This is a genomic window from Microbacterium sp. EST19A (genome assembly GCF_019969685.1).
Classification (GTDB): Bacteria; Actinomycetota; Actinomycetes; order Actinomycetales; family Microbacteriaceae; genus Microbacterium.
This window is the reverse complement of the sequence record NZ_JAHXYZ010000001.1, coordinates 1,120,272-1,234,745: the sequence shown is the minus strand read 5'-3', so window position 1 is coordinate 1,234,745 and position 114,474 is coordinate 1,120,272. Positions and strand designations below refer to the sequence as shown.

The window sequence follows — 114,474 nt, the reverse complement described above, 5'->3', positions numbered from 1 at the left end:
GGTGGTCCAGGTCACGGCGGCGAGTCCGTACTCGGTGTCGTTGGCCAGCGCGATCGCCTCCTCCTCGGAGTCGAAGGGGATCAGCGCCGCGACGGGGCCGAACACCTCTTCGCGCACGGTGCGGTGCGCGTTGTCGAGGCCGGTCCACAGGGTCGGCTCGATCCAGGAACCGCTGTCGAGGCCGTCGCCGAGGGTGGGGATGCCGCCGCCGGCGAGCACGGTCGCGCCCTCCTCGCGGGCGAGGTCGAAGTACGACAGCACCTTCTCGCGGTGAGCCTGGGAGATGAGCGGGCCCGTCGTGGTGGCCGGATCCTCGGGACGCCCGAGGCGCAGGCGGGCAGCGTGCTCCGCCAGGCCGGCGGCCACGTCGTCGAAGATCGCCCGCTCGACGTAGATGCGCTCGGTGCACAGGCAGACCTGCCCGGTGTTCAGGTAGGTGGAGCGGGCGAGACCGGCGACGGCCGCGTCGAGGTCGGCATCCGCGAAGACGAGGGCGGCGTTCTTCCCGCCGAGTTCGAACGAGACCGGACGCACACGCGGCGCGACCGCGCGCATGATCGCCGATCCCGTGGACGACTCCCCGGTGAACGTCACCCCGTCGATGCCCGGATGCCGGGTGAGCGCCTCACCGGCGGATCCCGCGCCGAAGCCGTGCACGACATTGACGACTCCGGCGGGGATCCCCGCCTCGGCGAGGATCTCGGCGAGGAGAGTGGCCGACGACGGCGTCTCCTCGGACGGCTTGATGACCACGGTGTTACCGGTCGCGAGGGCGGGAGCGAGCTTCCACGTCAGCAGCAGGAGCGGCAGGTTCCACGGCACGATCACTGCGACGACGCCGAGCGGCTTGCGCACGGCGTAGTTCAACGCGCGTCGGCCGTCGGGCAGCTCGGTGAGGTACGAGTCGAGTCCGGCCGACGAGACCGTGTCGGCGAACGAGCGGAAGTTCGCGGCCGCGCGGGCCACGTCGAGATCACGGGCGAGCGCCTCCGGCTTGCCGGTGTCGCCGACCTCCGCCGCCACGAGCTCCTCCGAGCGGCGGTCGATCGCGTCGGCGACCCCACGCAGGAGCCGGGCGCGCTCGGCGACGGTCATCCGCCCCCACGGTCCGTCGAACGCGGCGCGCGCAGCGGCGACGGCACGGTCGACCTGCTCGCTGCCGGCCTCGTGCACCCGGGCGATCAGGGACCCGTCGATCGGGCTGAGCTTCTCGAAGGTGCTGATCCCCTCGACGCTCTCGCCGGCGATCACGTTGTGGATCGCGCGGGGCGCCCGGGCAGGCCCGGAGGCACTTCGCTGGGGCGTCATCGTCTCGGAAGGCATGGGCTCAGGCTAGGAACCATCGAGGGATGCCGACAAATACTCTCTTGATGCATTGCCATGCCCGTACGGCTATAGTCCGGATCATGGCCACTGATCGACTGCTCGACGGCCGGGTGAAGATCCGGCATCTCGTCCTCGTCACCGCGATCGCCGACGAGGGCACCCTGGTGCGCGCCGCCGCATCGCTGCACATCACCCAGCCCGTCGTCACGCGCGGCCTCCGCGAGGTCGAGGAGGTGCTGGGCGTCCCGTTGTTCGAGCGGATGCCGCGGGGCGTCAAGCCGACCCCGTACGGTCACGTGTTCATCGAACGCGCCCGATCGGTGCTCGCCGAGCTGCGCGCGGCAGGGGAGGAGGTGCGGCTGCTGCAGTCCGGGCAGATGGGCACCGTCACGGTCGGCACGCACCTCGCCGGCTCGAATCTGCTGCTGCCGCGGGCGATCGCCGGGCTCAAGGCCGAGCACCCGCGTCTCACGGTCGTCGTGCGCGAGGGCACCCCTGACACGCTGCAGCAGCTGCTGCTCGCCGGCGACCTCGATCTGACCGTGGGCCGTCTGTCGCCGACGGTGCCCGTGCGTCTCGAACAGGAGCGGCTGCATCAGGAGCCCATCCGCCTCGTGGCTCGTGCCGGCCATCCCGTGCTGGGCGGAGCCAAGGCGAACTCGCTCGCCGAGCTGATCGCGTACCCCTGGATCTTCCCTGTGGCGCAGACGGCGCTGCGGGCCGAGCTCGAGGCGGTGTTCTTCCACGAGGGGCTCCCGCTGCCCCCGGACCGCGTGGAGTGCACGTCGATGCTGACGCTGCGGACGCTCCTCATCTCGACCGACGTCATCGCGGCTTTGCCGATGTTCATCGCGGTCGACGATCGGGAGCTCCGTCTGCTGCCGACACCGCTCAGCTCCGTCCGCCGGTCGGTCGGGGTCACGCTCCCGAAGGACCGGGCGCCGTCGCCCGCGGCATCCGCCCTGCTCGTCCACCTCCGTGAGGAGGGAGCGCGATTGGCCGAGCTCGAGCGCGAGTATTCGCACGCCGCGCTGCAGGCCGGTGTCCGGTATGCCTGAGAGGCTATAGCTCCGACCCGTATGGATATTGGACAGCATCGCTCCCACCGGGTGAGTCTGATGAGAACGACACCACGTCGTGACGATCTCATCCGATTCAGCCAATGGAGGCGACATGGCCGGCTCTCCCTACGTGCCCGACGCGAAGAAATACCGCCCCGAGGACTTCGAGCGCGTCGCCGGAGAACCGGCCGACCCGGATCCGTCGACGTGGGGCATGCAGCCCGACGGCACGTTCCTCCCTCCGGCGCACACCCCGTCGGTTCCGCGTGACGTCTTCATCGACTGGCCCGGCCAGCTCGACTACCGCGACCCGGAGACCTATGCGCTGAACGCCACCGCCGAGGCCTTCTATCCGATCGTCGTCAACACCAGCCACTCCTGGCAGTCGATCTACGACTGGGACGGCCGCCGCTACATGCTGCACTACGGCGGCGGCAACCGGTGGAACGTCTACGACATCACCGATCCCCGCGCGCTCACGATCGTCGACGAGGAGACCCTGCCCTGGAGCGGACCGCTCTTCGGCGCCGTCACGATCCAGTGGAACGAGCAGCTCGGCAAGCACATCGCGATCCAGGCCAGCGAGACCCCGCGGTACTTCCTCAACGGACGCGTGGCCAACAAGTGGACCGACGACACGGTCGAGGGCCAGCTCCTCGAGTGGGAGGGCCTCCGCGGCTTCCGCGTCTTCGAGGTGAACGGGCCCACGCCGCGCGACTGGACCCTGCTGACGACGGTCTCGACCGACCCGAACCACACTCCGGACGAGATCCAGGAGGGCAACGGCGTCCTCGACCTGCCGGTCTACTACGGCGACAAGTACCTCTTCGTGGCGACCGCGCCCGACAACAGCTTCACCAACCAGCCCTACAAGACCACGCTCTGGACCGCGGGCCACGCCGCCTACGACGTGTCCGACCCGGCGAAGCCCGAGCTGCTCTCGACCTGGTGGGTGCCCGGCTCTCGTGCCGGGGAGGAGACGGACTCCCCGTACCTCGCCGCGAACGACCGCTGGAACAACAAGACCTCCTGGTTCGGCTCACGGATGGGCATCTTCCTGCCCCGGTCCGTCGAGTCCGGCTGGAAGTACGGCTACGCCGCCCAGGGCGGTCAGGGCTTCTTCGTGCTCGACGTGTCCGACCCGACCGACATCCACCACGTCGGATGGTGCGACCTGCCCGTGAGCGTCGCCGGCACCGAGGGTGACAACGTCGACACCACCCAGGTCGAGGAGACCGGGTACGTCTACGTCTCCGGCTATCCGATGAACACCGACTGCTACGAGCCGGCCAAGGAGATCTACCAGGTCGACGTGAGCGACCCCGCGAACCCCCGGGTCGTCCGCACACTGCCCCGCCCGGTGCCGCCGGCCGAAGCCGCGTTCACCGACTGGGCGCAGCGCCGCGGATCGTTCGGCCCCAAGCGCTCGGGCTACTTCACCAACACCGGAACCCCGCACGGCGGAGTCATCCCCTACGCGTTCTATGCCGCGGGGCTGCAGATCTTCGACGTGCGCGATCCGGAGGACCCGAAGGTCGGCGCGTACTTCGTGCCCCCGATGGGCCTCAAGGACGACGACGACCTCGCCGCACCTGTGCACGGCATCTTCGTCGAGTGGGATCGCAACATCGTCTGGCTCTTCGCGAACCACGGGATCTACGCCGTCTCGACGCCGCTGCTGGGCGAGCCGGTCACCGGCATCCCGGGCTGATGAACCAGACCGTCCGGCCGTGGCCGGCCCTGTGGGCCCTGTGCATCGGGTTCTTCATGATCCTCGTCGACACGACGATCGTCGCGATCGCCAACCCGGTGATCCTGGCGGCCTTCGATGCCGATCTCACGACGGTCATCTGGGTCACCAGCGCCTACCTGCTCGCCTACGCCGTCCCGCTGCTGATCACCGGGCGGCTGGGCGACCGGTTCGGCCCGAAGCGCGTGTATCTCGTCGGCCTCGTGGTGTTCACGCTCGCCTCGCTCGCGTGCGGTCTCGCCGGGAGCATCGGGATGCTGATCGCAGCACGCGCCGTGCAGGGATTCGGCGCCGCCCTGATGACGCCGCAGACCATGGCGATCATCGCCCGTGTCTTCCCGCCCCGCGGCCGGGGCCAGGCGATGGGCGCGTGGGGTGCAGTGGGAGGGCTCGCGACGCTCGTCGGACCGATCCTCGGCGGGGTGCTCACCGACACGGTGGGCTGGGAGTGGATCTTCTTCGTGAACGTGCCGGTCGGGATCATCGCCTTCGTCGTCGCCTGGCGGCTGGTGCCGAACCTCGACGGGCACCCGCACCGGTTCGACTGGCTCGGTGTCGCCCTGTCCGGAATCGGTCTGTTCCTGCTCGTCTTCGGCATCCAGGAGGGCGAGGTCTACGACTGGGGAGTGATCCTGGGGCCGATCACGGTGTGGGGTCTGATCGTCGCGGGAGTGGCCCTGCTGGTGCTCTTCGTCGTCTGGCAGCGGCTCAATCGCGCCGAGCCGCTCATGCCGCTCAGCCTGTTCCGCGACCGGAACTTCTCCGTCGCGAACGCGACGATCTTCCTGGTCGGCGTCGGCATCACCGCGATGCCCGTGCCGCTCGCCTTCTACTTCCAGGTCGCCCGCGGGCTCGACCCGACGCTCGCCGCGCTCATGCTCGCGCCGATGGCGGTCGTATCGGGTGTGCTCGGCCCGTTCGTCGGACGACTGAGCGATCGGATCGGTCCGCGGTGGGTGACGTTCGGGGCCTTCGTCGTCTCCGCCGTCGCGATGCTCTGGTACTCGGCGTCGATGACGCTCGACGCGCCGTTCTGGCTCCTGCTGCTTCCCTCCGCGCTGCTGGGCGTCGGGGTGTCGGGGATGTTCGGTCCGCTCGCCTCGACCGCCACGCGCAACCTGGCGCACACCCAGGCGGGCGCGGGATCCGGGGTCTATTCCACGACCCGGCAGATGGGGTCTGTGATCGGATCGGCCGTGCTGGCCGTTCTGATGAACCTGACGCTCGCCGCACAGATCCGCGGCTTCGTTCCCGGAACCATCCACCCGGGTGCCGAGTTGTCGGCGGACGACGGGGCGGGGCTCGCGACGGCGATGTCGCAGTCGCTGCTGCTGCCCGCGATCGCCTTCGCGGTGTGCGCGGTCGTGGTCGTGTTCTTCACGAAGCCGCGGCCCTGGGGTGCGCCGGCGGCGCCGACCGTATCCGAGCCGGCGGTCGCCGTCGGGGGAGAGGGACGATGATGGTGTCATCCATAATGGATCCAAAATCCAAAACCGTGAAGGTGGAGAGGACCTCGATGGCCGCGACATCCGGAGGCGGACGACTGGTCGTCGACGCCCTCAAGAAGGACTACGAACTCGACGGCGAGGCGGTCCCGGTCGTCAAGGAGGTCACGTTCACGATCGAGCCGGGAACGTTCTACTCCCTCCTCGGCCCCTCGGGCTGCGGCAAGACCACCACCCTGCGCTGCGTCGCCGGGCTCGAGAAGAGCGACGGCGGGATCATCTCCCTCGACGGGCGGATGCTGTCGACCGGAACCGAGCACGCCTCACCCGACAAGCGCGACATCGGCATGGTGTTCCAGAACTACGCGATCTGGCCGCACATGACCGTCTTCGCCAACGCGGTCTTCCCGCTGCAGGTCGGGCGTGCCCGGCTCTCCAAAGCGGACGCTCGGAAGCGTGCGATGGAGGCGCTCGAGCTCGTGCAGCTCGACCACCTCGCGCAGCGCCCGGCTACCGCGCTCTCCGGCGGACAGCAGCAGCGTCTCGCCCTCGCCCGCGCACTGGCGCACCGCCCTCGACTGCTGCTCCTCGACGAGCCGCTGTCGAACCTCGACGCGAAGCTGCGCGACACGATGCGCAACGAACTGCGCAGTCTGCAGCGGACCCTCGGGATCAGCGCCCTCTACGTCACGCACGACCAGTCCGAGGCGCTGTCGATGTCTGATCGGGTCGCGGTGATGAATCAGGGCCGCATCGTGCAGGAGGCGACGCCCCGCGAGCTCTACGACCAGCCGGCCGACCGCTTCGTCGCCGACTTCGTCGGCCGGGTGAACATGGTGCCCGCGGTCGTCATCGAACGCGACGGCACGGGCGACGCGGTCGTCGAGGCGCTCGGCACCCGGCTCCAGACGCCGGTGCCCGACGGGGTCGCGGCGGGTGACGAGGTCACGATGACCTTCCGGCCCGAGACCGTGCGCTGGCACGAGACCGCGGTCGATCGCCCGAACGTGCTCCCGGTGCGCATCGTGCGCGTCGAGTTCCTCGGCGAGATCGTCGAGTACGAGGCCGAGGTGCTCGCCGCAGGCGAACCCGTCGGCACGATCGTGGGCCGCGGCGCACCGCTGGCCACGCCTCCCGAGGGCGGCAGGGTCTTCCTCGAACTGGCTCCGCGCGCCTGCCGCGTGCTGGCCGCATGACGCACTCCGCACCACCCCCTGCATCACATCCGAGAAGTCACACACCCGAGAATCACACCTGATGTCAGAGAGGACATCCAGATCATGATCAAGAGAAAACTGGGAGCAACCGCCGCCGTCGCGGTCTTCGCACTCGCCCTGAGCGGATGCGGCGCACAGAGCGGGCCCGCGGACAGCGGCGAGACGCTGAAGGGCGACGCCGCCTCGGCCACCTGCGATGCCGTGGACGTCGGCGCGGTCACCCGCTGCGAGAACTTCTACGACGACTACTGGCCCGAGATCGACAAGCAGCTCGACGCCCTCTACGAGGAGGCGAAGAAGGCCGACGGCGGCACGCTGGTCATCTGGGACTGGTACGAGCTGTCGCCCGACGTGATCGCCCAGTTCAATGAGCGGTTCCCCGACATCAAGGTCGAGACGAGGGGCCTGACGTACAACCTGTCCTCGGCGATCATCTCCGCCAAGGCCACCGGATCGCGCAACACCGACGTGGTGTCGGGATCGATCACCTCGATGGCGGCCATGTACGACGAGGGCTTCTGGGAGAAGGTCGACTGGGAGAGCTTCGGCGTTCCGAAGGAGTACCTGACGATCGGCGCTCCCGAGCTGATGCCCGACAGCATCAACGGCACCCTCCTGCAGTACAACAGCGAGAAGGTGCCGTCGGTGCCCGCGTCGCTCGACGGACTGCTCGCCCCCGAGTACAAGGGCAAGGTGTCGGTCGCCGGGTACAACGCGGTCGTGTTCGCGGGGTACGGCATGGCCGAGGGCGAGGACAAGATGCTCGACCTCATCGACGAGCTCACGTCATCGGGCAACCTGAAGCTGCTCGAGGACCAGGGTGCTCCGCTGTCGAGCGGCGACGTGCCGATCGCGCTGAACCAGACGCTGTTCAACCCGAACCCGGCGCTGCAGGTCTCGCCGTTCGAGCACGCCGGGGTCTGGGCGCAGTTCTCGGGCGTGAACTCCGACGCCAAGAACAAGCCCGGCGCCGCGCTGTGGACGCTGTGGAACGCGTTCGACCCGGACTGGATCTCACTGCGCATGACCGATGAGCGGTTCGCCAGCACGCAGGTGCCCTTCGCGGGTCTTCCCGCCGCGACCTTCGCCGAGGCCACCGGCCTGATGAAGACCAACTCCGATGCTCTGCTGCTCGGGCTCGACACGGGTGCCGAGACCGAGACGCAGAAGACCCGTGACGACTGGCAGGCGATGATCAACGCGGCCGACAAGGCGCTGAACGGATAATCATGTTCCAGGCTCGACGGACCGCGGGGCGCACGCGTCCCACCTCGATGACGATCGCGATGATCGTCGCCGGTGCGGTGATCTTCATCCTCCTCGCGGTGCCGCTGATCGTTCAGGTGATCACGGCGTTCCGCGGTCCGTTCCTGCCGTTCGGCGTCTCCTCCGCCCAGTGGGGGGTCGAGAACTTCGTCACCCTCTGGCAGCTGCGCGACGACTTCTGGGGCGTGCTCGGCGCCACCGGGGCGTTCGTCGGCGGCTCCACCGTGCTCAGCCTGCTGATGGCGTTCGGCCTCGCCTGGGTCACGGTGCGCACCGATGCTCCGCTGCGGCGCATCATCTCGGTGCTCGTGATCGTGCCGTACATCATCCCGCCGATCGTCAAGGCGCAGGCCTACCTGCTGATGCTCTCGCCCGAGTCGGGCGTGCTCAACCAGCTGCTGCGCCTGCTGCCGTTCGCATCGGACGTGCCGATCGACCCGTACGCCTTCCCGACGATGATCGCCATCCAGGCGCTGACCAACGTCACGTTCCCGTACCTGATGATCGTCCCGATCCTCACCAACATGGACGGCTCGCTCGAGGAGTCGGCGCGTGTCTCGGGGGCCTCCTGGCCGCAGACCCTGCGGCGGGTCACCCTGCCGATGCTCTGGCCGGGCCTGCTCGGGGTGACCGTGCTGACCTTCATCCTGGGCCTCGGCAGTCTCGAGGTGCCGCTGCTGTTCGGCCAGGAGTCCGGGCGCAGCATCTTCGCCCTCAAGCTCTGGACTCTCATCAGCTCCAATGCGGGCGAGCTGCCGCAGTACGGCCTCGCGGCCGCGTGGGGCCTGGTGTTCCTCGTGATCACGACCATCGCGTTCGCGATCTATCTGCGGGCGACGCGCAACGCCGAACGAAGAGCGTCGGTGTCGGGCAAGGGGTTCCGGCCGTCGACCATGCGGATGGGGCCGTGGAAGATCCCGGTCATGCTGCTCGTCGCCGTGTTCGCCCTGCTCACCGGCATCCTGCCCCTGCTCGCCCTGCTGTGGGCGGCGATCACCCCGTACCCGGTGGCGTTCTCTCTCGAGGCGCTGCTCGGCAGCACCGACTGGGGTGCCTTCGCGATCGTGCTCGCCGACCCGGAGTTCTGGGTCTCGCTCGGACGCACCGTGCTCATCGCGGGCGGCAGCGCCACGATCGCGGTCGTCGTCGCCACGGTGTTCGCCTACGGCATCGCCCGCAGCAGGAAGACCGGCTGGGTGCGCGCCCTCGACCTCTTCGCGTCATCGTCGGTGGCGATCCCCGCGACGATCGCCGGCTTCGCGACCTTCCTCACCTTCATGGTGCTGAACCCCTACATCCCGATCGCCGGCACGCTGCTGGCCCTCGTCATCGCGTACTCGTACCGGGTGTCGATCGCGTACCGCTCCTCGTACAGCGCGACGCTGCAGATCCGGCCCGAGCTCGAGGAGGCGGCGCTGACCAGCGGCGCGAGCCGGTTCGCCGGCTTCCGGCGCATCATCGCCCCGCTGCTGATGCCGACCGTGATGGCCGTGTGGATCCAGATGTTCATCCTCGGCACGAACGAGTTCACGCTCCCGGCGTTCCTCGCGACCCCGTCGTCCCGACCCCTGTCGATGTACATCTACGCCATGATCAACCCGCGGTCGGCGCAGCTCTATGCGCCGGATCAGGGCGCGGCCATGGCCCTGATCTTCACGCTGATGGTGTTCGCGATCGGCTACGGCCTGCAGTGGGCGCTGTCTCGTCGGGCGATCGGGCGGGCGCGCAAGCCCGTCGCGGCGGGGCTTCCGACGCTGGCGTCGACGACGGATGCCGCTGCCGAGGAATCCGCGACGACCACGCTCGCGGTGCAGCGGCGCCGGGCGCGCGCGAAGAACTGAGGCCTGTCGACGAGCTCAGGGACCCGTGACGGGCGGTGTCCCCCTTCGCTCTTGACTTTTGGATCCAGTATCCATTCAATGGAGATAGCAACGCGGTGAGGAGGCCGACATGCACATCGGATACGCTGCGATGCTCGAGCAGATGCAGCCGGCCGACGTCATCGCGAACTGCATCGCAGCCGAGGCGCACGGGTTCCGCGGCATCATGGCCACCGACCACTTCCAGCCCTGGCTGCCCCGCCACCGGGCATCGGCGCACGTCTGGACCATGCTCGGCGCGATCGGCGCCCACACCCGGGGCGACCTCGGCCCGGGTGTGACCACTCCGGGGTTCCGCACCCACCCGGCCGTCGTCGCGCAGGCGGCCGCGACCCTCGCGACGCTCTACCCCGGTCGCGGCTGGCTCGGTGTCGGATCCGGCGACGCTCTCAACGAGCACATCACCGGCGGCTACTGGCCCGAACCCGCCGAGCGCATCGACCGCATGTTCGAGGCGGTCGACATCATCCGCAAGCTCTTCACCGCGTCGCTCGCCGGCCGCGACACCCGCCATCGCGGCGAGCACTACCGCATGGAGTCCACCCGGCTGTGGACGATGCCGGATGCCGCGCCGCCGGTGTACGTCGCGACGGCGGGACCGGTGACAGCTCGGCGCGCAGGTCGTCACGCGGACGGGCTGATCACCGTCGGCGCCGAGGTCGAGCGTCTGGCGCCACTCCTCGCCCGCTTCGCTGACGGAGCGCGCGAGAGCGGTCGCGACGCCGACACCCTGCCCAAGGTCCTGCAGCTGCAACTCTCCTGGGCCGCGACCGAGGAGCAGGCGCTGTCGAACGCGCTCACCGAATGGCCGATCGCCGGGCTCCGGATGCGACGCGGCGATGTGCGCTCGCCCTACGACTTCGAGCAGCTCGTGCGCGGCGTGACCGCCGACGACATGCGCGCCTCGATGCTCATCTCCGCCGACCCCGACGTGCACCGCGCAGCGATCCAGCGCTACGCCGACCTCGGCTTCACGCGCATCTACCTGCACAACGTGGGCCCGAACCAGCAGGAGTGGCTCGAGGTCTTCGGCCGCGACGTGCTGCCGAAGGTGCGCGCATGAACGGCCCGGCGATCAGCGTCTTCGCCCTCACCGGCATCGGCGAGGTGCGACCGGGCGATGACCTCGTGCGGCTGATCCTCGACACCGGTGTCGAGCTCGCGCACGGCGACATCCTCGTCGTCACCTCGAAGATCGTCTCCAAGGCGGAGGGGCGCTACGTGCAGGCCGCCGACCGCGAGGAGGCCATCACCGCCGAGACCGTGCGCCTCGTCGCCTCCCGCACGTTCGACGGCCACACGATGCGCATCGTCGAGAACCGCCTCGGCATGGTCGCCGCGGCCGCCGGGGTCGACGCGAGCAACACCCCCGACGGCTGGGTGCTGCTGCTGCCTGTGGACCCGGATGCCTCGGCCCGTGCGCTCGCCGCGGGACTGCGTGCCGAGACCGGCGCCGAGGTCGGCGTGATCCTCAGCGACACCCTGGGTCGCCCCTGGCGCGAAGGGCAGACCGACGTCGCGATCGGCGGCGGCGGGGTGCACATGATCAGCGACCTGCGCGGCACCACCGACCAGGCGGGGAAGACCCTCAGCGTCACGACCCCCTGCGTCGCCGACGAGCTGGCCGCGGCATCCGACCTCGTCAAGGGCAAGGCGAGCGGCAATCCCGTCGCCGTCGTCCGGGGACGCGGCGACCTCGTCGGCCCGCTCACCCTCCCCGGGGCGTCGAGCATCGTGCGGCCGTCGGAGCGAGATCTCTTCTGGCTCGGCACCGCCGAAGCCCTCGACCAGGGCTACCGCGACGGCTACGCCGCGGCCTCCCGGGAACACGTCTCAGAACACGAAAAGAAGGATGCGACATGACACTGACCCTCGGATATAAGGCCAGCGCGGAGCAGTTCGACCCGCGTGAGCTCGTCGAGATCTCCGTGGCGGCGGAGGCGCACGGCATGCAGTCCGTGTTCGCCAGCGACCACTTCCAGCCGTGGCGGCACACCGGCGGCCACGCGCCGTTCTCACTCACCTGGATGGCGGCGGTCGGCGAGCGCACGACCGACATCCGCATCGGCACCTCGGTGCTCACCCCGACGTTCCGGTACAACCCGGCCGTGCTCGCGCAGGCGTTCGCGAGCCTCGGGTGTCTGTACCAGGACCGGATCATCCTCGGCGTCGGCTCGGGCGAGGCGCTGAACGAGATCGCCACGGGCTTCCGCGGGGCCGGCGACCAGGACTGGCCCGAGTTCAAGGAGCGCTACGCGCGGCTGCGCGAGTCGGTGCGCCTCATGCGGGCGCTGTGGTCGGGCGACCGCGTGAACTTCGAGGGCGAGTACTACTCGACGCACGACGCCTCGATCTACGACCGCCCGGAAGGCGGCATCCCGATCTACATCGCCGCCGGCGGACCCATGGTCGCGCGCTACGCGGGCCGCGCGGGCGACGGCTTCATCTGCACCTCCGGCAAGGGCCAGGAGCTCTACGTCGACCAGCTCCTGCCGGCGGTCAAGGAGGGGCTCGAGCAGTCGGAGCGCTCGTTCGACACGTACGACCGCATGATCGAGATCAAGCTGTCCTATGAGGAGACCCGCGAGGCGGCGCTGGAGAACACCCGGTTCTGGTCTCCGCTGTCGCTCTCCAAGGAGCAGAAGCACGACATCACCGACCCGGTCGAGATGGAGAAGGCCGCCGACGCCCTGCCGCTCGAGACGATCGCGAAGCGCTGGATCGTGGGCAACGATCCGGATGCCGTGGCCGCCGACATCCAGCAGTACATCGACTGGGGCTTCAACCACCTCGTCTTCCACGCGCCCGGTCACGACCAGCGGCGATTCCTGCAGCTGTTCGAGCGCGACATCGCCCCGCGCCTGCGCGGCTGAGGAGTGTCGACATGATCCGCAGCCTCGGTACCGCGCCGCATTCGTCGGGAGCGCCCGTCCGCGACTGGGCGGTCGTGATCCCGGTGAAACGGGCCGAGTTCGGCAAGACGCGGCTGCGGGTCTCCGGCGTCGAGCGTGAGGAGCTGGCGCGCGCGATCGCCCTCGACACGGTCGATGCGGCGGTGTCGTGCCATCGGGTCGGCCAGGTCATCGTCGTGACGAGCGATGAGGTGACCGCGGCGGCGCTCCGCCCGCTCCCGCGTGTGCGCATCGTGCCGGATCGCGGCGACGGACTGAGCGCGGCGATCGAACTCGGGATCGCCTCGGCTCGGGTCGATCGGCCGCGGGCCGTGCTGCTGGGTGACCTGCCGGCGCTCCGACCCGACGAGCTGTCCCGGGCGCTCGCCTTCGCGTCGTCGCATCCGCGGGCGTTCGTGCCGGATGCCGAAGGCACGGGCACCGTGCTGGCGACGGCCCGCGCGGGGGTGGAGCTGCGCACCCGCTTCGGGTCCGACTCTGCTGCGGCGCATCGTGCGGCCGGATTCGTCGAGGTCGGGTTCCCGGTGCTGAGCGGCCTGCGTCGCGACCTCGACGTCGCCGCGCACCTTCCCGTGGCGCGGCGGTCGGGCCTCGGACCCCGCACGGCCGCCCTCGTCGATCGACCGCAGGTGCTGGCCTCATGAACGCGGGCACGCACGCTCCGCGGATCGTCGTGCTCGCGGGCGGTGTCGGGGGCTCGAAGTTCGTCCTCGGCGTGCGCGAGGCCGCGCGGAGACGGTGGCCGGATGCCGACGGCGGCACGCGCGCCGAGATCACGGTGATCGCGAACACCGGGGACGACCTGTGGCTCAGCGGTCTGCGGCTGCAGCCCGACGTCGACTCGATGATCTACGCGCTCGCCGGAGTGAACGATGCCGAGCGGGGCTGGGGCCGGGCCGGGGAGTCGGAGCGCGTGGCCGCCGAGTTGCACGCGTGGGGATCCGGGTGGCCGTGGTTCACCCTGGGCGACCTCGACCTGGGCGCGCACGTCGCCCGGACCGGCTGGCTGCACGACGGTCTCTCCGTAACCCAGGTGGTGGCCCGGCTCGCGTCACGGTGGCCTCTCGGCATCCGACTGCTGCCGATGACGGATGCCGAGGTCGACACGCACGTCGAGACCGAGCAGGGACGCATGCACTTCCAGGAGTGGTGGACCCGGCACCGGGCCTCCCTTCCGGCGCGCGGTTTCGACTCGCCGGGCATCGCACAGGCGGCGCCCGCACCCGGCGTGCTCGAGTCGCTGGCCGCCGCCGACGTCATCATCTTCGCTCCGTCGAACCCCGTCGTGTCGCTCGGTCCGATCCTCGCGGTCCCCGGCATCGACGACGCGGTGCGTGCGGCGGGCGGGGTCGTGGTCGGGGTCTCGCCGATCATCGCGGGTGCACCCGTCCGCGGCATGGCGGATGCCTGCCTCGCAGCGGTGGGCATCGAGGCCACGGCCGCCGCGGTCGGGCGTCACTACGGCGCGCGTGACCACGGCGGTCTGCTCGACGCGTGGTTGATCGCCGAGGAGGATGCCGCGCTCGCGCCGGAGATCGAGGCGGCAGGTGTGCGCGCCGAGGTGCGCCCGCTGTGGATGCGCGACCTCGAGACCTCGGCCGCACTGGCGGATGCTGCGCTCGACGCGGCATCCTGAGCGCGCCTCCGGAGGGGATCACATCGTTCCGGTCGCAGAATCTGCCGCCCGGGATCCGTCGAGGCGGCAGCAACTGCGCCCGGAACCCGGCGCGACGGCAGCAACGGCGACCGGAACAGCCTCAGCGCACGAGCACCGGCGCCGTGTCGAACACGATCAGCGGGCGATCGCTCCCCGGTCGCACCAGCACCTCGGTGTCGACCTGCCACACGCGGAAAATGAGCTCGCGCGTCAGCACCTCGGCCGGTGACCCCGCCGCCTGCACGTGACCGTCGGCCACCACGACGATCCGATCGGCGAAAGCGGCCGCGTGATTGAGGTCGTGCAGCGCGGCGACCACGGTCATCCCGTCGTCGGCCAGAGAGCGCAGCAGCGCCAGCGCGTCGAGCTGCGCCCGGATGTCGAGGTGGTTGGTCGGCTCGTCGCACAGCAGCAACTGCGGCTGTTGGGCGAGGGCTCTCGCCAGATTCAGCCGCTGCCGCTCCCCGCCGGAGAGGGTCGCTCCGTCGCGCTCGGCGAACTCGAAAGCGCCCGCGCGCATCAGGGCCGCATCGGTGATGGCGGCATCCGTCTCCTGATCGTCGAACGACAGCCAGCCCCGATGCGGCAGGCGACCGAGGCCGACGATGTCCCGCCCGGTCATGCCCTCGGCCGGTGCCCACTCCTGCTCGACCAGAGCGACCCGCTGCGCTCGTGCGCGACGCCGCATCTCGGGGAGCGACGAACCGTCGAGCGACAGTGCCTCCAGCTCGCCGCGCAGAGTTCCGGCGATGAGCCGCAGCAGCGTGCTCTTCCCGGACCCGTTCGGCCCCAGCAAAGCTGTGACGGCGCCGTCCGGCGCTGTGATGTCCACCCCGTCGAGGATCATCCGCGCACCGTGGGCGAAGCGGATGCCGCGGGCGTCCAGCCCCGTCATGATCGCGTCTTCTTCCGCAGCAGGAGCAGCGCGAACACCGGTCCGCCGATCAGCGCAGTGACGATCCCGACCGGCAGCTCGCGCGGTTCGAACACCGTGCGGGCGATCGTGTCGGCCCAGATCAGGAAGACCGCCCCCGCGAGCAGAGACACGGGAAGCACGGCGCGATGCCTCGCACCGACGACCGCGCGCACCGCGTGCGGCAGGATCAGGCCCACGAAGCCGATCGATCCGCTCACGGCGACGAGCGCCCCGGTCAGCAGCGCGGTGCACACGAACAGCAGCACGCGCACCCGCACCACCGGGATGCCGAGCGCCTCGGCGGCGGTGTCGCCGAGCGCGAGGCTGTCGAGCGGCCGCGCCGACGCGAGCAGCGGCACCGCGCAGACGACCACCGCGGCGCCGGCCAGCGCAGCATCCGCCCAATCCGCACCGCCGAGCGAGCCGAGCAGCCAGCTGAGGATCTCACGGTAGCTGTCGTTCGTCGCGCTCCAGAAGATCACCAGGCTCGTCAGCGCCGACAGCACGGCCGAGACGGCGAGGCCCGCGAGCACGACCGCGGTCGAGGTCGCCGAACCCGCAGCGCGCGACAGGCCGAGAGTCAAGGCCAGGGCGATCAGCGCCCCGGCGAAGGCCGCGAACGGCAGGGCCACCGCGGCACCCAGCACGATCACGATCACCGCGCCCGTCGAGGCGCCCGACGAGAGCCCGAGCAGGTACGGGTCGGCGAGCGGGTTGTGGGTGAGGGCCTGCATCACGGCGCCGCACAGGGCGAGACCGCCACCCACCGCAGCCGCTGTGAGCACGCGGGGCACGCGTCCCTCCCAGATGATCGCGTCGCGGATCGGGGAGAGACCGCTCGCTGCACCGGTCAGGTGCGACCAGACGCTCGCCGCCAGTTCGGCGGGGGAGACGGCGGCGGGCCCGATCGCGACGGCCGCGACCACCGTGCCCGCGAGGGCGAGCATCAGCACGGTGACGGCGGATGCTGTCCGGCTGCGCTTCCGGGCGGCGCGAGGAGGAGCGGCAGCGGTCGCCATCGGCACGGCGACCGCGACGCTCACAGCTCTCCCAGCTGGGTCACGATCGAGTCCACCGCGTCGACGTTGCGGATGCCGGCCTCGGTCGCCGGGAAGTCGACGATCACGTAGCGCCCGTTCTTCACGGCGTCGAGCTGTGCGGTGATCGGGTTCGCCGTCAGCAGGGCGATCTTCGAGGCGGCGGTGTTCCACGCGGCATCCACCAGCACGATCACGTCGGGATCGGCGTCGGCGATCAGCTCCCAGGAGGTCGACGTCCAGGTGTCGTCGACGTCGGCGAAGACGTTGTCGAGGCCCGCGGCGTCCATGATCATCTGCGGGGCGCCGATGCCCGCACCGACGAACGGCTGGTCGGTGCCGGAGGAGTACCAGACCGCCGAGAGCCCGCGATCGTCGGGGGCGATGGCTTCGAGTTGCGCGCGCTGGTCGGAGATCAGCGTCGCCGCGGCATCCGTCTCTCCGAGGAGCTCGCCGGCTTCGGCGAAACCGTCGAAGACCGTGTCGAAGGTGAGCGGATCCGGCATGTAGCCGGGAGCCTTGCAGGCGGCGGGAGCGACGTAGGTCGTGACGCCGAGCTTCTGCAGCTCGGCGCGCTCGCCGACGCCCTCGATCGAGAAGTTCGACTCCCACCCGGCGAAGACCAGGTCGGGCTCGAGCTCGAGGGTCGCCTCCTGCGACGGCACCTTCTCGGAGACGATCGGGATGCCGTCGGCATCCGCCGCGAGCTCCTCGGGGAGAGGGCCGTCCGAGAAGGCCGAGCCGATGATCCGGTCGCCGGCGCCCAGGGCGAGCGCCAGCTCGAGGGTCGACGACTTGATCGTCAGGATCCGCTGCGGCGGAGCGTCGATCGTCAGCTCGGTGCCGCAGTTGTCGATCGTGAGCGTCTTCTCGTCGGATGCCGCGGCCGAGGTCGTCGGTGTGCCCGCGCAGCCGCTCAGGGCGGCGGCGAGGAGGAGGGCGGCGGCGGGGGCGGCGCAGAGGGCGCGAGTGGTGGCAGACATGGTTCTCCGAACGACGAGGCGGGCGCAGGGCGCAAACGGAAGCGCGTCGCAGTCCAGATCGGGACCACCGTGCGCCGGCCAATCGGGCCGACGGGATGCCGTCATGCTACTCCGGATTCTGGATCCAAATCAATACTGGATTCTGGATCCAAAATGGGTCATGATGAAGCAGGCCACACCGAAGCGGCGCAGATCACCCGATCGCAGAGCCGCGTTCAGCCGAGAGGAACCCATGCAGACCACATCCGTGTCGTACTTCAGCGAGGGTCAGCGCATCTCCGCCGTCTGGCGGACCCCCGATCACGCCGGCCCCCACCGCGCGATCGTGCAGGGACCGGGCTGGCTCGGGCTCAAGGATGCCAAGCTCTACGTCCGCTATCACGAGGCACTGGTCGAGGCCGGCTTCGCCGTGCTCGTCATCGACTACCGCGGCTTCGGCGACTCCGAGGGCGACCGCGGCTACCTGTCGCCGGCCTGGCAGCTGGAGGACCTGGTCAACGCCGTCACCTACCTCACGACGCGCGACGACGTGATCGCCGACGCGATCGGGGTCTTCGGCACCGGGGGCACCGGCGGCGGCAACGCCGTGCTGCTCGCAGACGCCGACCCGCGCATCAAGGCCGCCGTCAGCCAGGTGCCCGTCGCCGACGGTGAGGACTGGCTGCACCGCATGCGCAGCGAGTACGAATGGCTCGACTTCCAGAAGTCGCTCGAGGACGACCGCCGTCAGCGCGTCGCCACGGGGGAGGGCCGCATCGTGCACCCCCGCGAGGAGATCATGATCCCGACGGCCGAGCGCCGCGCGACGAAGATCAAGGCGGATGTCGACGACCGCATCCCGACCGCCGTACCGCTCGCGTGCGCCGAGGGGATCATCGCCTACCGCCCGATCGAGGCCGCCGCGCGGCTCACCACCCCGCTCCTGGTGATCGGGGTGGAGGGCGACGCGACCACGCCCACCCACCACGCCGAGGCGCTGTACGAGGCCGCGCGCGGACCGAAGCAGCTCATCATGCAGCGGCACACGACGCACTATGCGGCGTACGACGCCTACTGGGAGCAGACCACGCCGGTCATCGTCGGCTGGTTCGACCAATACGTGCGCCCGGCGCATCTGGTCCACCGGGTCAACCCGTCGCTCGCGATCGGCGAGTCGATCCATCAAGAGGAGGTCGCGCGATGAGCGTGGAACTGAAGATCACCGGCGGCACCGTCGTCACCCCGGCAGGACCGGTCGTCGCCGACCTGCTCGTCGCCGACGGCAAGATCGCCGGCATCGTGGCGGCAGGCACCGAGATCGCGGCCGAGCGCACGATCGACGCGACGGGCAAGCTCGTGCTCCCCGGCATGGTCGACGTGCACGTGCACACCCGCGAACCCGGCTACGAGCACAAGGACGACATCTACACGACGAGTCTGCAGGCCGCCGCCGGCGGCGTCACCACCATGTTCGGGATGCCGAACCTCAAGCCGCCGACGACGGATGTCGCGACGCTGACCGATGTGTTCAACCGATACGAGGAATCGTCGATCGTCGACTGGAACCACAACCCGGCGCCGACGAAGTTCGACGAGATCGCGGGCATGAGCGAGATGGGTATCCGCGCCTACAAGATCTACATGGTCGTGGACACGGGTCGCGACTACCCCCACCCCGCGGGCACCGGCATCCATGATCACGGACACCTGCTCGAGATCATGGATCACATCGCCCAGACCGGGAAGCGCTTCATCGTGCACCCGCACGACCAGGCGCTGATGGACTACATCGAGGGCGCCTACCTCGCCCGCGGCGAGAACACCCCGCAGGGCTACGCCTCCGCCTATGCCGCCCGTGAAGGCGTCATCTGGGACACCGCGATCGACGTCGTGCTGCGCCTCGCCGAAGCGTCCGGCTGCCCCGTGCACATCGCGCACATCCAGACCCGCCGCTCCATCGAGGCGGTGCGCCGCGCGAAGCAGAACGGCATCGACGTGACCTGTGAGGTCAACCACTGGGCGCCGTTCCTCTCGACCTGGAACGACGTCGAGACGCTCGGACCCTACGCGCTCAGCTACTGGGTGCCCGACGACAACCGCGCCGCGGTCTGGGAGGGCATGCGCGACGGCACGATCGACATCGCCGCCAGCGACCACGCCCCGCACACGCGTGAGGAGAAGGAGGTCGGCTGGACGCAGATGTGGAGCTCGCACACCGGCACCCCCGGCATCCAGTACTACTACGAGCTCATGCTCGACGCGGTGAACAAGGGCGAGCTCGACCTGCAGCGCGCGATCGACATGGTGGCGCACATCCCGGCCGCCAAGTTCGGCCTGGAGGGCGTCAAGGGATCTCTCTCGATCGGAGCGGATGCCGACATCGTCATCGCCGATCTCGCCGACGAGTGGACGATCACGAACGACGGCGTGCTGTCGAAGATCGGCTGGACGCCGTACGACGGCCGCACCATCAGCGCGCGCATCCAGCGGACCCTCGTCCGCGGGACCGACGTGTACGTCGACGACGAGGTCGTCGGAGACCCCGCTTTCGGAAAGCTCGCCGCCTCGGCGGAAGACAGAGCGGCATTCGCCGCGGAAGGGAACTGACATGAAATTCGGACTGCTGCTGCCGCACTTCGGCGAGGAGGCGAGCAAGGAGAAGCTCCTGGAGGGATCCAAGCTCGCCGAGAGCTTCGGATTCGACTCCGTCTGGGTGCGCGACCACCTGGTCTTCGAGCCGCACGGCGAGATGGAGAAGCCCAACCGCACGTTCTACGACGCGCTCACCACTCTCACCGCGATCGGAGCAGTGACCGACAAGATCGAGCTCGGCACCGGTTCGCTCATCCCGTTCCGGCATCCGCTCGTCACCGCCCTCATGGCGGGCACGATGACGCAGCTGCTCGGACCGCGCCTCATCCTCGGCTTCGGTGCCGGCACCTTCGACCACGAGTTCGACGCGATCGGCTGGGGCGACCTCGATCGGGTCGAGATGGTGCGCTCGAACGCCGAGATCCTGCGTCGCGTGTTCACCGAGAACGACGTCACCTACGACGACGGCATCTTCTCCTTCGAGAACGTGACCATCGAGCCGAAGCCGGTCGGCGGCCGCATCCCCTTCTGGTACTGCGGCGCGACGCCGCGCTCGGCCCGCCTCGCCGCGGAGTTCGCCGACGGATGGATGCCGGGACGCACGGGACTCCTCACGATGGAGAAGCGCATCAAGACGATGCGCGAGATGACCGACGAGAACGGCCGGCCGATGCCGACCATCGCCGTCATCCCGCCGACGTCGATCGAGGACACCCGCGAAGAGGCGCTCAAGCACGTCAACATCCCTGGGCTCCTGGCCTGGGCGAACAAGGCGAAGTTCGCGGTGAAGCCGCCGTCCGGCAGCTTCGAGACCGTCGAGGACCTCGAGGGACAGCTGATCGTCGGCAGCCCCGACGAGGCCGTCGATCAGATCCGGCGCTTCGAGGAGGTCGGCACGGAGCACCTCGTCTTCGACTTCCGCTTCAAGTTCGATCGGTTCTTCGAGCAGATCGAGCTCCTCGGCACCGAAGTGCTTCCTAAGCTGCGATAAACGCGCACCACCGCGCGACGGATGACAACGAGAGGTGCACGATGACTGACGTGAAAGACACCGCGCGAGAATCGGCGGTCCCGCTGATCTCGGTCACCGGGCTCTCGGTGAGCTACGACGTGGCGCGGACGGGAAAGAAGCTGATCGCCATCGAAGACGTCGACCTCGACGTGTTCGAAGGCGAGTTCATCACGGTGCTCGGCCCGTCGGGGTGCGGAAAGACGACGTTCATGAACGTCATCGCCGGCCTCGTCGCGCCGAGCTCCGGCTCGGTGCTCGTCGATGGCAAGGAAGTCGACGGACCCGGCCCCGACCGGGCCGTCGTCTTCCAGGACTATGCCCTGCTGCCGTGGCGGACCGTGTTCGACAACGTGAAGTTCGGGCTCGAGATGCAGAAGGGCCTGCACGGCGAGGGCTGGCGCGAGCGCGTGCAGGAGGCCATCGACATGGTGGGGCTCAAGGGATTCGAGTCGTCGTATCCGCGCGAGCTCTCCGGCGGCATGCAGCAGCGCGTCGGCCTCGCCCGGGCGTTCGTCGCCCAGCCGCGCATCCTGCTGATGGACGAGCCGCTCGGCGCCGTCGACGCCCTCACCCGCGAGGTGATGCGCGACGAGATCGAGAAGCTCATCGAGGCCACCGGCAAGACGGTGCTGTTCATCACGCATTCCATCGAGGAGGCGATCCTGCTCGGCGACCGCATCGTGGTGTTCAAGAGTCACCCCGGCGCGATCAAGGAGATCATCACGACCGGTCTCGAGCGTCCGCGCTCCGAGCGGGCCGTGCAGCACGATCCCCGTTTTCTCGAGCTCCGCGACCACCTGTGGGCGGCGCTCGAGGACGAGGCGACCGCGGCAGCGGTGTCGAAGTGAGCTCCCTCCTCGCGGCCGGCCCGAACTACGGCAAGGGCGGAGTCGGCGCCTGGCTCGCGGGTCTCAGCACCCGCGGCAAGGCAGCGGTCATCGCCATCGAGGTGATCGTGCTGCTGCTCCTCTGGCAGCTCGTGGTCGGGATCCTCGGCTGGATCAATCCCGTGTTCCTCCCGCCGCCCTCGGCGATCGCGCAGGGGTTCGGCGAGATCGTGTCGAGCGGCGCGCTCGCATCGAACGCCGGGATCTCGGTGCAGGCCTGGCTCTCGGGCTTCGCGCTCGCCGTGGTCGTCGGCATCCCGGTGGGCCTGCTCATGGGGTCGTCGCTGCCCGTCGACCGGGTCGTCGGCCCGATCGCGTGGACCATCTACGCCACCCCGTCGATCGCCTACCAGCCTCTGGCGAAGGCCTGGTTCGGCTTCGGCATCGGCCCGGTGATCTTCCTCGTGACGATCAGCGCGCTCTTCCCGATCCTGCTCAACGTCGCCGCCGGCATGCGCACGGCGAATCCGTCGATCATCCGGGCGGCCCGCGTCTACGGTGCGGGACGGATGCGGCTGTACCGCTCGGTGTACCTGCCGTCGACGATCCCGTTCCTGTTCGCGGGTCTCCGCCAGGCCGTGGTGCTCGCCACCATCGGCATGGTCGTCGCCGAGCTCGCGGGATCGTCGAGCGGGATGGGCGCCCTGATCATCCGGGCGTCCAACACCTATCAGACCGACCAGGCGTTCGCGGCGATCGCGATCGTCGTGCTGTGGAGCGTCGGCATGACCCAGGTCGTGACCGCCATCGAGCGCGGAGTCGCTCCGTGGACGAGGAAGGGCAAGCGATGAGCGTCGTCTCCGCCACCGGAACCCATCGCATCGTGCGGCCGCGGCGCGTGGCGCGTGCCGGCGAGGGCCGATGGGGGCTGCTCCTGATCGCCGTCATCGCGGCGGTGCTGCTGATCTGGGAGGCGGCGGTGAGCTGGCTCGGTCTCGTGCCGTCGTCGTTCCTGCCGGCACCCAGTGCGATCGCCGTGGCGTTCGGGGGCCTGATGGTCGATCCGGAGTTCTGGTCGGCCTTCGTCTTCAGCGTCACGAACCTGCTCATCGGCCTCGCCATCGCGATCGTCGTCGGCGTGGTCGTGGGGCTGGCGGTCGGCTGGTCGCCGGTGCTGCGGTTCATGGTGGCGCCGTTCCTGTGGGTGCTCTACTCGACGCCCAAGGTGGCGCTCGCGCCGCTCTTCATCCTCGGGCTGGGGCTCGGCAGCGAGTCGAAGATCGCCCTCGTGATCCTGCTGGCGGTGTTCCCGATCCTGCTGAACACCATGGAGGGTGCGGTCACCGTGAGTCCGTCGCTCGTCAACGCCGCACGTGTGTACGGCGCGCGGGGGATCAGTCTCGGGTGGAAGGTCATCTTCCCGGCGACCCTGCCCTACAGCCTGTCGGGCATCCAGCGCGGAGCCGCCCTCGGCTTCACGGGAGAGGTGCTCGGCGAGTTCCTCGGCGGCACCGGTGGCCTGGGGCACCTGCTCGAGTTCGCCGCCTACCAGTTCCGCATGGACGAGGCGATCGCGATGGTGGTGGTGATGGTGATCATCGCGAACCTGACGCTGCTGCTCATCTCGGTGCTGCGCCGCCGGCTCGCGCCCTGGTACGACGAGCGGAAGATCGTCGGCTGACACCCGCGCGGCGACGACTCCCGGCCCCCGTCTCATGCGCGACGGGGGCCGGGTCTGTCAGCGCAGGCGCTCCACGCGCATCCAAGTGGTACGCTTTGATGTACCACTAGGGAGGTAGAGGGTGTCCGCGATCTCGGCTACAGAAGCCCGCAAGGGTCTGTTCGGTCTTATCCAGCAGGTGAACGAGGACCACGCACCCGTCGAGGTGGTCTCGCGCCGCGGAAATGCCGTCATCATGTCGAAGGACGACTACGACGCCCTCACGGAGACGGCGTATCTGCTTCGGAACCGCGTCGGTGCGGAGCGTCTTCTCTCGGCGATCGAACGTGCGCGCCGTGGTGAGACCGAGCAGCACGACCTGATCGACGAGTGACTCGGAGATTGGCCTTCGACCCGAACGGGTGGGAGGACTACATGTACTGGCAAGGTCAGGATCGCAAGACGCTGAAGAGGATCAACCAGCTCGTCGCGGACGTCCTCCGAAGCCCCTTCGAAGGCATCGGAAAACCGGAGCCCCTCAAGCACGTGCTCTCCGGGGCGTGGTCTCGTCGCATAGACCAGAGCAACAGACTCGTCTACTACGTGAGTGACGAGGAGATCGTGATCCTCCAAGCTCGCGACCACTACTGACACGGAAGAGGCCCCACCGCCATGCGCAACGGTGGGGCCTCTCGTGTCGAGCTCAGCGTCTCGACGAGCTCAGCGAGCTCAGGGGTACGTCAGCGTCGCCGGACCCTCGTTGTCGAGGTCGAGCAGCTCCTGCGCCTTGAGCAGGTAGACGAGCTGATCCTTGTCGAACTCGAGCGGCTCGAGCTGCTGCGTCTCGATCGTCGTGTCCCAGGCCTCGGTGTCGAAGTACAGGTTCGGGCAGGCGAGGTGGGCGTCGAGGATCCACGGGCTGTCCGATTCGCGCAGCTCCGCCACCTCGAAGTCGTTGGCCTCGTAGATGTCGAGCACCTCGTCGGCGTTCTCGGGGAACTCACCGGGCGCGGGTGCCGTCATGAAGTCGGTCGCCTTGAGGGTCGCGCGCAGGAACCGCACCAGGGTGTTCGGGTTCTCCTGCGCCCACTTCGTTCCCGCGATCTGCACGTCGTTCGCCCAGTTGCGCAGCGACTCCACGACGATGTTCGCCCCGTGCTCCTCGAGCGCCGCTCGGTCATCGGCGTAGAACGGCTGCAGCGTGATCTTGTCGTTGACGAAGAACTCCGTCCACGACTCCGATCCGGGTCCCGGGTAGACGACCTCGGCGTTGATCGTCGAGATGTCCCACCCTTCCTCCTTGAGCACCTGCGCGCGCTGGAACTCGGCCGGGTCGCCGGGCGTTCCGGCGAGGACGATCGACGTGCCGTCGAGGTCGTCGACGCTCTTCACGTCGGCCTGCGCCGCGAAGTCGAAGTTCTGTCGGCAGTAGTGCCCCGAGACCAGATCGATCTCCACGCCGCCGCGGATGGCGTCGATGACGGTGCCGGTCGATTCGACGCCGATGTCGGCACTGCCGCTCGCCACCGCCGCGGTGACGTTGTCGGCGGTGATGACCTCGACGGTGAGCCCTTCCTCCTCGTAGTAGCCGAGGTCGGTCGCGAGGACGAACATCGAGTACATCGTGACGTCGGGGAAGGGGATCGCCACCGTCAGCTCGGTGTCTTCCGCAGCGCCGGGTTCGCCGTCGGCGAGCTCGACGGGTCCTGCCGGTGTCGGCGTCGGGGCGGTACAGGCGGCGAGCAGCGTCAGTGCTGCTGCGCCGCCGACCACGGCGAGGCCGAGTCTGGATCTTGTCGTGCGCATGACTCTCCATTCGGGTGGTGCGTTCGACCCCCCGCGGAGGAGGGCATCTCGCGCGGATTTTGGGATACTGTATCCAGTTTGGGATCGACTGTCCATCGTTTGCGGGATATCGTGCGAGAACCGGGTCTAGACGCCCAGGATGAAAATTGGATACAGTATCCCAAACAGCATTCCCGCGACGAAGAGGTGCACATGCGAGCCGCCGTGCTGAGCCGACACGACCTCGACGGCCTGACCGTCGAGGAGACGGCCGCGCCGGTTCCCGGAGCGGGTGAGGTGCTCGTGCGCGTCGACACCGTCGGGGTGAATCAGCTGGACCTCAATGTCATCGCCGGGATCGGGCCCGGCGCCCATGCTCGCCTGCCCCGCATCCTGGGGATGGATCCTGCCGGAGAGATCGTCGCGGTCGGCAGCGGCGTCGCCGCTTCGCGCCTCGGCCAGACGGTCGTCGTGAAGCCGAACATCGCGTGCGGCGTCTGCGCACGCTGCCTCGCCGGCGATGAGGCCGATTGCCCCGCGCAGACCGTGGTCGGCGTGCACCGCGACGGGGGAGCGGCGGAGCTCGTCGTCGTCCCGAGCCGCAACGCGATCGATCGGCGAGGACTCGGTGCCGCCGAGGCGACAGCCGTGGTGCACAGTGCGTCGATCGTGGTGAACGCCGTGCGGGCCATCGCGCTCGCCGCCGACGAGCGGGTTCTCGTCACGGGCGCCGGTGGCACGCTCGGCCGGGCCGCCGTCGCCATCGCGAGCGCTCGTGGCGCCCGGGTGGTCGCCGCATCGCGCCGACCCCTGCATGCGATCGGCGACGAGCAGATCATCACCGCCGCGGATGCTGCCGCCCTGACCTCCGCTCTGCACGGCGTCGACGGCTTCGACGTCGTGCTCGACGTCTCGGGCCACGCCCCGACTCTCGCCGCGGGCATCGGCGCGCTGCGGTGGGGAGGGCGAGCCGTGTTCTGCTCGGCATCCGTCGACAGCGAGCTGCGCATCGACTCCCGAGACTTCTACCTGCGCCGCAAGCAGCTGATCGGCGTCGCCAGTGCCCGCTACGACGACGTGGTCGAAGCGCTGGATCTCGCCGCCGCCAGAGCCTTGCCGTCGCTCGTCGGCGCGCGCTACCCGCTCGACGACATCGGGCGCGCCTACCAGGAGTTCCCCCGCAAGGGGGAGGGGAAGGTGGTCGTCGATGTCCGATGACCGCACCCGGAGAACAGGAGACCAGACGTGACGAGTCCTGCACAGCCCGGCGCCGGAGCGCTCGCCGGCATCCGCGTGATCGAACTGGGGCAGTACATCTCCGGTCCCTACGCGGCCAAGCTGCTCGCCGATCTCGGCGCGGATGTCATCAAGGTCGAGTCGCCCGAGGGCGACCCGATGCGCCGCTGGGAGGGCCGGGCGACCATGAGCCCCCAGTTCGCCGCCTACAACCGGGGCAAGCGCGGCGTCGTGCTCGACCTGAAGAGCGTCGACGGGCTCGCCGCCCTGTTCGCCCTGGTGGAGGATGCCGACATCGTGCTCGACAACTTCCGTCCCGGAGTCGCGGCGCGGCTCGGCTTCGGTCCCGACGTGCTGCACGAGCGGAACCCGCGCGTGATCACCTGCTCGATCACCGGATTCGGCGCGACGGGGCCCGCGGCCAAGCGGCCCGCCTACGACACCGTGATCTCCGCCACCGGCGGCATGTACAGCCAGGTCGTGCCGGCATCCACGATCCGTCCACTGGGCCCGGCCTTCTCCGACCTGCTCTCCGGCATGTCGGCGGTTCAGGCTGTGCTCGCCGCGCTCCATGCGCGCGACGTCAGCGGCGAGGGGGAGCACGTCGAGGTCACGATGGTCGGGGCGCTCCTCGACTTCCTCACGGAGTCCGCCTCGGCGTTCCTAGAGACCGGCCAGGTCTCGTCTCCCGACTCGCGACCGCGCCGCGCGCAGGCGTACGCGTGCGTCGGGTCGGACGGCAAGGCGTTCGTGATCCACATGTCGGTGCCGGAGAAGTTCTGGACCGGACTGCTCGACGTGCTCGAACGCCGCGACCTCGCCGACGACGAGCGCTTCTCCACGCGGGAGGCACGGGTGCGCAACTACGACGAGCTCGACGCGGTGCTCAAGCAGATCGCCGCCACGCGCCCGCGCGACGAGTGGCTCGAGAGGCTCGCCGCCCACGACATCCCGCACGGTCCGCTGAACACCATGGGCGACCTGTTCGACGATCCGCAGATCGTCAGCATGGGTCTGGTCGAAGAGATCGAGGGGCCCGACGGCGCGCTGCGCGTGCCCGTGCCCAGCATCCGGTTCCAGCGCAGCGGTCGTCCCGCACTCCGCTACGCGCCCGCGCTCGGCGCCGACACCGACGAGCTCACCGCGACGGCGGCGGCATCCGAATCCGAGAAGGAAGGGGCGGCCCGATGAGCGGTATCGACGACCTCGTGGCGATCGACGTCCACACGCACCCGCAGACCGAGGAGTTCATCGCGGCGATGGGCGCGCGGCACACGCAGATGTCGGCGCACTTCGGTCGCGAGCGGCCGGTGGTGTCGTTCGCGGAGCAGGCGGACCAGTATCGCGACCGCAAGATGATGGCCGTCATCGTGAACTCCGATTCGGAGACGACGAGCGGCATCAAGGGCGCGCCGAACGACCTGCTCGGCAGAGCGCAGCAGGATCATCCCGATGTCTTCCTCGCCTTCGCGGGGATCGACCCGTGGAAGGGGGAGGCGGCGATCGCCGAGATCCGCCGGATGCACGACGAGTACGGCATCAAGGGCGTCGGCGAGCTCAACCCGTCGCGGCAGAAGTTCCTCGCCAACGACCGGCGCTTCTTCCCGATCTGGGAGACCTGTGCAGAACTCGGGCTCGTGGTGATGTTCCACTCCGGATTCCCCGGTGCCGGAGCCGGCACCCCCGGAGGAGGCGGCTACCGACTCGAGAACGCGCGTCCCGTGCCGTACATCGACGACGTCGCGGCCGAGTTCCCCGAACTGAACATCATCAGTGCGCACCCGGCCTGGCCCTGGCACCTCGAGAACCTGGCGATGGTGTGGCACAAGTCGAACGTCTATCTCGACCTCTCCGGCTGGGCGCCGAAGTACCTGCCGCCCGAGGTCGTGCGCTACGCCGACTCGCTCATCTCCGATCGGGTGCTGTTCGGTTCGGACTGGCCGGTCATGACGGCGGACCGATGGATGGCCGAGTTCGACGAGCTGGGCCTCAAGCCGGAGTCGCGGCAGAAGATCCTGCTCGACAACGCACGCAAGCTGTTCCGACTGTGAGTCGGCGCGACGAGTCCGGGAGGACGCATGGCTGAACTGGTGATGGCCGCGGCGACACCGCACAACCCCCTGCTCTGGCGCGCGATGCGCGAGCCGTATCCCCCCGATCTCGTCGCGGTCGAGGAGAACTTCCGCCGCATCCGGGAGGCCGTGGCGGATGCTGAGGTCGACGTGCTCATCGTGCTCGGCACCGACCACGTGCGGCAGTTCTTCTCCGACAACTCCCCGGCGTTCATCGTCGGCAAGGCCGCGTCGTACCACGGCACCTACGAGAACGAGGTGCGCACGTTCGGCATGGAGTACGCGGAGCTGACCGGGCAGCCGGAGCTCGCGACGCAGATCACCGGACGCGAAGTGCTGCCCGAGACCATCGACTTCTCGGTCTCGCACGAATGGCGTCTCGACCACAGCTTCGTGCTCCCGCTGCAGTACGTGCGCCCCGAGCTCGACCTGCCGATCGTGCCGATCCACGCGAACGCGATCCTCCCTCCGCTGCCGTCGGCCGCGCGCTTCGCCGCCCTCGGCCAGCACCTGCGCACGGCGGTGGAATCGTGGGACAGCGACGCCAGGGTGGGCCTGCTCACCTCGGGGCACATGGCGACGGATGTCGGGGGACCGCGCACGTTCAACGGATCTCCCGACCCGGAGTTCGACGCCGAGGCCGTGGCGTGGATGCGTGACGGCGACCTCGCCGGCGCGATCGACGGATGCCGTTTCGACCGCATCATGGCGGCGGGCAACGTCACCTATCAGTACGTGAACATCGTCGCCGCGCTCGCCGCGATGCAGGGCCGGCCCGCCGACCTCGCCGAGGCCACGACGTCGCGGTTCGCGTCGAGTCCGTTCTTCCTCTGGAGGGCCGCGCAGTGAGCCTCTACATGATGAACAAGTTCATCCGTGCCGTCGAGATGAGCACCGCGAACGTGAACGCGTATGTCGCCGACCCCGAGGGTTTCATCGACTCCTGGCTCGCCGGAGGTTCCGGCACCGACGCCGTTGCGGACGATCGCATCCTGACGCCGGAGGAGCATGCGGCCTTCGCTGCCCGGGACTACGGTGCGCTCTACGGTCTCGGCGCTCATCCGTATCTGCTCTGGCACTTCACCGAGGCCGTGTACGAGCACGAGTACACCGAGGGCTTCGGCTGGCGCGACCTGGTCGAGAGGTACCGCGCCGCGATCGTGCCGTACGGCGAGGTCGACGACATCGCCTGACAGAACGTCGCAGCGGCGCGAGGGCATGACGGATGCCCCGTGGTGGGAAACACCACGAGGCATCCGCGCGTCGGCATCACGCAGAGGGCGGGTCGCGAAACCAGTGGCCGCCTGCGTGAGGCGCCGACGCACCGACGGTGCGGGGTCTCCTCCCCGAGGACGACCGCACCGTCGGCGTCTCGGCTACGCCGTCACGCGACGGCGGAGCAGGCCTGCACCTCCGAGGAGGAGCAGGAGTGCGGCGAGTGCGACCAGTCCGGATGCGGGGGCACCGCCGGTCATGGCGAGTCCCTCCGCAGCGTCGGCAACGGCGGCACCGGATGCCGAACCCGTCACGGAACCGGTTCCCGGGTCGGTGCCGGGGTCGGTTCCAGGGTCGGTTCCGGGGTCCGTGCCCGGGTCAGTCCCAGGGTCGGTTCCCGGGTCAGTCCCGGGATCGGTTCCCGGGTCCGTTCCGGGGTTCGTACCCGGGTTCGTCACCGTGCTGTCACCGGCCACCGAGATGGCGTTTCCGCCGATGGTGATCGGCAGCGTCACCGGCAGCGACAGCTGGGTGCCGCCGAGGATGCCGCCGTCGCCACTGGTGGTGTTGCTACCGGTGGTGCCGGTGGCCGGGGCCGTCGGTCCCGTGCCCCCGCCGGTGACGGTGGCGTTGTCGAGCAGCGAGATCGCGTTGCCCGTCACGGCCACGGGGGCCGTCACGGGTGCGGTGATCTGGCTGCCGCTGGCGATGCCGTCGTCTCCGCCGGTGGTGTTGTTGCCGGTGGTGCCGGTGGCCGGGGCGGCCGGGGTGGCCGGAGCCGTGCCGCCGGTGACGGTGGCGTTGTCGAGCAGGGAGATCGCGTTGCCCGTCACGGCCACGGGGGCCGTCACGGGTGCGGTGATCTGGCTGCCGCTGGCGACGCCGTCGTCTCCGCCGGTGGTGTTGTTGCCGGTGGCCGGAGCGGCCGGAGCCGCACCGCCGGTTGCACCGGCGACGGTGGCGTTGTCGAGCAGCGAGATCGCGTTGCCCGTCACGGCCACGGGGGCCGTCACGGGTGCGGTGATCTGGCTGCCGCTGGCGACGCCGTCGTCCCCACCGGTGGTGTTGTTGCCGGTGGTGCCGGTGGCCGGGGCCGCCGGGGTGGCCGGAGCCGTGCCGCCGGTGACGGTGGCGTTGTCGAGCAGCGAGATCGCGTTGCCGGTCACGGCCACGGGGGCCGTGACCGGTGCGGTGATCTGGCTGCCGCTGGCGATGCCGTCGTCTCCGCCGGTGGTGTTGTTGCCGGTGGTGCCGGTGGCCGGGGCCGCCGGAGTGGCAGCACCGCCGGTGACGGCGGCGTCATCCAGCAGGGAGATCGCGTTGCCGGTGACGGCCACGGGGGCCGTGACCGGTGCGACGACCTGGGTACCGCTGGCGACTCCATCGTCTCCGCCGGTGGTGCTGCCTCCCGCAGAGCCGGTTGCCGGAGCGGCCGGGGCCGCGCCGCCCGTGCCGCCGGTGACGGTGGCGTCATCCAGCAGGGAGATCGCGTTGCCGGTGACGGCCACGGGGGCTGTCACCGGTGCGTTGACCTGGCTGCCGCTGGCGACGCCGTCGTCTCCGCCGGTGGTGTTGTTGCCGGTGGTGCCGGTGGCCGGAGCCGCCGGAGTGGCAGCACCGCCGGTGACGGTGGCGTCATTGAACAGCGAGATCGCGTTCCCTGTCACGGTCACAGGGGCCGTGACGGGTGCCACGACCTGAGTGCCGCTGGCGACTCCGTCGTCTCCACCGGTGGTGGTGCTGCCGGTGGTGCCGGTGCCGGGAGCGACCGGAGCCGCACCGACGGGAGCAGCCGCCGCGTCGCTGTCACCGAGCAGCGAGACAGCGTTGCCGCTGACCGTGATCGGAGCGTTGACCGCGAGCAGCGCCTGGGTGCCGGAAAGCAGTCCGTCGATGCCGTTCGTGGTCACGGACGGCACCCCGGCCCCGGTGTCGGCCTGGGGAGCCGAGCTCTGGGGATTCGGGGCCGGGGTGCTGGTCTGGGTGTCGTCCACGAGGCTCACCGCGTTGTTCGTCACGGTGACGGGGACGTTCACGGTCACCACGGCCTGGGAGCCGGATGCCGTGCCGTCGGATCCGCTCGTGACCGGGGCGGGTGCCGGGGCGGGAGCGGGTGCGGGTGCCGGGGCAGGAGCCGGGGCGGGTGCGGGTGCCGGTGCCGGTGCGGCGACGGCGTCACCGAGCAGCGAGATCGCGTTGTTCACGACCGTGACCGGCGCGGTGACCGTGGCCACTGCCTGGGTGCCGGAGAGAAGACCTTCGTCTCCGGATGTGTCGGCCGCGTTCGCGGCCGTCGCGCCGAACAGGGTGACCCCGCCGGCGATGAGCGTGCCCCACAGGGCCCGCTTGAGATATGTACGCATGATGATTCTCCTGACTGGACTGGGGGAGTCTGGATGGGTGCGCGCGAAGTGCGCGCGCAGCACTGCATCTGCCGTCCCTGGGGAAGGACGGCGCGACTTTCAGTCAGTCAGGAGAGACGTCGGTGTCGGCGACCGGTGACGCCGGAAGGGCGTCGTCGGATGCGCCGGCGGCCCGCTGCCAAGCAGGGAGCGGGGGCGCCACGGCATCGCTGAGGCGAGCGTGGGCGCTGCTGGAGCCTCCACCGGAACCGGCGGAGGAAGTCGGAGCGGCGGGGGTGCCTGGTGGGGCCCCCGGACCTGATTCCGGAGCCCCGCGCTCGCCGATCGCGACCGTGGATGCGTCAGCGGGGGCTACGGGCTGAGCGGAGAGCGCGGGGACGCTGCCGGAATCGGACACGTCGGGCGCGCCCGACGTGCTGGTCACAACGAGGTACGGGGCCGAGAGGACGCCATCCGGCGCTCCGGGCTCGAATGGCGAGCCGGCGCCGGGAAGCCCGGGCTCGAGTGCTTCGAGGATCGGCGGTACGGTCTCCTCGGCGACGCCGCCGATCACACCGACGGTGTCATCGACGACGCCGACCACCTCATCCACGAGATCACGGGCGCCGAGGTCGTCGACCAGCCCGCCGACGATCGGAAGGCCGGTGACGGCATCCAGGATCGGGTGGGTGATCTGTGAGACGGGAGCGTCCGTGAGGAGGTCGGTGACCGGGGCCACGACGCCCTGCGCGGTCTGCGACGCGGCCTGCACGACGGGTGCCGTGGCCGGGCCGACGACGGGGACCGATGCGACGGTCTGGGTCACGGTGGAGACGACGGCGGGTGCGGCCTGCTGCACGGGAGCGACGACGGCCTGCACGACGGGTGCGGCCACCTGCGTGACGACGGGGGCGACGACCTGGGTGATGACGGGTGCGGTGACGGCGGACACCGTCTCGCCGACGATCGAGGTGAGGCCGTCCAACGGGCCGTCCGGCTGCTCATCGGCGTGGGCCGAGCCTCCGCCGCTGAAGATCGTGAAGGTCGCCCAGGCGAGCGCGACGAGACCGCCCCATTTGACGGCGGCGGGGATGCCGCGTCGGGTGGCCCGAGCGTTCACGTCGACCTCCCCCTCAAAAGGCAACGCACCAATCGACACGATCAGCATCGATTGGGGGCGACGTTACTCGCGCTTCTGGGCGTTGTCCAGGCCTATTTCGCGCAGCCGGAACCGCACAACGCGCGATGACGCGCCCGGCAAAATCTCGGCTTGACTTTCCCCAGGTTCTGCACATGTCCCCACATGACGCAGAAACCTTCAATCAACCGTTGAAGTCGGTTCTCATCCACAGCCTGGGGAATCGAGAAATACCTGGTCAGAGCGATTAAGAAAACCGATATGCGATGCCATCCACGGGGTTATCCACACACGTTCTACACAGACACTCCGGCTTTGTCCGCACGCTCTCCACAGGGTTATCCACAGGCTGTGTTGCACCCGGTTCACGCCGCTCGTACCGTGGTCGAGCGACCGAATGTCGGGGGCTCCTGATTCGCTGTGCATGGCGGCCGGAACGGCCCGACAACACGGCTCCGCCCTCGGGCGGCGCATTCGGAACAGTCGCATCGAAGGGAAAAGCGTGTCGATCGCGGACATCTCAGAGGAGCGCCTGGGAGGGCATCGCCCGCCCGAGCGCACGCCTCCGCACGACCTCCTCGCCGAACAGAGCGCTCTGGGCGGAATGCTCCTGTCGAAGGATGCCGTCGCCGATGTGATCGAGACGCTCAAGGGCGCCGACTTCTACATCCCGAAGCACGAGCTCATCTTCGAGGCGATCCTGTCGCTGTACTCGCACGGCGAGCCGACCGATGTCGTCGCGGTCACCGACGAGCTCATCAAGACCGGTGAGCTCAACAAGGCCGGCGGCGCCGACTACCTGCACACCCTCACCTCGATCGTGCCGACCGCGGCCAACGCCGGCTACTACGCGAGCATCGTCGCCGAACGCTCCATCCTCCGTCGCCTCGTCGACGCGGGCACGCGCATCGTGCAGCTCGGTTACGCCGGTGAGGGCGACGCGACCGACATCGTCAACAGCGCCCAGGCCGAGATCTACTCGGTCACCGGAACCGAGACCGCCGAAGACTACGTGCCGCTGATGGTCGCGGTCGACGCCGCGGTCGAAGAGATCGAGGCCGCGAACGGCCGCGACGGCTCGATGACCGGCATCCCGACGGGGTTCAAGGAACTCGACGAACTCACCAACGGACTCCACGGCGGTCAGATGATCGTCGTCGCCGCGCGACCCGCGATGGGTAAGTCGACGCTCGCGCTCGACTTCGCGCGCGCGGCATCCATCGGCCACAACTTCCCGTCCATCTTCTTCTCGCTCGAGATGGGCAAGAGCGAGATCGCGATGCGTCTGCTCAGCGCCGAGGGCGGCATCCCCCTGCAGAACATGCGCAAGGGAACGCTCGATCCGCGCGACTGGACCACGGTCGCCGCGACCCGCGGCCGCATCAACGACGCACCCCTCTACATCGACGACAGCCCCAACATGACGCTCGTCGAGATCCGTGCCAAGTGCCGTCGGCTCAAGCAGCGCGAGGGCCTGCGCATGGTCATCATCGACTATCTGCAGCTGATGACGTCGGGCAAGCGCGTCGAATCGCGTCAGCAGGAGGTCTCCGAGTTCTCGCGAAGCCTCAAGCTCATCGCCAAGGAGCTGCAGGTCCCCGTGATCGCCCTGTCGCAACTGAACCGTGGTCCCGAGCAGCGGCAAGACAAGAAGCCGGCCATCAGCGACCTGCGCGAGTCGGGATCGATCGAGCAGGACGCCGACATGGTCATCCTCCTGCACCGCGAGTCGGTGTACGACAAGGACGTGCGACCGGGCGAGGCCGACCTGATCGTCGCCAAGCACCGTAACGGTCCGACCGCCACCATCACGGTCGCGTTCCAGGGCCACTACTCGCGCTTCATGGACATGGCCCCGGGCGGCGACTTCGCCTGAGCCGGTCGTTACACTCCCGGCATGGATACCTTCGTTCTCTGGTGCGCCGCGATCGGCGCCTGGTTGCTCGTCGCGGGACCGCTGTACCAGGGCGCTCTCGAGCTCGCGGAGGTCGCAGCCCGCTACGCCGACCATCTGTCGCAACCGGTCGCCCCGGAGCGGCATCCGTCGGAGGTATCGCCCTGGTGGTGGCTGCTGCCTCCCGTGGCGGTCGTGCTGATCTGGCGCAGCGCCCGACGCGAGCGGGCGGCGTACGTCGAGTCCGTGTCTCCCACGACACGCGAAGCGATCACGACGTTCAGCAGTCACGCACAGGGGTGGCTGCTCGTCGCGGCCGGCGCGTTCCTGATCGCTCTCAAGGAGACCTGGCACCTGATTCACGCCCTGCACGGCGGCGTCACGATCTACGTGATCGTCGTGGTCGTCGCCGGGCTCCTCGCGTTCGGCAACACGGTGGCCCGGATGAGGGCGCGCGCCGCGTGACGCCGTCTCGCACGGTGGTGCTCACCGGGGCGCGGGCGCCCGTCGCGCTCGACCTCGCGCGACGCTTCGCCGAAGCCGACTGGGGCGTGATCGTCGCGGACAGCGAGCCCAACCTGACGGCGAGATCTCGTGCCGTGCAGCGCTCCTACCGGGTGCCGTCTGCGCGCTTCCGACCGGCGGAGTTCGCGCGGGCGGTCGCCGGGATCGCACGTCGCCACCAGTCCGACCTCATCGTCCCCACCTGTGAGGAGACGTTCTGGCTCAGCGCCGTGCTCGGGTCGCAGCACGCCGTCGTCGGTCTGGAACCGGATCTCACCCTGCTTCGCGATCAGCTGTTCGCCCCGGCATCCGATGTGCTCGCCCGCCTGCACCACAAGGGAGAGTTCGCCGCACTTCTCGGCGAACTGGGCCTGCCGCACCCCCGCACGGAGGTGATCTCGTCGGCCATCGAGTGGCGGCGGAGACGCGCCGCCGCTTCCGGGCGGACGTCGGGGGCGAGGGTCGTGAAGCCGGCGTTCTCGCGGTTCGGCACTCGCACCGTCATGCTCGCCGGCGGCGAGCCGCTGCCCGACGTCGACCGCATCACCGCCGATCAGCCGTGGCTCATCCAGGAACGGGTGACGGGGCGAGAACTGTGCACCTACGCAGTGGCGATCGCCGGGAGGCTCACCGCGTTCGTCCTCTACGAGCCCGTCTCGCGGGCCGGACACGGAGCCGGAGTCGTATTCGAACGCATCGCGGAGAGCAGCCCGGTCCACGGCGCCGCCCGTTCCCTGGCCGAGGCCCTCGCCGCCGGCGTCGGCCTCACCGGTCAGTTCGGCCTCGATCTCCTGCACACCGACGCGGGGCTCACCATCCTCGAATGCAATCCTCGAGCGACCAGCGGCATCCATCTCTTCGCGCCTGCCGACCGAATCGCGGAGGCGTTCCGTCCTGCCACCGCCGAGCTCATCACGGCATCGCGCGAGGTGGTGCGGCTCGGACTGCCGCACCTCATGTACGGGCCGAGCGGGGTGCGGTCGGTAGGGGATGCCGCGGACTTCGTGCGTCGGCTGGAGGCGCCCGATGTTCTTCGAGAGCCGGGCGATCGAGTGGCCCTGCCCACTCTCACGCGGTCGCTCATCGTGCAGCTGCGCACCGCCCGCACCGCCCGAGTGTCGCTCCTCGACGCCTCCACGCACGACATCGAGTGGAACGGGGAACCCGTCCGGATGCCGTCAGCCGCGTTCCCGCCGCTCTGGGCGGACGCGTTCGTGGATGCCGTCGCGCGCGCCGGCGGCACCCGCGCGGTCGCCGCGAACGTCGATGCCGAGCTGTCGGTCGTCGAGATCGGCGATGAGCGACTGCCGATGACCGTTCCCTCATCGATCTCCCGGCGCCCGAGCGTTCGAAGCGCCGCGTCCGATCCGCAGAGCTACGTGGTGTCACCCGTCACGCATTACCTGCACTACGCCCGCGAGGAGGTGGGCGAGCTGCGCTCTCGCGCCGCCCGACTCGCGGCGCGGGGTCTGCTGCGGTGCCTCGGGGCGGCGCTGGCTCGGACGCACGTCGACGACGTCGCGTTCGTGGGCAACGCCCTGGTCTCCACCAACCTCCACCCGCAGGTCGCCGAGGCGGAGCTCGCCGCGCTGACCGCCGTGCTGCGATCGACCCATCCGCATCTGGCGATCGGATGGCGCAGCGTGCACGGACGCGGGAGCCTGATGCCCGAGATGCTGCGCCGCTGCGGCTACCGCCTCATTCCCGCGCGCAGCGTGCTGTTCACGGACACACGGGGCGCGGCCTGGGCACACGTTCGCGACACCGTGCGCGATCGGGCCGTGTATGAGAAGTCGGCCTATCGCGCACGACCCGCCGTCATCGATCCCGCCACCGGAATGTCGTCCCTGCCCGTGCGGGAGCGGATCGCTCAGCTCTACACGCAGCTGTACGTCGACAAGTACTCCCGCCTCAACCCTCGCTACTCGGCCGCGTTCATCGGGGCCGCGCAGCAGAGCGGGCTCCTCGAGTTCACGGTGCTCGAACACGAGGTCGACGCCCGCATCGACGGGGTGTTCGGGTTCCGTGTGGCTGACGGCTTCCTCGCCGCTCCGGTTCTGGGGTACGACACGACGCTCCCGCAGGAACTCGGCCTGTACCGGATGCTCAGCTACCTCGTGGCCCGCACGGCGCACGAGAACGGGGTCCAGCTGCACAACTCGAGCGGCGTCGCCGAGTTCAAGCGCAACCGAGGCGCCGAGTCGGAGTTCGAGTACACCGCCGTCTACACCGGACACCTCCCCTGGCATCGCCGCGCGGGATGGTGTCTCCTCGAGACGGTGGTGCGAACGGTGGCGGTTCCCCTGGTCCTCCGGGAAGGTCTCTGACGAGGCGCCCGGCTGTCAGCGCCTCACGCCGACGTACACCGTGTTCGACGAGACCCCTCCCGTGAGGCGGTTGTCGAAGTCGACGACATGGGCGCGAGTGTCGTCGAACACCGCGGCGAGGATCTTCATGAAGTCGCCGTCGGGCGGATCGTCGGACCACAGGGCGAAGACGCCGCGATCGGCGAGGTGCCGGGCGAGCGCGGTGAGCCCTGCCTCCGTGTAGAGGTCCGCGTGGCTCGGATCGAGCGTGTGGCGCGGAGAGTGATCGACGTCGAGCAGGATCGCATCGCGACGGCGGGCGTCGGCATCCGGCTCCTGTCGGACGACGGCGAAGAAGTCGTCGTGGGTCAGGGTCGTCCGCGCATCCCTCACGAGCTGCGCCGACACGGGCAGGAGTTCGCGCTCATGCCAGTCGATCACGGCGGGAAGGGCATCGATCACCTCGAGCCGGGCCACCCGCGCGTCGGCCAGCGCCGTCACCGCCGTGTACCCGAGCCCCAGTCCGCCGACGAGAACACTCAGCTCGTCTCCCGTGCAGGCCGCGAGGCCGAGAGTCGCGAGCTCTTCCTCGGCGACGGTGAAGAGGCTCGACATGAGGTACTCGTCCTCGAGCTTCACCTCGTAGATCATGTCGCCCGTCTCCGGGTCCGTGCGGCGGCGGAGCATGAGCTCGCCCATCCGCGTCTGCTGCCAGTCGAGCTCTTCGAACCGTGCGATCATGCGGAGACCTCTCGTCGGCAGACGTCCCACCCTACGCGCTCGCTCTATCGGGCCTGTTCCAGCAGGGTCTTCGCCACGCGCCGCGCGGCGGGGAACGGGTTCGCGAACGTCTCCATCCCGAGCGTGACGATCGCACCTTCGTACAGCAGCATCAACGCCTCGGCCATCGCGCGAGGCTTCGATACGGATGCGTCGCGGCACAGCTCGTCGAACAGGTCGAGCAGCCACACCTTCTGGCGGGACACCTCGGGGAAGACCGGATGCCCGTCGTGGCCGTCGCCGATCTCGGCGCGGGCGTTGATCGCGCTGCAGCCCTTCGAGCTGTTGTCGTCCGACCAGGACTCGGCGGCGTCGAAGATCGCGAGAATCCGCTCCACTCCGGGTTCCGGAACGCGGGCGAGCTGCTCTGCGACGTGGTCGCGCCACCGGGCGTCGCGGTGCTGCAGGTACGCGACGACCAGCGTCTCCTTCGAACCGAACCGGTCGTACAGGGTCTTCTTCGTGACGCCCGCCGCGTCGGCGATGGTGTCGACGCCGACCGCGTGGATGCCCTTCTCGTAGAAGAGTGTCGATGCTGCATCGAGCACCCGACGCGCGCCAGGAGTGAGCGGAGCGAGTTCAGGGACGGACGGCTTCATGCCACGAGTATACCAACCTGTATAGTCGAGATCATGAGTAAACAGATCGGTATACTTTCGGGAATCGTCACGGTCGCGGCCGCCGCCGCCTTCGTGGTGACCTGGAGCTCGGGTTTCCTCATCGCTGCGATCGCCACCGTCGATGCCTCGCCCCTGACGCTGCTCGTCTGGCGGTTCGTGCCGCTCGCGGTCATCCTGCTGGTCGTCGTGTTCATCACGGGCGCGGCGCGGGGGATCGCGGCATCCGACCTCCGCCGGCAGTCGCTGATCGGCCTGTTCTCGCAGTTCGGCTACTGCACGGCGGTCTACGCCGCGCTCGCCGCGGGCATCGCGACGGGAACGGTCGCGCTCATCGACGCGGTGCAACCGCTCGTGATCGCGATGCTCGTCGGCCCGCTCCTGGGTCTGCGTGTGCGCGGCGTGCAGTGGGTCGGGTTGGCCCTGGGCGCCCTCGGCGTCGTGTTCGTCGTGCTGTCGCAGTTCGGCCGATCCGATGCGCACCCGCTCGTGTATCTGCTGCTCCTCGTCGCGATGGCCTGCCTGATCGCCGGCACGATCATCCAGCGTCGGTCGAAGCTGCAGACGGGAATGCTTGCGACCCTGACGATCCACGCCACGGCGACGGCGGTCGCGCTCGTGGTTCTCGCGGCGGCGACCGGCACACTCCTGCCCCCGGCGTCGGTCTCGTTCTGGGTCGCGACCGCGCTCGCCGCGGCCTTCCCGACGCTGGCCGCCTACGGCCTCTACTGGTGGCTGCTGAGGCGTGTCGGCATCACGGCTCTCAACGCCCTGCTCTTCCTGATCGCCCCGTTCACCGCGGTGGCCGGAGCCGTGCTCCTCGGGGAGAGCGTCACGGTCGTCACCGTGCTCGGCTTTCTGCTGTGCGGCACCGGAGTCGCGACCGTGCTCGTCTCAGAGGCGGAGCACGCCCTCGGCGACGACGATGCCGGTGCCGGAGATCGTGACCGCGGGGCCGTCGACCTGCAGGCCGATGAGGCTCGCACGCCCGAGCTTCGTGCCCTGCTCCACCGTGATCGGTGACCGCGGCTGCGCCAGGCCGTCGCGCACGAGCAGCGCGGCGAGCGGTCCTGCCGCGGTCCCCGTCGCGGGATCCTCCGCGATGCCGACGGTCGGATTGAAGAACCGCGCGTAGGCGTCGGTCCCCGATCCCGGATCGACGGCGGTCGTGTAGAGGTAGCAGCCTTCGGCACCGACCTCGGCGAGGAGTGAACGCAAGCCCGCGGTGTCGGGCTGCGCCGCATCGACGGCACCCGGATTCCGCGCGGGAACGAGCAGATGCTCGGCACCCGTGGAGACGAGCTCCGCGGCGCGATCGCCGCTGAGGTCGGCCGCATCGAGACCGAGGGCCGCAGTGAGGGCGCCGCGGTGCTCGTCGTCGACGGACGCCAGGAACCGCGGCTCCGACTGCCGCATCGCGACGACGGATCGACCGGCGGCATCGCGGGTGACGCTGACCGGGAGCAGCTCCTCGCCGATCTGCTGCACATACCGTCCGCCACCCTCATCCAGTCGGCCGGATGCCGCCAGCCACAGCCACGCGCCCATCGCGTTGTGGCCTGCCCCCAGCACCTCGAAGCCGCCCGGAGTGAAGGATCGGAGGCGGTGATCCGCGCCGAGGAGGGACGGCCGCACGAGGAACGTCGTCTCCGACTGGTTGAACTCGCGGGCGATGGCTTGCATCGTCTCGGTCGGCAGCGCGTCCGCGTCGGGCACGAGGGCGAGCGGGTTGCCCGCGAGGGGAGTGGCGGCGAAGACATCGACCCAGAAGAAAGGCACATTCATCAGCGGTTCCTCCGGTCGTGTGGGCGGTTCCTCACATGCTAGAAAGTCCGCTGCCGCGCGTCTATGCTTTCGGCTATCACCGCAAAGAGAGCCGTCGCCATGGGCTATTTCCTCCTCGTCATCGCGCAGACGGTCGTGCTGCCGGTCGTGTCCGGCATCATCGAGCTCGCCACGGTCGGGGGCGACCCCGTTCTCGTCTTCGGCAAGTGGTGGGTGTTCTGGGGCATCGGCACGCGTCTGCTGGTCGCCGGCATCGCCCAGATGTCGGGCAAGGGACCGACGGCCCAGATCCTGGGTGCGGCGAAGCCGAGCGTGCAGGAGACGCAGCTGACACGCGAGCTCGGGACCGCCAACATCGGATTCGGCCTCGCCGGCCTGCTGGCTCTGGTACCCGGATGGGCGGCTCCGGTCGGCGTCGCCGGCGGCGTCTTCCTGTTGATCGCCGGCCTCATGCACGTCGCGAAGAAGGGCAAGAACGCGAACGAGAGCCTCGCCACCTGGACCGATCTGCTCGTCGGCGTCGTCGCCATCGTGCTGCTGGTCTCCACGCTCGTCCGCGGCGTCGGCGGCTGACGCCCGCCGGTCAGGCGCCGGATGCCTCCCGCTGATCGTGCAGGTTGAACACCTCGACGAGCGGGGTCGCGGCCTGGTCGGCACGGCCCTCGAGACCGACGAAGAACTCGGCCATCGAAGCCTCCCACCGGGCGGCGACGGGTGACGCCGCGAGGTACGCCCGCGCGGCGTCGTCGTCATCGGTCTCGTAGTACCCGAACAGGCGCCCGCCTTCGCCGAGGAAGATCGAGTAGTTGCGTCGACCGGATGCCGCGATCTCGGCGAGCATCTCGGGCCACACCGGCGTGTGACGGGCGACGTACTCGTCGATCATCCCGGGGGCGATCTGCAGCTGGAAGGCGATTCGTTCGGTCATCTTCTCTCCTCGTGAGGCATCTTGTGAGGCATCGGCTCTGGTAGGTCAGTTCGTCGCGGTCGAGCGGCGCACGACCAGCTCCGGCTGGAACACCGTCTGCCGCGGGATGAGCTCGGGGTCGTCGCACTCCTCGAGCAGCACCCGCAGCGCGGTGCGGCCGATCATGCCGCTCGGCTGGCGGATCGACGTGATCGGCACGGCCGCGGCCGCGGCGAACGAGATGTCGTCGAACCCGATGAGGGCGATCTCGTGCGGCACCAGCATCCGCCCATCCACGATGAGCGATTGCAGCAGTCCCAGTGCGACGAGGTCGTTCGCGGCGAACATCGCATCGGGCCACTCCCGCCTCGGACGACTCAGCACGCGGGCACCCACGGCAACGCCTTCCTCGACGGTCATCGCGTCGGTGGCGAGCACCTCGAGCTCCACGGCATCCAGTGCGTTGTCGGCGGCGACGCGCGCCCCGGCCAGCCGGTCGGTCACCTGCCGCATGTCCATCGGCCCTCCGACGAACGCGATGCGGCGCCGGCCCGTGTCGATGAGGTGCTCGACCGCCATCCGTCCTCCGGCGACCGAGTCGACCGAGACCGAGCTGAACCGGCTGTTGCCGCCGAAGCGATCGACGAGAACAGCACGGATGCCGCGGGCGCGCAGCCTCTCGAGACGCGGCAGGATGTCGCCGTACGGCGAGATCAGCACACCACGCACCTGTTGCTCCTCGAAGAGGTCGAGGTACATGCGCTCGCGGTCGGAGTCCTCGTCGGTGTTGCCGTACAGCACGGCGATGTTGTGGCGGGAGGCCTCGTCCTCGGCGCCCCGCACCACGTCGTTGAAGAACGGATTCTGCCCGTTCAGCACCACGAATCCGACCGTGGTGCTCACACCGGCACGCAGTTTTCGGGCGGCGTCGTTGCGCACGTATCCCAGGTCTTCGATCGCCTTCAGCACGCGTTCGGATGCATCGCTCGACACCGTCTCGGGCCGGTTGAGAACGTTCGACACCGTGCCCACCGAGACGCCCGCCGTCTGGGCGACGTCTCTGATGCTGACGACCATCTGCGCTCCTTCGCTGCGGTGATCTGCCCCGCTCGGTAACCGTCCGGGGTCGAATCCGGACTGTGACTTGACCAGTGGGGATGCGGTGCTTACAGTATCCCTGAATCGAGTTTGAATCGATTCATCATATTCAACCTCGACGAGGAGGCACCAGTGCCCATCGATGCCGCACCTGTGGTCCTCGAACTCTCGAAGGTCGTGAAGTCGTTCGGCGCAGTGGTGGCACTGCGCTCGGGGAGCCTGCGGCTGACGACCGGTTCGATCCATGCGCTCATCGGCGAGAACGGCGCCGGAAAATCGACGCTCGTGAAGATCGTCGCCGGGCTCTACCACCGCGACGGCGGCTCGTTCCAGCTGGACGGGGAGGATGTCGACTTCTCCTCGACCGCGCAGTCCAAGGCTGCCGGGATCGCCGTGATCTACCAGGAGCCGACGCTGTTCCCCGACCTGTCGGTGACCGAGAACATCTTCATGGGCCGCCAGCCGGTGGGTCGACTCGGCCGCATCGATCGCAAGGCGATGCGCCGCGAGGTCGAGCGCCTGTTCACCCGGCTCGGCGTGACGATCGACCCCGACCGTCCGGCGGAGGGTCTCTCCATCGCCGACCAGCAGGTCATCGAGATCGCCAAGGCCGTCTCGCTCGACGCGAAGGTGCTCGTCATGGACGAGCCGACCGCCGCGCTGTCCGGCGTCGAGGTCGAGCGGCTCTTCGCGATCGCCCGCAGCCTCCGCGACGAGGGGCGAGGGCTGATCTTCATCTCGCACCGCTTCGACGAGGTCTTCGCGCTCTGCGACACCGTCACGGTCATGCGCGACGGCGCCTACATCTCCACGACGCCGATCGCCGAGACCACTCCGGCCGAACTCGTCCGCCAGATGGTCGGTCGCGACATCACCGAGCTCTTCCCCAAGCAGGAGACGACGATCGGGGAGCCGCTGCTCGAGGTCGAGAACCTCACCAGCCCCGGCGTCTTCCACGACATCTCGTTCACGGTCCGCTCGGGCGAGATCCTGGGACTCGCGGGGCTCGTCGGGGCCGGCCGCAGCGAGGTCGCCCGCGCCGTGTTCGGCATCGACGACTACCGCGAGGGCACCGTGACGATGAAGGGCAGGCGCATCCCGCGCTCCCGCCCCACCGAAGCCATGCGCGCCGGTATCGCCCTCGTGCCCGAGGACCGCCGCAAGCAGGGGCTCGTCATCGAATCCGGGGTGGGCCGCAACATCACCACCGCCATCCGCCGTCGCCTGTCCCGCTTCGGCCTCATCACGACGGGCGTCGAGAACCGTGCTGCCCGCGAGTGGGCGAGCCGTCTCGAGGTGAAGGCGCACGCGCTCGACACCGTCACCGCCACCCTCTCCGGAGGCAACCAGCAGAAGGTGGTGCTGGCCAAGTGGCTGGCCACGCAGCCTGACGTGCTCATCATCGACGAGCCGACCCGCGGCATCGACGTCGGCACGAAGGCCGAGGTGCACCGTCTTCTCTCGCAGCTCGCCGCAGAGGGCAAGGGGATCCTGATGATCTCGTCCGAGCTGCCCGAGGTGCTCGGCATGGCCGACCGCGTGCTCGTCATGCGCGAGGGACGCATCACCGCCGAGCTCGAGCGCGCGGATGCCACATCCGAGAACGTCATGTTCGCCGCGACCCACGCCACCACCTCGGCCCACGCCGGCACCGACGCGGGGGAGAACTCGTGACCACCACCAGCACCACCCGCATCCCGGTGTCGAGCCTCACCAAACGCGTCGGCACGCTCGGCAAGGCCCGTGAATTCGGCATCCTGATCGCCCTGGCGCTCGTCGTGATCGCGGCCACGGCGAAGAACCCGGCGTTCCTGTTCAGCCCCGACGGCTGGCGCGACCTGCTGCTGACGCCGTCGATCCTGGTGCTCGTCGCCGTCGGGCAGGCCTTCGTCATCATCACCCGCAACGTCGACCTGTCGGTCGGCTCGGTCATGGGGCTCTCGGCCTACCTCACCGGTCGCATGTTCATCGACTTCCCCGGCATCCCGATTCCGCTCGTGGTGCTGTGCGCGGTCCTGTTCGGCGCCGCCCTCGGGCTCATCAACGGCGCCCTCGTGGCGTTCGCCCGGGTGCCCGCGATGGTGATCACGCTCGGCACGCTGTACGCCTACCGCGGCATCAACGTCATCTGGGCCGGGTCGACCAGGGTCAACGCCTCCGACATGCCGAAGGACTTCCTCGCGATCGGCACCGGCGACATCCTCACCATCCCGATCCTGGCCATCGTCGCGCTCATCGTGCTGGCGGCAGCCGCCTGGTACATGCGGAACACCCGTGGAGGGCGCGAGTACTACGCGATCGGCTCCGATCCGGCGGCAGCCGAGCTCTACGGCCTGCGGGTCGTGCGGCGGGTGCTCACCGCGTTCATCCTGTCGGGTGCGCTGGCGGGTCTCGCGGGCGTCTTCTACGCCGCGCGGTACGGATCGGTGAGCTCGCAGGCCGGTGCCGGCTGGGAACTGGATGCCGTCGGCGCGGCCGTCATCGGCGGCATCGCCATCACCGGCGGCGTCGGAACCGTCTGGGGTGCGGCGATCGGCGCGATGCTCCTCATGACCATCAATCGGGCGCTCCCGATCCTCGGTATCCCCGACTTCTGGCAGCGCGCGGTCGTCGGCGTGCTCATCATCGGCGCGATCGTGCTCGACCGCTGGCTGGCCGTGAGACAGCGGCAGCGACTCATCGAAGCGAGGGACCAGTCATGACCTCCGTGACCACCACCACGAGCACCAACCGCGTCACGCGCGACTTCGAGCGACCGCTCTGGCGCCGGGTCATCGTGAGCCGCGAGATGGCGGTCGTCGCGCTGCTGATCGTCGTCGTGCTCTACTCGATCGCCACGGTGCGCGGCTTCGGCCAGCCGATCACGGTCAACTACCTGCTGCTGGACGTCGCTCCCATCCTGCTCATCGCGCTGCCGATGACGCTCATCATGATCACCGGCGAGATCGACCTCTCGGTCGGCAGCATGGTCGGTCTCGCGAGCGTCGTGACCGGCGCGGGGGTGCAGGCCGGGCTGCCGTTCGAGGTGGCCGCCATCCTCGCACTGCTCGTCGGAGCCCTCGGCGGCGCGTTCAACGGCTTCCTCGTGACGGTGGTCGGACTGCCGTCGCTCGCCGTGACGATCGGCACGCTCGCACTCTTCCGCGGCCTCGCGGTCGGGCTGCTCGGTACCACCGCGGTCACGAACTTCCCGGAGACGTGGACCGCGCTCGCGAAGGCGAAGATCTCGGGCACGACGATCCCGTACATCATGGTGCCATTCCTGATCCTGCTGGTGATCTTCATCATCGTGCTGCAGTTCACGCCGTTCGGCCGAGGGATCTACGCGATCGGACTCTCGAAGGACGCCGCCCGCTTCTCGGGCGTGCACGTCGACCGCACGAAGTTCATCCTGTTCATCCTCGCCGGCGTGGTCTCGGCGTTCGCCGGGATCTACTACACCCTGCGCTTCGGCAGCGCCCGCGGCGACAACGCCACAGGGCTCGAGCTGCAGGTGATCGCGGCGGTCGTGCTCGGCGGCGTCTCGGTCTTCGGAGGCCGCGGTCAGCTCTACGGCGTCGTCGCGGCGGTGCTCCTGATCGGGGTGCTGTCCAGCGCGCTGCGGCTCGCGAACGTCACCTCCGACGTGATCAACGTCATCACCGGAGTGCTGCTCGTGCTGTCGGTCGTCAGCGCCAGCGTGCTGACCTGGCTCCAGAGATCCCGACGGCGTCCCAGCCGTCCTCCCCGCGTCGCAGCGACCACAGCCTGACGACAGCTGCGTCCTTCGGCCGACGACACCCGTCCCGGCCACCCGCACGAAAGGAAGAAAACAATGAAGTTTGCACGCAAGCGTGTGGCTGCGGTGGCCGCCATCGCGGTCGCCACCGCACTCGTCCTGTCCGGCTGCGCCGACACCGGAGGTTCCGGCGGAGGCGGCGGGTCCGAGGAGGGCTCGGGTGGCAGCGACAACCTCGCGATCACCTTCCTGCCGAAGAGCCTCGGCAACCCGTACTTCGACACGTCGAGCAAGGGCGGCGCGGCTGCCGTCGAGGAGCTCGGCGGCACGTTCTCCGAGGTCGGCCCTGCCGAGTCCGGTCCTGACGCGCAGGTGAGCTACATCAACACCGCGACGCAGCAGGGCGTCGGCGCCCTGGTGGTGTCGGCGAACGACCCGAAGGCGATCTGCGACGCCCTCGACGAGGCTCGTGCGGCGAACGTCAAGGTCGTCACCTTCGACTCGGACACCAACCCCGAGTGCCGCGACCTGTTCATCAACCAGGCCGACGCCGACGGCATCGCCAAGATCCAGGTCGACCTCATCGCCGAGCAGATCGGGGATGCCGGTGAGATCGCGATCGTCTCCGCGACCGCGAACGCGACCAACCAGAACGCCTGGATCGAGAAGATGAAGGAGCTGCTCGCCTCGGACCACCCTGACATCACACTCGTCGAGACCGTGTACGGCGACGACGACGAGCAGATCTCGTTCGACAAGACCGCGGCGCTGCTGCAGTCGCACCCGAACCTGAAGGGCATCATCTCGCCCACGACGATCGGCATCTCGGCAGCCGCGCGCTACCTCTCTACGTCGGACTACAAGGGCAAGGTCGCGCTGACCGGTCTCGGCACGCCGAACCAGATGCGCGAGTACGTCGAGGACGGCACCGTCACCTCGTTCGCGCTGTGGAACCCGGAGGACCTCGGCTACCTGTCGGCGTACGCCGCCGCCGCGCTCATCAAGGGCGACATCACCGGCAAGGAAGGCGACACCTTCGAGGCGGGCGAGCTCGGCGAGTTCACCGTCGGACCCGACGCCACCGTGCTGCTGGGCGACCCGTTCGTCTTCGACAAGGAGAACATCGGCGAGTTCGACTTCTGAGTCGAGTCGCACCAGAGGGGGCCCGGCCGGGGAGATCCGGCCGGGCCCCTTCGCATCCGCCACGCGCGCCTCTTCGCACGGAGGGGAGGGAAGCGGATGCTGCGAGGAAGCGGATGCTGGATCGATGCGCAGCCCGGGCGGCGCAGCATCCGCCCACCCCTCGCGCGAAGCGCCGTCGCACGATCGGGAGGAGAACTCACGGTATGAAGGAGGTTCTGGCCGAGAATCTCCTTCGTTGCGTGAGATCTCCTTCGTTCAGGGGGACCAGCGGATGCCGCGCGGCTCACTCCGTGGCGAGACCCGCGATCCACGTGACGAGGTGATCCCGCAGGCCTCCCGCTGCGGCGACGTCGAGGCGACGCGGGTCGGGGCCGAAGACGCCGTGCAGCGGGTGGTCGGCGCGGTGGCGGTCCTGCCCGAACGGGTTCTCGCCCTCGGGCGCAGGGAACGCATCCGCGTCCGGCAGGGCGTCCACGTGGACGAGCTCGGGCGCCAGCGAGTGCAGCAGCAGAGACTCGAAGCGGCCGGCGTGGTCGGGAGCGACCGGCGGTTCCGGCGCCTGTCCGAGAGTGCGTGCCACGGCGTGCAGCGGCTCACCCGTCTGGTTCCACTGCTCGGCGACGCGCGTGATGAGGTCGCGCTGCTCGTCGGCGAAGTGTCCGCTCAGCAGCACGACGCGGCGCACGCCGAAGTCCGACAGGCGCGAGAGCGTCTCGGTCAGCAGGGTCTCGATCGCGGCGGGGGAGTCGCTCATGATCGTCCACGGGTAGCGGGAGTGCTCGCCGCCCACCGCCTGATACACGGCCGGCAGCACGATGCCGCCGCTCGCCTCGGCCGCCCGCAGGCACAGCCCGTAGGCGGTGAGGGCGTCGAGGCCGATCGGCAGGTGCGGACCGTGGAACTCGAGCGAGCCGAGCGGCAGATAGGCGACGGATGCCGCCGCGAGGCGCTCGTCGATCTCCTGCGGGCTGAGCCGCTCGACAGCGGCGGTGCGACTGGTCATATGTAGAAGTTCCTCTCCCATTCGAAGCGCGCGAGCTGCTCGTGGAGTCCCTCGGCGAGACCGCGGCCGTCGGCGAACGACAGGTTGCGGGCGATGCGCGCCTCCGTCGTCATGCCGACGATCGCGGTCGAGACCTCGGGGCGGTCGAGCACGAACCGCACGGCTGCTTCGTCGAGCCCGTCGTAGTGCGGCTCGGTGACCTTCTTGATCTCGGCGATGCGCGCGAGGGTCTCGGTGAAGCGCTCGCCGCGGAACATCGTCTTCGCCACCGAGCCGTCGGTCCATTCGTCGTATGTCGAGGGAGTCCATGCGCCGCTCAGCGAGCCGGAATCCAGCACGACGCGGGCGATGATCGCCGTGCCGGATGCCGCTGCCGCCGCCAACAGCGCCTGTTCCGGCTTCTGCTCGAAGATGTTGTAGATCACCTGGATCGAGTCGACGAGCCCTGCCTCGGCGAGGGCCACGCCCTCATCGGCCCGGTAGTCGCGCAGCGAGACGCCGATGCGGTCGACCTTGCCCTCGGCCTGGAGCTCCTGCAGCGTGTCGAGCCAGCCGCGGTCGTGCATGCCGCCCGGCATCCAGCAGTGCAGCTGCAGCAGGTCGAGCCGTTCGACGCCGAGGCGACGCAGCGACTGTTCGGCCTGCGCGCGAAGGTACTCGCGGGGGTAGGCGGCGGCGATGTCGGGATCGTCGACGGAGGGGTGCGGCCACGCGACAGGCTGCACCTTGGTGGCGACGTGGACGCGCTCGCCTTTCCACTCCCGGAGCGATCGGCCGACGATCTCCTCGCTGTGCCCCGATCCGTACATCTCGGCGGTGTCGACGAGGTCGATCCCGCGCTCGTAGGCGTCGATGAGCGCGCGCACCGAGGCGTCGTCGTCGACGGGGCCCCACTGGCCGCCGAGCTGCCAGGCCCCGAAGGAGACTTCGCTGATGTCCCATCCTGTGCGTCCGAAAGGTCGGCGGTGTACGGCCATGGGCAGGGCGCTCCTTCACGCTCGGGCGCAGGCACTGCGCGTCGTCCCGTCAAATCTACGGACGATCCGTGCGCGGAAACGGGCGCTGGAACCCGGAAACATGGACTGGGCGAGCATCCCCCGCCGTCGATCAGGGACGCAGGGCGGCGCGGGCGAACCGGCTCGGGGCCACTCCGTACGCGCGGCGGAACGCGCGCGAGAAGTACAGCGGATCGGGATACCCGACCAGCTGCGCGACCTCGCTCACGCGCAGGCCCGTCGTCCGGAGGAGACTGGCCGCTTCGCGCAGGCGGGTGTGCCGGATCCAGGACTGCAGGGATTCTCCCGTGTGCCGCGTGAACAGCCGCTGGGCGGTGGTCTCGCTGCACCGCGCGGCCTCGGCGACGCGCGCGACCGTGAGCTGTTCGGCGATGTGATGGCGGATGAACGTCATCATCAGCTCGAGCGCACCGGGAAGCGTGGTCTGCGCGGCGTGCACGTCGGCCCAGGAATCGTTCTCCAGCAGGATGACGCGGCCGAGCGCCCGGAAGTACTCCTCGTCGAACGCGCCCTCCGCCAGCCGCTCGATCGCGATCGTGCCGAACTCGGTGATGCGGCGGGCGGCGCCGTTCTGCATCGTCGACAGCCCGACCCGGAACGCCGACGAGTCGCCGCGGCGGGCCGGATCGTTCAGCAGCGGGTCGCCGGGAAGATGCGCAACCCGCGGGATCACCGCCGTGTCCCGGTCGTGTCTCGGCACGATGTGCAGGGTGCCGATATGGAACGGTCCGCGCTCCTGCGCGCGGTACTCGACGTGGTGGCTCCAGGGGAGGCGGATGACGTGCTGCGCGTCGACCGCGAAGCGCTGCCCGCCGGCTCGGATCTCGCCGGAGCCGCTGATGATCCAGATGAAGGAGACGCTCTTCACGTGCGGGTTGACGATGCGCTCGCCCGGCGTGAACCGGTACCAGTTCGCCCCGACGACGACGGGGTCATCGTCGGGATGCATGGCGCCTGCCTTTCTCCGATGATGCTAGCTCGTGCGCCGTCGCTCAGCCCGCGAGACGCACGGACACCGTCCCCGCTTCGTAGACGGCGACGGGATGCGCGAAGGGCTGCGGCGTCAGCTGCTCGGCCTCTTCGAGGACCAGGTCGGGGAAGTTCTCCAGCAACGCGGTGAGCGCTTCGCGGATCTCCACTCTCGCGACCTGCTGACCGATGCATCCGTGGATGCCGTACCCGAACCCGAGGTGTCCGAAGGCGTCGCGCGCGACGTCGAACTCCTCCGCGCGCTCCCAGTGCCCGGGGTCGCGGTTTGCCGCGACCGGAGACACAGACACCGACGTTCCCGCGGCGATCGGCGTGCCCTCGATCACGACGTCCTCGGTCGCGGTGCGCGCGAAAAGGGTGACGAACATCGCGCCGACACGCATGAACTCCTCGACCGCGAGGCGGATCCGCTCCGGGTCGCCGCGGAGCACGGCGAGCTGCTCCGGATTCGTGAGCAGAGCGACGGATGCCGTGGCGATGAGGTACGCGACCGAGTCGCGCCCCGCGCCCATGAGCAGCCGGAGCAGGCCCTCGATCTCGACGCGCTCGAGGTCGGGGTTGTTCAGCAGATCGGTGATGACGTCTTCGCCCGGCGAGTCGCGACGCTCCTCGAGGAGGGCGCGGATGAAGTCGTACTTCTGCTGCGCGCTCGACGACTCGACGAACAGCTCGACGAAGCGGTGATAGAGATGATCCGGGATGCCGATGACCCGGCAGTGCGTACGGGCCGAGATCGGCATGGCGTAGTCGCGCCACAGATCGACGACGGGCCCCCGAGCCTTCAGCTGGGCGATCTGCTCGGCGATCATCTCTCGGATCCAGGGCTCTCGCGCGCGCGCCTGACGGACCGAGAACCGTGCCGTCACCGCGCGGCGCAGTCGCGAGTGCTCCTCGCCGTCGAGGTTCAGCAGGTTGAGGTAGTCGGAGCGCTGGCCGGCCTCGTCGAGGTCGCCCGGTGCCTCGAGCGGCACGGCGGCGCTGTCGGCCTGCTCGTCGCCGTGGGCGCCGTGGCCCGCGTCGCCTGGTCCCCTCGGCATCCGGCTCGGACGCATGCTGAACCGCGGATCCTGCAGCACGCTCACTGCCGCCTCGTACCGGGTGGCGACGAGGCCTTCGTGTCCGTCCTGGAAGTCCAGGGGCACGAAGGCGCCCTGCTCGCGCCATTCCGCGAGCTGCGGCGAGGGCGAGAGGGGCGTGCCGTCGCCGGGCAGCGAACGGGAGTGGAACGGGCATTCTGCGGGGATCGTCATCGACCGTCTCCTTCAGGGTTGCGGGGTGAGTGCGGGGATCGAGCCGAGCACGTCGGCGCGTGCCGCGCGGAAGTCGCGCGGGGAGGCGTTCCAGCCGACGACGCCGCGGGTGCGGCCGGTGTCGTCGGTGCTGGCGAAGATCGCGCTGTTCGCCGGGGCATCCGGCATCCCATCGATCAGGGGGATCGCGGGGTCGAACCAGCCGAAGGCATGGATGCGCGCGCCGTGGATCTCGGACCAGAAGAGCGGCACCGGCTGGGTGGCGCTCTCGCCGCGGGCGAGGCGGATGGCGACGGCGACGGCCTGCTCGATCGCGTTGCTCTGGTGCTCGACGCGCACGTGGCGTCCGGTCGCGGGATCCGCCCACGCCGCCACGTCGCCGACGGCGGAGACTCCGGGGGCGGCGATGCCGTCGCTGTCGCAGGCGATGCCGTCGGCGACGGTGAGGCCGGATGAATCCAGCCATCCGGTGCGCGGTGTCCCGCCGATCATGACCACGGCCAGATCGACGCGGTGCTCTGTGGCACCGAGGGTGATCTCCGCGCCTCCGGACGCGGTGGGGGCAGCCGATGCGATGTCGGCGCGCAGCGCGAGCTCGACCCCGTTGTCTTCGTGCAGCCGGATGAGCTGCGGCGTGAGAAGCGTGCCGACGCCGCCGAAGCCGAGCGACCCGGATCGCCCGACCAATAGGGTCTCGGCGTCGTGCTTGCGGGCGGCGCTCGCGATCTCCGAACCGAGGATGCCGGAGCCGATCACGGCGATGCGTCGGGCGACCTGCAGCTGCTCGCGCAGGTGCAGCGCATCGTCCATGGTGCGCAGCGTGGGTGCCCAGGGGAGGAGCGGATGAGAGCGCGGCTCGGTTCCGGTCGCGACGATGAGCTCGTCGAAGGGGAGGGCGCCCTCGGAGGTGTGCAGCACGCGGGCGCCGACGTCGAGTCCGATCGCCGAGCATCCGGTGCGCACGGTGATGTCGAGGTCGTCGAGCTCGACGGCAGTGCGGATGGCCGCTTGCTCCGGTTCCCAGTCGCCGAGCAGGATCTGCTTCGAGAGCGGCGGGCGCGTGTAGGGCAGATGCGGTTCGTCGCCCATCAGCACGATCTCGCCGGCGTACCCTTCCTGGCGCAGGGTCTCGGCGGCCGTGAGTCCGCCGATCGATGCGCCGACGACGACGACCCGTGGCGGGGTCGTCATCCGCTGACCAGGCTGATCGCGCGTGCCGGGCAGAGCCGCACGGCGCGGGTCGCCGCTTCGTAGTCGGCACCCTGCGGGTCGGGCTCCAGGAGCATGACGATCCCGTCGTCGTCCTGGTCGAACACGTCGGGCGCGACCAGGGCGCACTGACCTGCACCGACGCAGGCGTCTGACTGGACCATGATGCTCATCGGTACTCCTCTGTACGGGCGGGCGATATGGTCGATTCAACGCGCTGAGCGCACGGATTCCCAGACGCAGTGCGGTCAGAACATGGACTCAAGCGCCAACCCGGGCAGAAGGCGGGTGGATGCGGTCACCCGGTGACGGCGGCACGGTCGGCCAGCAGCGTCGGCGCGGGGATCCCCAGGGCTTCGAGATCGACCTGCGGGACATCGGACCCGCCGCGCCAGGGAGTGGCGGGAGCCGTCAGCGGGCCCAGATCCGGCTGGATCGGGGGAGCGGCCACGTCGGGGAACGGGATGCCTGCCGGCGCCGTCGACTGCGGGATGGTGCCGGACGGCACGGTTGTCGGGGCCGCGCACGGCGACGCGGTCTCCAGGTTGGCGGGTGACGAGCTCGCGAGAGAGTTCCCCTCCCAGCAGTTGCCGCTGCCGGCTCCCCGGGCGGAGGGGGCGTAGACGGCGTCGATGCCGTTCGCGTCGAAGGCGTTCCCGATGATCCGGTTGTCGATCGGGCCGAGGTCCTCGGCGGAGGTGACGATGAGACCGGCCGCGGGATTGCCCGTGACGAGGTTCGCGCGCACGTCGTTCTGCGTTCCCCCGGCGATGCCGATCCCGATCCCGAATCCGCCGTCGGCCTGCTGCGGGGTGTCGGCCTGCGCGTTCGCGGCGACGAGGTTGCCCGCGAAGGTCGCGCCGGCCTGCGGAAGGTACGCCTCCTGGTAGTCGGAGTTGATGGTCGCGCCGACGCGGTTGCCGGCGAACCGGTTCCCGACGACGAACAGGTCGCCGCCCGCATTCGCGATCTCGAACCCGACGGCATTGCGCTCCGCGACGTTGCCCGAGACGACGATCCCGCACCCCTGGCATTGGCCGACGTAGATCCCGGAGTCCGCTCCGCCGGACGCGTACGAATCGGTGATCGCGCCGTTCGACGCGTTGAAGGCGTAGATGCCGTACAGGCCGTTGTTCGATGCCGTCACGTGATCGACGAGGAACCCGTCGAGCAGCGGGAAATCGTCCGGATCGATCGTCCGATAGCCGTCGTGCCCGCCCACGGCCGCGCCGTCGTCGTTGCGCATTCCGGTGACCAGCACGCCGTTCTGGGTGGCATTGCGCACCGTCAGATTCTGCACGGTCACGCGAGGTGCTGACACGACGACACCGTTCCCGCGCAGCACTTCGCCGTCGATCACGACACCGTTGCGGTCCTGTCCGCGGAGGGTGATCCCGGCCGTGTCGATCGTCACGGTCTCGCGGTAGACCCCGGCCGAGACGACGACGGTGTCGCCCTCCGAGGCGGCGTCGACGGCTCCCGTGATGGTGGGGAAATCGGCCGGAACGGCGAGGATCGCGGGGGCCTTCTCGGTGTCGTCCGGGGTCGCTGGAGCCGAGCATCCGGACACGAGAACGGCCGCCGAGACGAGCAGAAGTGCGACCAGTCGATTGCGCATCGCATCATGATAGGGGTCGCCGACGCGATGCGAATGCTCTCCGAGGCGGGGGCTATCATCATCGTCGTGGCGAATGAGACAGGCGGGATTTCGCGGCGCAGCCTGCTGACTTCCGGCGGCATCGCCGCGCTCGGCACTGCGCTCGCGGGGTGTGCGCCCGGCGAGCAGGTCGGTCCGGATCGGGTCGCGGATGCCGTCCGGCCGGTCGCCCCGATGGGCGAGCATCAGGCCGGCATCTCCCGCCCCGCGGCTGTCCAGCCGCACCTGATCCTCGGTGTACACGACGTCGACGGCGATCCCGCCTCGGTGCTCGCGCGGATCGGCGAGAGCATCGTCCGACTGACCTCCGGCGAGCATCCCGCGCTCGCCGGGATCGCCCCCGGAGACCTCAGCATGACCGTGGGAGTCGGTCCCCGGCTGATGCGGCAGGTCGACGCCGACGGCCCGGGCACGGAACCTCTGCCCGCCTTCCCGCGTGAAGACGTCGACGAGCGCCACCGCGGCGGCGATCTGGTGATCCAGGTGTGCGCATCGGATCCCCTCGTGCCGGCGCTGGCCCTCGCCGGCGTGATCGACGACGTGCCGGAACTCGTCGAGCGGTGGCGGCAGTGCGGCACGCGCGGACCCTCCGTCGAGGTGCACGGCACGCACTCGGCGCCCCGCAACGTGCTCGGATTCGTCGACGGCATCGCCGCGCCTCTGACGGACGATGAGCTGGCGGAGTCGGTCTGGATCCGCCACCGCGCCACGGCTGGCGCCAGCATCCTGGTCGTGCGCAGGATGGAGATTGACCTCGCCGCCTTCCGCCGCCTCCCGGTCGCCGGGCAGGAGGGCGTGATCGGGCGTGAGCGTGCGAGCAGCGCGCCCCTCTCCGGAGGTGAGATCGGGGACGACGTCGATCTGCAGGCCAAGTCGCCCGACGGCTCGTACATGATCCCCGTCGACGCCCACGTGCGACGCGCGCACCCCCGGCCCGCCGGAGTGCCGCTCATGCTGCGGCGCTCGTACTCGATGGACGACCCGCTGGGGCTGCTGTTCGTCAGCTACCAGGCGGAGCTCCGCACGTTCACGCAGACGATGGAGCGGATGTCGGAGTCCGACGCGCTGCTGGACTTCACCCGCACGACGGCGACCGGGACTTTCCTGGCCCTCCCGGGCTTCGACGCGCAGCATCCGCTCGGCTCGACGATCTTCGGAGCCTCATGACCACGCGGAGGTGGATCGCGGTCGGTGCGGTCGTGGCGATCCTGCTGGTGGCGATCGGCGTGTGGGCACTGGTCGCGCTCCGCCCGGCGGATGCGCCGGCACCCACAGCATCGTCCGCCGCCGAGGGCCCTCGGGGCCTCACCACGGAGGAGGCCGAGCGGCTCGCGGCCGCCCGGTTCCTCGCCTATCGCGACGGGAGCCGCGGGTTCGAGGTCGACGTGCCGACCGCCGACGGACCCGTCGCTCTGCGCGGGCGCGTGGACTACCGCACCGGAGTGGGGATCACGACGGCGGCGCTCGAGGACGGCGCGGCCGTCGTCACGTGGGATGCCGACACCTTCGTCGGATGGGTCGGCGAGGGGGACGGCGTCACAGTGCCGGATGCTCCACCCGCCGTGCCCGGAGCCGCGCGGCCCCTCGACCCCTCGGCCTCCCCGGTGGATGCGGTGCTCGTGCTGCTCGCGAGCCTCGGCGCGGACCGACCTGAGAACGCCCAGCTGCTGGCGACCTCGGACGCGCAGTGGCTTCGCGCCGACGAGGTCGGCGGGGTACCGGTCGACGTGTTCGCAGGGCCCTCCGACGCCGACTCGGGGGAGGGCGCCGGAACCACGCGCTTCTGGATCGACGAGTCAGGTGCGCTGCTGCGCTTCGAGGCCGACCTCCCGTCGGGCACGGTGTCGATGCGCCTGCATCCGGAGCAGTACGTCGCGGTCCCGCGCGCGCCCGAGCTCGGCTGACACCCCGCGGGAGCGGCCTTTCACAGATAACAAAAACTCCGTGAAAAGCCCCCTGCCATGATCAGTTCGTTCTGCGCGCTCGGTCGACCTGTCGGCTGTGAGTGAGACAGAACCCCCTTCGGGGGCTCACGAGTGCAATCGGTGTCAACTGGGGGAGAACTGTGGATCGATACGTTGCGGCCCCGCCGCGTCGACCCGAGCGCGGCCGGCGAATCCTCGTCGCGATCCTCGCCGTCGCGGCCACGATCTCCACCACCGTCGTCGTCGCGCAGCCGGCGCTCGCGGCAGACGGATCCGTGGTCGGCACCGTGTACCAGGACTTCAACGACAGCGGCACGCGTGACGCCGCTTCAGGTGAGTTCGGCGGCGACACGGGCGTCGCCGGGGTACGTGTCACCGCCACCGACTCGACCGGCGCGGTCCGAGGTACGACCACGACTGCCGCGAACGGCGCCTACACGCTGGCGGTCACGGGAGCTGCGACCTCCGACGTGCGGGTCGAGTTCAGCCCCCTGCCCGCCGGCTTCCGCTCCGCGCGGATCGGCGCCGAGAACGGCAGCACGGTGCAGTTCGTCGCCCTCGGCGCGAGCAATGTGAACCTCGGCGTCACGCAGGAGGGCATGGTGCGCACGTCGACGGGCGTTCCGCGGGTCGCGGTGCCGACGCAACGGTCGGTCCTCGCGACCACCGCGAACCAGAAGGGTTCAGCGGGCCCGACCCCTGACCTCCCGAATCAACCGGCTCTCTTCGAGGTCGGATACGGCACGACCGGAAACCCCGCCGGTGACCGCGCGACCTTGGCGACGCAGGGACAGATCGGCACCGTCTGGGGTACGGCCAATTATGGCGAGAACTTCGTGTTCACCGGGGCGTCCTTCCGGCGCGGCACGATGGTCGGCCCGCAGGGCCTCGGCGAGATCTACCTGACGGATGCCACGACCGGCACACCGAACGGCACACCGTTCGTGAACATCCCTGACCCCGGAACCAATCCCCGTCCCGCGAACCTCGCCGGGTATGACTGGCTGCACGACACGACCGGCTTCTCCGCTCCGGGCAAGGTCGGCCTCGGCGACATCGAGATCTCCGAAGACCAGCGCACGCTCTACGCCGTCAACCTGAACGACCGCAAGCTCTACGCGGTTCCTCTGACCCCGGGAGGTTCCCCGACGGCGGCACCGACCGCCGGCACGCCTCAGGCGATCACCATTCCGCTGAATGCCGCTGCGGGTTGCAACGCCGACTGGGTGCGCCCTTACGGGCTCGGCACCTTCCGCGGGAATCTCTACGTGACGCTGACCTGCACCGGTCCGACGGTCAGCGACCTGCGGGCCTGGGTCATCCCGATGGATGAAGACACCCGCACCTTCGGCGCTCCCGTGCTGAACGTGCCGCTGACCTTCAACCGCGCACTGGCCTACAACAGCAGCCTCCCGCCCGCGAGTTCGACGAACAACTACCGGCCGTGGGAGGAGACCTGGCGCGACGGGGGCCGCCAGGAGACCCTCGACGGTCCTTCGCCGGTCGCATCGTCGGTCGTCTTCGACGCCGCCGGCAACCTGACGCTCTCGATCAAAGATCGATCCGCCGACCAGTACGGCGCCGCCATGAGCAGCACCACGCTCACCGACACGCAGACCCACGGGTACATCGGCGCCGGTGATCTGCTTCGGGCATGCGTCACCCCGTCGGGCGCCCTCGTGCTCGAGAGCGACGGCGTGTGCGGCACCACGACCGCCACCCAGCCGCACAACAACTGGGGCCCGGGTGGAGGGAAGTTCTACCAGACGGTCTTCGAGACGGGCACCAGCGGCAATAACTTCCACGGCAACACGGCGCTCGGATCCGCTCTGCAGATCCCCGGATACACGAACGTGATGGCCACGAGCATCGATCCTGTCGCCCTGCTGCAAGACGGCGTGCGAGTGTTCGGCAACGACAACGGTCAAACGCTGCGCGGCGCGTCACTGACACGGCTGGCGACGACCGACGGCGGATTCGGCAAGGCCGGCGGTCTCGGCGACCTCACGACTCTCGTGGCCGCCGCACCGGTCGAGATCGGCAACCGAGTGTGGTTCGACGCCGATCGCGACGGCATCCAAGACGCGGGAGAGCAGCCGATCGCCGGTGTCACCGTGCGCCTGTACTCGACCACCGGCGCGCTCATCGCCACGGCCGTGACCGACGCGAACGGCGACTACTACTTCTCGTCGTCGCCGGGGACCTCGACCGGATCCGTGCAGTACGGGCTGCCGCTCGATGCCGAGACGGATTACGAGATCAGACTCGACAACGCGGCCGACTACGGTTCGGGCGGGCCCCTGGAGCACCTCGGGCCGACGGTCACGGCGGCAGGAGCGGACAGGGCCGTCGACTCGAACGGAGTGCGGCAGTCGCCCGTTCTCGTGAACGCGCAGGTGCGCACGCCGTCCGCCGGCGCGGCGGATCACACCTTCGACTTCGGGTTCGTGCCTCTCCTCTCCCTCGGCAACCGCCTCTGGTCCGACATGGGCACGGATGGCGGACACACGAACAACGGCGTCTTCGACGACGATGAGACACCCATCGACGGAGCCACGGTCGAGCTGCTCGACGGCAACGGTGCTCCGGTCCTCGGCGCCGACGGCGCTCCGCTCACGACCACCACAGACGCCGAGGGCTTCTACCGCTTCGACGATCTGCCCGCCGGACCGTACCGGGTGCGGGTCGCGGCGGCGAACTTCGCCCCCGGCGGTGTGCTGGAAGGCTCGGTCTCGTCGACGGGAGCTTCGGCTGCATTCGACGCGGCGAGCAACGACCGCGACAAGGGAGAGGACGCGCCCGATCCGGCGGCGACCGGCGTGACGTCGAGCGTGATCACCCTCGCTCCCGGCGTGACCGGCGACATCGACGCCGGCGCCACGGGCGCCGGCGGCCACGGTCCCGGCGGAGACGCCCTCGACAACCTGACGGTCGACTTCGGCTTCGTGCAGCCGTTCGACCTGACGCTGGACAAGTCGCTGACCTCGGGCAACGGGCCCTACCGAGTCGGTGACGAGGTCACCTTCGAACTCCTCGTCACCAACAACGGCCCGGCGTCGACCTACGCCGGCTTCACCGTGTCGGATCGTCTCCCTGCCGGCCTGGACTTCGTCTCGGCGAGTGGCCTGTTCTGGACCGGGCCCGACGTGAACGGCCAGGAGCTGACCTTCGATTGGATCGGCTCCGAACTCGGCGACGGCGAGCAGGCCTTCCCGATCGAAGTCATCGCACGAGTGACGTCGGTCACGACGGGCTCGCTGCGCAACGTGGCCGTCGTGGAACCGACGCCAGGCGGTCCCATCTCCGAGAGTATCCCGGTCGGCAGCAGCCCCGACAAGTACGAGAACGGCAATCCGTCGCCGAGCGCCGGCAGCCCCTCGAACAACGACGACAGTGCCGAGATCCCGGTGCTCGCCCCGACTCTGAGCCTCGGCAACCGGCTCTGGTTCGACTCCGGCGCAGGAGCCGCGACCGACAACGGGCAGTACGACGCCGGCGAGCGACCGGTCGCGAACGCGGTGGTCGAGTTGCTCGGCGCCGACGGTAACCCGGTGCTCGGTGCGGACGGCGAGCCCGTGATCACGATCACGGACACCGACGGCTTCTACCGATTCGACGGTCTCGCACCCGGCCCGTATCGGGTTCGCGTCGCCGCGACCAACTTCACCGACGGCGGTCCCCTCGCGCACTTCCTGTCGAGCACCGGATCCTCGACGGCCTTCGACGCGGGGTCGAACAACAGCGACAAGGGCGAGGACGCCCCGCATCCCGACGCCACCGGAGTCACCTCCGGCGTGATCGACCTGCAGCCCGGCGTCGCCGGTGAGGTCGACGGCGGCGCGACCGGAGCGGGTGCGAACGGGCCGTTCGGCGACCAGTTCGACAACCTGACGGCAGACTTCGGATTCGTGCCCGGGCTGTCGCTCGGCAACCGGCTCTGGTTCGACAACGGATCCGAGGCCGGCCAGGCGAACAACGGAACCGTCGACGACGGCGAGCTGCCGATCGCCGGCGCCGTGGTCGAGCTCCTCGACGGTGCGGGCGCCCCCGTGCTCGACGTCGACGGCAACCCGGTGACGACGACGACCGACGACGACGGCTACTACCGCTTCGACGACCTTCCCTCCGGCGACTACCAGGTGCGGGTGGCCGCGTCGAACTTCGCGGTCGACGCTCCGCTGAACGGATACTTCTCGTCGACGCCGACCTCGACGCTGTTCGATTCCGCGTCGAACGACGACGACAAGGGCGTGAACGCACCGAACCCGGCCGCGACCGGTGTCGTGTCAGCGACGGTGACACTCGCCTACGGTGCACAGCCGAACGATGATGTGGACGCAGGCGCTGCAGGAGCCGCCGATCACGGTCCGAACGGCGACGCCGCCGACAACCTCACGGTCGATTTCGGCTTCGTCGAGCGGCTGGCGGTGGGCGACTTCGTCTGGATCGATCGCGATCGTGACGGCATCCAGGATGCCGGTGAGGTTCCCGTCTCGGGCGTCACCGTCATCCTGCTGAACGCCGACGGTACCCCGGCCCTCGACGGCGACGGCGACCCGGTGGCCCCCGCGACGACCGACGCGACCGGCCACTACGTCTTCGACAACCTCGTGCCCGGCGACTATCGCATCCGCTTCTCGGACTTCCCCGCCGGTTACGTGCCGACCACGGCATCCGCCGACGGATCGACGACGGCGAACGACTCGAATCCCGACAGGACCGGATTGACGCCGGTCTTCACGCTGGCGGTCGGCGCCGATACCCGGCCCGTCGAGCCCGGCGACGGCACGACGGCTGCGCGGCAGATCAATCCGACCATCGACGCGGGGCTCGTCGCGGCGATGAGCCTCGGCAACCGGCTCTGGTTCGACACGGGCTCGGGAGGCGAGCTAAACAACGGGATCGTCGACCCGGATGAGGCCCCGGTGGCAGATGCGCTCGTCGCGCTGCTCGACGCCGCAGGTGCGCCGGTGCTCGATCTCGACGGCGACCCGATCACGACCACGACCGATGCGAACGGCTTCTACCGGTTCGACGGTCTCGCGCCCGGTCAGTACCGGGTGCGGGTGGCCGCGAGCAACTTCGCCGACGGCGGCCCGCTCGCCGACTACCTCTCCTCGACGGTGAACTCGAGCGCCTTCGACGCGCCGAGCAACAACACCGACAAGGGCGTCGATGCGCCGAACCCGGCGGCGACCGGAGTGACGTCCGCGCTGATAGACCTGCAGCCGGGTGTGACCGGCGAGGCGGATGCCGGTGCCACGGGCGCCGGCCAGAACGGTCCCTTCGGCGACGCCTTCGACAACCTCACGATCGACTTCGGTTTCATCCAGCCGTACGACCTGACGATCGCGAAGCTTCTCACGTCGAAGACCACGCCGTACAAGGCGACGCAGACCGTGACCTACGAGCTGACGCCCTCGAACAACGGACCGGGCACCGCCGTGACCGGCTTCACGGTGTCGGACCTGCTGCCCGACGGGCTGACGTTCGTCTCGGCCACCGGCACCGACTGGGAGCTGGTCGACGGCGCTGGCCCCGAGATCACCCTGCGCTGGCTCGGCGACGACCTCGCCTCCGGTGACGCCGCCACGCCCATCACGGTGACGGCCACGGTGGCCGCCGAGACGCCGGGTACCCTCGTCAACTTCGCGGTCGTCGAGCCCTCACCCGACCAGCTCACGCCGGAGACCATCCCGGTGGGCACGACGCCGAACAAGTACGAGAACGGCGATCCGACGCCGGCAGCCGGCAGCCCGTCGAACAACGACGACAGCACGCCGATCGTGATCGAAGGACCGACGTACTCGCTGGGCAACCGCCTGTGGAAGGACACGGGTCCGGGTGCGCAGACAGACAACGGCGTGTACGACTCCGGCGAAGCGCCCGTCGCGGGTGCGACGGTCGAGCTGCTGAACGCCGCGGGCAATGTCGTCGGCACGGCGACCACGGACGACGCGGGCTTCTATCGCTTCGATGACCTCGCGCCCGGCGACTACCGAGTCCGGGTCGCGGCGTCGAACTTCGCCGCCGACGGGCCGCTGCGCTCATGGCTCTCGTCGACCGGCGCATCGGCCGACTTCGACACCCCGTCGAACAACACCGACAAGGGCGAGGACTCCCTCACGCCCGCGACGACCGGCATCACGTCCGGGATCGTCACGCTCGGAGTCGACGACCGCCCGCTCGGCGACGTCGACGCGGGTGCGACCGGAGCGGGAGCGAACGGACCGCTCGGTGACGCCTTCGACAACCTGACGGCGGACTTCGGGTTCGTGCCCGGCCTCTCGTTGGGCAACCGGCTCTGGTTCGACGCGGGCACCGGCACGGGTGAGGCGAACAACGGCGTGTTCGACGACGGAGAGAAGCCGGTCATCGGCGCCGTGGTCGAGCTGCTCGATGCGGCCGGCAACCCGTTCCAGATCGGCGGGGCTGCCGTCACGACCACGACCGATGAGAACGGCTTCTACCGGTTCGACGGTCTTCCGGCGGGCGATTACCAGGTGCGGGTCTCGGCCTCGAACTTCGGTGCGGGTGCGCCTCTGCAGGACTGGTACTCGTCGTCGCCGACGTCAGACGATGCGACAGCGAACAACGCCGACAAGGGCGTGAACTCGCCGACTCCGGCGACGACGGGCATCACGTCGGGAGTCGTATCGCTCACCCGCGACAACCCGACGGGAGATGTCGACACGGATGCCACCGGTGCCGGCGCCCACGGCCCCGGCGGTGACTCCGCCGATCTGCTCACGGTCGACTTCGGCTTCACCCAGACCTTCGCGGTCGGCGACTTCGTGTGGCTCGACAACGACGGAGACGGTCGTCAGGATGCCGAGGAGCCCCCGGTCGCCGGTGTGCTGGTGACGCTGATGGATGCCGACGGCGACCCGGTCACCGACCTGAACGGGAACCCGGTGCCCCCGGTGCGCACCGATGACGACGGCCACTACGTGTTCGACGGTCTGCCGCCCGGAACCTACACGGTGTCGTTCACCGAGACGCCCGTCGGCCTGCAGCTCACGCGGCAGGGGGCCGGCGATGAGCTGGGCGATTCGAACCCGGAGCCCGACGGCGTGACGCCGCCGTTCGTGCTCGGCCCGGCCGGCGACAACACCACGCCGGTCGCCGCCGGTGACGGCACCTCCGTCGCGCAGCGGATCGATCGCACGATCGACGCCGGACTCATCCCGCTGCTCGCGGTGGGCGACTACGTCTGGATCGACAAGGATCGCGACGGACGACAGGACGCCGACGAGACGCCCGTGGAGGGTGTGACGGTGGCACTGCTGAACGCCGACGGGTCTCCGGCCCTCGATGCCGACGGCACACCTGTCGCGCCGGTCGAGACCGACGCGGCCGGGCACTACGTGTTCGACGGCCTGGCGCCGGGGGACTACCGCGTGCAGTTCTCGGGCTGGCCGGACGGGTACCACCCGACGGTCCGCTCGGCGGCCGGCTCATCGAGCGCGGACGACTCGAACCCGGACGTGACCGGACTCACTCCCGTCTTCTCCCTGAGGGGGAGCGGGTCGGACGTCCGTGCGGTGACCGCGGCGGACGGGGTGACTCGGGCGACGCAGATCAACCCGACGATCGATCTCGGGATCGCGCAGGATCTGTTCGCCGTCGGCGACGTCGTCTGGTTCGACACCAACGCGAACGGTCGACGGGACGCCGGCGAGAAGCCGGTCCCGGGAATGACGGTGACGCTGCGGAACGCCGATGGCACGCCGGCGCGCAACTGGCGGGGAGATGTGGTCGCTCCGATGAAGACCGACGCGAACGGGCGATACCTGTTCGATGGTCTTCTCACCGGCGACTACTTCATCCAGTTCACCGACCTCCCGGCCGGCTACCGGTTCACGACGACCGGTGCGAGCGGCGACGAGGACTCCAACCCGTTGAGCTCGGGGCGCACCCCGGTGTTCTCGCTCGGTGCGAACTCCGCCGACATGCGGCTGGTGACGGGAGCCGACGGCACGATCCTGGCGTCGTTCATCAACTCGACGATCGACGCCGGACTGGTCACGATCCTGCCGGCGACCGGTGGGGCGTTGCCGATCTGGATCGTCGTCATCGGCATCCTGCTCCTGCTGCTCGGTCTCGGCCTCGTCGTCGTGCGGCGGCGCCGCAGGAGCTGAGCAGGTCACAGTCCACCGGCGGCGGAACGACCCAGCGAGCCGTCGCCGGTGCTCAGCCTCGCGGCAGCACCGTGGCTGCGATCACCGCGTTGACGATGATCGCGCTCATCGTGCGGGTGACGGCGGCGGAGGCCGCGGCGGCGCCCCAATCGCTGCGCTCGAGTTCCTTGCCGCGGGTGTAGACGTCACCGCTCCAGGGGATCTCCTTGTGGAACTGCGGAAGCGTGCCGCTCGCGGAGAGGAGCGCGATGCTCGCCCCGGTGCGGGCGTCGGGCGTCTCGCCGTCGATCAGGGCAGCACGCACACGCTCCATCAGTGCGGCCCGTCGCGTGCTCCCCAGCGTGAGCTTGGTCGACGGGAAGATGCCGAGCGTCTTGCCCTTCTGGCGGTTCAGGTCGCCGCGAGCGACGAGTCGATCGAGCACGGGACCACGCAGCTCGGGGCCGATCGCGGCGAGGGCGGTCTGCACGTCGCGCGGTTTCTGCGACAGGAACGCCCAGGCCGGGTCGAGCAGTGCGTCCGGAAGCGGGCCCTCGCCGGTCGCCTCGACCCGCGTCGACAGGGTGTGCTCCTGCGCCTCGGTGCGCCCGGCGAGAGCGAGGTCGGTGAGAACCGCACCGCCGAGCACGTAGAAGAGGATGTTCTCTCCCGCGATCGATCCGGAATCGGGCTGGAAGAGCAGCAGCAGCGTGTCTTCGACCAGCAGCGGCTCGTCCGACATGCGTGCGAGGTCATCCGACATGGGTTTCTCCTTCATCGTCTGCTGCGGCATCCGCAGCCATGATCTCGGCGGCCAGCGCGCTCGCGCGGACGAGCACGTTCAGCTGCGACTCGTTGTAGAGCTCGGTGTATGTCTCAACGAAGGTCTCCTGCGTCACGCGCTCACTCTTCGACAGGTGCTCGGCCGGCTGCAGCAGCCAGGGGAAGTCGGAGAGGTGCTGGACGAGCTGCGGGGCCATCGCCTCGGCGAGACGCTGTCGCGTGGCGTCGTCGGCGTCGGGCGGGAGCGCATCGAACTCGACGCTCGCATCATCGGGCTCGGCCTGCACCATCTGCTTGAGGTCGGTCATCGCCGATTCGTCGTAGAGCTGTTCGTAGATGAGCATGAGCGACCGATCCGCGTCGGACATGGTGGCCGCAACGCCCTCGAAGCCGGCCGGAACGTCGGTCGCGGTCCCGCCCTCCAGGATCGCGCGGATCTCGGCCCGCGCCCGCTGGAGGCGTTCGATGCTCGCGGCGAGGTCGGCGTCGATCGCCAGGAGCGCCTGCGCGGCCTGCGCGGCATCCGCCCCGTTCGTGACTCCGACCGCCTCGATCTGCGCGAGCGGCACCCCGAGGTCGCGGAGTCGACGGATCTGCAGCAGCCGCACCAGGTGCCGTGCGCGGTACTGCTTGTACCCGTTCGACATCCGTTCGGGCTGCTCGAGCAGTCCTGCGCGGTGGTAGTGCCGCACAGTGTTCACGGTCGTGCCGGCGAGATCTGCCAGTTCACGCGTGCTCCATGCCATCTGCTCTCAGCTCCTCTCGTCGCCTCTCGCATCCATTCAAGACCCTGTTCCCGGAACAGGGTCAAGGGGCGGGGTGTGAACCGGCTCGCGCTTGACCCTGTGGTGAGAACACGGGTTTGACTGCTTCTCATCCGACTTTCGAGATGAGAAGAGACATGGACAATCCGTACCCTTGGCTGCAGGACTTCATCAACCAGGTTCCTGAGTTCCTCCAGCCGGTGATGGTGGCGCTCGTCGCGGCCATCCCCTACATCGAGGGCGAGGGTGCCGCAGCGTTCGGCATCATCGCCGGCATCAACCCGATCGTCGCGGCCGTCGCCGCCGCGACAGGGAACATCCTGTGCGTGATCGCGGTCGTCCTGCTCGGTTCGCGCATCCGCGGCGGCGTGGTCGCACGCCGCGCGGCACGGGCGGAAGCGCAGAAGGTCGAAGCGACGAACGTCGGGGCCGGTGGATCGGGCCTCGTGGACTCGTCCGCGAGCGCGACCGCGACCGCGACCACGGTCGCCGAGGAGGATGCCGACGCGCCGACGAATCGCCGCTCGAAGGGGCGGGCGAAGCTGCGGGGCTGGCTGGTGCGATTCGGTGTGCCCGGCGCGAGCATCCTCGCGCCGATCGCGCTGCCCACCATGCTCACGGCTGCGTTCTTCGTCGCCTCCGGCGTGCGCAAGGAATGGGTCATCCTCTGGCAGATCATCGCGATCGTCCTGTGGACCGGTGCCGTCGCGGCGGCGGCCACCGGCGTGCTCGCGCTGCTGGGCTGGTGAGGCGAGGTCAGGCGACATCACGCGTCAGATGAACATGACGCGGTGGGTGGGGTGGTCGGTGTAGTCGCGGCCGAGGGGGCTGTGCCAGGTGATGGTGCCGTCGGGTTCTTGGGTGGCGGTCCATCGGTGGGTGTCGGGGATGTCGGGGTGTTTGAGGGTGTGGTGGGCGCGGCAGAAGTGGGCGAGGTTGTCGATCCGGGTCTTGCCGCCTCGGGCGTGGTCGTGGTTGTGGTCGATGTCGCACCTGTGCACGGGTGTGCGGCAGCCGGGGAATCGGCAGTGTTGATCGCGGGCGCGGAGGTGCCGGCGCATCTGCGCGGTCGGGGTGTAGGTGTCGGTCTGGGTGACCATCCCGAACCGGTCGAGGAGGAGGCGTGACCAGCCGGTATTTCGTCCGGCGAGGAGTCGGGCGATGTCGGGGTGGAGGGGGCCGTGTCCGTCGAGGTCGGCGGGGCGGTCGTCAGCCCCGGCGAGAGTGGTGCCGGCGACGGTGACCTGGATGCGGCCCTGGATGTTGTCCAGCCCGGTCCCGTGGACGGTGCTCGGGTCGGCAGCGAGCAGCAGGTCCGCGAACAGATCCGCCTGCACCTGATCCCACGTGCGGGTATCCGTCACCACATCCGAGGCATCTGCGCTGTCGGTGTCGGGGTCGGTGGCGAACGTGTCGTCGCTGAAGATCTTGCCCTCATCGGCCGCGGTCGCCGCGTTGGCGTCGGTCTTGGTCGAGGTCGAGGTCGAGGTCGAGGCGTTCCTGTTCGCGTCGGTGCGGGGCTCGTCGTCTCCCGCGGCAGCAGACTCCCGATCACGGTTCCGGACGACCTGTTTCGTCATCTGCGCCAGCCGGTCCGCGATCGCGACCGCCACCCATTCCGGGAGCACCGCGGTCAACAACGCCAACCCGTCCCCGACGGACCGCACCTTCACACCCCGCTCCCCGGCCGCACGCTTGTGCCGCTCCGCCACCGTCTCACCGGCCAACGCCGCCGCAACCTGCTTCGCATGCGCCGCGGTGCGTGCCGCGGTCTCCCTCTCCGCGAAAACTAGCACCGCCGCCTCATACACCCCCATCACGTCGGCATCCACTCGCCTGTTACGGATCGCCTCCGCGACAACCGCACTCGCACGGCAGATCTCCCGCACATGCCCGGCACTGACCCGCCCCACCGCGAACGCGTCACGCACCGCGGGCAGGTCCTCGCTCACCGTGCGGGCATCGGCGAACGCGTACTCGATCGACCCCGACGGGATCCGGCCCGCAGCGGAGAACTCCGCGACCATCGACCGGTACATCGCATCCCGATGAAACCCATTCCCCACGACATCCCGCTCGTGAATCGCGAACCGCTCACCGAGCAGGTCCATCGCCTCACACTCGAGAACCGCGGCCTGACGCTTCTTCTCCACCCACGCATCCAACACACGACAACGCTCCTCGAGATCGAGGTCGAAATCCGTGCACTGCTGAGCCATGACCCCAGTTTAGAACGTATGTTCGATTCAGGAACGGCTCAGCCCACGAGAATATCGGTCCGATCGCGCGGTAGGAAATCAGGTGTCACGACGTGATTCCCGTCAGGGCCGCACGCGCACCGTGCGTCCCTCGAAGGTCACCAGGTCACCGTCGTGGAGCTGTCGTCCGCGGCGGCGATCAACCTCGCCGTTGACGGTCACGTAGCCGTCGATCACGACCTCCTTGGCGTCGCCGCCGGAGTCGAGCAGGCCGGAGAACTTCAGGAACTGCCCGAGCCGGATCATGTCGCCGCCGATGGAGATGTCGTCGACCGGATCCGTGTTCGTCATCCCTGAATCGTAGCCGCCGGGCCGGCGATCAGGATCGACCGAGCGCCGCGTTCACCGCGGAGACCGAGTACTCGCGCTCGACGACCATCGCAGCGAGTCCCATCACGGTCGCCTTCTCGCCGAGCGTCGACTGGCTGATGCTGAGGTGGCGGGTCGCCCGGGGGAGGGAGCGCGGGTACAGCGTCTCGCGCACGCCGGCCAGCAGCGGCGGGGAGGCGAGCATCCCGCCGAGCACGACCTCGGCCGGGTTGAGGAGCGACACCACGGTGGCGACGACCTCGCCGATCAGGCGCCCCGCCTCCTGTGTGAGGTTCGCGGCATCCGGGTCGCCCTCCGCGAGGTACGCCCCGACGTCGGAGGCGGAGGCGGCCGGCTTCCCGAGAGCGGTGAGCGAGCGGGCGACGGCGCGACCGGATGCCGCCGCGGCGAGGCATCCGCGCGCGCCGCACTGGCACAGCAGGTCGCCGTGCCCGGCGATCTTCACGTGGCCGATGTCGCCGGCACCGCCGTCGGCGCCGCGATACACGCGTCCGCCGAGCACGATTCCGGTACCGATTCCGGACGACACCTTGAGGAAGCAGAGCGAGCGGGAGTTCGGATGCGCGGCGCGCTGCTCGCCGAGGGCGGCGGCATCCGCGTCGTTCGAGACGAGCACCGGAACCCCGAGAGCGCCGTTCAGATGATCGGGGATCGGGTACGCATCCCACCCGGGCATGATCGGCGGCTGGCTCGGCCGGTCGGTGTCGGGGTCGACGGGCCCGGGGATGCTGAGGGCGATCGCGGCGACGTTCTCTCGAGCGATCCCGGCGCGCTCGAGCAGGTGGGCCGCGCGTTCGGCGATGGCGTTGAGCGTCAGGTCGGGGCCGTCGGCGACGGCGACCTCGACGCGTTCCTCGACGATGATGCGACCGGCGAGGTCGGTGAGGGCGACGGTCGTGTGCGTGGTGTCGACGCTCGCGGCGATCACGTGCGCGTGCGCGGTGTTGAACTCCAGCTTGCGGGAGGGTCGGCCGGCGGACACCTTCTCCGTGCCGGATTCGACGATCAGCCGGGCATCGAGCAGCGCGTCGATGCGCGTGGCGACCGTCATCCGCGACAATCCGGTGACCTCGAGCACGTCGCCGCGCGTGAAGGCGCGACGCTCGCGGATCAGCTCGAGCACATCGCCGGGACCGGACATCTCCACCTCCATGGGGGTCGTTCTCAGCATAATGCTTGACGGCTAGGCGAGTTATGTATAGCTTTTAGTCTTAATGGTCGTGACATCCCGACCGAGCCCCGAGAAGACCTGCAGGAACTCAGCGCAAGGAGGCGCATAGTGAAGACCCGTGCGACAGCAGCAGCAATGGCCGTGGTCGGCCTGACCGCGCTCGCCCTCACCGGATGCACCAGCTCCGGCGACGAAGGCGGTGGCGACGGAGGCGACAGCATCACCTTCTGGCTGCAGGAGGATCTGCCCGACCGAGTGGCCGCGACCCAGGAGATCGTCGACGCGTTCACCGAGAAGACCGGGATCGACGTCGAACTCGTGTCGGTCGCCGAAGACCAGTTCGCGCAGCTCCTGACCTCATCCGCGGCGGCGGGCGATCTGCCCGACGTGATCGGCGGCATCTCGCTCCCGCAGGTGCGGAGCCTCTCGGCCAACGAGTTCGTCGACACGGATGCCGTGGCTGCGACGATCGACGCCCTCGACCCCTCGACGTTCTCTGAGAACGCCCTCACGCTGACGTCTGACGGCGACACGGCGCTCGCCGTGCCGAGCGAGTCGTGGACGCAGATGCTCTTCTACCGCACCGACCTCTTCGAGGCGGCCGGTCTCGACGCCCCGGACTCGTACGAGTCGATCCTCGCCGCCGCGAAGGAGCTCGACTCGGACGACGTCGCCGGATTCGTCGGCGCCACGGCGCCGGGCGACGCCTTCACCGAGCAGACGTTCGAGCAGATCGCGCTCGGCAACGGCTGCGAGCTCGTGAACAAGGACGGCGACGTCGAGCTCGACTCCGACGCCTGCGTCAGCGCGTTCGAGTTCTACGGCGACCTCACCGAGAACTACTCCGTGCCCGGAGCGCAGGATGTCGACACCACTCGTGCGACCTACTTCGCCGGCGGAGCCGCCATGTTCATCTGGTCGAGCTTCGTCCTCGACGAGATGGCCGGGCTGCGTGAAGACGCCAAGCCGTCGTGCGCCGAGTGCGTCGCCGACCCCGCCTTCCTGGCGAAGAACACCGGCGTCGTGACCTCCATCGCCGGACCTGACGGCGACGCCGCGGCGCAGTTCGGTGAGATCACCTCGTGGACCATCACCGAGGGTGCGAACGCCGAGTCCTCGCAGTCGTTCATCGAGTACATGATGAGCGACGGCTACGAGCCGTGGATCGCGATCGCTCCCGAGGGCAAGGTGCCCGTGCGCACCGGCACCGCCGACGAGCCGACGAAGTTCTCCGACCTGTGGGCGACCCTGCCGGCCGGCGTCGACACCAAGGCTCCGCTGTCGGACTTCTACGCTCCCGAGGTGCTCGAGGCCGTGGCCGCGGGCCCGCAGGATCTGGCACGCTGGGGCATCACCCAGGGTCAGGGCAGTCTGCTCGGCGCTCTGCAGGGCGAGCTCCCCGTCTCGACCGCCGTCAGCGATGTGGCCCAGGGTGGAGACCCGGCCGAGGCCGCCGCGACTGCCGCCGAGGCGGTGCGCTCGATCGCCGAGTCGCTCAAGTGACCACCATCGAGAACGGATCCGGGACCGGGGCCGCGCGCCCCGGTCCCGGCGCCACCCCGCCGAAGCCGTCGAGCGGCACCAAGCCGCGCCGGCGCTCGCGGCACAACCGCGAGGAGAACCGCACGGGTCTCCTGCTCATCTCGCCGACGTTCATCATCATCCTCGTCGCCGTGGTGCTGCCGATCATCTGGGCGATCTCGCTCGCGTTCCAGGATGTGCGGCTGATCAACATCCGCGGCACCGGGATCATCGGCGAGTACACGCTCGACAACTTCGTCGACGTGCTGACATCACCAGGCTTCTTCAGTGCGCTCTGGACCACGATCGTCTACTCCGTGTGCGGCACGGGGCTCGCGATCGGGATCGGGCTCATCGCCGCAGTCGCCCTGCGCAAGCCGTTCCGGGGCCGCGGGCTGATCCGCGCGTCGCTCCTCCTGCCGTACGTCGCCCCGGTCGTGGCTGCGACGTTCGTGTGGTCCACGATGCTCAACCCGCAGTTCGGCATCGTGAACTGGTTCGGCCAGAACGTGCTCGGCTGGGAGGACCCGGTCGCCTTCCTCTCGGACCGTGCCCTGCCGGTGAACATCTTCGGATGGCAGGTGGACCTGCCCATCGCGCTCATCACCGTCATCCTGTTCGAGGCCTGGCGCTCGTTCCCCTTCGCCTTCCTGTTCCTGACCGCCCGCCTCGAGGCCGTGCCCGGCGTGCTCGACGAGGCCGCGCGCGTCGACGGCGCGACGCCCACGCAGCGCTTCCGTCACATCCTGCTGCCGCAGCTGCTGCCGACGATCGCCGTCCTGTGCGTGCTGCGCTTCATCTGGACGTTCAACAACTTCGACGACATCTACCTGCTCACCGGCGGAGGTGCCGGCACCGAGGTCGTGTCGGTCCGGGTCTTCGACCTGCTCACCGCGCGCGGCGACATCGGTGCCGCCGCCGCCCAGGCTCTTGTACTGGCCGCGATCCTCGCCGTGCTCGTCGGCATCTACCTGAAGTTCTTCGGCAAGCAGGAGGAGCAGGCATGAGCGCGCAGACCACGACCCGCTCGCCGCGCCGCCGCCTGACCCGCGACAACTTCGAGAACGGCCTGTTCCGCGTTCTGCGTCCGATCGTGATCGTACTGCTGGTGCTCGTCGCCGTCGTGCCGTTCTACTACATGGTGCTGCTGAGCTTCCGCTCGCTCGACTCGCTGCTGCAGAACCCCGGCGCGCTGTGGATCACGATCGAGGAGCTCGACTTCTCGACGTATCTCGACGTGCTCGCGCCGGTGGATGCCGGTGGCCAGGGCTTCATCGTCTTCATGCGCAACTCGCTGCTGGTCGCGCTGGCGACGGTGGTGCTCACGCTGCTCGTCTCGATCCCGGGGTCGTACGCGGTGAGCCGGCTGGCGTTCTTCGGCCGTCGTCAGATCTCGGGGCTCTTCCTCGCGGTCTACTTCTTCCCGGCGATCCTGCTGGCCGTTCCGCTCTTCGTGTTCTTCACGCAGATCGGGCTCCGCGGCTCGCTCGTGGGGCTGCTGATCGTGTATGTCTCGCAGGTGGCGGCGGTGTCGATCTACACGCTCCGCAACTACTTCGCGACGATCCCGGTCTCGCTGGAGGAGGCGGCGGCGCTCGACGGGGCCAGTCGGTTCCAAATCATGCGCAAGATCAGCATCCCGCTCGCGATGCCCGCCATCGTGTCGAACGGCCTGTTCATCTTCATGATCGCGTGGAACGAGTTCCTCTTCGCGCTGCTCTTCCTCGTCGAGAAGCGCGATTCCTGGACGGTGTCGCTCGGCCTGTCGCAGCTGGCCGGAAGCATCGAGGTGCCCACGACGGTCCTCATGGCCGGATCCGTCATCCTCACCCTGCCCATCATCCTGCTCTTCTTCGCATCGGAGCGGCTCCTCGTCGGGGGCCTCACCGCCGGTGCGGAGAAGGGCTGACCGCAACCGCCCACTCTGGAAGGAAGGCACACCCCGTGCCCCACGTCGTGCAGTTCTCCGCCGTCCGCGAGGTCGAGCTGGTCGAGATCGAGGCGCAGCCTCTGGCACCGGGCAGCGTCCGGATCGCCACCTGGTACTCCGGCATCTCCGCGGGTACCGAGCTCACCGCCTACCGAGGCACCAACCCGTATCTCACCTCGACGTGGGATACCGAGCGGCGGCTGTTCGTGCCGGGCGAGCCGAGCTTCGGCTACCCCGTCAGCGGCTGGGGCTACTCGGAGGTCGGCCAGGTCGTCGAGGTCGCCGATGACGTGACCGACGTGCACATCGGCGAGGTCGTGCACGGCATCTGGGGCCACCGCAGCGACGCCGTCGTACCGGCGGCCGCGGTCGCCGGACGGATCGTGCCCGACGGCGTCGACCCCGTGCTCGGCACGTTCGCCCGCGTCGGCGCCATCGCGCTGAACGGTGTGCTCGCCGCCGACGTGCGGCTGGGCGAGCAGGTCGCCGTGTTCGGGCAGGGCGTCATCGGCCTCCTGGCCACGCGACTCGCATCGCTCTCGGGCGGTCGGGTCATCGCGATCGACACCCTGGCGACCCGCCTCGCGATGGCGACGAGCTTCGGGGCCGTCCACGCGGTGGATGCCCTGCGGGAGGGCGGCGCGGGCGAGATGATCCGCGAGCTCACGGGTGGAGGCGCCGACAGCGCGATCGAGCTCTCCGGCACCGATCGCGCGCTGCACGAGGCCATCCGCTGCGTCGTGACGGAGGGTCTGGTCGCGGCATCCGGCTTCTACCAGGGCGGAGCATCGAACCTGCGCCTCGGCGAGGAGTTCCACCACAACCGCGTGCGCATCGTCGCCAGCCAGATCTCCGGCGTGCCCGTCTCGCTCGGCGGCCGCTGGAACCAGGCGCGCCTCGTGCGCACGGTCATGGGCCTCGTGTTCGCTGGCGACGTCGACGCGGGCGCGCTCGTGTCGGACGTGGTTGCGGCCGGTGATGTCGCGGGCGTCTTCGCGCGCCTCGACGAGGGCGATCCCGAGATCCTGCAGGCCGTACTGCGGTTCGACGCGGCGCCGGAGCGGGTGCAGTGAGCCCGGCCGTCCCTTCGTACCGTCCGTCCTTTCCGGATCGACGCCTCGGTGTCGGTCTCGTCGGAGCGGGTGCCATCGCCCGCTCCGCGCACCTCCCCGCGTACCGCGCGTGGGGCGTGCCGGTCGTCGCCGTGACCTCTCGCACCGTCGCCGACGCGGAGGCCCTGGCCGCCGACTTCGGCATCGACACCGTGCACGACTCCCTCGACGCCCTGCTGGCCGATCCGCGCGTCGAGGTCGTCGACCTGGCCACCGGAACCGCCGGCCGCGTCGAGCTCATCGCCGCCGCCGTCGCCGCGGGGAAGCACGTCCTCGCACAGAAGCCCCTCATCAGCGATGCGTCGGAGCTGCCGCGTCTCGCCGAGGTGCTCGCGGACGCCCGAGTGAAGGGCATCCGCGTCGCCGTGAACCAGAACGCCCGCTGGGCGCCGGCCTGGCGGCTCGCGACCCTGCTGATCCGCGAGGGACGCATCGGGAAGGTCGTCGGTGTCACGCACCTCCACGACAAGCCGCTGCCCCCGCTCGCCGGAACGCCCTTCGACGCTGTGCCGCACATGCTGCTGAACGACTACCTCGTGCACTGGATCGACATCACGCGCTGCTGGCTGGAAGGGTCGTCGGTCGTGGCCGTCGCGGCATCCGATCATCGCGTTCCCGGCCAGCCGGACGAGGCTCGCAACCCGTGGGGCGCAGACCTGCGCATCGACGTGTCGACCGGTGCCAGCGCGTCGATCCGCATCGTCGGCAGCGCCACCACCCATGCCGGCGGCTGCCCGTTCTGGATCCACGGGACGGAGGGCACCCTGCGCGGCAGCGTGCTCCTCGGCTCCGACCGGCTCACGCTCGACCGCGACGGAGAGAGCACCGAGTTCGCGCTGGAAGGCCAGTGGTTCACTGACGGATTCGCGGGAGCGATGGGCGAGCTTCAGAGCGCGATCGCCGAGGACCGCGAGCCGGAGAACGCGGCCGCGCACGTCATCGCGACGGTGCGGACGACGATCGCGGCGGTCGAGTCGGCGGAGCAGGGCGGGATGCCGGTGCACCCGGCCGACCTCGAACTGACGACAGCCGTCGACTCGAGGAAGACCGCAGAGAAGAGGGGAGCAGCGTGACCGTCCTCGATGAGATCCCGGTCGGGCCGGAGGCCCGGGTGTACGCCGAGGGATGGCAGAGCTGGAGCCCGACGACCTGGTCGGCGCGCGGCGACGAGATCCATCGTCCGGCTGAGCCGTGGCAGCACGCCATGCGCTTCCGTCCGGGAGTGGACGTCACCGATGACGCGCTGCAGGGCGAGGGGCTGCTCGTCGTCGATCCGGGTGACGGGAGCGAGGCCCGCGTGTTCGGGACCCTCGACGCGAGTCGCGAGGTGCCGACCATCCGTGCGTCATGGCGCGGAGATCGTGTCGTGGTGGAGACGGATGCCGACGCCGGGGGCGTTTCGTCTCGCTTCGCTCACTCAACGACCGGAGCGGACGCACTCGCCGAATTCGGAGACCGCTTCGGCGCGGCATCCGGCGCGCGCTTCGGGTGGGCCGCACCGCGCGTGTGGTGCACCTGGTACCAGTACTTCGAAGAGGTGCACGCGTCCGACGTGCTCGAGAACGTGCGCGCGATCGACGCCGCGGGGCTCGACGTCGACGTGGTGCAGATCGACGACGGCTGGAGCCTCGGCACCGGCGAGTGGACCGCACTCAACCCGCGCTTCGGCTCGCTGCCCGACGCCGTGAGCGCGATCCTCGACAGCGGTCGCCGTGCCGGCATCTGGGCGGCGCCCTTCTCGGTGGGAGCGAACTCGTCCGTCGCCCGCGAGCATCCGGATTGGGTGCTCGGCGACGCGGGGAAGAACTGGGGCGATGACCTGCGCGGTCTCGACCTCACCCACCCCGGCGTGCGCGACTACCTGACGCGTGTCTTCTCCGACATCCGCGACCTGGGCATCGACTACGTCAAGCTCGACTTCCTCTACTCCGGCGCGCTGCCGGGTCGGCGCCACGACGAAGACGCCACGCCGATCTCGGCCTACCGCTCAGGGCTCGAGCTCATCCGCGAGGTGCTCGGCGACGATGCATTCCTGCTCGGCTGCGGCGCCCCGATCCTGCCCAGCGTCGGACTCGTCGACGCGATGCGCGTCGCCGGCGACACCTTCCACGAGGGCGGCGAAGACGGCTCGCAGGGTCTGCGCGGACAGATGTCCGTCGAGGCGCGCGTGTGGCAGCACGGGCGCTTCTGGACCAACGACCCCGACTGCCTCGTCGCCCGCCCGGAGTTCACGCTCCGCGAGGAGTGGGCCGACGTGGTGCTCGCCGCCCCCGGCATCCGCGGTTTCTCGGATCGCCTCGCCGGCCTCGACGCGCGCGGCAGGGAACTCGTCGGTCAGCTCTTGAAGGAGACATCCGTATGACCCCGGAGAACGGTCTGGAAGACCGCCTCGCGCCCCTCGTTCAGCGGCTCTACCCGGATGCCGCGGCGGAGGTCCTCGCCGCGCTCCTCGAGCTCGCCGAGACCTGGCGCGCACGCCTGGCCGCACCGCGACACGACGCGGGTCATGTCGGACCGGACGAGGGCACCGCGTACCTCATCACCTACGGCGACTCGTTCCGGCGGCCGGGGGAGACCCCGCTGCACACGCTCGCGGGAGTGCTGCGCGAGCACATCGGCGACGTCATCAGCGACGTGCACCTGCTGCCCATCTATCCGTGGACCTCGGATGACGGGTTCGGCGTCGTCGACCACCGTCAGGTGAATCCGGCGCTCGGCACCTGGGACGACATCACCGACCTGCGCGACGAGTACGCGCTCGCCCTCGACTTCGTCGCGAACCACATCTCCAGCTCGTCGCCGTGGTTCCAGGCCTGGCTGGCTCGCGATGAGCGGTATGCGGGGTACTTCCTCGATCCCGGCCCCGATTTCGACGTCTCCCATGTCGTCCGTCCGCGGGTGACTCCGCTCGTGCACGAGTACGAGCGTCCCGACGGCACCGTGGCGCGTGCCTGGACGACCTTCGGGCCCGACCAGATCGACGTCGACCCGAGCACACCGGCGGTGCTGCTCGACCTCACCGACATCCTGCTGGGGTACCTCGCGCACGGCGCCACGACGGTGCGCCTCGACGCGATCGGCTACCTGTGGAAGCAGTCGGGCACCACCTGCATCCATCTTCCGCAGACCCACGACGTCATCCGGATCTGGCGCGTCCTCGTGGATGAGCTGGCGCCGGGCACGCTGCTGCTCACCGAGACCAACGTGCCGCACGCCGACAACATCACGTACTTCGGCGACGGCAGTGATGAAGCACACATGGTCTACCAGTTCGCGCTCCCGCCGCTCGTGCTGCACGCCTTCGTGACGGGCAGGGCGTCCGCCCTCGCCACCTGGGCGAACGGCGTCGGTCCCGTCAGCGAGACCGCCACCTGGTTCAACTTCCTCGCCAGCCATGACGGCATCGGGCTGCGCCCCACGGAGGGGCTGCTGACGGATGCCGATCGCGCGCTGCTCGTCGAGCGGACGCTCGCCCGGGGTGGGCGGGTGTCGATGGCGAAACGTCCTGATGGCAGCGAGGGCGTCTACGAGCTCAACACCAACTTCCTCGAGGCGCTCGTCGACCCGGCCGACCCGGATCCGGATGCCTCCGCCGTGCGCCGCGGGCTCGCCGCGCACGCCATCCTGCTGTCGCTCGTCGGCGTGCCGGCGATCTACCACCACTCGCTGCTCGGCTCGCAGCAGGATCACCAGGGCGTGCAGGACAGTGACATCGCGCGGCGCATCAACCGCGAGGTGCTCGACGCCGACCGCCTGAGCGAAGAACTGCAGGAGCCCGGCCGGCGATCCGGAATGCTGGAGGGCGTCCGCGCCATGCTCGCGGTGCGGCGAGGGAGGCCGGCGTTCTCGCCGTTCGCCTCGCAGGAGATCGCCTTCCTCGACGATCGCGTGCTCGTGGTGCGCCGCGCGGCCGGCACGGATGACGAGGTCGTGGCGGTCGTGAACGTGAGCGATGAGACCGTGCCGCTGGACACCCTCAGCGGAACGGATCTGCTCAGCGGTCAGCGCCACGACGGACTGGTGCTCGAGCCGTTCGGCTACGTCTGGCTGGCTGCGGCTGCGGGACAGTGACGACACGGTAGGTTTCACGCATCGCCCTCGTCGGTTCCGTCGTCTGCCGGACGGCGGCAGCTGAGGAGCGCGGTCGCCACGGCTATCCAGGCCGAGGTGCTCTGTGCGAGAGTTTCACCGGGGCATCGACTGGGGGTCGGCAATGCACATCGTGATATTCATCGTGGCGATCGTGGTCACAGCCGTGCTGACCGCGGGCGCCGGCATCCTCGTCGCGCTGCTCACGCCGGACGGTGCGGACTGGGCATTGTTGAGCGGGATCGCTGTCGGAGGATACCTGCTGGCTCCGCTCCTGCTGGGCACTCTGTCCACGTTCTGGAACACGACCGGGTCGCCCGAAGCGCATCGCTATCATCGGCGGCTCCTTCTCGTGACGGCGGGGGTCCAGGTTCTGTCGACGGTCGCGATGTGCGTCTACACCGTGCTGACGGGCGCGCCCTGGTGGCTGACGGTGCTGTTCACGGCTGTCGGAGTGGCGGCCATGGCCGTGGCGGTCAGGGTGGGGCCGTTCCTGCGTCGAGCAGACCGCCGCCGCGCTGTCGAGGCTGCGCCCTACGTCTACGGACGCGCCGAGTTCCGCAGAGACTTCCGGACCATCCTCATCGCCGTCGTGAGCACACTCGTCGGATCCGCTGCCGTCATGAGCGCCCTCCTGGCCGCGTTCTCCCCGGACGAGTTCCCCCTGGTGCTCCGCTACGCGCCGCTCTTCGCCGTCATGGGCGGAGGCATCGCCTGCGTGCTCGTGGCGCTGCGACTCAGCAGGCGGATCCGCGATCTCTTCGACGGGGACCTGACCCGCGCGAACCGGATCGGCAAGGTCGTCGTACGGGGCAAGAGGATCGCGCTGTCACCCGAGGAAGAGGACCTGATCGCTCCCTTCGCGTCTCTGTCCTGGGTCGCCCAGGCCTACCAGCTGGCATGGTTCGTGTTGCTCTTCGTGACTCTGGGGGGCACACAGCTTCTCCGATTCCTCGCCGACCCCGGTGATGCGATGCCGATCTGGTTCGTCGTCCTTTTCGGGGTCGGCTTCGTCGCCGTGCTGCCGGTGACGATCGTCCAGCTCCGTCGGACCCGGAGGTTCGCCGCTGGGCGCTCGTTCAGTGAGCAGAGGACGGAGCGAGACACGAACCCGGCGTAGGGTGCGCGCTACCCAGACCGTCTGTCATCATCGACTCAAGAACGCCGAGGGTCGCTTCAGACGGGGAAGCGACCGACAGCCGGTGGCGCAGAGGGGGCATCATGACCGAGCAGGCATCAGCAGCACAGACATCGGCATGGAAGCGGTTCTGGAACCGAGGCGGCTTCTGGCGGGCGCTTCTGCTCGCCGCGGTCTATCTCGGCGTCTATGAGCTGATCGGGTTCCTCCTCGGTCTCGCCGTTCCCGAAGGGAGCGGTCTCCGAGCCGAGAAGGGGAGCGCCGGGGACGTGTTCTTCAGCACGGCGCTGCCCATCATCCTCACCAGCGTTCTGCTGTTCGCGTTCGCGGCATCCGTCGGCTGGCTCCGGGAGCTGTTCGCGCGGCAGCGGCTGGGGGGTCACCGCTGGATGTGGATCGCCCTGATCGTGGTGCTCGTGATCAACGTCGCGGCGCTCCTCAGCATCGACTACGAGAAGGCAGGCATCCCGCTCGTCGGCACGTGGCTGCTGGCGGGGCTGTTCGTCGGCCTCGTCGAGGAGCTCGTCACGCGCGGGTTCGTCGTCAACCTGATGCGCAAGGGCGGCCATGGCGAGATCGCCGTCGCCCTCGCCTCGGCAGGCATCTTCGCCGCCCTGCACTTCACGAACCTCTTCACGTCCGACCAGGGGCTCGGCACCACACTCCTGCAGATCGTCTACACCTTCGCGTTCGGCATCTGCATGTACCTGATCCTGCGCGTGACCCGCACCCTGATCGCGCCGATGCTCGTGCACGCGAGCACGGATCCCTCGATCTTCCTGTTCGGAGCGCACCCGGCCGCCGGCAATCCGCTCAGCATCCTGCCCGCGCTGAGCACGTACATCGTGATCGTCACGGGCTTCGTGCTGCTGATCGTGTTCATCGTCAGCGAGCGCCGCCGTCGCCGGAACGAGGTCAGCGCACCCGCGAGCTGACCTTCGCGGGAAGCCGCACGAACGCCGCCTTGCCTGGGCGCATCAGCCAGGTTGCCACGGCGAGCGTGAGCACCCAGCCGATCACCTCGATGAGCAGGTGATCCGTGGCGTTCGGCACCGACTGCAGCAGGTAGACGCGGATGCTGTTGATCGCCCCGTGGGTCAGGACCGCCGGCCAGACGCTCCCCGAACGCCAGCGGAGCGCGAGCAGCAGCGGCGCCCACGGCAGCATGCCCGCGAAGTAGATGACGATGTCGACGACCGGTCGGTCGCCGATCACGGCCAGCACCGGCAGGTGCCAGACGATCCAGACCAGCCCGCTGGCGAGCGCCAGGGGCCAGAAGCCCCACGACGCGGCGCGCGTGGCCAGCCAGCCGCGCCAGCCGAACTCCTCGCCGATCGCGAAGATCGACTGCATGAGCAGGACCGGAACCACCCAGATCGTCGCAGCGGCGATCTGCTCGAGCGGGTTGAGCCGCCAGATCCCGGATGCCAGGGCGACCGCCGTCTGGATCGCCGCGATCCCGGCGATGATGCCGATGCCGATCGCGATCCACCTGGCCGCGCCGCGCCAGCCCGTGGCGAACGTCTCCCGGAAGCTCGCGGGTCGCCGCACGAGCCACATGATGATCGCCGCGAGCAGCGGGGTCAGCTGCAGAAGGGGAGTGATGAGGTTGTTCACATCGGTCGGCACGAGCCGGAACACCATCGGAACCGACAGCGCGAAGCACAGCAGCACGGCGATCGTGAAGAACCACGTGACCTCGGCCACGGTCGATCGCGGGGAGCGGATGCGCGCAGGAGACGCGGTCATGAGGACCTCGGTTCGAGTCGGAAGACGCGCGCGGATCCGCACGCGTCTCGGACTCTATGAGAGGTCGCGGAGCCGCCGGAACGCAGGAAACCCGACGTCTGCCGCCGGGATATCCCTAATCATCGGTCAGGGCGCGGCAACGCCCGGACGGCGTCGATGGTCGCCTGCAGTTCCGCGGTCGAGGTGCCGATGGCTCCCAGTGCCGCGCTCGCCGCATCGCTGAAGCCGCCCGTGACGATGTCGAGGCGCGCGACCCCGGTGACCAGGCCCTTCTCCGTCGTGACCCAGCTGCCGGCCGCGGCGTGCCAGCCGTGGGCGAGGAGCATGGTCACGGTCGTCGCGCAGAGGGTGACGTAGGCGACATCGCTGCCCTTGGCGCCCTTGACCGCGCCGTCGAGCAGGAAGTCGACCTGCCAGAGGTTGGCGAGGAACGCGTCGCGCAGGGCCTCGGGATACGGCGTCACTCGGTCGGTCAGTTCGGCGAGGAGACCGGATGGGTCGCAGAGCGGCACGCAGCCGGCGACCTCGCCGGCATACGCGACGTCGAGGAACCCGAGCGGATGACCGGGCTGCGGATGGAACGCGAATTCCCCCCGCGCAGCACGGGCGCATTGCTCCGTGACGCGCCCGACGTCACGGAGGATCAGATCGACGGGGATGCGGTCCACGGTGAGCCAGGCGCCGCCCTCGACCCAGGGCCCCCAGCCGCCGCGGCCGGCGATGGTCTCGTGTCGTCCGGTCCATCCGCTCGCCACCGCGGCCACCGCGTCGAGATCGGCATCCGGGTCGATGTACAGTCCCAGATCGACATCCGAGTCCGGCCGGTGCGTTCCACGAGCGCGGCTGCCGCCTAACGTGACGGCGCGCACACCGCGGACCTCGCAGAGTTCCGCGGCCATCTCGCGGAGGCGGTCGTCGTCGAGCACGGTGCCCATGTTAGCCAGGCGTGTGGTGCGGCGGGAGAGAGGTGGGTGGGGTGAGGGGACCCCACCCACCTGCCGCCCCATGAAGGTGGGCGGCTGAGGAGCCACCGTCCCGGGACCCCTCCCGACACGGTTGCTCCGCCAGTCCACCAGAAGCGCCTTCACGGAAGGGCGCTCCATTGTGAAAGGCCAGACGGCTCAGTCGTCGGTGTCGGTGCCGACCACCGCGAAGTCCGCGGTGAAGTCGATGTCGATCGAGCGGTTGTCCTGGGTGAGGACCGACGCGTCGTAGGGGCTGACGTCGTCGCTGTCGACGTCGAGATCGGTGATCAGGCCCTCGGCCTCGGCGAGAGCGGCCGCCACGAGCGAGCGGATGGTCTCATCGTCCAGGGTGAGCGCGGGGCCGGTGTCGTCGCCGTCGGCCTTCTCGCTCGAGATGACCGTGGCCGCGAGCTTCTCGTCGACGCGGACCTCGGTCTCGTCGCCCGACGCGGTGGTGAGCTGCACCTCCCACGCTCCGTCGCGCTTCGCGTCGATCGAGGTGACGTCGCCCTCGGCCGCGCCGCGCGCCGCCTCGGCGATGTCGATGAGCTCGTCGGCGGAGTCGCTGCCGATGCCGGTGGCGGGGCCCTGTCCGTTCGCAGGTCCCCCGTCGTCGTCGCGGGGTCCGGCCTGGTCGCCACCGCGATCATCGCCGCGGTCCTCGGCGTCGTGGCGGGGTCCGTCCGACATCGAGGGGCGGTCGTCGTCGTCGCCGAGATCGTCGCCGATCGCGGCGCCGACTGCGACTCCGCCACCGGCGAGCACGATGGCCGCGGCGATGCCGCCGCCGATCAGGAGGGCGCGCTTGCGACCGGGCTTCGCTGCTGCGGGAGCGGATGCCTGCGGCTGGGCGACCGACGGCTCAGCCGTGGCCGGAGCCTGGGGCGCGGCATCCGACGCCGGGGTGACGGGCACGGTCGGCTGGTCGGAGGCGTGGTCGGGAGTCTGGTCGGGGGTGGGTGTCTTGTCGTCCATGTGACGATGCTCCCGCGCCGGCACTGAAGCCTTCCTGAAGCGTCCTGAAGACCGCTTCAGGAAGCGAGCGGAAGCGTGACGACGAACCGGGCGCCGCCCCAGCGCGAGCCGTCGACGATGACAGTCCCGCCTTCGGCGGCGGCGATGCCCTGCGCGATCGCGAGGCCGAGTCCGCTGCCGCCGGCATCGCGACTGCGCGCTTCGTCGAGGCGCACGAAGCGCTCGAAGATCCGCTCCCGCTCCGCCGCGGGCACGCCGTCTCCGTCGTCCTCGATCGTCACGAAGACGTGGCGGTCGGCCGGGGTCACGCCGATGGCGATGCGTCCGCGGGCATGACGGGCGGCGTTGTCGGCGAGATTGCGCAGCAGCTGGCCGAGCAGGCGCGGATCGCCCGAGACGCGGGCGGCGGCGATGCCGGAACCGTCGACCTCGAGACCCGCGGCACGCAGCCGCCGCACTTCGCCGAGGGCCACGTCGTCGAGGTCCACCGGTTCATCGTGCGGGGTGACGCCCTCGTCGAGCCGGGCGAGCAGCAGCAGCGACTCCACGATCCCCTGCAGCCGGATGCCCTCCTCCGAGACCACCTCCGCGAGTTCGCCGATGCTGGTCACCCCGGGGTGCGCCTGCGCGAGCTCGGCGTGCTGGCGGATCGTGGCGAGGGGCGAGCGCAGCTCGTGCGACGCATCGGACACGAAGCGGCGCTGCGCCGTCGCCGCGGCATCCAATCGGTCGAGCATCCCGTTCATGGTCGACGCGAGCGCGGCCACCTCGTCGGCGGAATCGGGCACGGCCAGGCGCTGGTGGAGGCGCTCGGCGGTGATGCCGTCGACCTCCTGCCGGATGCGGGTCACGGGGCGCAGCGCGCGACCCGTCACGAGCCAGGTCGTGGCCGCGACCAGCAGCACGACGAGGGGAACCGCCACCGCCAGCAGCGTCGAGACGGTCGCCAGAGTCTCGGTGTCGTCCTCGACCGACACGGCGAGCACGAGCGTCTGATCGCCCTCGAGGTCGTCGGAGACGACGAGCATCGGCTCGCCGTCGATCGTCATGGTCTGCGCGTCGTCGTCGACGGGGAGGGGGGTCGCACCGAGGGCTTCGCGCGCGTCTTCGCTGGCGGCCCGCACCGTGCCGTCGGGACCGAGGATCTGCACGAACTCGTCGTCGAGCGACTCGATGTCGCGGCCGCCCGCGCCAGGGCCGCCCGGTCCACCGTCGCGATCGCCGAGCTCTTCGAGGCGCTGCTCGGCCGCCTGCTGCGAAGCGCCATGGACGCTGCTGGTCAGCACGGCGGAGAAGGAGATCGCTCCGACCACCAGCACGACAGCGACGATGAGCGTGGCGCCCAGCGTCGTCCTGCCGCGCACGGAGCGCCACCAGCGGGTGGCCCCTGAAGCCCTAGCCACCGTCTGCCGCCAACCGGTAGCCGGCACCGCGGATGGTCTCGATCGCCTCGCGCCCGAACGGCTTGTCGAGCTTGCGCCGCAGATGCCCCACGTACACCTCGACGATGTTCGGGTCGCCGTCGAAGTCGTCGTCCCAGACGCCGTCGATCAGAGTGCGCTTGGAGATGACCTGCCCGCGGTGGCGCATCAGGTACTCGAGCACCGAGAACTCCCGCGCGGTCAGCGAGATCGGTGTCTCGCCGCGCCAGACGCGGTGCGCAGCCGGGTCGAGCCGCAGGTCGCCGGCCTCGAGGATCGCCGGGCGCGCGACGGCCCCGCGACGGACCAGGGCGCGGATCCGCGCGACGAGGATCGCGAACGAGAACGGCTTCGTGACGTAGTCGTCTGCCCCCGTCTCGAGCGCCTCGACCTGATCCCACTCGCCATCCTTCGCGGTCAGCATCAGCACCGGCGTCCAGTTCTCCTCAGCGCGCAGCGCCTCGCACACCTTCCAGCCGCTCATGCCCGGCATCATCAGGTCGAGCACGATCGCGTCGTACCGCGTCTCGCGGGCCCGCCAGAGTCCGTCGACCCCGTTGTGCGCGACGTCGACCGCGAAGCCCTCTGCTTCCAGTCCGCGCCGTACGCCGTCGGCGAGGCGCACCTCGTCATCGACTACCAGGATCCGCATTCCTCCAGTGTGGCGGTCGGCCGCTGAATCCGGGCTGAAGCGGATGCCGGAATTATGAAACCGCTTGACGCTGTCCGTCGACGAATCCTAACCTCGGAACAGGGGTATAAGAAAGACTATTGCATAATTATGTCTCCGGGAGGAACGATGAAGTTCTCACACAGAATCCGGCGGGGGGTGGCGGTCGCGATCGCCGCCCTTCTTCTCGCTCCGCTGGGGGTGGTCGCGGCGACCGCACCCGCCGCTGCCGCCGACGCGCTGCGAAGGGAGGTCTCGCGGACCAAGCCCGTGTTCATCACCAACTTCTATCAAGGTGGAGAAGGGCCGGACCAGACCGACACGGTCACCGACCTGTGGGGCAGGATCCCTGCCGACCTCAAAGAGAACACGGTCGTGATGTTCATCGCGGGCCAGTCTCTGAAGAACGTTCCTGCGACCACGGACTGGCTCGCCTCTCAGGCCGCGGCGGCCCAGGCGGCCGGCATCCCCTTCTTCGTCCAGGCGCTCAACGGTGAGACTCCCGCGTCGCAGCGCATCCCCGTGTCGTACTTCCGGACGATGGCCGAGACCTACTCGATGATGCAGGGAGTGAACGGCGCAGAGCTCTACAACTCCGCCGCCTTCACGGGCAGCAACCACTCCGACCACCTCGCCGATCTCGTGCAGCTCTCGGTCGACAAGGGACTCCACTTCGTCTGGACCGACACGAACATCTTCGGCTCCGGCGGCACCATGATCCAGTGGCTGCAGGACAACGCGACGCTGCTGTCGAAGATCCGGGCCAACCCGCAGAACGTCATCTTCATGAACAAGGAGTCCTACGGCGACACCGACACCGATGCTCTCAACCTGGGTATGTGGCTGTCGAACTCGATCGGCAACTGGGGCTCGTCGTCGGACTGGTGGCACTGGGGGCTCAACGGCAACGGCCGGCTCTGGGGCTCGGGAAGTCAGACCTGGAAGGACATCCTGCAGTACCCCGAGGCGATGACCGTGCAGTCGATGCTGAAGGTCGTCTCTCAGGGTGGCACGGCCTTCAAGACCGAGGCGCAGTGGTTCACCAACGTCACCGACGGCGAGCGCCTCGCCGGCTACGAGTTCGCGATCATCCCGTTCCTGCGCGACCTGAAGTCGGGGGCGATCAAGATCCCCACCAGGCAGGAGGTGCTCGACCAGAACAAGATGGTCTACAAGGGCAGCGTGTACGACGAGTCCACGATCTGGGACACCTCGGCCTCGAACATCTTCCCGCGCACCGGCCGCTACGGGATCATCCCGATGGTGCCGAGCACGATCCCGAACGCCGACCTGTCGATGTTCGAGAACATCGCGACCTCCGGGCAGAGCCAGTCGTGGTTCGACGCGCTGTACCCGCAGGAGGCGATCGCCAGCAACACGTATCTGCTGCGGAACACCAACACCTGGTACTGGATGAACCACGCCGAGAACCGTGAGGGCGTCGCCGGTTCGAGCTTCGATCCCCGGCAGTCCGCGGCGACGGGATTCGGCATCGAGGCGCCCAACCACACCTTTGCGGTGATGACGGAGTCGGCGAACAAGGTCGACGTGATCCTGAACAACTACCGCGTCAACAAGGACAACGTGCGCACGTCGAACATCTACGGCGTCGCACCGGGCACCGACTTCGACAAGTGGCAGACCTACCGGTACATCAAGGACTACACGAGCGTGAAGCTCGATGGTTCCGGCAACCCGGTGAAGGACGCGAACGGTGTGGTGCAGACGGCGTCGAACCTCCCGCTCGACGACCGCTCGGCCCGCGACATCCGCACGACGCGGTTCACGGTGAACGGCACCTGGCAGGGCGGGCAGCCGCTCGTGACCTTCGCGGCGAACACGACCGCCACCCGTCCGTACACGCAGACGCAGTCCTGGAACGCGGCGACGAAGACGCTCACGGTGTCGATCGTGCACAACGGCCTGGTGAAGTTCAGCGTGCAGACGGATGGACCCGGCGTGCCGGCGGCCGCCAACCTCGCCGCGGGCAAGACGGCGACCCAGAGCTCGCAGTGGTCGGGCGGGCAGACGGCCGGTCGCGCCGTGGACGGCATCACCGACGGCGTCTTCGCCAACGGATCGGTGTCGCACACGGACGGGAACGGCACGACCGACCCGTGGTGGCAGGTGGACCTCGGCTCCGATCAGGCCATCGGCCAGATCGAGGTCTGGAACCGTACCGACTGCTGCAACGAGCGCCTGAGCGGCTACAGGATCGAGGTGCTCAACGCCGCGAACACCGTCGTCTGGTCGAGCACCCGCACCGGGTATCCCACGCCGACCGAGACGGTCAGCACGGGCAACGTGACCGGGCGCTACGTCAAGATCACGGTTCCGGGGTCGGGCAAGATCGTCAGCCTCGCCGAGGTGCTCGTCCGTCCTGCGCAGGTCAACCTCGCCCAGGGCAAGACGGCCACGCAGAGCTCGACCTATACCGGCGGTGACGGCACGGGCCCCGCGTCGCGAGCGGTCGACGGAAACACCGACGGCGTCTGGGCGAACGGCTCGGTGTCGCACACCGGCACGGAATCCAACCCGTGGTGGCGGGTCGACCTGGGGTCGGCGGTGACGATCAACCAGATCGAGGTCTGGAACAGGGTCGAGAACGCCGAGCGCCTGTCCGGCTACAAGGTCGAGGTGCTCGACGCGAACAGCGCGGTCGTGTGGTCGAGCACGCGCGTCGGCTATCCGACGCCGTCGGAGACCGTCAGCACAGGAGGCGTGACCGGCAGGTACGTGAAGATCACGGTGCCGGGCTCCGGGAAGATCCTGCAGCTCGCCGAAGTCCGAGTCCGTTAGCACGACGGAAGGCAGCGGCCCGGGTGCGCACCCGGGCCGCTGCCGCGTGCCATTCCATGCGCGTGCCATCCCCGCGCGTGCCACAGAAGGGTCGGTCATGAGCCGTCAGGAAGTCATCCATCACCTCCGTCGCGGGGGAGTGAGCCTCGTCGTCACACTGAGCGAGGACCGCCTGCCGCGCATCCTGCACTGGGGCGCCGATCTCGGCGCACTCGACGACGACGCGCTCGCCGCGATGGAGCGCGCGGCGCTGCCCCCGCTCGGCGACACCGTGATCTACGCGCCCCAGCCGGTGCCGATGCTGCCGCAGCTCGCCGAAGCATGGCTGGGTGAGCCGGGTCTCGCGGGCAGCCGCGACGGCTCCGCCTGGGCGCCGCTCTTCCGGCACGCGCACGGGCGGCGGGAAGACACCGCGGCCGCCGACCGTCTCGTCGTGCTGGCGGAGGATCCGGAGAGCGCGCTCGAGATCGAGATGGAGATCGAGCTCGACGACGGCGGGCTTCTCCGGGCGAGATCGACGCTGCGCAACCTCGGGGGCGCCTATCGGGTCGATCGTCTGTCCCTCGCGTTCCCGGTGCCCGCGCATGCCGACGAGCTGTTCGATCTGGCGGGTCGGTGGACACGCGAGCGGATGCCGCAACGCCGGCCGTTCGACATCGGATGCTGGGTGCGCGAAGCGCGCGGAGGGAAGCCCGGCTTCGAAGCACCGACCCTGACCGTGGCCGGAGAGCGCGGGTTCGACTTCCGTCGCGGCGAGGTGTGGGGCATCCACCTGGGCTGGAGCGGCAACCAGCGGGTCGTCGCCGAGCGCACTCCCGGCGGCACGCGGATGCTGAGCGGCGGCGAGTTCCTCTACCCCGACGAGCTGGTGCTGCGGCCGGGCGAGGAGGTCGTCTCACCGTGGCTGTACGGCTCGTGGGGGATGGGCCTCGATGCGCTCGCCGCCCGCTTCCACGACCATCTCCGCGCGCGGGAGACGCATCCCTCGCTGCCGCGGCCGATGCTGCTCAACACCTGGGAGGCGGTGTACTTCGACCACGACGAGGCGGAGCTTCTCGCCGCCGCGGAACGCGCGGCCGACTTCGGGCTGGAGCGCTTCGTGCTCGACGACGGCTGGTTCGGTGCGCGGCGGCACGATCGCGCGGGACTCGGCGACTGGGTCGTCTCGCCCGAGGTGTGGCCGCGGGGGCTGGATGCGCTCGCCGCGCGCGTGCACGAGCTCGGCATGGAGTTCGGCCTGTGGTTCGAGCCCGAGATGGTGAACCTCGATTCGGACCTGGCCCGGGCCCATCCGGAATGGATCTTCGACGCCGGCCACGGCATCGGCATCCCCGCACGGCATCAGCACGTCCTGGACTTCGGGCACGACGGTGCCTTCGCGCACGTGCTCGCCCAGATGAGCACGCTGATCGAGCGCCTCGGCGTCGACTTCCTCAAGTGGGATCACAACCGCTCGCTGCTCGACGCCGGCCACGGCCCCACCGGCCGCGCCGGTCACCGGGCGCAGACGCTCGCGCTCTACCGGCTGATGGATGCGCTGCGCACGCGGTTCCCCGGTCTCGAGATCGAGGCATGCTCGAGCGGCGGCGCCCGCATCGATCTCGGCATCCTGGAGCGCGCCGACCGGGTCTGGGCGTCGGACTGCAGTGATCCCCACGAGCGCGCCGACATCAACCGGTGGACGTCCCTCCTGCTTCCTCCGGAGCTCGTCGGCACGCACGTCGGCGAGCCGCGCGCATACTCGACGGGTCGTGTCGCGCCTCTGGGTTTCCGGGGGGCGGTCGCGAGCATGTGGCAGCTGGGCGTCGAGGCGGACCTGGCCACGCTCGGTGTCGAGGAGCAGGCAGAACTGCGCCGATGGATCGCGTTCCATCGGACGCATCGCGCGCTGCTGCACAGCGGGAGAGTCGTGCACGCGGATCTCGCCGACGGAGCGGCATCCCTCGACGGGGTCGTCGGCGACACGGGCGCACTGTACCTGTACCTGCTGCGCGAGCGTCCGATGGGATGGCCGCCGGGTCGCATGCGCCTTCCGGGCCTGCAGCCCGACCGGCGCTATCGCGTGCGGCTGGCGCGCGAACTCGCGGCGCACGAGACGCCACCGTGGGCGAGAGGCGAGTTGGTGCTCCTCGGACGCGTCCTGGTCGAGGTCGGGATCGAGGCGCCGGGCGTCGACGTCGACGATCCGGTGATCATCGAACTCGACGTGTTATGGAAAACTTCTTGACATCTCTGTAAACCCTATTTATAAATGGGGTACCGGAATTGATCGACGACGAGGAGGTCGACATGGATCGCATTGCCACCGCCACTTCGGACCAGATGCTCGAGCTGCGTCGCGCCAACAGCGCGCGCTGCGCCGAGGTCATCCGCTCGGCGGGATCCATGACGATCGCCGAGGTCGCGGAGGCCACCGCGCTGTCCCGCCCGACCGTGCGGGCCCGGCTGCAGGACCTGTACGACGCCGGACTCCTCATCGAAGTCGCGGCGGCCGCTCCGACCGGCGCCGGGCGCCCGGCCTCCCGGTTCTCCTTCGTCGCCGATGCCGCCATCGTCGCCGGACTCGAACTCGCCAAGCATGTCGAGCGTCTCCTCGTCACCGACCTTGTCGGCCGCGAGCTGTGGCACGGCGAACGGCCGGTCACGATCAAGAGCGCGCAGGAGCGCCTCGACAGCGCCGTCGAATGGGTGAAGGACACTGCGGCCGGGCTGGGCAAGAAGCTCGTGCGCGTCGGCGTCGCCGTACCGGGCTCGATGGATCCGTCCGGCGTCTTCATCGAAGCCGCCGCTTTCGTGGAATGGCGCGGCCACGCAGTGCCCCCGATCATCAGAGCGGCGTTCGACGTGCCGACCGACACGTTGCACGACCTCGCCGCGGCCATGTCGACGGAGCGGCGGATGGGAGCGGCGAAAGACGTCGACACCTTCGTGGTGCCGGTCCTGTGGCATCGTGTGAGCGCCGGCATCGTCCTCGAAGGACGGGTCTACGGCGGCACCAACGGCCGGTCCGGCAACATCCAGCAGCGCTTCAGCGCCGCGCAGAACCACCTCGACGACGCGGAATGGCCGTCCGATCCCGACGTCAGCGCGCTCGTCGTCGCCGCGGCCGACGGCGACCCGGCGGCCGACGCCTCACTCGACCGGTTCGCGGCGCTCGCCGCCGAGCAGATCGCGATGCTGCAGCTCGTGATCGACCCGGAGCTCATCGTCCTGCACGGCCCTCTCGCCGTGCATGATGCCCTCGTCGAGCGCGTCGTCGCCCACCTCGCTCGCGACCTGCCGATCGTGGCCCCGGTCGTCGTGAGCGAGTTCGGTCAGTTCGGCACCGTCATCGGCGCGGCGCTCACCGCGCTCGACGGCGCAGCGGAAGACCTCATCGGCCCAGGAATGGCGCCCCACCTTCTCGATCGCACCCGATTGTCCTCCGCGATCAGCGGCCGGCGAACCGTTCTGGTCTGACCTGCCGACCTCCCCGGCGCACCCGCACCGGGGCCCCTCACCGCACCAAGGAAGAACAATGTCAACGAAGACTGCGCGCATCATCGCGTTCACGGCAGCGGCCTCGACACTGGCCATCGCCCTCGCCGGCTGCTCCGGCTCCGGCAGCACCTCGAGCGAGGGCAGCGGCAAGCCCCTCGTGTACATCGTGCCCAGCAGCTGGGCCAACTACGAGGGCCTTCAGGAGAACATCGACGCCTACACCGAGAAGACCGGTGTCGAGGTCGAGGTGCAGGGCGTTCCCGACGAGCAGTACGACCAGAACATCCGCGCCAAGATCGCCTCGGGCGGCGGCGTCGACGTCTTCGCCGGCCTCAATGAGGAGAAGGACCCCGGGTCGTTCATGACCGAGATCACGAAGCCCGCCTTCCAGGATCGGATGCCGGCCTCGGTGTTCGATTCGATGATGGCCGCCGACGGCAAGCTCTACGGCATCCCTGCCGCTGACGGACTGAGCACTTTCGGCATCTTCTACAACAAGGATGTCTTCGAAGCAGCCGGAATCACCGACCAGCCCGAGACTCTCGACGAGCTCACGGCCGCCTTCGCCGCGGTGAAGGGAACGGGCGTGACACCGCTGTTCCTGTCGGGCAAGGACGGCTGGACGCTGCTGCAGCACCGCAACGCGGTCAACGCCGACTTCATCGGCGACAACGCCGACCTCCCGAAGGAGATGGCGAGCAACGAGGGGACCTGGTCGGAGCTGTCCGGGTTCGACGAGCAGTACGACGCTCTGGCGGGATGGGCGAAGGACGGCCTCACCAACGCCGATGTCCTCACCGCGAGCTATGAGCAGGCCACCGCCGCGGTCGCCGAAGGCACGGCCGGCGCGATCATCAACGGCAGCTGGGTGATCGGCGAGATCCGCGGGGCGAACCCGGAGGGGAACTTCGGCTTCTTCGCGCTGCCGAACCCGTCGGGTGCCACCCAGATCGCCCTGAGCCAGCCGAACATCATGCACATCGCGAAGGACAGCACGCAGAAAGAGGCGGCGCAGGAGCTCCTCGAGTTCCTGATCGAGCCGGCGCAGGTCGAGAACTTCCTCGCCAGCAATCCCGGCGTTCCGGCCTTCACCGACGTCACGGTCGCCGAGCCCGACCCGGTCATGGACGAGATCCAGGTGTGGGTCGACGAGAAGAAGACCGGCGCCGCGTTCGACACGGCCGCGCGGTTCCCGACCCCGCAGGACGACATCATCGCCGCCTATCAGGAGCTCCTCGCCGGCCGCATCGACGTCGCCGAGTTCGGCACGCGCTACGACGCCGCCTGGCAGGCAGCCGGCAAGACCGCCGGTCTCGACGGGTTCTGAGCCGAGCGGTTCGAGGGAAGAGGGAGAAGATGAAGAACGCACTGGCGGCGCGGGTGTATCCGAGGACGTTCCTCGTGCCCGCGATCGTGGTCTTCACGATCTTCTTCCTCTTCCCCGCGCTGCTCGGACTGTGGCTCGCGTTCACGGATGCGTCCACGCTGTCGCGCACGCAGGACTTCATCGGTGCGCGCAACTTCGAACTGCTCTTCGTCGACAACCTTCCGGGGTTCCTGCAGTCGGTCGGACTGCAGTTCGTCTACGCGGTGATCGTGACGGTGCTGAAGACGGTCATCGGGGTGGCGCTCGCGTTCCTGCTGGATCGGGCGTTCCGCGGCAACCACGGCCTGCGCGCCCTCGTGTATCTGCCGATGATGCTGTCGACGATCGTCGTCGGCTCCACGTTCTACTTCCTCCTCGCGAACGACGGACCCGTCAACCAGGCCCTGCGCGGCCTCGGCCTCGGCTTCCTCGCGCAGGACTGGTTCGGGAGCTTCGATCTGGCGCTCTCCACCGTCGCCGTCGTCGAGACGTGGATGGGTGTCGGCTGGACCATGGTGATCGTCCTCGCGGCCCTGCAGGCCGTGCCGAAGGATCTGATCGAAGCGGCGAACCTCGACGGCGTCTCGGCGTGGCAGATGACCCGCTACCTGAAGATCCCGTTCATCTCCCATGCGATCACGCTGACCGCGCTGCTCTCCTTCGTGGCGGGGATGAAGGCCTTCGACATCATCATCGCCACGACCGGCGGCGGTCCCGGCACGGCGACGAGCGTGCTGACGATCTTCAACCTCAAAGCGCTGAGCACCTCGAACCTCGGCTATGCCTCGGCGGTGAGCTTCACGCAGTTCATCCTGGTGACGATGATCGCGCTGGCGCTCAATGCGATCATCAACCGCAGCACGAAGGTGAAGGACCTGTGAAGACCTCGTCGATCCCCCGGGTCCTGACCTACCTCGCCGCCGCAGCGGTGCTGTTCGTCTACCTCGCCCCGCTCCTGCTGATCCTGCTCAACTCGGTGAAGACCTCGGACGAGGCCGCGACGTTCACCTTCGCCCTTCCCGAGAACTGGATGTTCTCGAACTACGCCACCGTGCTGGGCGACCCCGCCATCGCCCGCGCTCTCGTGAACAGCATCATCGTCGCGGGCGGAGTGACGGCCGGCACGATCGCGGTCTGCTCGCTCGCGGCCTACGTCATCGCCCGGCGGACGGACTGGTTCAGCAAGGGCGTCTACGGCTATCTGCTCGTCGGCCTCATCGCCCCGTTCGCGGTGATCCCGGCCATCCGCCTGCTCCAGCTGATCGGACTGTCGAACACGCACCTGGGCCTCATCCTCGTCGACGTCGCCTCGCAGATCCCGTTCACCACCCTGCTGCTGGTCGGCTTCATCCGTCAGATCCCTCGTGAGATCGATGAGGCCGCCCTGATCGACGGCGCGGGAGCGTTCACCATCTTCTTCCGCATCATCTTCCCGCTCATGCGTCCCGTCACCCTCACGGTGATGGTTCTCGTGGTCACGTTCGCCTGGAACGAGTTCCAGAACGTGCTGTTCCTCACCAACTCCGATGTCTGGACCCTGCCTATGACCATCTTCAACTTCCAGAGCCTGCACTCGTTCGACTACGCCCTGGTCTCCGCGAACCTCGTGGTGACCGCGCTGCCGATGGTCGTCGTGTTCCTGCTCGCCCAGCGCTACATCATGTCGGGCATCATGGCGGGCGCGGTGAAGAGCTGATGGCCTCTCCTGCGATCGAAGGGCACCGCATGACCGACCGCTTCGCCCGCTCCGCCTGGTTCCGCGAGGACCGCTTCGGCTTGTTCATCCACTTCGGCGGCTACACGGTCATTCAGGACGAAGCATGGTGGCGGTCGATGGAGCGCGTGTCCATCGAGGACTACCAGCCCGCGATCGACGGCTTCCGGCCGCAGAACTTCGACCCGGAGAGATGGGCGGATGACGCGGCGAAGGCCGGCATGAAGTACGCCGTGATGGTCGCCAAGCACCACGAGGGCTTCTGCCTGTTCGACTCGAAGCTCACCGACTACACGTCGATGAACAACGGCTTCGGCCGCGACCTGGTGCGCGAGTTCCTCGATGCCTTCCGGGCGCGCGGCATCAAGGTCGGGCTCTACTACTCGCTGCTCGACTGGCATCACCCCGACTACCCGGCGTACGAGGACGAGCACCATCCGCATCGCGGCGACCCCGCCTGGGCAGATCACCGCCCCGACTTCCCCCGGTACCTCGACTACATGCATGCGCAGGTGGAGGAGCTGGTGTCGGGATACGGGAAGCTCGACATCCTCTGGTTCGACTTCTCGTACGGGTCCATGATCGGCGAGACGTGGAAGGCCGACGAGCTGCTCGCGATGGTCCGTCGTCACCAGCCCGAGATCCTCATCAACAACCGGCTCGAGACCAGCGGGGGCGGCTTCGGCTCGCTGGTCGAAGAGGATCCGAGCGACTGGGCCGGCGACTGGGTGTCTCCGGAGCAGCTGATCCCGGCCGAGGGCATCCGCAACGTCAAGGGCGAGCCGGTGCCCTGGGAGGCGAACTTCACCCACAACAACAACTGGGGATACTTCCGCGGAGACACGGCGTTCAAGCCGACGCAGACCATCGTCCGGAAGCTCGTCGAGATCGTCAGCAAGGGCGGCAACATGCTGCTGAACGTCGGCCCGCAACCCGACGGCTCGTTCCCCGAGGAGTCCGTGCAGATGCTGCACGAGGTGGGCGACTGGATGGAGCGCAACGGCGAGAGCATCTACGGCGCCGGGATCGCCGGCATCCCCAAGCCCGAATGGGGGTACTACACCCGACGCGGGAACACCCTGTACGCGCACGTGTTCGAGGGACCCATCGGGCCGCTCGCGCTCACCGGCGTCGACAAGGCGGCCGTGCGCTCCCTGCGGCTGCTGACGACCGGGCAGACGATCGAACCCGTGACGTTCTGGCTCACCGAACCGTATCCCGACACCGTCTTCGTCTCCTTCGGCGAGAACCCCCAGTTCACCTACCCGCTGCCCGACGCCGTCGACACCGTGATCGCGATCGAGCTGGCGGGCGAGGAGGACGGCGACCGGTGACCGAGCCGTCGCCGCGCGATCTGCGGATCGGGATCGTCGGCTTCGGCCTGCGTTCGATCCTCTGGCGCGACATCCATCGTCCGGGTAGAGGGGCGATCGTCTCGGCCGTGCTCGACGTCAGCGAACGCGGGCGTGCGGATGCCGCCACGGCACTGCCCGACGCCGTCGTGACGGGCGACCGCGACGCCTTCATCGCCTCCGGGCTGGATGCCGCGGTCGTCCTGACACCCGATGACAGTCACCGGATGGCGGCCGAGCCGCTCCTGGATGCCGGGATCGCGGTGTTCTGCGAGAAGCCGCTCGCGACGACTCTGGCTGACGCCGATGCGCTCCTGGAAGCGGCGTATCGCGGCGGGGCCCGGCTGTACGTCGGGCACAACATGCGGCACATGCCCGTGGTCGTGCTGATGCGTCGGCTGATCCAGCAGGGCGCGATCGGCGACGTCCGTGCGATCTGGTGCCGGCACTTCGTCGGCAACGGCGGCGACTACTACTTCAAGGACTGGCACGCGGATCGGCGCCGCACCACCGGGCTGCTGCTGCAGAAGGGGGCGCACGACCTCGACGTGATCCACTGGCTCGCCGGATCCCGCACGACCAGGGTCCACGCGATGGGCGCGCTCAGCGTGTACGGCGCCGTCACCGAACGTCGCGACCGCACCGGGGAGCGGATGCCGGACTGGTTCGATCTCGACAACTGGCCGCCGCTCGCGCAGACCGGGCTCGCCCCCATCATCGATGTCGAGGACATCTCGCAGATGAACATGGTGCTCGCGAGCGGCGTGCTCGCGTCGTACCAGCAATGCCATTTCACGCCCGACTACTGGCGGAGCTACACGGTCATCGGCACCGAGGGACGCCTCGAGAACGTCGGAGACGAGAGCGGGGCGCGCGTGCACGTGTGGAACCGGCGGCACGGAGGATTCGCCGAGCCCGACGAGGTGCACGTCGTGCCCGAGCCTCCCGCGGGAGCGCTGCACGGTGGGGCCGATCGGCTGCTCGTCGACGAGTTCCTGCGATTCGTGCGGCAGGGCGGGATGACGGAGACGTCGCCGGTCGCCGCGCGGGATGCCGTCGCCGCCGCGATCGCCGCCACGGAGTCGCTTCGCGCGGGCGGGAGCCCCCGTGACGTGCCGCCGGTGCGCACGGAACTCGCGGCGTACTTCGCGGACGGCCAGGCTCGGCCGACCGCCGCGGGGGCATGGCTCCGGTCGCGATGACGGCCGCTCGCGGCGTCGACGGGCGGCCCCTTCTGCGACCGGAGCCGTCAATCCTGCACCAGGTGGGCCTGTATCCGGCGGATGACGGTGGCGAGGGTGCCGGAGGTCAGGAGCCCCGGGCCGAGGGGACCAGCGGTGTCCACGCCGAGCAGCGGCAGCGTGCGGAGCGCGGCCGCCGCCTCCGGCGTGAGGCGCTCGAGCTGCCAGCGCACCTCCGTCCCGAGGGCGTCGGGCGCATCCGGCCGCGCGAGTCCGACAGCCGTCGCCGCGTATGCGGCCGCCCCCAGCGCGTGCGCGCCCATGTGCGCGACGCCGGCGGCTTGGGCGGCGGCGCGGGCCGCGGCCCTGCCCGCCGGGGTGTGCGCACTCGCGGCCGATCGACCTGCGACGAAGCGGCGCCGGATCTCGCCGGCAGCGGTCAGCTCACCGCGTGCGAAGGCCCGCGCGCGGTCGATGGCGTCGCGGGCGCGATCGTCGTCTGGAGCCTCCGCCTCGAACAGTGGCAGCACGTGCTCGGCGCAGTCGGCTGCCCATGCGGCGACGATGCGACGCTCCGTCTCGCTCAGCGACTGCGGCGAACCGGTCATGAGGCGCTCACCGCGCCCGGCGGGCGGCACGGGCTCGCGCGGCCTCGTGCGCGTCGCGCAGCAGGGCGAGCACGGCATCCGCCGTCTCGTCACCCGGGTTGATGATGCTGACCCATCCCGCCGCACCGTAGAGCGGATGCCGTCGGAACACGTCCGTCTGCACCGCGTCGGCTTCCGTCGTGACGAGGGCGTCGGCGCGCTCCTGACCGACGTGGATGTTCACGCGGAACCGATCCGGGGCATCGAGCTCCGACGATGCGTCGTCGGGGTAGTCCTTCGTGATGATCGTTCCGTAGGGCTGGGTGCGCTCCGGCATCCGTCCGTCGGGTGCGTGATAGAAGTACGCATCGCCCCACGAGAGTTCCGGGAACGCGCTGCCGATTTCGGGGGCGACGACGAGGGCGCCGTCGAGCTCTCGGATGGCTTTGATGATCTGCTGCATGTCCATGATTCAATGATCGAGTTGAAGTGCTTATGTGGACTTGTCAGCGAAGAGACGGGTGATGATGACGCATAACCCTCAAGTCAGCCTCCTGACCACGGTCGGGTTGGGCCGTCTCGTCGGCTACTCGACGCAGCAGGTGCGCGATCTCGAACGACTGGGCATCATCCCGCCCGCCGAGCGCGCCGCGAACGGGTACCGACGCTACGGCGAGCAGCACCTCGTCGCCGCGCGCGCCTACCGGAGCCTCGCGTCCGCCATCGGGCCCGTACCCGCGAGGCGCCTGATGCCGACGCTGATCGACAGCACCGTCGATGACGCCGCGGAGCGGATCGACGAGCTCCACGCCGCTCTGGCCCGCGAGCGATCTCGCGTGAAGGAGGCGCTCCGCGGCCTGGATGCCGCCGTCGGTGAGTCGGCCGACGTCTTCGCGGACGAGGACGCGATGACGATCGCCGAACTCGCCCAGGCGCTCGACGTCCGCGCATCGGCCCTCCGCCACTGGGAGCGTGAGGGACTCATCCACCCGCTCCGCTCCGTCGCATCCGCGTCGCGCACTTACGGCGCCAGGGCGATCACCGAGGCGCGCGTCGTGGCGGCGCTGCGTGCCGGCGGTTACGGCATCCCGCCGATCGCCCGCATCCTCGAGCAGCTGCGCGGGCAGGCGCTGACCGCCGATGCGCAGCGCATCCTCGCGGACCGGCTCGCCGACCTGACCCGCCGGAGCGTCGCTCTCCTCGCCGCCGCGGGTGACCTCCACGGGCTCCTGCAGATGCTCTCCGAACGCGTCGTCGTGGGTGCGGTCTCCGGCCCGAACGCGCCCGACGAGTAGCCTGATCAGATGCCCGAGACTCCGCCGTTCAGTCCGACGGTCGCGCTGCTGACCGTCGTCGGCGTGTGGCAGGAGGCGTTCGCCGAGGCGCTGAAACCGCTGGGGCTGACGTCCCGTACGTACGCGCTGCTCGGTCACATCCGAGGGATGCCGGGGATCTCGTTCAGTGAACTCGCCCGGCGGTCTCGCATCACCGCGCCCAGTGCGCACGTCGCGGTCGCGGGCCTGAAGCAGGAGGGGCTCGTGGAGGATGCCACGGCTCGAGCGGGGGCGGCATCCCGCCTGCAGGTGACGCCCGCGGGGGAGCAGCTCCTGGCGCAGGCGGCGACGCGGCTCGCCGAGGTCGATGACCGCTTCTCGTCTGCGCACCCGGGGCTGACCGAGGCGCTGCGCGCGCACGTGGCGGAGGTGTTCGGCACGCAGGACTGACCTTTAGTTAGACTAAAGGTATGGAAGACATCCTCCTGGCCGTGCACGTGCTCGCCGGCATCCTCTTCATCGGTCCCGTGGCCGTGACGACCAGCCTCTTCCCGAGGTTCGCACTGCAGGCTGCGGCAGGTGCGACGACGGAATCCGGCGGCCTCCTCGTCGCCCGTGTTCTGCACCGCATCACCCGCACCTACGGCATCCTCGCCCTGGTCGTCCCGCTCGTCGGGCTCGGACTCGCCGCGGTGCAAGGCCGCCTCGGCGAGATCTGGATCACGATCGCCATGGTGCTCACCGCCGTGGCCGGCGGCCTGCTCGCCCTGCGGATCGTTCCCGCGCAGCGCGACGCCCTCGCCGAAACCCTCGACCCGCAGGGTGCGCGGGTCCTGCGGGTGCTCACGGGCGTGTTCAACCTGCTGTGGGCGGTCGTCGTCGTGCTCATGATCGTCCGGCCGGGTGCCGAATGAGGCCGCTGCTGCGCACTCTCGAGGTGCTGTCCGTGCTCGAGCTGCTCAGCATCGCCGTGCTGCTGATCAACCTCGCCACCGTGCATGTCGACGGTGTCGCGTCGGTTCTCGGCCCGCTGCACGGTGCGCTCTACCTCGCCGTCGCGGTCATCGCGCTGCTCGGTCGAGGGCTGATGCTGCGCACGCGACTGATGGCCCTCATCCCGGCGCTCGGCGGTGTGTTCACCCTGATCAACGTGCGGAAGGAAGCGCGCCGATGACCGTTCGGCACTTCTTCCGGCGACCGCGCACGGTGACCGCCATCGAGGCGATCGACCTCATCGCCGACGGCGCGGTCGTCGTCGACGTGAGGCGCGAACAGGAATGGCGGCGCCAGCACGTCCCCCAGGCGGTCCACATTCCGCTCGGCGAACTCGAACGACGCGCAGCGGAGCTTCCCGAGGATCGTCTGCTGATCGCCTTCTGCACCGGCGGCCTGCTCTCGAGCGGTGCCGCGAACCTGCTCACCGAGCACGGGTTCGATGCGGTGAACCTGGGCGGGGGACTCATCGACTGGCGGGCCGCCGGGGGCGCGCTGATCGCAGAGGACGGGTCCCCGCCCGGCCGAGATCAGGGTGCCACGGGGTAGTGGCTGGTGATCGCGATGCGGTTCCAGCTGTTGATCACGACGGTCAGCCATGTCACGGCCGCGATCTGCTTCTCGGTCAGGATGCCGTCGACATCGACTCCACGATCATGCAGCCGGCCGTGATCGCCGATGAGCGTCACCCGCTCTGCGATCTGCAGGGCCGCCTGCTCCTCGGGGGAGAAGTACTGCGACTCCCACCACCCGGCGAGCACCGCGAGCCGGTCGGCCGTCTCGCCGTTCTTGACCGCATCGGCGGCGTGCATCCGCAGACAGAACGCGCAGCCGTTGAGCTGCGAGGCGCGCACCTTGACCAGTTCGACGAGCAGCGGCGACAGCCCGGCATCCACGCCTGCCTCTGCGGCCTTCGCGGCGAACTCCAGCATCGCCTGGTACGGGGCCGAATAGATCTTGCCGATATTCACGTGGGACACGTCGTCTCTCCTTCTCTCCGGGCGCGGTCGCGCCCATCAGTACTGACGACGCAGCCCCCGGAACTGTGACGCCTCGGCGGAAATCCGGGTCGTCGTCCCCGAATGGGCGGATGCTGCGGCGGAGGACCTGCTGCACGTGTGAGGTGCCGGGGGCTGGAAATCCGTAGGCTGTCCTCATGACGAAGAACATCTGGACCATCATCGGCGTGATCGTCGCCGTCGTGCTCGCGTGGTGGATCGTCAGCGCGCTGTTCTCGGTGCTCTGGTTCGTCGTCAAGCTCGCGATCGTGCTGGTCGTCGCCGTCGGCGTGTTCTTCCTGCTGCGGAGCGTGTTCAGCCGCTCGGACGACTGACCTCACACTCACCCGCCCTGCGTCGTCGTAGAGGGTATGAGACGACTCCACATCTTCGCCCTCGCGTTCTCCGCCGTGCTGGGCCTCTTCGTCGGCGGATGGGCGTACTCCGCACCGCAGAGCTTCTACGACTCGTTCCCCGGCGTGCTGGGCTCGTGGGTCTCGGTCGACGGCCGCTTCAACGAGCACCTCATCCGTGACGTCGGCGCGATGTACCTCGCGCTCGCCGCAGCCGGCATCGGCGGGCTGCTGTGGCGGAATCAGGCCGTGTTCCGGGTGCTCGGCATCGCCTGGACGGTGTTCGGAACGCTGCACTTCCTGTACCACGCGCTGCACCTCGAGCACATGACTCTCGAGTCGGCGATCGGCGAGATGGTCGCACTGGGCGTGAGCCTTCTGCTCGGCGTGCTGCTGCTGATCCCCGAAAGGCGCGAGCGCGAACGGCTGGCTGCCTGAGCCCGGCCGCTCCGGTCGCACATTCTGCCGCTTCTCCCGCGCGGGGGCGGCACGAATCGCGACCGGAGCACCGGCGCGCGGCAGGAACTGCGACCGGAACCGGCGATCCTCAGACCCGGGCCGGCGATCCGATCCGGTACTTCGCGGCCCGGTGCGTGTCCTGCACGCGGTCGCCCTTACCCTGCAGCTTGTGCCGCAGCGTGCCCGGCGTGTACTCCTCCGGGTAGGCGCCGCGGGCACGCAGCACCGGGATGACGTGCTCGATGATGTCCTGCCACGTGCCGGGCGTCACCGCGTAGGCGAGGTTGAAGCCGTCGATGTCGGTCTCGTCGACCCAGGACTGCAGCTCGTCGGCGATCTCCTCGCCCGAGCCGACGACCGTGGGGCCGAGGCCGCCGATCGCGTTGTGCCGGCCGAAGTCGCCGACGGTCCACTCGCGGCCGAGATCCGCTTCCTCCTTGAGGTGCTGCAGCACCGACTGGATGGCGTTGGACTCGACGTTGCCGACGGGCTCGTCCTCCTCGTACTGCGAGAGGTCGACGCCCATCCACCCCGACATGAAGGTCAGGGCGCCCTCGGGGCTGGCGTAGCTGAGGTACTCGGCGTGCTTCGCCGTCGCCTCCTCGCTCGTCGCCGCGGTGATGACGGTGAGCAGGGTGTAGATGCGCGCGTCGTACCGGTCGCGTCCTGCCGCCTCGAGCGCGTCGCGGATGCGCTTCACGGTTCCGGCGAGCACCTCCTTCGACGGGGCGGCGACGAAGATCGCCTCCGCGTTCTCGGCGGCGAACCGCACCCCGCGCGGGCTCGCGCCGGCCTGATAGATCACCGGCGTGCGCTGCGGAGACGGCTCGGAGATGTGGATGCCGGGAACGCTGAAGTGCTTTCCCTCATGCCCGATCGGGTGCACCTTCGTGTGGTCCGTGAAGATGCCGCGCTCGCGGTCCTCGATGACGGCGTCGTCCTCCCACGATCCTTCCCAGAGCTTGTAGAGCACCTCGACGTACTCGTCGGCGTGGTCGTAGCGGTCGTCGTGGGCGAGCTGATCCTCCTGGCCCATGTTCCGTGCGGCGCTGGGCAGGTAGCCGGTCACGACGTTCCAGCCGATGCGGCCCTGCGTGAGGTGGTCGAGCGTGCTCAGGCGCCTCGCGAACGGGTACGGGTGCTCGAACGCGGTCCCGGCCGTGATGCCGAAGCCGAGGTGCTCGGTGACCGCCGCCATCGCGCTCACCAGCAGGATCGGGTCGTTCACCGGCACCTGGGCGCCGTTGCGGATCGCGGCCTCGTTCGTGCCGCCGTAGACGTCGTAGGTGCCGAGCACGTCCGCGATGAAGATGCCGTCGAAGGTCGCGCTCTCGAGCAGCTTCGCGAGGTCGGTCCAGTAGCTGATGGTGTTGTACTGGCGCGAGCGGTCGTCCGGATGCCGCCACAGCCCGGACGACTGATGTGCGACGCAGTTCATGTCGAAGGCGTTGAAACGGATCTGGCGAGTCATGAAACCCATGAAACGGGATGCTGCGGGGTCTGACCAGGGTCTCCGACACGGGCCGACACATTCGGGCCCCCGCGCGTCAGCCCTCGTCGACCGCCCGCCGCGGACTCGGGTCGGGCGGGATGATCTCGACCGGTGGCAAGGCGGCGATGCGCTGGGCGCGCCACCACACGACGAACCCGACCGCCGTGAACCCGCCGTAGAACACGTACATGAGCCCGGTCGCGTAATAACCCGAGCTGAAGAGCAGCGGCACCCCGACGACGTCGACCGCGATCCAGATCAGCCAGAACTCGGTCCAGCCCTTCGCCATGCCGTACGTCGCGAGCAGCGACCCGACGAAGGTCCAGGCATCGGCCCACACCGGCTCCCACGAGCCGAGCGCACGGAACAGGGGTGTCAGTGCGACCGTGCCGACGACCATCGCGAGGACGAGGCCGATGCGCGCGCTCGTCGGCGCCCACCGCGGACTCACACGTCCGCCCTCGGCGTTGCGCCAGCGCACCCAGCCGTAGATCGCGACCGCGATGAACATGACCTGACGTCCGGCCTGGCCGAGCAGGTGCGGCAGCGAGTGGTCGGGACTGAGGATCGACCCGAGGAACACGGTGAGCAGCAGCAGGTTCCCGATGATGCCCACCGGCCACGCCCAGATCTTGCGCCGCATGCCTCCGATCGCGCTCGCGAGGCCGAACGCGTTGCCGACGACCTCGCGGATCAGCAGCGTCTGCCCGCCGGGCAGCACCCATTGCGAGTTGAAGGCCTCGGCGAGCCAGCGCAGCAGGTCCATCGTCGTCAGAGCGCCGCGTCGGGCGCGGGCCTGTCGTCGAGCACGAGCTGGAGCATGCTGAGGTCGAGCCAGCGTCCGAACTTGGCCCCGACCTGCGGCATCCGTCCCACCTCGGCGAAGCCGAGCCTCTCGTGGAGCACGATCGACGCGACGTTCCCGCTCTCGATCCCGCCGATCATGACGTGGATGCCGGCGGCACGCGCCCGCACGATGAGCTCGGCCATGAGGGTCTTGCCGATGCCGCGTCCGCGCTGGTCGCCGCGCACGTACACGGAGTGCTCGACGGTGTGCCGGTACCCGCTGTGCGGGCGCCACTGCGCGTACGACGCGTAGCCGAGCACGCCGGTTCCGTCGTCGGCGACGATGACCGGGTACCCCCGGGCCGTGCGGTCGGCGAGCCAGGCGGCACGATCGTCGACGTCGACCGCGTCCTCGTTCCAGATCGCGGTCGTGTGCACGACGGCGTGATTGTGGATGGCGGTGATCGTCTCGAGGTCGGCGGCCTCGGCATCCCTGATCTGCACGTCAGTCATCGGCGGGGGTCTCTCTTCTGCTGCTGCGCTTCGGGTGCGCATCGCCGACGCTAGCAGGATGCCGGGGGTCAGGCTTCTCCGGAGCCGACGGCCTTCGCGCTCAGCGCATCGCGCACGAGGATCGCGCGGCGCATGTCGGCCATGATCGGGTCGAAGAAGCGCTCGCGATAGCGGGCCTCGCTCACCGCGGAGAAGACGAACGGGAGGGTCGCGATCAGCGACAGCAGCATGGCGGCCTTCAGCAGGTTGACCGTGATCGGCAGTTCCACGCCGGCGATGACGAGCGGCTCGATGACCAGCGGCTGGGACTCGCTGCCCGGGCCGAGCCAGATCTCCGCCACGCCGACCGGGATCGCGATGCCGCCGATCACGATCAGCAGGGCCGCGAGCAGCAGTGCGAAGAACAGCGCCTGCACCAGTTGGGCGAAGGTCATCGCGAGCAGGATGTTGAACCGCTGCGGTGCACGCAGACGGTGGTGCGCCGCCGGCCCCGCGGTGCGATGCTCGGCCGGGGTGTCGACGAGCATCGCACGCCGCTGCACCTCGGTCGGCGCCTGGGCGTCGTCGTCGATCTCGGAGGCGCTGACCCGCAGGACGACGATGCCCGCCAGCACCGCGACGACGAGCCCGACGAGGGCGATCGATCCCCAGTGCAGGGCGGATGCCATCTGCCAGACCTCTGCGGAGAAGAAGGCGAACACGACCAGCATCAGGATCACGGGCAGGGCGATCGACGCCATGTGCCCGATCGCCGAGGCGTTGCGCACGGCGAGGCGCGACGCCCACGAGATCAGCGCACCGCCGCCCATGCCGGTCACGAGGACGCAGACCACCAGGATGAGCAGCGCCGTGAAGACCGGTCCGACGGTCGCTCGGGAGTTGTTCTCGTAGCCGTCGATGATGATCCCGGCGAGGCAGGCGATGATCAGCAGCAGGGCGACGATCGTCCCGATGCCCACCGGCAGACGGCGCAGAAGCAGGCGCACGAGGAAGTACCCGCCCCACGTGATGACCACCGCGACCACGAGGGCGAGGATCACGACCATGACCAGCGCTGTCGCCTCACCGCCCGTCGAGTCCTCGGCGATGTCCACCACGAGCTCGATGCCGCCCCCGAGCGGGTAGACGACGATCGCGACCCACACGATGAGCGGCGCGACGCGCCGCGGGAGATCGGTGAACCAGCGCCGGAGCGGCACGAAGGTCGGAAGGCCCTGCTCGCGGAACCAGCGATCGGCGTCGCGTCTCGCGCTCCGGGTGGTCGGGGATGCGGACGACATGCCGATGACAATACTCGTGCGTCAGACGTGCACGTCGGCGGGGGATTCCTCGCCCTCGTGGAAGCTCGGCTTCTTGCCCAGCATCCGTCCGATGCCGAGCACGATGACGACGATCAGCAGCCCGAGTGCGAGGCCCGCGATGGCCGAGATGATCGTGTCGACGATCCACACGATGACGGCCCCGGCCGGCTCGAGGGCATGCTCGACGGCGTGGAGCACGTCGACGGGGAAGTGCCAGCCGACCTCGCCGAGGTTCACGAGCACGAGGTGGCCGCCGACCCAGAGCATCGCGACCGTGCCCAGGATGCTGATGAAGCGGAACACGGCGGGCATCGAGCGCACGATCCGCGTGCCGGTGTGGCGGATGCGCTGCACCGGGTTCTTCGCCATCTTGAGGCCGATGTCGTCGATCTTCACCAGCAGTGCCACGGCCCCGTAGACGACACCGGTCATGAGCAGGGCGATCACGGCGAGGATGGCCAGCGTCGTCCAGACGTCGAGGCCCTTCTCCAGGCTCGCGAGCGAGATGAGCATGATCTCGGTGGAGAGGATGAGGTCGGTGCGCACGGCGCCGAGCACGAGCTTCTTCTCGTCGCGGGCGCCCTCATCGGCGTGGCCGTGCTGCACACCGAACCACTCGAGCACCTTCTCGGCGCCTTCGAAGCACAGGTACGTTCCGCCGAGGATCAGCAGGTACGGAAGCACCCAGGGCGCGAAGGCCGTGAGCAGCAGCGCTGCCGGGATGATGATGAGGAACTTGTTGGCGAGCGAACCCAGCGCGATCTTGCCGACGACCGGCAGTTCACGGGCGGGCGTGATGCCCTGCACGTACTGGGGGGTGACGGCGGCGTCGTCGATCACCACGCCGGCGGCCTTCGCCGAGGCCTTCATCGCGGCGCTCAGGATGTCGTCGACGACGGCGAGCAGTCCTACCGACATGTGCGGTCCCCCTGTGGTGTGTAGACGGAAACTCTATCGGCAGTGACACCGAGCGTCGTCTCTCTTTCACAGGCCGGAAAGGATGTGAAAAGCATTTGTATATCGTGTACAGGTTCGGCACCTGCTCGATCTACAGAAAGAGAAACTCGATGAACGATGATCCGCGACCGCAGGTCAGACCTGCCCTCCTCGTACTGCGCCGCACCGGCTCCGTGCTCATCTCGGTGCTGGCGGTGGTGGTGGCGGTGGTGGTGGCGGTCCTCGTCGGAATCCTCGTCTTCGTACTCGGTCTGAACCTCGGTCTGGTGCCGGCGATCATCCTCGGCGCCCTCGCCCTGTTCGCTGTCGCCTGGCTGCTGACCGGAATCGCCCACGTGATGTGGCGGTCGCCGCGCATGGGCGCGCGTCTCCCGTTGCGGAGGCGCAAGTCGCCCTTCATCGTGGCGGGTGCGCTGCTCGCCGTCGTCGGTGTCGTCGCCGGCACGACGATCCTCGCTCCGGTGCCGGACGAGCCGATCGTCGAGGCAGGGCGACCCGATCCCTCGTACTGGGATCTGAACACGGGGTCTCGTGTCGCGTACTGGCATTTCCCCGCCGAGGGTGCGGACAGCGGAGCGACGCCTGTCATCTTCGTGCACGGCGGGCCCGGCGGCTACGCGTCAGGCGGCAGCATCGACTACTTCCAGCGCGTGGCGAAGACGGGCCACGACGTGTACATCTACGACCAGGCGGGTGCCGGACTATCATCGGAATTGCCGGAAGAGGAGTACACGGTGGAGCGGTCGGTCGCTGATCTCCAGGCGATCCAGGATGAGATCGGCGCACCGAAGGTCGACCTGATCGGGCACTCGGCAGGCGGATACCTCGTCGAGGCCTACACCGCGGCCCACGCCGACCGTGTGGAGCACGTCGCGTTGATCTCGCCCGGAGGACCGGATCCGTCTGCCCGGAATGCGGCTGACGAAGACGCCGAGTGGGCGGCGCTGGAGAAGATTCCGGGCTACACGGAGGCCGTCGACGACAACAGCTACACGTTCGATGCCGTGCCGCTGCGCGCGCTCGCCGCCATCCTGATCGGCAAGACCGTCGGTCCGGCCGCCGCACAGAACCTCCTGAGCCAGGAGGATGGGAAGCGGGCGATGGCGGCGGCTCTGGCGCCCCTGAACATCTATGCGAACCTCGCACTCGCCGACGACTTCGCTGCAACGTGGGAGAAGACGATCGACGCCCTGGAGTCTGAGCAGACGCCCACCCTGCTCATCCGGGCGGAGTACGACTACGTCTCATGGACGGATCAGCAGCAGTACACGACAGCCAACTCGGACCTGGAGATCGTGTACGTCGAAGACGCGACGCACGGGCCGTGGGACGAGCAGCCGAATTCGGTCTACAACGCTCTCGACGCGTTCTTCAACGACGAGCCGCAGCCGGGCGGCGTCTACGACGGCACCCTCAATCCATTGCTCGAGGACGCCACCGGCGTGAAGGACTAGCGATGGCAGGGCCGGCGGGCGTGCCAGCGCCCGCCGGCCTCGCTCCGTAGCCCCGGCGATGTCCCCAAAACTCACAGCCCGCTCCCAGCCCCGCGGGACCAAAACGGGCCCGGCATCCGTTCTCCTCTAGTGACGGCGCAGCCAGCGACGTCGGACAAGGAGTCCAGCATGTCGAACCAGTACGCCAAGACCCCCGAGGCGGTCACCGCCCTCACCCACCTGCAGTACGAGGTGACCCAGCAGGACGCGACGGAGCCTCCGTTCCGCAACGCCTACTGGAACACGCACGACGACGGCATCTACGTCGATGTGGTCTCGGGCGAGCCGCTGTTCTCGTCGACCGACAAGTTCGACAGCGGAACCGGCTGGCCGAGCTTCACCAAGCCCATCGATGCGGATGCCGTGACCACGCGCACCGACCGCAAACTGTTCATGAAGCGCACCGAGGCGCGCTCGGCCGCCGCCGACAGCCACCTGGGGCACGTCTTCGACGACGGACCGCGAGACGCGGGAGGATTGCGGTACTGCATGAACTCCGCCGCGCTGCGGTTCATCCCCGCTGACAGGCTCGAGGAAGAGGGGTACGGTCGCTACAGCCGCCTCTTCGCCACCACCACCCACACTTCTGAGGAGCAGTCATGACTGACACCGGAACCATTACCCGCACCCCCGGCACCGAGACCGCCGTCCTCGCCGGCGGTTGTTTCTGGGGCATGGAAGACCTGATCCGCCGCCAGCCCGGCGTGCTCGACACGCGCGTCGGCTACACCGGTGGATCGAACGACCACGCCACCTACCGCAACCACCCCGGCCACGCCGAGGCTGTGGAGATCGTGTTCGACCCGTCGAAGACGACGTACCGCGACATCCTCGCGTTCTTCTTCCAGATCCACGACCCGTCGACCAAGGACCGTCAGGGCAACGACCGCGGATCCAGCTACCGCTCCGCGATCTTCCCGCTCAGCCCCGAGCAGGAGACCGTCGCGCGCGACACGATCGCGGATGTCGACGCCTCCGGTCTCTGGCCGGGCAAGGCCGTCACCACGATCGAGCCCGAGGGTCCGTTCTGGCAGGCCGAGGAAGAGCACCAGGACTACCTGATCAAGTACCCGAACGGCTACACCTGCCACTTCCCGCGTGCGGGATGGGTGCTGCCGAAGCGTGAGAGCGCGACCGTCTGAAGCGCCCGAAGGCCCTCCGTCTCCTGAGACGGAGGGCCTTCGTCATGTCCCGGCCTCGTCGGCGGCAACGCTGCACCGTGTGGGGAGGAGATCTCCGCGTGGGGAGGAGCGGATGCTGCGCATCCTCAGCCCATGAGTGCGATCTCAGCCCGAAGCTGCGCGGCCAGAAGAAGTCGGCGCCGGCTCAGCCCTCCGCGAGGAAAGCCAGCGCGGCCTCTTTGAAGTCCCGCGAGCCGGGGGCGTTGAAGTGGTTGCGGTTCGGGATCTCGAAGAAGCGCCCGTCGTGGGCCGCGGATGCCAGGGCCCGAGAGCCCTCGATGATCGCGTCCTTCGACCCGGTCGCGAACAGGATCGGCCGGGTCGGCGCATCCGCCGGGTCGGGGTCGATAGTGCCCGACGCCCGCATTCCTTCGGCGAGGGCCACCAGCGCCTGCAGGTCATTACCCGGCACCCGTTCGGTGAGCGCGATGTAGTTCTGCGTGGTCTGGTCGGCGACCGGGGTCCCGTCGGCGATGTAGGCGCGCACCTGGTCGAGATTCAGGCGGGCCAGCGGGATGCCGTCGGGCACACCTCCGAGCACCGCGCGGCCGATGCGGTGCGGCAGGTCGCGCACGACCTCCCAGCCGACACGGGCGCCGAGGGAGTACCCGACGTAGAACGCGTCATCGACGAGGTAGGCGTCCATGACGGACTCGACGTCGGTCACGAGGGTGCGGATGCCGTAGTCGCCGGGCTCGTGCGGCTTCGCACTGTGCCCGTGGCCGCGCTGGTCGAGGGCGAGCACCCGGTACCCCGAGCGCGTCAACTCGCGCACCCAGCCAGTGAGCACCCAGTTGTCGCGCGCGTTCGACGCGAAGCCGTGCACCACGACGACGACCGGAGCGTCGAGGTCGCCCCAGGTGTACGTCGCGAGGCGGGTGCCGTCGCCCGCGTACACCTGCTGCGGTTCGGGCATGCTGGTCAGATCGGAGAGAGGGACGGCCACGGCATCCATTCTGGCCCCACCGGTAGGGTCGGGGCGTGAAGCGAGGGAGCTGTTGTTCGCGACCGTGACCGGTTGACCTGCACCGCCTTCAGCCGGATTCGGCGGCCCCCGCCGTCACGGAGGCGAGTTCCGCCGCGCTGAGCGACGAGTGCAGCGGAAGCGTCGGTCGTAGGGCCGCGAGGATGCTCTCGGCCGACGACCCGCTGAACACGTAGACCGGCCCATTCGCGCCGACGTAGGTCTCGTCGTGCCAGCCGATCGCCCCGGATCCGAGGGCGGCCTGTAGGGCGATGGTCACACCGGTCAGGTCCTCGGATGCCGCGTCGCGGAGGTGCGTGCGGAGCAGTACGAACTCGGTCGAGCCGACCGGATGCTTCTGCCCGTCGACCGCGACCCACGAGCCGCGCGCGATGCCGTTGCTCTCGAGCACGCCGAGGAGCTCGATGGTCACGCGCTCGATGTCGGCCGCCGTCACGGTGAGCTCGATGTCTGCTGCCACGGGCTCGCCCTCGGCCGAAAGCGCGGTACCGCCGCCGTGAATCACCGCGGACGCGTCGAGCTGGGGCAGCAGGGTCCCGACGATTCCGACCTCCTGCGCGTGCCGCACACGCGGCGACATCGGCTGTGCGAAATGGATCGTGACCGCGTGGCTGGAGCGCTTTCGTCTGCGAGAGAACAGAGGCATTCCGCCACGGTACTGCGCGGGATTCCGACCGGAGGCGGCATACCGGTATGCCGTCTGAAGTCCTCGAAGTACAAGGATGTACAAGAGCGTACAATCCATCTATGTCGATCATCTCCGCAAGCGCCGCTCGCCAGAGCCTGCCGACGCAGCTCGACCGCGTCGAGGCGGGTGAAGAGGTCTCGATAACGCGGCACGGTCGGGTGGTCGCGGTGCTCGTCCGGCCAGACGTGCTGGCCGCACGAAGGGCGACGGCGGCCTGGAGAGCAGCCGACCAGATCGAGACCCTTCTCACCCGAGCCCGCGACGAACCTCTGAAGCCGCCGGCGATGACCATCGAGCGCGCGGATGAGCTCATCGAATCCGTTCGCTCAGATCGAGCCGCGCGGTGATCACGGCCTTCGATGCCGATGTGCTGATCTACGCGGCGGTCGACGGGCATCCCCTCGGCGCGCGTGTCGCCGCTCTCCTCGAGGCGGGATCGACAGAACTCGCGGCTGTGCATGCCGTCGGCTCCCTGCTCCTACTGACAGAGGTGCTCGCGAAGCCGCTGCGCGACGATCCGGACTCCGAAGAGGCGGCAGCGCTTCTCAGCCTGCTCAGTCGGCTCGATCTCCGGCCGCTCGATGCGGCGACGGGACGGCTGGCTCTGGCGCTTGCGGTCGCCTACGGGCTTCGCGCCGCGGATGCCGCACACCTGGCGACCGCCGTCGCGGCCGGAGCCGATCGCTTCCTCACGAACAACCGCAAAGACTTCCCGAAGACCATCGCCGAGATCGACATCGTCTACCCGGACGAGCTGGCCGGCTGAGCATCCCGGGCCGAGCACGACGAAGGAGATCTCACGTTATGAAGGGACATCCGTGGGATGCGGTCCTGCAGAACGTGAGATCTCCTTCATGTCGTGCGGAGAGAACAGCGGATGCTGTGCGGCAGGGCCGAACCCCGCCGCACAGCATCCTCAGTCGATTCAGACGATACGGCGCAGCGCCTCGCCGAGCGCGGCATCCACGTTCGTCCAGTACTGGAAGAAGTTCTCGCGGATGACGTCGACCGTGATCCCGCGACCCTGACCGGTGAGGGTCTCGAGGAAGCGGGCGCGCTGCTCGTCGTCGAAGACCGTGCGATACAGGGTGCCGGCCTGACCGAAGTCGTCGTCGTCGATGTGCAGGGTCGCGGCGGCGCGCATGAGATCGCCGTCGGTCTCCCAGCTCGCCTCGACGCCGGCCTGCGGGTCGGCCTCGGGCCCACCCGGTGCGCCGTAGGAGTTCGGCGTGTAGGTGCGGTGCGCGGCGTCGTTGGACTGGTACCGCATCTGGCCCTCGTGCATGTAGTTGCGCACCTCGGCCGCGTGCGGCTGGTTGACCGGCAGCTGGTTGTAGTTCGCGCCGATGCGGTACCGCTGGGCGTCGGAGTACGCGAACACCCGGGCCATGAGCATCTTGTCGGGCGAGATGCCGGTGCCGGGAACCTGGTTGCCCGGCGAGAACGCCGCCTGCTCGATCTCGGCGAAGAAGTTCTGCGGGTTGCGGTTCAGCGTGAAGGTGCCGACCTTGATGCGCGGGTAGTCCTTCTTCGACCACGTCTTGGTGAGGTCGAACGGGTTGAAGCGGTACTCCTTCGCCTCCTCGTAGGGCATGACCTGCACGTAGACGTCCCACGAGGGGTGCTCGCCGCGCGTGATCGCGTCGAAGAGGTCGCGGCGGTAGAAGTCGGCATCCGATCCGGCCAGCTGCTCGGCCTCGGCCGCACCCATCGCCTCGACGCCCTGCTGGGAGAGGAAGTGGTACTGCACCCAGAAGCGCTCACCGGCGGCGTTGACCCACTGATAGGTGTGCGAGCCGTAGCCGTTCATGTGCCGCCAGCTGCGGGGCAGGCCGCGGTCGCCCATCAGGTAGGTGACCTGGTGCGCGGTCTCGGGGGAGAGGGTCCAGAAGTCCCACTGCATGTCGGCGTCGCGCAGGCCCGAGTCGCCGAGACGCTTCTGCGAGTGGATGAAGTCGGGGAACTTCATCGCGTCGCGCAGGAAGAAGGTGGGGGTGTTGTTGCCGACGATGTCGAGGTTGCCCTCGGTCGTGTAGAAGCGCAGCGAGAAGCCGCGCACATCGCGCCAGGTGTCGGGGGATCCCTGCTCGCCGGCGACCGACGAGAAGCGGATCAGCGTCTCGCTCGTGGCGCCGGGCTGGAACGCGGCCGCCCGCGTGTACGCCGAGACGTCTTCGGTCACCACGAACTCGCCGAACGCGCCGCCGCCCTTGGCGTGCGGGTTGCGCTCCGGCACGCGCTCCCGGTTGAACGAGGCGAGCTTCTCGACGAGGTAGCGGTCGTGCAGGACGGTGGGGCCGTCGGCGCCGACGGTGAGCGAGTGGGCGTCGCTCGGGGCCGGCGTGCCGGTCTGGGTGGTGGTGGCAGGTTTCGTCATGGTTCTTCTCCTTCTCGGCGCAGGCGCGACGAATACCCC

At 69.3% G+C, this 114,474-nt stretch carries 105 protein-coding genes and 1 pseudogene (1 of these 106 cut by a window edge); 66 read left to right on the top strand and 40 right to left on the bottom strand.

The window, feature by feature from the left end:
- Window positions 1-1,323: the 5' portion of a 2-hydroxymuconic semialdehyde dehydrogenase gene (locus tag LC452_RS06065; RefSeq protein ID WP_223623238.1), read on the bottom strand. It extends 186 nt beyond the left edge of the window; the window shows 1,323 of its 1,509 coding nt (coding positions 1-1,323); the start codon lies at window positions 1,321-1,323; its stop codon lies off the left edge, out of view.
- An 83-nt stretch (window positions 1,324-1,406) separates the two neighbouring features.
- Here LC452_RS06065 and LC452_RS06060 point away from each other — a divergent pair, with 83 nt between their 5' ends.
- From LC452_RS06060 to cofD, 11 genes are all read left to right on the top strand, one after another.
- The gene (locus tag LC452_RS06060) at window positions 1,407-2,384 is read left to right on the top strand and encodes a LysR substrate-binding domain-containing protein (RefSeq protein ID WP_223623236.1); all 978 of its coding nucleotides are present in this window, start codon (window positions 1,407-1,409) and stop codon (window positions 2,382-2,384) included.
- A gap of 115 nt (window positions 2,385-2,499) precedes the next feature.
- A complete protein-coding gene (locus LC452_RS06055; RefSeq protein ID WP_223623234.1) occupies window positions 2,500-4,098 on the top strand; it encodes an LVIVD repeat-containing protein in 1,599 nt (532 codons plus the stop codon).
- Entirely contained in the window at window positions 4,098-5,597 is a 1,500-nt protein-coding gene (locus LC452_RS06050; RefSeq protein WP_223623232.1) for a DHA2 family efflux MFS transporter permease subunit, read from the top strand. The genes LC452_RS06055 and LC452_RS06050 overlap by 1 nt, the downstream gene beginning before the upstream one ends.
- Before the next feature lie 56 nt (window positions 5,598-5,653).
- The gene (locus tag LC452_RS06045) at window positions 5,654-6,778 is read left to right on the top strand and encodes an ABC transporter ATP-binding protein (protein ID WP_223623230.1); all 1,125 of its coding nucleotides are present in this window, start codon (window positions 5,654-5,656) and stop codon (window positions 6,776-6,778) included.
- Window positions 6,779-6,862: 84 nt separating this feature from the next.
- On the top strand, window positions 6,863-8,026 hold the full coding sequence (locus tag LC452_RS06040) for an ABC transporter substrate-binding protein (RefSeq protein ID WP_223623228.1): 1,164 nt from the start codon (window positions 6,863-6,865) through the stop codon (window positions 8,024-8,026).
- Between the two features lie 2 nt (window positions 8,027-8,028).
- Window positions 8,029-9,906, top strand: coding sequence for an iron ABC transporter permease (locus tag LC452_RS06035; RefSeq protein WP_223623226.1), 1,878 nt, complete (start codon window positions 8,029-8,031; stop codon window positions 9,904-9,906).
- 109 nt (window positions 9,907-10,015) lie between these two features.
- On the top strand, window positions 10,016-11,008 hold the full coding sequence (locus tag LC452_RS06030) for a TIGR03557 family F420-dependent LLM class oxidoreductase (protein ID WP_223623224.1): 993 nt from the start codon (window positions 10,016-10,018) through the stop codon (window positions 11,006-11,008).
- The gene (cofE, locus tag LC452_RS06025) at window positions 11,005-11,808 is read left to right on the top strand and encodes a coenzyme F420-0:L-glutamate ligase (protein ID WP_223623223.1); all 804 of its coding nucleotides are present in this window, start codon (window positions 11,005-11,007) and stop codon (window positions 11,806-11,808) included. Before LC452_RS06030 ends, cofE begins: the two co-directional genes overlap by 4 nt.
- Window positions 11,805-12,818 (top strand): glucose-6-phosphate dehydrogenase (coenzyme-F420), encoded by a 1,014-nt coding sequence (gene fgd, locus LC452_RS06020; RefSeq protein ID WP_223623221.1) that lies wholly within the window; start codon window positions 11,805-11,807, stop codon window positions 12,816-12,818. The genes cofE and fgd overlap by 4 nt, the downstream gene beginning before the upstream one ends.
- Before the next feature lie 11 nt (window positions 12,819-12,829).
- On the top strand, window positions 12,830-13,501 hold the full coding sequence (cofC, locus tag LC452_RS06015; protein WP_223623219.1) for a 2-phospho-L-lactate guanylyltransferase: 672 nt from the start codon (window positions 12,830-12,832) through the stop codon (window positions 13,499-13,501).
- A complete protein-coding gene (cofD, locus tag LC452_RS06010; RefSeq protein WP_223623217.1) occupies window positions 13,498-14,493 on the top strand; it encodes a 2-phospho-L-lactate transferase in 996 nt (331 codons plus the stop codon). Before cofC ends, cofD begins: the two co-directional genes overlap by 4 nt.
- Window positions 14,494-14,614: 121 nt before the next feature.
- Here cofD and LC452_RS06005 read toward each other — a convergent pair whose 3' ends face one another.
- Genes LC452_RS06005 through LC452_RS05995 form a run of 3 tightly spaced genes read right to left on the bottom strand, consistent with a single transcriptional unit; the run spans window position 14,615 to window position 17,450 of the window.
- Entirely contained in the window at window positions 14,615-15,409 is a 795-nt protein-coding gene (locus tag LC452_RS06005) for an ABC transporter ATP-binding protein (protein WP_223623215.1), read from the bottom strand.
- Window positions 15,406-16,473: a putative F420-0 ABC transporter permease subunit gene (locus LC452_RS06000; protein ID WP_374197759.1), complete on the bottom strand. Its 1,068-nt coding sequence runs from the start codon at window positions 16,471-16,473 to the stop codon at window positions 15,406-15,408. Before LC452_RS06000 ends, LC452_RS06005 begins: the two co-directional genes overlap by 4 nt.
- The gene (locus LC452_RS05995) at window positions 16,470-17,450 is read right to left on the bottom strand and encodes a putative F420-0 ABC transporter substrate-binding protein (protein ID WP_223623212.1); all 981 of its coding nucleotides are present in this window, start codon (window positions 17,448-17,450) and stop codon (window positions 16,470-16,472) included. The genes LC452_RS06000 and LC452_RS05995 overlap by 4 nt, the downstream gene beginning before the upstream one ends.
- Before the next feature lie 232 nt (window positions 17,451-17,682).
- Here LC452_RS05995 and LC452_RS05990 point away from each other — a divergent pair, with 232 nt between their 5' ends.
- The 8 genes from LC452_RS05990 (at window position 17,683) to LC452_RS05955 (ending at window position 24,171) form a co-directional block, all read left to right on the top strand.
- Window positions 17,683-18,633: an alpha/beta hydrolase gene (locus LC452_RS05990; RefSeq protein WP_223623210.1), complete on the top strand. Its 951-nt coding sequence runs from the start codon at window positions 17,683-17,685 to the stop codon at window positions 18,631-18,633.
- Window positions 18,630-20,036, top strand: a complete 1,407-nt coding sequence (locus LC452_RS05985) for a dihydroorotase family protein (RefSeq protein WP_223623208.1) — start codon at window positions 18,630-18,632, stop codon at window positions 20,034-20,036. Before LC452_RS05990 ends, LC452_RS05985 begins: the two co-directional genes overlap by 4 nt.
- A 1-nt stretch (window position 20,037) precedes the next feature.
- The gene (locus LC452_RS05980) at window positions 20,038-21,012 is read left to right on the top strand and encodes an LLM class flavin-dependent oxidoreductase (RefSeq protein ID WP_223623206.1); all 975 of its coding nucleotides are present in this window, start codon (window positions 20,038-20,040) and stop codon (window positions 21,010-21,012) included.
- Between the two features lie 41 nt (window positions 21,013-21,053).
- Window positions 21,054-21,881 (top strand): ABC transporter ATP-binding protein, encoded by an 828-nt coding sequence (locus LC452_RS05975; RefSeq protein WP_223623204.1) that lies wholly within the window; start codon window positions 21,054-21,056, stop codon window positions 21,879-21,881.
- The gene (locus tag LC452_RS05970; protein WP_223623202.1) at window positions 21,878-22,711 is read left to right on the top strand and encodes an ABC transporter permease; all 834 of its coding nucleotides are present in this window, start codon (window positions 21,878-21,880) and stop codon (window positions 22,709-22,711) included. Before LC452_RS05975 ends, LC452_RS05970 begins: the two co-directional genes overlap by 4 nt.
- A complete protein-coding gene (locus tag LC452_RS05965) occupies window positions 22,708-23,541 on the top strand; it encodes an ABC transporter permease (RefSeq protein WP_223623201.1) in 834 nt (277 codons plus the stop codon). The genes LC452_RS05970 and LC452_RS05965 overlap by 4 nt, the downstream gene beginning before the upstream one ends.
- Before the next feature lie 121 nt (window positions 23,542-23,662).
- Complete coding sequence (locus LC452_RS05960; protein ID WP_223623199.1) at window positions 23,663-23,914, top strand: type II toxin-antitoxin system Phd/YefM family antitoxin; 252 nt, start codon at window positions 23,663-23,665, stop codon at window positions 23,912-23,914.
- Window positions 23,911-24,171 (top strand): Txe/YoeB family addiction module toxin, encoded by a 261-nt coding sequence (locus LC452_RS05955; protein ID WP_223623196.1) that lies wholly within the window; start codon window positions 23,911-23,913, stop codon window positions 24,169-24,171. Before LC452_RS05960 ends, LC452_RS05955 begins: the two co-directional genes overlap by 4 nt.
- Window positions 24,172-24,249: 78 nt before the next feature.
- On the opposite strand, the gene LC452_RS05950 is transcribed toward LC452_RS05955, so the two are convergent.
- Window positions 24,250-25,326 (bottom strand): ABC transporter substrate-binding protein, encoded by a 1,077-nt coding sequence (locus LC452_RS05950; RefSeq protein ID WP_223623194.1) that lies wholly within the window; start codon window positions 25,324-25,326, stop codon window positions 24,250-24,252.
- 192 nt (window positions 25,327-25,518) lie between these two features.
- On the opposite strand from LC452_RS05950, the gene LC452_RS05945 reads away from it, so the two are divergent.
- From LC452_RS05945 to LC452_RS05925, 5 genes are read left to right on the top strand one after another with little or no spacing between them, the layout of a single operon-like run.
- Window positions 25,519-26,523: an alcohol dehydrogenase catalytic domain-containing protein gene (locus LC452_RS05945; protein WP_223623192.1), complete on the top strand. Its 1,005-nt coding sequence runs from the start codon at window positions 25,519-25,521 to the stop codon at window positions 26,521-26,523.
- A gap of 27 nt (window positions 26,524-26,550) precedes the next feature.
- Window positions 26,551-27,732, top strand: a complete 1,182-nt coding sequence (locus LC452_RS05940; protein WP_223623190.1) for a CaiB/BaiF CoA-transferase family protein — start codon at window positions 26,551-26,553, stop codon at window positions 27,730-27,732.
- On the top strand, window positions 27,729-28,592 hold the full coding sequence (locus tag LC452_RS05935; RefSeq protein ID WP_223623188.1) for an amidohydrolase family protein: 864 nt from the start codon (window positions 27,729-27,731) through the stop codon (window positions 28,590-28,592). Before LC452_RS05940 ends, LC452_RS05935 begins: the two co-directional genes overlap by 4 nt.
- 27 nt (window positions 28,593-28,619) lie before the next feature.
- Window positions 28,620-29,462, top strand: coding sequence for a hypothetical protein (locus tag LC452_RS05930; RefSeq protein WP_223623186.1), 843 nt, complete (start codon window positions 28,620-28,622; stop codon window positions 29,460-29,462).
- Complete coding sequence (locus tag LC452_RS05925; protein ID WP_223623185.1) at window positions 29,459-29,806, top strand: hypothetical protein; 348 nt, start codon at window positions 29,459-29,461, stop codon at window positions 29,804-29,806. The genes LC452_RS05930 and LC452_RS05925 overlap by 4 nt, the downstream gene beginning before the upstream one ends.
- A 183-nt stretch (window positions 29,807-29,989) precedes the next feature.
- On the opposite strand, the gene LC452_RS05920 is transcribed toward LC452_RS05925, so the two are convergent.
- The gene (locus LC452_RS05920) at window positions 29,990-32,191 is read right to left on the bottom strand and encodes a hypothetical protein (protein WP_223623182.1); all 2,202 of its coding nucleotides are present in this window, start codon (window positions 32,189-32,191) and stop codon (window positions 29,990-29,992) included.
- A gap of 103 nt (window positions 32,192-32,294) precedes the next feature.
- Window positions 32,295-33,290, bottom strand: a complete 996-nt coding sequence (locus tag LC452_RS05915; RefSeq protein WP_223623180.1) for a hypothetical protein — start codon at window positions 33,288-33,290, stop codon at window positions 32,295-32,297.
- A 520-nt stretch (window positions 33,291-33,810) separates the two neighbouring features.
- On the opposite strand from LC452_RS05915, the gene dnaB reads away from it, so the two are divergent.
- The 3 genes from dnaB to LC452_RS05900 are packed head-to-tail and all read left to right on the top strand — an operon-like array spanning window position 33,811 to window position 38,033.
- Window positions 33,811-35,184 carry a replicative DNA helicase gene (gene dnaB, locus LC452_RS05910; RefSeq protein WP_223623169.1) on the top strand — a complete coding sequence of 458 codons (1,374 nt, stop codon included), beginning with the start codon at window positions 33,811-33,813 and terminating at the stop codon, window positions 35,182-35,184.
- A gap of 21 nt (window positions 35,185-35,205) precedes the next feature.
- Window positions 35,206-35,667, top strand: a complete 462-nt coding sequence (locus tag LC452_RS05905) for a hypothetical protein (RefSeq protein ID WP_223623167.1) — start codon at window positions 35,206-35,208, stop codon at window positions 35,665-35,667.
- Window positions 35,664-38,033, top strand: coding sequence for an ATP-grasp domain-containing protein (locus LC452_RS05900; protein WP_223623165.1), 2,370 nt, complete (start codon window positions 35,664-35,666; stop codon window positions 38,031-38,033). The genes LC452_RS05905 and LC452_RS05900 overlap by 4 nt, the downstream gene beginning before the upstream one ends.
- 15 nt (window positions 38,034-38,048) lie before the next feature.
- On the opposite strand, the gene LC452_RS05895 is transcribed toward LC452_RS05900, so the two are convergent.
- Window positions 38,049-38,753: a spermidine synthase gene (locus tag LC452_RS05895; RefSeq protein ID WP_223623163.1), complete on the bottom strand. Its 705-nt coding sequence runs from the start codon at window positions 38,751-38,753 to the stop codon at window positions 38,049-38,051.
- Window positions 38,754-38,797: 44 nt separating this feature from the next.
- Window positions 38,798-39,391, bottom strand: a complete 594-nt coding sequence (locus LC452_RS05890; RefSeq protein WP_223623161.1) for a TetR/AcrR family transcriptional regulator — start codon at window positions 39,389-39,391, stop codon at window positions 38,798-38,800.
- Between the two features lie 33 nt (window positions 39,392-39,424).
- On the opposite strand from LC452_RS05890, the gene LC452_RS05885 reads away from it, so the two are divergent.
- Entirely contained in the window at window positions 39,425-40,432 is a 1,008-nt protein-coding gene (locus LC452_RS05885; protein WP_223623151.1) for a DMT family transporter, read from the top strand.
- On the opposite strand, the pseudogene LC452_RS05880 reads toward LC452_RS05885, so the two are convergent.
- Window positions 40,370-41,194 (bottom strand): annotated as a pseudogene (locus tag LC452_RS05880) (PhzF family phenazine biosynthesis protein); the annotation flags it as partial. The gene LC452_RS05885 and the pseudogene LC452_RS05880 sit on opposite strands and share 63 nt — an antisense overlap.
- Before the next feature lie 99 nt (window positions 41,195-41,293).
- Here LC452_RS05880 and LC452_RS05875 point away from each other — a divergent pair.
- Complete coding sequence (locus tag LC452_RS05875) at window positions 41,294-41,767, top strand: DUF6790 family protein (protein ID WP_223623148.1); 474 nt, start codon at window positions 41,294-41,296, stop codon at window positions 41,765-41,767.
- 10 nt (window positions 41,768-41,777) lie between these two features.
- Here the strand turns inward: LC452_RS05875 and LC452_RS05870 are convergent, their stop codons facing one another.
- Together LC452_RS05870 and LC452_RS05865 are read right to left on the bottom strand one after the other, a co-directional pair.
- Window positions 41,778-42,122, bottom strand: coding sequence for an L-rhamnose mutarotase (locus LC452_RS05870; RefSeq protein ID WP_223623146.1), 345 nt, complete (start codon window positions 42,120-42,122; stop codon window positions 41,778-41,780).
- 45 nt (window positions 42,123-42,167) lie between these two features.
- Window positions 42,168-43,178: a LacI family DNA-binding transcriptional regulator gene (locus LC452_RS05865; RefSeq protein ID WP_223623144.1), complete on the bottom strand. Its 1,011-nt coding sequence runs from the start codon at window positions 43,176-43,178 to the stop codon at window positions 42,168-42,170.
- A gap of 159 nt (window positions 43,179-43,337) precedes the next feature.
- Between LC452_RS05865 and LC452_RS05860 the strand changes: the two genes are divergently transcribed.
- The 4 genes from LC452_RS05860 (at window position 43,338) to rhaS (ending at window position 48,060) form a co-directional block, all read left to right on the top strand.
- Window positions 43,338-44,873 (top strand): sugar ABC transporter ATP-binding protein, encoded by a 1,536-nt coding sequence (locus LC452_RS05860; RefSeq protein ID WP_223624699.1) that lies wholly within the window; start codon window positions 43,338-43,340, stop codon window positions 44,871-44,873.
- On the top strand, window positions 44,870-45,901 hold the full coding sequence (locus tag LC452_RS05855) for an ABC transporter permease (RefSeq protein ID WP_223623142.1): 1,032 nt from the start codon (window positions 44,870-44,872) through the stop codon (window positions 45,899-45,901). The genes LC452_RS05860 and LC452_RS05855 overlap by 4 nt, the downstream gene beginning before the upstream one ends.
- Window positions 45,898-46,950, top strand: coding sequence for an ABC transporter permease (locus tag LC452_RS05850; protein WP_223623140.1), 1,053 nt, complete (start codon window positions 45,898-45,900; stop codon window positions 46,948-46,950). The genes LC452_RS05855 and LC452_RS05850 overlap by 4 nt, the downstream gene beginning before the upstream one ends.
- Before the next feature lie 63 nt (window positions 46,951-47,013).
- Window positions 47,014-48,060, top strand: a complete 1,047-nt coding sequence (rhaS, locus tag LC452_RS05845; protein ID WP_223623138.1) for a rhamnose ABC transporter substrate-binding protein — start codon at window positions 47,014-47,016, stop codon at window positions 48,058-48,060.
- 283 nt (window positions 48,061-48,343) lie between these two features.
- Here the strand turns inward: rhaS and LC452_RS05840 are convergent, their stop codons facing one another.
- The 7 genes from LC452_RS05840 to LC452_RS05810 form a co-directional block, all read right to left on the bottom strand.
- Window positions 48,344-49,063 carry a creatininase family protein gene (locus tag LC452_RS05840; RefSeq protein ID WP_223623136.1) on the bottom strand — a complete coding sequence of 240 codons (720 nt, stop codon included), beginning with the start codon at window positions 49,061-49,063 and terminating at the stop codon, window positions 48,344-48,346.
- The gene (locus tag LC452_RS05835; protein ID WP_223623134.1) at window positions 49,060-50,040 is read right to left on the bottom strand and encodes an aldo/keto reductase; all 981 of its coding nucleotides are present in this window, start codon (window positions 50,038-50,040) and stop codon (window positions 49,060-49,062) included. The genes LC452_RS05840 and LC452_RS05835 overlap by 4 nt, the downstream gene beginning before the upstream one ends.
- Before the next feature lie 130 nt (window positions 50,041-50,170).
- Entirely contained in the window at window positions 50,171-51,028 is an 858-nt protein-coding gene (locus LC452_RS05830; RefSeq protein ID WP_223623132.1) for a helix-turn-helix transcriptional regulator, read from the bottom strand.
- Between the two features lie 43 nt (window positions 51,029-51,071).
- Window positions 51,072-52,319, bottom strand: a complete 1,248-nt coding sequence (locus LC452_RS05825; protein ID WP_223623130.1) for a cytochrome P450 — start codon at window positions 52,317-52,319, stop codon at window positions 51,072-51,074.
- Between the two features lie 12 nt (window positions 52,320-52,331).
- Window positions 52,332-53,510 (bottom strand): NAD(P)/FAD-dependent oxidoreductase, encoded by a 1,179-nt coding sequence (locus LC452_RS05820; RefSeq protein ID WP_223623128.1) that lies wholly within the window; start codon window positions 53,508-53,510, stop codon window positions 52,332-52,334.
- Window positions 53,507-53,728: a ferredoxin gene (locus LC452_RS05815; RefSeq protein WP_308116472.1), complete on the bottom strand. Its 222-nt coding sequence runs from the start codon at window positions 53,726-53,728 to the stop codon at window positions 53,507-53,509. Before LC452_RS05815 ends, LC452_RS05820 begins: the two co-directional genes overlap by 4 nt.
- 98 nt (window positions 53,729-53,826) lie before the next feature.
- On the bottom strand, window positions 53,827-55,146 hold the full coding sequence (locus LC452_RS05810; RefSeq protein WP_223623124.1) for a nitrous oxide reductase family maturation protein NosD: 1,320 nt from the start codon (window positions 55,144-55,146) through the stop codon (window positions 53,827-53,829).
- Between the two features lie 66 nt (window positions 55,147-55,212).
- On the opposite strand from LC452_RS05810, the gene LC452_RS05805 reads away from it, so the two are divergent.
- The 3 genes from LC452_RS05805 (at window position 55,213) to LC452_RS05795 (ending at window position 65,251) form a co-directional block, all read left to right on the top strand.
- Window positions 55,213-56,352: a Dyp-type peroxidase gene (locus LC452_RS05805; protein WP_223623122.1), complete on the top strand. Its 1,140-nt coding sequence runs from the start codon at window positions 55,213-55,215 to the stop codon at window positions 56,350-56,352.
- Window positions 56,349-57,089, top strand: coding sequence for a hypothetical protein (locus tag LC452_RS05800; protein ID WP_223623120.1), 741 nt, complete (start codon window positions 56,349-56,351; stop codon window positions 57,087-57,089). Before LC452_RS05805 ends, LC452_RS05800 begins: the two co-directional genes overlap by 4 nt.
- Before the next feature lie 161 nt (window positions 57,090-57,250).
- A complete protein-coding gene (locus LC452_RS05795) occupies window positions 57,251-65,251 on the top strand; it encodes an SdrD B-like domain-containing protein (protein WP_223623118.1) in 8,001 nt (2,666 codons plus the stop codon).
- Between the two features lie 52 nt (window positions 65,252-65,303).
- Here the strand turns inward: LC452_RS05795 and LC452_RS05790 are convergent, their stop codons facing one another.
- Window positions 65,304-65,993, bottom strand: a complete 690-nt coding sequence (locus tag LC452_RS05790) for a GPP34 family phosphoprotein (protein WP_223623116.1) — start codon at window positions 65,991-65,993, stop codon at window positions 65,304-65,306.
- Window positions 65,983-66,759 carry a MerR family transcriptional regulator gene (locus tag LC452_RS05785; protein ID WP_223623115.1) on the bottom strand — a complete coding sequence of 259 codons (777 nt, stop codon included), beginning with the start codon at window positions 66,757-66,759 and terminating at the stop codon, window positions 65,983-65,985. The genes LC452_RS05790 and LC452_RS05785 overlap by 11 nt, the downstream gene beginning before the upstream one ends.
- 155 nt (window positions 66,760-66,914) lie before the next feature.
- Between LC452_RS05785 and LC452_RS05780 the strand changes: the two genes are divergently transcribed.
- Window positions 66,915-67,526, top strand: coding sequence for a small multidrug efflux protein (locus tag LC452_RS05780; RefSeq protein ID WP_223623113.1), 612 nt, complete (start codon window positions 66,915-66,917; stop codon window positions 67,524-67,526).
- 24 nt (window positions 67,527-67,550) lie between these two features.
- Here LC452_RS05780 and LC452_RS05775 read toward each other — a convergent pair whose 3' ends face one another.
- The 3 genes from LC452_RS05775 to LC452_RS05765 form a co-directional block, all read right to left on the bottom strand.
- Window positions 67,551-68,996, bottom strand: a complete 1,446-nt coding sequence (locus tag LC452_RS05775) for an HNH endonuclease signature motif containing protein (protein ID WP_223623111.1) — start codon at window positions 68,994-68,996, stop codon at window positions 67,551-67,553.
- 102 nt (window positions 68,997-69,098) lie between these two features.
- Complete coding sequence (locus LC452_RS05770) at window positions 69,099-69,326, bottom strand: RNA-binding S4 domain-containing protein (RefSeq protein WP_223623109.1); 228 nt, start codon at window positions 69,324-69,326, stop codon at window positions 69,099-69,101.
- Between the two features lie 28 nt (window positions 69,327-69,354).
- Window positions 69,355-70,506, bottom strand: a complete 1,152-nt coding sequence (locus tag LC452_RS05765; protein ID WP_223623107.1) for an ROK family protein — start codon at window positions 70,504-70,506, stop codon at window positions 69,355-69,357.
- Window positions 70,507-70,644: 138 nt separating this feature from the next.
- On the opposite strand from LC452_RS05765, the gene LC452_RS05760 reads away from it, so the two are divergent.
- The 9 genes from LC452_RS05760 (at window position 70,645) to LC452_RS05720 (ending at window position 81,261) form a co-directional block, all read left to right on the top strand.
- The gene (locus tag LC452_RS05760; protein WP_223623105.1) at window positions 70,645-72,039 is read left to right on the top strand and encodes an ABC transporter substrate-binding protein; all 1,395 of its coding nucleotides are present in this window, start codon (window positions 70,645-70,647) and stop codon (window positions 72,037-72,039) included.
- A complete protein-coding gene (locus LC452_RS05755) occupies window positions 72,036-73,064 on the top strand; it encodes a carbohydrate ABC transporter permease (protein ID WP_223623102.1) in 1,029 nt (342 codons plus the stop codon). Before LC452_RS05760 ends, LC452_RS05755 begins: the two co-directional genes overlap by 4 nt.
- Window positions 73,061-73,966 (top strand): carbohydrate ABC transporter permease, encoded by a 906-nt coding sequence (locus LC452_RS05750; RefSeq protein ID WP_223623101.1) that lies wholly within the window; start codon window positions 73,061-73,063, stop codon window positions 73,964-73,966. The genes LC452_RS05755 and LC452_RS05750 overlap by 4 nt, the downstream gene beginning before the upstream one ends.
- Window positions 73,967-74,001: 35 nt before the next feature.
- Entirely contained in the window at window positions 74,002-75,060 is a 1,059-nt protein-coding gene (locus tag LC452_RS05745; protein WP_223623099.1) for a zinc-binding alcohol dehydrogenase, read from the top strand.
- Complete coding sequence (locus LC452_RS05740) at window positions 75,057-76,172, top strand: Gfo/Idh/MocA family protein (protein ID WP_223623097.1); 1,116 nt, start codon at window positions 75,057-75,059, stop codon at window positions 76,170-76,172. Before LC452_RS05745 ends, LC452_RS05740 begins: the two co-directional genes overlap by 4 nt.
- A complete protein-coding gene (locus LC452_RS05735) occupies window positions 76,169-77,461 on the top strand; it encodes a glycoside hydrolase family 36 protein (protein WP_223623094.1) in 1,293 nt (430 codons plus the stop codon). The genes LC452_RS05740 and LC452_RS05735 overlap by 4 nt, the downstream gene beginning before the upstream one ends.
- Window positions 77,458-79,170, top strand: a complete 1,713-nt coding sequence (locus LC452_RS05730; protein ID WP_223623093.1) for a sugar phosphorylase — start codon at window positions 77,458-77,460, stop codon at window positions 79,168-79,170. Before LC452_RS05735 ends, LC452_RS05730 begins: the two co-directional genes overlap by 4 nt.
- 142 nt (window positions 79,171-79,312) lie before the next feature.
- The gene (locus LC452_RS05725; protein ID WP_223623091.1) at window positions 79,313-80,308 is read left to right on the top strand and encodes a hypothetical protein; all 996 of its coding nucleotides are present in this window, start codon (window positions 79,313-79,315) and stop codon (window positions 80,306-80,308) included.
- A gap of 101 nt (window positions 80,309-80,409) precedes the next feature.
- Window positions 80,410-81,261 carry a CPBP family intramembrane glutamic endopeptidase gene (locus tag LC452_RS05720; protein ID WP_223623090.1) on the top strand — a complete coding sequence of 284 codons (852 nt, stop codon included), beginning with the start codon at window positions 80,410-80,412 and terminating at the stop codon, window positions 81,259-81,261.
- On the opposite strand, the gene LC452_RS05715 is transcribed toward LC452_RS05720, so the two are convergent.
- From LC452_RS05715 to LC452_RS05695, 5 genes are all read right to left on the bottom strand, one after another.
- On the bottom strand, window positions 81,242-82,075 hold the full coding sequence (locus tag LC452_RS05715) for a CPBP family intramembrane glutamic endopeptidase (protein WP_223623089.1): 834 nt from the start codon (window positions 82,073-82,075) through the stop codon (window positions 81,242-81,244). The genes LC452_RS05720 and LC452_RS05715 overlap by 20 nt on opposite strands.
- 119 nt (window positions 82,076-82,194) lie before the next feature.
- The gene (locus LC452_RS05710; protein WP_223623088.1) at window positions 82,195-83,010 is read right to left on the bottom strand and encodes a nucleotidyltransferase family protein; all 816 of its coding nucleotides are present in this window, start codon (window positions 83,008-83,010) and stop codon (window positions 82,195-82,197) included.
- 186 nt (window positions 83,011-83,196) lie between these two features.
- Window positions 83,197-84,015, bottom strand: a complete 819-nt coding sequence (locus LC452_RS05705; RefSeq protein ID WP_223623087.1) for a hypothetical protein — start codon at window positions 84,013-84,015, stop codon at window positions 83,197-83,199.
- A 56-nt stretch (window positions 84,016-84,071) separates the two neighbouring features.
- Window positions 84,072-85,418: a HAMP domain-containing sensor histidine kinase gene (locus LC452_RS05700; RefSeq protein ID WP_223623086.1), complete on the bottom strand. Its 1,347-nt coding sequence runs from the start codon at window positions 85,416-85,418 to the stop codon at window positions 84,072-84,074.
- Window positions 85,411-86,088, bottom strand: a complete 678-nt coding sequence (locus LC452_RS05695) for a response regulator transcription factor (RefSeq protein ID WP_223623085.1) — start codon at window positions 86,086-86,088, stop codon at window positions 85,411-85,413. The genes LC452_RS05700 and LC452_RS05695 overlap by 8 nt, the downstream gene beginning before the upstream one ends.
- A gap of 177 nt (window positions 86,089-86,265) precedes the next feature.
- On the opposite strand from LC452_RS05695, the gene LC452_RS05690 reads away from it, so the two are divergent.
- The 8 genes from LC452_RS05690 to LC452_RS05655 all read left to right on the top strand — a co-directional run bounded on the left by LC452_RS05690 (window position 86,266) and on the right by LC452_RS05655 (window position 98,019).
- Window positions 86,266-88,905 carry a discoidin domain-containing protein gene (locus LC452_RS05690; RefSeq protein WP_223623084.1) on the top strand — a complete coding sequence of 880 codons (2,640 nt, stop codon included), beginning with the start codon at window positions 86,266-86,268 and terminating at the stop codon, window positions 88,903-88,905.
- 97 nt (window positions 88,906-89,002) lie between these two features.
- Window positions 89,003-91,132: an alpha-galactosidase gene (locus LC452_RS05685; protein WP_223623082.1), complete on the top strand. Its 2,130-nt coding sequence runs from the start codon at window positions 89,003-89,005 to the stop codon at window positions 91,130-91,132.
- Window positions 91,133-91,194: 62 nt separating this feature from the next.
- Complete coding sequence (locus tag LC452_RS05680; RefSeq protein ID WP_223623079.1) at window positions 91,195-92,364, top strand: ROK family transcriptional regulator; 1,170 nt, start codon at window positions 91,195-91,197, stop codon at window positions 92,362-92,364.
- A gap of 58 nt (window positions 92,365-92,422) precedes the next feature.
- Window positions 92,423-93,712 carry an ABC transporter substrate-binding protein gene (locus LC452_RS05675; RefSeq protein WP_223623076.1) on the top strand — a complete coding sequence of 430 codons (1,290 nt, stop codon included), beginning with the start codon at window positions 92,423-92,425 and terminating at the stop codon, window positions 93,710-93,712.
- A 29-nt stretch (window positions 93,713-93,741) separates the two neighbouring features.
- Complete coding sequence (locus LC452_RS05670) at window positions 93,742-94,632, top strand: carbohydrate ABC transporter permease (RefSeq protein ID WP_223623074.1); 891 nt, start codon at window positions 93,742-93,744, stop codon at window positions 94,630-94,632.
- Window positions 94,629-95,447, top strand: a complete 819-nt coding sequence (locus LC452_RS05665; RefSeq protein WP_223623072.1) for a carbohydrate ABC transporter permease — start codon at window positions 94,629-94,631, stop codon at window positions 95,445-95,447. The genes LC452_RS05670 and LC452_RS05665 overlap by 4 nt, the downstream gene beginning before the upstream one ends.
- Before the next feature lie 29 nt (window positions 95,448-95,476).
- A complete protein-coding gene (locus LC452_RS05660; protein ID WP_223623070.1) occupies window positions 95,477-96,799 on the top strand; it encodes an alpha-L-fucosidase in 1,323 nt (440 codons plus the stop codon).
- On the top strand, window positions 96,796-98,019 hold the full coding sequence (locus LC452_RS05655) for a Gfo/Idh/MocA family protein (RefSeq protein ID WP_223623068.1): 1,224 nt from the start codon (window positions 96,796-96,798) through the stop codon (window positions 98,017-98,019). The genes LC452_RS05660 and LC452_RS05655 overlap by 4 nt, the downstream gene beginning before the upstream one ends.
- Before the next feature lie 47 nt (window positions 98,020-98,066).
- On the opposite strand, the gene LC452_RS05650 is transcribed toward LC452_RS05655, so the two are convergent.
- Both LC452_RS05650 and LC452_RS05645 read right to left on the bottom strand, forming a co-directional pair.
- On the bottom strand, window positions 98,067-98,606 hold the full coding sequence (locus tag LC452_RS05650) for a putative immunity protein (RefSeq protein WP_223623067.1): 540 nt from the start codon (window positions 98,604-98,606) through the stop codon (window positions 98,067-98,069).
- 7 nt (window positions 98,607-98,613) lie between these two features.
- A complete protein-coding gene (locus tag LC452_RS05645; protein ID WP_223623065.1) occupies window positions 98,614-99,054 on the bottom strand; it encodes a DUF6194 family protein in 441 nt (146 codons plus the stop codon).
- Window positions 99,055-99,109: 55 nt separating this feature from the next.
- On the opposite strand from LC452_RS05645, the gene LC452_RS05640 reads away from it, so the two are divergent.
- Genes LC452_RS05640 through LC452_RS05620 form a run of 5 tightly spaced genes read left to right on the top strand, consistent with a single transcriptional unit; the run spans window position 99,110 to window position 101,401 of the window.
- Window positions 99,110-99,880, top strand: a complete 771-nt coding sequence (locus tag LC452_RS05640) for a MerR family transcriptional regulator (protein ID WP_223623062.1) — start codon at window positions 99,110-99,112, stop codon at window positions 99,878-99,880.
- A 9-nt stretch (window positions 99,881-99,889) separates the two neighbouring features.
- Window positions 99,890-100,309 (top strand): MarR family winged helix-turn-helix transcriptional regulator, encoded by a 420-nt coding sequence (locus LC452_RS05635; protein WP_223623060.1) that lies wholly within the window; start codon window positions 99,890-99,892, stop codon window positions 100,307-100,309.
- Window positions 100,310-100,329: 20 nt separating this feature from the next.
- A complete protein-coding gene (locus LC452_RS05630; RefSeq protein ID WP_223623058.1) occupies window positions 100,330-100,773 on the top strand; it encodes a hypothetical protein in 444 nt (147 codons plus the stop codon).
- Window positions 100,770-101,033, top strand: coding sequence for a hypothetical protein (locus LC452_RS05625; RefSeq protein ID WP_223623056.1), 264 nt, complete (start codon window positions 100,770-100,772; stop codon window positions 101,031-101,033). Before LC452_RS05630 ends, LC452_RS05625 begins: the two co-directional genes overlap by 4 nt.
- The gene (locus tag LC452_RS05620) at window positions 101,030-101,401 is read left to right on the top strand and encodes a rhodanese-like domain-containing protein (protein ID WP_223623054.1); all 372 of its coding nucleotides are present in this window, start codon (window positions 101,030-101,032) and stop codon (window positions 101,399-101,401) included. The genes LC452_RS05625 and LC452_RS05620 overlap by 4 nt, the downstream gene beginning before the upstream one ends.
- Here LC452_RS05620 and LC452_RS05615 read toward each other — a convergent pair.
- Complete coding sequence (locus LC452_RS05615; RefSeq protein WP_223623052.1) at window positions 101,383-101,832, bottom strand: carboxymuconolactone decarboxylase family protein; 450 nt, start codon at window positions 101,830-101,832, stop codon at window positions 101,383-101,385. The two genes, LC452_RS05620 and LC452_RS05615, sit on opposite strands and share 19 nt — an antisense overlap.
- 176 nt (window positions 101,833-102,008) lie before the next feature.
- On the opposite strand from LC452_RS05615, the gene LC452_RS05610 reads away from it, so the two are divergent.
- Together LC452_RS05610 and LC452_RS05605 are read left to right on the top strand one after the other, a co-directional pair.
- Window positions 102,009-102,185, top strand: a complete 177-nt coding sequence (locus LC452_RS05610; RefSeq protein WP_223623050.1) for a hypothetical protein — start codon at window positions 102,009-102,011, stop codon at window positions 102,183-102,185.
- 36 nt (window positions 102,186-102,221) lie between these two features.
- Window positions 102,222-102,641 carry a hypothetical protein gene (locus LC452_RS05605; protein WP_223623048.1) on the top strand — a complete coding sequence of 140 codons (420 nt, stop codon included), beginning with the start codon at window positions 102,222-102,224 and terminating at the stop codon, window positions 102,639-102,641.
- Between the two features lie 109 nt (window positions 102,642-102,750).
- Here LC452_RS05605 and LC452_RS05600 read toward each other — a convergent pair whose 3' ends face one another.
- The 5 genes from LC452_RS05600 to LC452_RS05580 form a co-directional block, all read right to left on the bottom strand.
- Window positions 102,751-104,133, bottom strand: coding sequence for an LLM class flavin-dependent oxidoreductase (locus LC452_RS05600; protein WP_223623046.1), 1,383 nt, complete (start codon window positions 104,131-104,133; stop codon window positions 102,751-102,753).
- 76 nt (window positions 104,134-104,209) lie between these two features.
- Window positions 104,210-104,920: a nicotinamide riboside transporter PnuC gene (pnuC, locus tag LC452_RS05595; RefSeq protein WP_223623044.1), complete on the bottom strand. Its 711-nt coding sequence runs from the start codon at window positions 104,918-104,920 to the stop codon at window positions 104,210-104,212.
- A 5-nt stretch (window positions 104,921-104,925) separates the two neighbouring features.
- Window positions 104,926-105,453, bottom strand: coding sequence for a GNAT family N-acetyltransferase (locus LC452_RS05590; protein ID WP_223623042.1), 528 nt, complete (start codon window positions 105,451-105,453; stop codon window positions 104,926-104,928).
- Window positions 105,454-105,521: 68 nt separating this feature from the next.
- Complete coding sequence (locus LC452_RS05585; RefSeq protein ID WP_223623040.1) at window positions 105,522-106,733, bottom strand: hypothetical protein; 1,212 nt, start codon at window positions 106,731-106,733, stop codon at window positions 105,522-105,524.
- Between the two features lie 21 nt (window positions 106,734-106,754).
- Window positions 106,755-107,672 (bottom strand): DUF808 domain-containing protein, encoded by a 918-nt coding sequence (locus LC452_RS05580; RefSeq protein ID WP_223623038.1) that lies wholly within the window; start codon window positions 107,670-107,672, stop codon window positions 106,755-106,757.
- Between the two features lie 149 nt (window positions 107,673-107,821).
- Between LC452_RS05580 and LC452_RS05575 the strand changes: the two genes are divergently transcribed.
- The 3 genes from LC452_RS05575 to msrA all read left to right on the top strand — a co-directional run bounded on the left by LC452_RS05575 (window position 107,822) and on the right by msrA (window position 110,346).
- A complete protein-coding gene (locus LC452_RS05575) occupies window positions 107,822-109,165 on the top strand; it encodes an alpha/beta fold hydrolase (RefSeq protein WP_223623036.1) in 1,344 nt (447 codons plus the stop codon).
- Window positions 109,166-109,333: 168 nt separating this feature from the next.
- Entirely contained in the window at window positions 109,334-109,807 is a 474-nt protein-coding gene (gene msrB, locus LC452_RS05570; RefSeq protein WP_223623034.1) for a peptide-methionine (R)-S-oxide reductase MsrB, read from the top strand.
- Window positions 109,804-110,346, top strand: coding sequence for a peptide-methionine (S)-S-oxide reductase MsrA (gene msrA, locus LC452_RS05565; protein WP_223623033.1), 543 nt, complete (start codon window positions 109,804-109,806; stop codon window positions 110,344-110,346). Before msrB ends, msrA begins: the two co-directional genes overlap by 4 nt.
- Before the next feature lie 184 nt (window positions 110,347-110,530).
- Here the strand turns inward: msrA and LC452_RS05560 are convergent, their stop codons facing one another.
- Window positions 110,531-111,340 (bottom strand): alpha/beta hydrolase, encoded by an 810-nt coding sequence (locus LC452_RS05560; RefSeq protein WP_263293783.1) that lies wholly within the window; start codon window positions 111,338-111,340, stop codon window positions 110,531-110,533.
- 79 nt (window positions 111,341-111,419) lie between these two features.
- Window positions 111,420-112,016: a hypothetical protein gene (locus LC452_RS05555; RefSeq protein ID WP_223623031.1), complete on the bottom strand. Its 597-nt coding sequence runs from the start codon at window positions 112,014-112,016 to the stop codon at window positions 111,420-111,422.
- A 101-nt stretch (window positions 112,017-112,117) separates the two neighbouring features.
- On the opposite strand from LC452_RS05555, the gene LC452_RS05550 reads away from it, so the two are divergent.
- Window positions 112,118-112,405 (top strand): type II toxin-antitoxin system Phd/YefM family antitoxin, encoded by a 288-nt coding sequence (locus LC452_RS05550; protein WP_223623030.1) that lies wholly within the window; start codon window positions 112,118-112,120, stop codon window positions 112,403-112,405.
- The gene (locus tag LC452_RS05545; protein WP_223623029.1) at window positions 112,402-112,824 is read left to right on the top strand and encodes a PIN domain-containing protein; all 423 of its coding nucleotides are present in this window, start codon (window positions 112,402-112,404) and stop codon (window positions 112,822-112,824) included. The genes LC452_RS05550 and LC452_RS05545 overlap by 4 nt, the downstream gene beginning before the upstream one ends.
- 159 nt (window positions 112,825-112,983) lie before the next feature.
- On the opposite strand, the gene LC452_RS05540 is transcribed toward LC452_RS05545, so the two are convergent.
- Window positions 112,984-114,435, bottom strand: a complete 1,452-nt coding sequence (locus LC452_RS05540; RefSeq protein ID WP_223623028.1) for a catalase — start codon at window positions 114,433-114,435, stop codon at window positions 112,984-112,986.
- Window positions 114,436-114,474: the final 39 nt, after the last annotated feature.

Coding starts and splice junctions, on each gene's coding strand:
- LC452_RS06060 (WP_223623236.1), top strand. CDS start 1,407: ATGGCCACTGATCGACTGCTCGACGGCCGGGTGAAGATCCGGCATCTC.
- LC452_RS06055 (WP_223623234.1), top strand. CDS start 2,500: ATGGCCGGCTCTCCCTACGTGCCCGACGCGAAGAAATACCGCCCCGAG.
- LC452_RS06050 (WP_223623232.1), top strand. CDS start 4,098: ATGAACCAGACCGTCCGGCCGTGGCCGGCCCTGTGGGCCCTGTGCATC.
- LC452_RS06045 (WP_223623230.1), top strand. CDS start 5,654: ATGGCCGCGACATCCGGAGGCGGACGACTGGTCGTCGACGCCCTCAAG.
- LC452_RS06040 (WP_223623228.1), top strand. CDS start 6,863: ATGATCAAGAGAAAACTGGGAGCAACCGCCGCCGTCGCGGTCTTCGCA.
- LC452_RS06035 (WP_223623226.1), top strand. CDS start 8,029: ATGTTCCAGGCTCGACGGACCGCGGGGCGCACGCGTCCCACCTCGATG.
- LC452_RS06030 (WP_223623224.1), top strand. CDS start 10,016: ATGCACATCGGATACGCTGCGATGCTCGAGCAGATGCAGCCGGCCGAC.
- cofE (WP_223623223.1), top strand. CDS start 11,005: ATGAACGGCCCGGCGATCAGCGTCTTCGCCCTCACCGGCATCGGCGAG.
- fgd (WP_223623221.1), top strand. CDS start 11,805: ATGACACTGACCCTCGGATATAAGGCCAGCGCGGAGCAGTTCGACCCG.
- cofC (WP_223623219.1), top strand. CDS start 12,830: ATGATCCGCAGCCTCGGTACCGCGCCGCATTCGTCGGGAGCGCCCGTC.
- cofD (WP_223623217.1), top strand. CDS start 13,498: ATGAACGCGGGCACGCACGCTCCGCGGATCGTCGTGCTCGCGGGCGGT.
- LC452_RS06005 (WP_223623215.1), bottom strand. CDS start 15,409: ATGACGGGGCTGGACGCCCGCGGCATCCGCTTCGCCCACGGTGCGCGG.
- LC452_RS05995 (WP_223623212.1), bottom strand. CDS start 17,450: ATGTCTGCCACCACTCGCGCCCTCTGCGCCGCCCCCGCCGCCGCCCTC.
- LC452_RS05990 (WP_223623210.1), top strand. CDS start 17,683: ATGCAGACCACATCCGTGTCGTACTTCAGCGAGGGTCAGCGCATCTCC.
- LC452_RS05985 (WP_223623208.1), top strand. CDS start 18,630: ATGAGCGTGGAACTGAAGATCACCGGCGGCACCGTCGTCACCCCGGCA.
- LC452_RS05980 (WP_223623206.1), top strand. CDS start 20,038: ATGAAATTCGGACTGCTGCTGCCGCACTTCGGCGAGGAGGCGAGCAAG.
- LC452_RS05975 (WP_223623204.1), top strand. CDS start 21,054: ATGACTGACGTGAAAGACACCGCGCGAGAATCGGCGGTCCCGCTGATC.
- LC452_RS05965 (WP_223623201.1), top strand. CDS start 22,708: ATGAGCGTCGTCTCCGCCACCGGAACCCATCGCATCGTGCGGCCGCGG.
- LC452_RS05950 (WP_223623194.1), bottom strand. CDS start 25,326: ATGCGCACGACAAGATCCAGACTCGGCCTCGCCGTGGTCGGCGGCGCA.
- LC452_RS05945 (WP_223623192.1), top strand. CDS start 25,519: ATGCGAGCCGCCGTGCTGAGCCGACACGACCTCGACGGCCTGACCGTC.
- LC452_RS05935 (WP_223623188.1), top strand. CDS start 27,729: ATGAGCGGTATCGACGACCTCGTGGCGATCGACGTCCACACGCACCCG.
- LC452_RS05930 (WP_223623186.1), top strand. CDS start 28,620: ATGGCTGAACTGGTGATGGCCGCGGCGACACCGCACAACCCCCTGCTC.
- LC452_RS05920 (WP_223623182.1), bottom strand. CDS start 32,191: ATGCGTACATATCTCAAGCGGGCCCTGTGGGGCACGCTCATCGCCGGC.
- LC452_RS05905 (WP_223623167.1), top strand. CDS start 35,206: ATGGATACCTTCGTTCTCTGGTGCGCCGCGATCGGCGCCTGGTTGCTC.
- LC452_RS05895 (WP_223623163.1), bottom strand. CDS start 38,753: ATGATCGCACGGTTCGAAGAGCTCGACTGGCAGCAGACGCGGATGGGC.
- LC452_RS05890 (WP_223623161.1), bottom strand. CDS start 39,391: ATGAAGCCGTCCGTCCCTGAACTCGCTCCGCTCACTCCTGGCGCGCGT.
- LC452_RS05885 (WP_223623151.1), top strand. CDS start 39,425: ATGAGTAAACAGATCGGTATACTTTCGGGAATCGTCACGGTCGCGGCC.
- LC452_RS05875 (WP_223623148.1), top strand. CDS start 41,294: ATGGGCTATTTCCTCCTCGTCATCGCGCAGACGGTCGTGCTGCCGGTC.
- LC452_RS05870 (WP_223623146.1), bottom strand. CDS start 42,122: ATGACCGAACGAATCGCCTTCCAGCTGCAGATCGCCCCCGGGATGATC.
- LC452_RS05865 (WP_223623144.1), bottom strand. CDS start 43,178: ATGGTCGTCAGCATCAGAGACGTCGCCCAGACGGCGGGCGTCTCGGTG.
- LC452_RS05850 (WP_223623140.1), top strand. CDS start 45,898: ATGACCTCCGTGACCACCACCACGAGCACCAACCGCGTCACGCGCGAC.
- rhaS (WP_223623138.1), top strand. CDS start 47,014: ATGAAGTTTGCACGCAAGCGTGTGGCTGCGGTGGCCGCCATCGCGGTC.
- LC452_RS05840 (WP_223623136.1), bottom strand. CDS start 49,063: ATGACCAGTCGCACCGCCGCTGTCGAGCGGCTCAGCCCGCAGGAGATC.
- LC452_RS05835 (WP_223623134.1), bottom strand. CDS start 50,040: ATGGCCGTACACCGCCGACCTTTCGGACGCACAGGATGGGACATCAGC.
- LC452_RS05830 (WP_223623132.1), bottom strand. CDS start 51,028: ATGCATCCCGACGATGACCCCGTCGTCGTCGGGGCGAACTGGTACCGG.
- LC452_RS05825 (WP_223623130.1), bottom strand. CDS start 52,319: ATGACGATCCCCGCAGAATGCCCGTTCCACTCCCGTTCGCTGCCCGGC.
- LC452_RS05820 (WP_223623128.1), bottom strand. CDS start 53,510: ATGACGACCCCGCCACGGGTCGTCGTCGTCGGCGCATCGATCGGCGGA.
- LC452_RS05810 (WP_223623124.1), bottom strand. CDS start 55,146: ATGCGCAATCGACTGGTCGCACTTCTGCTCGTCTCGGCGGCCGTTCTC.
- LC452_RS05800 (WP_223623120.1), top strand. CDS start 56,349: ATGACCACGCGGAGGTGGATCGCGGTCGGTGCGGTCGTGGCGATCCTG.
- LC452_RS05790 (WP_223623116.1), bottom strand. CDS start 65,993: ATGTCGGATGACCTCGCACGCATGTCGGACGAGCCGCTGCTGGTCGAA.
- LC452_RS05785 (WP_223623115.1), bottom strand. CDS start 66,759: ATGGCATGGAGCACGCGTGAACTGGCAGATCTCGCCGGCACGACCGTG.
- LC452_RS05780 (WP_223623113.1), top strand. CDS start 66,915: ATGGACAATCCGTACCCTTGGCTGCAGGACTTCATCAACCAGGTTCCT.
- LC452_RS05775 (WP_223623111.1), bottom strand. CDS start 68,996: ATGGCTCAGCAGTGCACGGATTTCGACCTCGATCTCGAGGAGCGTTGT.
- LC452_RS05770 (WP_223623109.1), bottom strand. CDS start 69,326: ATGACGAACACGGATCCGGTCGACGACATCTCCATCGGCGGCGACATG.
- LC452_RS05765 (WP_223623107.1), bottom strand. CDS start 70,506: ATGTCCGGTCCCGGCGATGTGCTCGAGCTGATCCGCGAGCGTCGCGCC.
- LC452_RS05750 (WP_223623101.1), top strand. CDS start 73,061: ATGAGCGCGCAGACCACGACCCGCTCGCCGCGCCGCCGCCTGACCCGC.
- LC452_RS05730 (WP_223623093.1), top strand. CDS start 77,458: ATGACCCCGGAGAACGGTCTGGAAGACCGCCTCGCGCCCCTCGTTCAG.
- LC452_RS05725 (WP_223623091.1), top strand. CDS start 79,313: ATGCACATCGTGATATTCATCGTGGCGATCGTGGTCACAGCCGTGCTG.
- LC452_RS05720 (WP_223623090.1), top strand. CDS start 80,410: ATGACCGAGCAGGCATCAGCAGCACAGACATCGGCATGGAAGCGGTTC.
- LC452_RS05715 (WP_223623089.1), bottom strand. CDS start 82,075: ATGACCGCGTCTCCTGCGCGCATCCGCTCCCCGCGATCGACCGTGGCC.
- LC452_RS05710 (WP_223623088.1), bottom strand. CDS start 83,010: ATGGGCACCGTGCTCGACGACGACCGCCTCCGCGAGATGGCCGCGGAA.
- LC452_RS05705 (WP_223623087.1), bottom strand. CDS start 84,015: ATGGACGACAAGACACCCACCCCCGACCAGACTCCCGACCACGCCTCC.
- LC452_RS05695 (WP_223623085.1), bottom strand. CDS start 86,088: ATGCGGATCCTGGTAGTCGATGACGAGGTGCGCCTCGCCGACGGCGTA.
- LC452_RS05685 (WP_223623082.1), top strand. CDS start 89,003: ATGAGCCGTCAGGAAGTCATCCATCACCTCCGTCGCGGGGGAGTGAGC.
- LC452_RS05680 (WP_223623079.1), top strand. CDS start 91,195: ATGGATCGCATTGCCACCGCCACTTCGGACCAGATGCTCGAGCTGCGT.
- LC452_RS05675 (WP_223623076.1), top strand. CDS start 92,423: ATGTCAACGAAGACTGCGCGCATCATCGCGTTCACGGCAGCGGCCTCG.
- LC452_RS05670 (WP_223623074.1), top strand. CDS start 93,742: ATGAAGAACGCACTGGCGGCGCGGGTGTATCCGAGGACGTTCCTCGTG.
- LC452_RS05660 (WP_223623070.1), top strand. CDS start 95,477: ATGACCGACCGCTTCGCCCGCTCCGCCTGGTTCCGCGAGGACCGCTTC.
- LC452_RS05650 (WP_223623067.1), bottom strand. CDS start 98,606: ATGACCGGTTCGCCGCAGTCGCTGAGCGAGACGGAGCGTCGCATCGTC.
- LC452_RS05645 (WP_223623065.1), bottom strand. CDS start 99,054: ATGGACATGCAGCAGATCATCAAAGCCATCCGAGAGCTCGACGGCGCC.
- LC452_RS05640 (WP_223623062.1), top strand. CDS start 99,110: ATGATGACGCATAACCCTCAAGTCAGCCTCCTGACCACGGTCGGGTTG.
- LC452_RS05635 (WP_223623060.1), top strand. CDS start 99,890: ATGCCCGAGACTCCGCCGTTCAGTCCGACGGTCGCGCTGCTGACCGTC.
- LC452_RS05630 (WP_223623058.1), top strand. CDS start 100,330: ATGGAAGACATCCTCCTGGCCGTGCACGTGCTCGCCGGCATCCTCTTC.
- LC452_RS05625 (WP_223623056.1), top strand. CDS start 100,770: ATGAGGCCGCTGCTGCGCACTCTCGAGGTGCTGTCCGTGCTCGAGCTG.
- LC452_RS05620 (WP_223623054.1), top strand. CDS start 101,030: ATGACCGTTCGGCACTTCTTCCGGCGACCGCGCACGGTGACCGCCATC.
- LC452_RS05610 (WP_223623050.1), top strand. CDS start 102,009: ATGACGAAGAACATCTGGACCATCATCGGCGTGATCGTCGCCGTCGTG.
- LC452_RS05605 (WP_223623048.1), top strand. CDS start 102,222: ATGAGACGACTCCACATCTTCGCCCTCGCGTTCTCCGCCGTGCTGGGC.
- LC452_RS05600 (WP_223623046.1), bottom strand. CDS start 104,133: ATGACTCGCCAGATCCGTTTCAACGCCTTCGACATGAACTGCGTCGCA.
- pnuC (WP_223623044.1), bottom strand. CDS start 104,920: ATGGACCTGCTGCGCTGGCTCGCCGAGGCCTTCAACTCGCAATGGGTG.
- LC452_RS05590 (WP_223623042.1), bottom strand. CDS start 105,453: ATGACTGACGTGCAGATCAGGGATGCCGAGGCCGCCGACCTCGAGACG.
- LC452_RS05585 (WP_223623040.1), bottom strand. CDS start 106,733: ATGTCGTCCGCATCCCCGACCACCCGGAGCGCGAGACGCGACGCCGAT.
- LC452_RS05580 (WP_223623038.1), bottom strand. CDS start 107,672: ATGTCGGTAGGACTGCTCGCCGTCGTCGACGACATCCTGAGCGCCGCG.
- LC452_RS05575 (WP_223623036.1), top strand. CDS start 107,822: ATGAACGATGATCCGCGACCGCAGGTCAGACCTGCCCTCCTCGTACTG.
- msrB (WP_223623034.1), top strand. CDS start 109,334: ATGTCGAACCAGTACGCCAAGACCCCCGAGGCGGTCACCGCCCTCACC.
- msrA (WP_223623033.1), top strand. CDS start 109,804: ATGACTGACACCGGAACCATTACCCGCACCCCCGGCACCGAGACCGCC.
- LC452_RS05560 (WP_263293783.1), bottom strand. CDS start 111,340: ATGGATGCCGTGGCCGTCCCTCTCTCCGATCTGACCAGCATGCCCGAA.
- LC452_RS05555 (WP_223623031.1), bottom strand. CDS start 112,016: ATGCCTCTGTTCTCTCGCAGACGAAAGCGCTCCAGCCACGCGGTCACG.
- LC452_RS05550 (WP_223623030.1), top strand. CDS start 112,118: ATGTCGATCATCTCCGCAAGCGCCGCTCGCCAGAGCCTGCCGACGCAG.
- LC452_RS05540 (WP_223623028.1), bottom strand. CDS start 114,435: ATGACGAAACCTGCCACCACCACCCAGACCGGCACGCCGGCCCCGAGC.